A 112,568-nucleotide genomic window follows, 5' to 3' on the forward strand; every position below is an offset into this window, starting at 1 on the left:
GTGATCTGCGGTAAGGGCAGCTCCGGCATCATGCAGCATTACAGCCCTGCCCGGCTGAAAAAGCCGCTGCTGCGCACCGGCTCGCGCGGCTCGGGAGAATTCCGCGAGATCGAGTGGGAAGAAGCGCTGACGATCGCCGCGGAGCGGCTTTCGTCCATCCGCCGCAGCGACCCGAAGAAACTCGCCTTCTTTACCGGCCGCGACCAATCGCAATCCCTGACCGGCTGGTGGGCAAGCCAGTTCGGCACGCCGAACTTCGCCGCGCATGGCGGTTTCTGTTCGGTGAACATGGCCGCAGGCGGGCTTTATACGATCGGCGGCTCGTTCTGGGAGTTCGGCGAACCCGACTGGGACAATACCCGGTATTTCATGCTTTTCGGCGTCGCCGAGGACCATGATTCCAACCCGATCAAGATCGGCCTCGGCAAGCTGAAGGCGCGCGGCGCCAAGGTGGTGTCGATCAATCCATGCCGCACTGGCTACAACGCCATCGCCGACGACTGGATCGGCATCCGGCCGGGCACCGACGGCCTATTCGTGTTTGCCCTCATCCACCAGCTCTTGAAGGCAGGCCGCGTGGATCTCGACTATCTCCTGCGCTACACCAACGCCCATGTGCTCGTCATCCAGGATCCGGGTGCGGCCGATGACGGGCTGTTTGTCCGCGATGGCGCCGGCAACCTGCTCGCCTGGGACAGGGTGGCGAAGGTGCCTGTCCGCGCCACCGACGCCAGCGCCAAACCGGCACTGACCGGCAGCTTCACCATCGACGGCCGTCGCTGCGTTCCGGCGTTCCAGCTGATCGCCGATCGATACCTCGATGAGAGCTATTCGCCCGATGCGGTCGCGGAGCGCTGCGGCATTGCCGCCGGCACGATCCGCAGGATCGCCGCCGAGCTCGCACATGTCGCCTTTGAGCAGACGATCGAACTGCCGGTGGCGTGGACCGACTGGGCCGGCCGCCGCCACGAGACGATTAGGGGACGGCCCGTGTCGATGCACGCGATGCGCGGCATCTCAGCCCATTCCAACGGTTTTCATTCTTGCCGAGCCATTCATCTGCTGCAGGTGCTGCTCGGAACGGTGGACGTCCCGGGCGGCTTCCGCTTCAAACCGCCTTATCCGCGTTGCGCGCCGCCAGGACCGAAGCCTGCCGGCAAGAACGTCCGGCCGATGACGCCACTGGACGGCATTCCGCTCGGCTTCGTCTGCGGGCCTGACGACCTTCTGGTCGATGAGGCAGGGGTGCCGATCCGCATAGACAAGGCCTATTCCTGGGAGGCGCCGCTCGCTGCGCACGGCTTGATGCACACCGTCATCCGTAACGCCTGGGCCGGCGATCCATACAAGATCGACACGCTGATGATGTACATGTCGAACATGGCCTGGAATTCCTCGATGAACACCGTCGAGACGATTCGTATGCTGACCGACCGCGACGAGGCGGGCAATTACAAGATCCCTTTCATCATCTATTCCGACGCCTATTATTCCGAGACCGTGCCGTTCGCTGACCTCGTGCTGCCCGACACAACCTATCTCGAACGGCACGACTGCATCAGCCTGCTCGACCGGCCGATCAGCCATGCCGACGGACCGGGCGATGCTATACGCCATCCCGTGGTCGAGCCGGACCGGGACGTGCGCCCGTTCCAATCGGTGCTGATCGAGCTCGGCGCGCGCCTCGGCCTGCCGGGTTTCGTCAGAGAAGACGGGGCGGCCAAATATGCCGACTATGCCGACTACATCGTCAATCACGAGCGCACGCCCGGTATCGGCCCGCTCGCCGGCTGGCGCGGCAAGGACGGCAATTCGACCGGCAAGGGCGAGCCAAACCCGGACCAGTTGCAGCGCTACATCGACAATGGCGGCTTCTGGCACCACGATTTCGCTGAGGACCAGCGTTACTACAAGATGGCCAACCGGTCCTATCTCGATTTCGCGGTGCAGATGGGCTTCATCCCGAAGGCCGAACCAGTCGTCTTCCAGCTCTATTCCGAACCCTTGCAGCGCTTTCGTCTTGCCGCGCGCGGTCATGGTCGGGCCGTGCCGCCCGAGAGCGAACGCCAGCGTATCGAGACCTACATGGACCCGCTACCCTTCTGGTACGTACCGTTCGAGGAAGCGGCCGTCGACCAGCAGAAATATCCGTTGCATGCGCTGACGCAGCGGCCGATGCACATGTACCATTCCTGGGGTTCGCAGAATGCGTGGCTGAGGCAGATTACCAGCCAAAACCGGCTGTTCGTGCATGAGAGGACCGCCGCAGGTCTCGGCCTTGCCGACGACGACTGGGTCTGGATCGAAAGCATCAATGGCAAGGTCAAGGGACAGATCAAGCTGGTCGAGGGCGTGAACGAAAGCACGGTCTGGACCTGGAACGCCATCGGCAAAAGGCGTGGCAGCTGGGGGCTGAAGGACGATGCCGCCGAAAGCAATCGCGGCTTCCTGCTCAATCACATCATCGGCGACCAGACCACGGCAGACACCAACGGCAGGCGGTATTCGAATTCCGATCCGGTGACCGGCCAGGCGGCATGGTTCGATCTCAAGGTGCGCATCGTCAAATGCGTGGCGGAGGAAGCCGGTTTCACCGAGCCGCAATTCGAGCGTTTCCACCAGCCGCCGCAATTCCAGCCATCGCCGGACACACTTCGCTTTGGCGCCGAATTCCGCATGAACAGGGAAGCCGCCAAATGACCTGCGTCCCCGCCCACACGGGCAAAAAACTAGGCCTGGTCATAGACCTCGACACCTGCGTCGGTTGTCAGGCCTGCGTCACCGCCTGCAAGGAATGGAACACCGGCGGCCACATGGCGCCGCTGACCGACATCGACCCCTATGGCGGCCATGTCGACGGCGTCTGGTTCAATCGCGTGCACAGCTACGAGCACACCACCGCGATGGGCGGCCGCACGGTGAACTTCCCGCGCTCGTGCCTGCATTGCGAGACGCCGGCCTGCGTCACTGTGTGTCCGACCGGCGCCTCCTACAAACGAGCCTCGGACGGCATCGTGCTGGTCGATGAGGACAAGTGCATCGGCTGCAAGCTATGCAGCTGGGCCTGCCCCTATGGCGCGCGCGAATTCGACACCGATGTCGGCGTGATGAAGAAATGCACGCTCTGCGTCGACCGCATCTACAATGACAATCTCGCCGAGGAGGACCGCGTGCCGGCCTGCGTCGCGGCCTGTCCGACCAGCGCACGGCATTTCGGCGATCTCGGCGACCCCGCCTCGGCGGTGTCGCAACTGGTTGAGGAGCGTGGCGGCGTCGACCTGATGCCGGAACTCGGCTACCGCCCGACCAACAAATACCTGCCGCCGCGCGCGCATACCGAACGCGCCGCAAAGATTTCTGCGCCAACCCTGGAGCCGGTGAGGGCCGAGGGTGGGTTCCTCGGCTGGGTCGACCGCATGCTCTCGAACTAAATCCTATGCATCCAGCCTTCTCGGTCGTCTTCTTCACCACCGCCACCGGCGCCGGCTACGGCCTGCTGGCGCTGCTCGGCGTGCTGGCGCCACTTGGCGTCATCGCACCCGATTTCTGGCTGGGCTTCATCGGCATGGGACTGGCGCTCGGGCTGATCACCGCCGGCCTGTTGTCCTCGACCGGACATCTCGGCCGCCCCGAACGCGCTTGGGGTGCGTTCTCGCAATGGCGCAGTTCCTGGCTGTCGCGCGAAGGCGTCGCCTCGGTCGCCACCTTCGTCCCGGCTGGACTGTTCGGCATTGGCTGGGTCATTCTTGGCCGCACCGATGGCTGGGTCGCCGCCGCCGGACTTCTGGCAACGATTGGCGCCGTCATCACCGTCTGCATGACCGGCATGATCTATGCCTCGCTGAAACCCATCGCTCAGTGGCACAGCCCTTGCACCTTGCCCGGCTATCTCATTTTCTCGGCTATGAGCGGCAGTGTGCTTCTGGCCGCGCTATGCCAAGGCTTTGCCGTCGGTTCCAAAATGCTTCTGGCAGCCTGCGTACTGCTGACCCTGCTCGGTTGGGCCTGGAAGCTTGCGACCTGGCGGTACAACGACCAATTGGAAATCCCCACCAACGCCAACACCGCAACCGGGCTTGCCGGGGGGACGGTTAGATCGCTGGAATGGCCGCATACCGAGGAAAATTATTTGCTCAAGGAAATGGGTTTTCGCATCGCGCGCAAGCACAGCGCAAAGCTGCGGCGGATCACCCAGCTCCTGGGTTTCGCGCTGCCCGCCTTGCTGCTGATTACGGCCTTCGCCTTGCCGTCACCTTTCGCGGCGCTCGCATCGGTGTTCGCCGCGGTCGCACACTTTGTCGGCATGCTGGTCGAACGTTGGCTGTTCTTCGCCGAAGCGAAGCACACGGTCACTCTCTACTACGGGAAATAGCGGCTTCAGCCGGGTCGCAGCATCGAGCCTGAAATCGCAAAGATGCGGTCCGTGCCGAGCATATAGGCCATCAGCGATTCCAGGCGGAACAGGCCGGCATAGGCGCGGTCGAGCACGTTGAGTGAGCCGGTATAGGCGCCGAAGGCGGGCATGATCATGCGGCCGCCATCGCCGGCGAAGCAGCGCCGCCGCACTGAACGGCCCTGCTGGACGATGCGGGCGCAGGGATGGAGATGGCCCGATATCTCGCCCTCGACGCGCAGCTTCGACGGCTCGTGCCGGAACAGCAACGAGCCGATGGCGAGTTCGCGCACCGTATCGCCCGGCAGGTCGGCCGGCGCCTCCGGGTCATGGTTGCCGGCCACCCAGAACCAGTCGCGGCCCGCCATCAGCGCCTCCAGCCGTTCGCGGAAACTTCGATGCATGCGCTCGGCGCCGCCGCCATCGTGGAAGGAATCGCCCAGGCTGATCACGATTGCCGGCTGGTAGTCCGAGATGACGGCCTGCAATCGCAGCAAGGTCGCGCCGGTGTCATAGGGCGGGAGCAGCATGCCGCGCCTTGCCAGCGATGAGCCTTTTTCCAGATGCAGATCGGAAACGGCCAGAAGCTTGAGCTCGGGAAAGTAGAGCACGCCGCGCGGATCGCAGACCGCACGTTCGCCGGCGATGCCGACCAGATCGGCGTCGGCGATCAACGATGCGCGCGCCAGCGAAAAATTCATTCCTCAGCCATCTCCGGCCCCATGGCTTCCTCAACCAGCGTGGCCGCATCCATCAGCAGCGTTTCATCGGCTTCGCCGTGCACCGGCATCTTGCCGATCTCGAGCATGATCGGCACGGCGAGCGGCGATATCTGTTCGAGGTTCTTATGCATGATTCGACCTTGAATGCGCGAGAGCATGTCCGCAAGTCTGCTGACATCGAGCAGGCCCGCCGCCGCGTCCGCGCGCGTCGCCTGGAGCAATATGTGATCCGGCTCATGGCTGCGCAGGACGTCATAAATAAGGTCTGTCGAGACAGTCACCTGACGGCCACTCTTCTCCTTGCCGGGATGACGCTTTTCGATCAGCCCTGAAATCAGCGCGCAATTGCGAAAAGTGCGCTTGAGAAGCCAGCTGTCTGCCAGCCAGGCCTCAAGATCGTCGCCAAGCATGTCCTCATCGAAAAGCGCGCCGAGCGAGGGTTTTCCGGCTTTGAACATCGCCCCCATGTCGCCCAGCGACCAAATGGCCAAGGCATAGTCGGTGGCGACGAAGCCAAGCGGCCTGGCGCCCGTCCTGTCCAGACGGCGGGTAAGCAGCATGCCGAGCGTCTGGTGGGCCAGCCTGCCCTCGAAGGGGTAGGCGACCAGATAGTGGCGGTTGCCGCGCGGAAAGGTCTCGATCAGCAGGTCATCGCGTTTGGGCAGCACCGATTTGTCGGCCTGGAAGCGCAGCCAGTCGGCCACCTGCTCGGGCAGTTTCTTCCACCGCTGCGGATCGTCCAGCATGGCGCGGACCTGTTCGGCGAGATAGGTCGAAAGCGGGAACTTGCCGCCGCCATAGTAAGGCACCTTCGCATCGCTGCCGGGCGCGTTCGAGACGAAGCACTCATTCTCGCGAATGCCTTCGAAGCGAAGAACTTTGCCGGCGAACATGAAGGTGTCGCCATGCGTCAGCGTCTCGAGGAAAGCCTCCTCGATCTTGCCTAAAACCCTGCCGCCGCGCGACACGGAACCCTTGCTGCCGGCCTGGACATAACGCACGTTGAGCGCCGGCACCTCGATGATAGTGCCGACGTTCAGCCTGTATTGCTGGGCCACGCGCGGATTGGATACCCGCCACAATCCCTCCTTGTTGAGGCGGATGCGGGCGTATCGCTCATAGCTCTTCAAGGCGTAGCCACCCGTGGCGACGAAATCGACGACGCGGTCGAATGTCGGCCGACCCAGCCCGGCATAGGGGGCCGCCGACCGCACCTCCTCGTAAAGATCGTCCGCGCGGAACGGTGCGCCGCAAGCACAGCCAAGGACATGTTGCGCCAGCACGTCGAGCCCGCCATCGACCAGTGGAGGCGTATCCTGCGCGCCGAGATAGTTGGCGTCCAGCGCTGCCCGGCATTCGAGCACCTCGAAGCGGTTGGCCGGGATGAGGATGGCTTTGGACGGTTCGTCCATGCGGTGGTTGGCGCGGCCGATGCGCTGTGCCAGCCGGCTCGCTCCTTTCGGTGCGCCGACATGCACGACAAGGTCGACGTCGCCCCAGTCGATGCCGAGGTCGAGCGTAGAGGTGGCGACGATGGCGCGCAGCGCATTGTCGCCCATCGCCTTCTCGACCCGCCGCCGCTGCGCGACATCGAGCGATCCGTGATGCAGCGCGATCGGCAAGGTATCTTCGTTGACGCGCCACAGTTCCTGGAACAGCAACTCCGCCTGGCTGCGCGTATTGACGAACAGCAGGGTAGTCTTGTGGCGCTTGATCTCGCGGTAGATCTCCGGCGTCGCGTAGCGCGCCGAATGCCCCGCCCACGGTACGCGCTCTTCCGAGTCAAGGATGGATATTTCGGGCTTTGCGCCGCCGGTAACGACGATCAGTTCGGCCATATCGCCGGGTGGATTCTGGCCGACCAGCCAGCGGCGCAATTCGTCCGGTTCGGCCACCGTGGCGGAAAGTCCGATGGTCTGAACCTCGGGCACGAACTGGCGCAGCCGCGCCAGGCCAAGCGCTAGGAGATGACCGCGCTTCGAAATCACCAGCGAATGCAACTCGTCGAGCACGACATAGCGCAGGTCTTCGAAGAAACGCCTTGCATCGGGAGCCGCGATCAGCAGCGCAAGCTGCTCGGGCGTGGTGAGCAGGATGTCGGGCGGCACCAGCTTCTGCCGCTGGCGTTTGTGCGCCGGCGTGTCGCCGGTGCGGGTCTCGATGGTGAGGGAGAGCCCGATCTCCTCCACCGGCTTGCCAAGGTTGCGCTCGATGTCGACAGCCAGCGCCTTCAGCGGCGAGATGTAGAGTGTGTGGATGCCGCGATGGGCCTGACCCGGTTTTCGCCTGGCCCTGACGGCCAGTTCGGTCAGCGAAGGCAGGAACCCGGCCAGCGTCTTGCCGGCGCCGGTCGGTGCGATCAGCAGTACCGACTGCCCTGCCTGAGCCCTCGCCAGCAATTCGATCTGGTGCGCGCGCGGCGCCCAGCCCTTCTCGCCAAACCATCTGAGGAATGGGTCGGGCAGAATGACGGCGGCATTCTGGTCGGCAAGGCGCGGCTTCTCTGTCACGCGTCAGAGTTAGCGCGACGGCGCGCTAACTCCAAGAACAATCGGAACAAAAGGTGATCGAGCAGTTTTTCTCTCCCTGGGAGAAGGGAGGATTGGCGCTAGGGCCGCCGGAACCCCGTCGGCCCGCCGTAGAGATAGCCGATGCGGGCGACGGCTTCCTTCAGGCCTTCGCGCGACACCAACATGGTGTGGCCGTTGGCGTGGATCATGGTCTCGGCATCGGTCATGATGGCGACATGGCCTTTCCAGAAAACGAGATCGCCGCGGCGCAGGCCGGAATAATCGGGGCCTGGATCCAGCGGCTCGCCGATGCTCTGCGCCTGCATGTCGGAATCGCGCAGGACATCGGCGCCGGCCATGCGCATCGCCAGTTGCACGAGGCCGGAGCAATCGATGCCGAAGCCGGAGACACCACCCCAGAGATAGGGCGTGCCGAGAAACATCTCGGCCACCGAAACATAGTCGGCGGCCACATTACTGAGCGGCCGCAGGTGACCCGCTATGATTGCCTCACCGGAGGGCAGGACGGCATAGTGGGTGCCGCGCGTTTCGGCGGACCCGGTCACCGTGACGGTGGACCCCATCGACAGCTGTCCCGCGATCGGAAGGCGCAGATCCGGGCCGGGATAGAGGAAAGTTCGGGGCACGGAGACGATATGGGTGAGCGCATGATCCCGCCCGCCCAACATGGCGTCGGCGACATAGCCGACATAACCGTCCCGTTCGGCCTGGATCCAGGCCCAGCCCTCTCTGTCCTCGAAAACGAGCACGTCATCGCCGAACAGGGCTTGCGTGTTGACACCAGCGTCTGGACGCGGAGCCTTGCGGATATCGGCAACCGGGATCGAAATCCGCGCCGGCCGGCCGGCGACAAAGCGGTCGGCAGCGACCTCTCCTTTCAATCTCGCATCGGCAAGATCGGGCCGAAAGGCGTGGAGGCGGGCATCCCTGGCGGTCAAATCAGTTTATCCATTGAAGCGGCTGGTCGTCAGATGGTCAGCTCTTGTGCCTTGGCGATGATACCATCGCCGAAGCGCTCGACAAAGAGGGCGCCTTCGACCGTGCGCTTGATCAGCACGTTGCGCTTGTCGAGCTCGTCGCGATGACGCGACACCAGTTTGAGCGCACCCATTGTATCCAACGCGCGGGTGATGACCGGTTTGGTGACGTTGAGACGGGCCGCCAGCCCGCGCACCGTGTGCGGCGGCGGATCGAGATAGATGGTGAACAGGATAGCCGTCTGGCGCATGGTGAGGTCGGGCGCGTCGTCGCGCACCTGCGACAGCATCACTTGCTGCCACAATCGCAAGGCCTGGCTCGGGCGCATCGAAATCGACATCGCACGAGAATGACGGCAAATTGTTTCGGTTCCGTTTCAGTTTCGGCAACCTGCCGGCCCTGAAAGTCGCCGCCACCTCAGCCAAAACGCTTCGAGATGACGCGCTCCAGTGCCCGGATGCCTTGCGCCTCGCCGCCGGCAGGTCCGTGCGGACGATCGGCGGGGTTCCAGGCGAATATGTCGAAATGCGCCCAGCTTGGCGTCTTCTCGACAAAGCGCTTGAGAAACAGCGCCGCGGTGATGGAACCGGCGAACCCATCCGTGGTGACATTGTTGATGTCGGCGATCTTCGACGATAGCTTCGCATCATAGGGCCGCCACAGCGGCATGCGCCACAGCGGATCCTCGACCGCCAGCGAGGCTGTCGTCAGTTCCGAGGCTAGTGCCTCGTCGCCGGTGTAGAAGGGCGGCAGGTCCGGACCTAGCGCGACACGAGCAGCCCCGGTGAGCGTCGCCATGTCGACAAGCAATTGCGGCTCCTCCTCGTCGGCCAGCGCCAGCGCATCACCCAGAACCAGTCTTCCCTCGGCATCGGTGTTGCCAATCTCGACTGACATGCCCTTGCGGCTCGCCAACACGTCGCCAGGCCTGAAGGCGTTGCCGGCGATCGAATTCTCGACGGCCGGGATCAGCACGCGCAGCCGCACGTTCAATCCGGAGGCCATGATCATCGAGGCCAGACCCAGCACATTGGCGGCGCCCCCCATGTCCTTCTTCATCAACAGCATGCCGGACGACGGCTTGATATCGAGGCCGCCAGTGTCGAAACAGACGCCCTTGCCGACCAACGTCACTTTCGGCGCGCTCCTTGGCCCCCAGCCCATGCCGATAAGACGCGGTGCGCTGGACGAAGCCCGGCCGACGGCATGGATCATCGGGAAATTCTGCTTGATGAGATCGTCGCCCTTGATGACCGACACCTCGGCCTTGTGAATTTCGGCCAGGGCTCGAACCGCCTTCTCCAGCTCGTCCGGCCCCATGTCGCTGGTCGGCGTGTTGACAAGATCGCGCGTCAGGAAGACGCCTTCGACGATGCGGCGAACGCATTTTGCCTCTACGCCGGCCGGCAATTCGAAGCGCAGCGCCTTGCCCGGTTTCTTGCCATAGCGGGTAAAGACATAGCCGCCGAGGGCCAGCGCGATCGCCGCCAGCTCCGGCTCGGCCGGCGCGGAGGTGAAATGCCAGTCGCCCTCCGCCAGGCTTTTCGCCAGCGCGCCGACGGCCAGCGCGCCCTCGCCGTCGCCAATGCCGAACAAGGCACCGCCGAGCGCGCCGTTTTCCGCAGGCACGATGAGCGTCCTGCCCGCTTCGCCGGAGAAGCCGTTGGCCCTGGCCCACGCCACGGCTGATGACGTCAGACCGGCCGTCTCCAGACCGTCCTTAGCCACTAGATGGACAGGAAGCGGGTTGTTCAGCTTGTTCTCGACCAGTTCCACTGACATTCGATGTTCTCCTGCCGACGTCCGTCGATTCGGCGCTTCTTAACTGTCCGTTAGGGTTAACAGAATATTTCTTCGAGAGGGAAGATGGTCACGCAATGGCCACGCGCACGAATGGAGGCCCAGGGTGCCGATGTCGACGAACCGCACGATGAACGCCAGCGGAAAGCGGCTCATCACCACGGCCTTCATGCTCGCCCTCGCCGCAGGCGTTGCCGGCTGCGGAACCGACAAGATCAGCACAGGCTCGATCGGACGCACCAGCGGCAAGCCGCTGGAGACGATGTCGGCGGGAGAATTGCACAATGCGACGGCAGCGCTTGGCCAGTCCTATTCCAGGAATCCCAACGATAAGCGGATAGCGACCAACTTCGCCGCGGCGCTGCAGATGGATGGCGATGCCGACCAGTCGCTTGCCGTGATGCGCAAGCTGGCGATCGCCTATCCCAAGGATCGCGACGTGCTTGCCGCCTACGGCAAGGCGCTGGCCGCCAACGGCCAGTTCGAGGCGGCGCTTGATGCCGTGCGCCGGGCGCAGACGCCGGAATATCCCGACTGGAGGCTGGTGTCGGCGGAAGCGGCCATTCTCGACCAACTCGGCCAGAAGGACGACGCGCGCCAGCTCTACCGCAAGGCGCTGGAGCTCAAGCCGAACGAACCTTCGGTGCTTTCCAACCTTGGCATGTCCTATGTGCTGGGAGGCGACCTGCGCACCGCCGAAACCTATATGCGCTCGGCCGCACAGCAGCCGAATGCCGACAGCCGCGTGCGCCAGAACCTGGCGCTGGTCGTCGGCCTGCAGGGCCGCTTCGACGAAGCCGAGAAGATCGCCTCGCAGGAGCTGTCACCCGAACAGGCGCAGGCCAATGTCGCTTATCTCAGGCAGATGCTGGCTCAGCAAAATGCCTGGAGCCAGCTCAAGGACCAGGACAAGGCGAAAGCCGCAACCAACTGAGCGGCACGCGGCCACCGAACCCTGCATAAGAGAACCGCGCTGCGTCAGCCGCGCGGTTTTTCTTTGGATCGGTCAGATTCACCTACTGGCTGCTGGTTTCGTGCGCCTGGCCGAAGATGCCGCGCTGGCTGACCTGGATGCCGGCAGGGCCGAGGATGATGGCGAAAAGCACCGGCAGGAAAAACAGGATCATCGGCACGGTGAGCTTGGGCGGCAAGGCGGCGGCCTTCTTCTCGGCAGCGTTCATGCGTTGGTCCCGGCTTTCACCCGCGAGCACGCGCAACGCATGCGCCACAGGCGTGCCGTAACGCTCGGCCTGGACGAGTGCCTGCGATACCGACTTGACGGATTCCAGGCCGGTGCGGCTGGCGAGATTCTCATAGGCCTGCTTGCGCTCCTGCAGATAAGAGAGCTCGGCGTTCGTCAGGATGAATTCTTCCGCAAGGGCCACCGATTGGGCGCCGATCTCGTCGGCGACCTTGCGCAACGCCGCTTCCACCGACATGCCAGACTCGACGCAGATCAGCATCAGGTCAAGCGCGTCCGGCCATGCCATCTGGATCGATTGCTTGCGCTTGGTGGCGCGGTTGTTGACATAGACGACCGGTGCGTAGAAGCCGCCATAGGCAACGAGGACGCAGACGAACAGCCGGATGAACAGTGGCTGCTGCGGCAGTCCTCCGAGCACGAATATGTAGATAACGCCCAGTGCGAAGCCGACAAACGGAAGCACGAGGCGGAAGAAGAGGAACCGCGTCAGCGGGTTCTGCCCACGAAAGCCGGCAACCTTGAGCTTCTGCAAGGTACCCTCGTCGGCGAGGGCGCGCCGCAGGTCGAGCCTGTCGACGATGTTGCGCATGCCGATCGACTGTTCTTCGCGCAGGCCCTTGCGGCGGCGATCCGCCTCGCTTGCAAGCCGCGCGCGCTGCTTGGCGCGCAATTCGTCGCGTTCCAGCGCGACCGACTTCATGCGCGCCTTGAGCTGGTTTCCGCCAAATGCCGGCAGCAAGGTGAAGACCGTCGCGAACACGGCAATGCCGACCAGCAGCGCGATCAGGAGGCCGGGATCCGTCAGTGATTTGACGACTTGTTCGGTCATGCCGCGGCCCTAGACTTCGAAGTTCATCATCTTGCGCATCACGAAGATGCCGATCGACATCCAGACGGCCGAAACCCCCAGGATCAGGTTACCGATGCTCGTGGTGAACAGCGGCATCAGGTAGTTGGGGCTGGAGAGATAGACGAGAAACGCGACGATGAAAGGCAGCGCGCCGATGATGGCGGCGGACGCCTTGGCTTCCATCGACAGCGCCTGGACCTTGGCCTTCATCTTCTTGCGGTCGCGAAGCACGCGCGAAAGATTGCCCAGCGCCTCGGAGAGATTGCCGCCGGCCTGCGACTGGATCTGAATGACGATGCCGAAAAAGCTCGCCTCGGTGCATGGCATGGTCTCGGGCATACGCAAGGTGGCATCCGGGATCGACAGGCCCATCTGCTGCGAATCGACGATGCGGCGAAACTCGGCCTTGACGGGCTCGGGGGATTCATTGGCGATCAGGCGCACCGCATCGTTCAGCGGCAGGCCGGATTTGACCGCGCGCACGATGATGTCGAGCGCGTTGGGAAATTCGTTGAGGAATGCCTTGACCCGCCGCGCGCGGCGAAATGAGACGAACCAGCGCGGCAGGCCGAGCGCACCGGCCAGCAGCACGCCAGGCAAAACAAAAAGCGGCGCCCCCACCACAAAGGCGATGATCGTCAGGGCTAGGCCGCAAATGGCGGAATAGATGTAGAAGCGTTCGATGGAAACCTTCAGGCCGGCTTGGCGCAGTTGGGCTTTCAGCGGCGGTTTCTTGACCGCGCTGTCCTTGGATTTCTGCTTCTCGTCGAGTTCCTTCAAGGAATCCTGGACCGACTTGCGTCTTTTGGCCGCCTCCGCCACGCGATCGCGCGAAGCCTTGACGACGGAGCGATCCGTCTCCGCGGTCTTGATCGTTTCCAGCCGCTTGCCGGCCTGCTTTTCGTTGCTGATCCGGGTGAACAGGAATGCATAGGCGACCGCGCCGGCGCTGAAGCCGGCGAGCACGACAAACGCCAATACGGTGCCGTCAATTCCAAACATCGACCAGAACCCTTACGCCTGCAGCAGCGTCAGTCAGCGCGTTTCTCCATCGCCTCAAGCGCTATTGCGAGGCGCTGCTCCTCGCCATAGTAACGGGCGCGGTCCCAGAAATGCGGGCGACCGATGCCGGTCGATACATGCTCTCCCAGCAGCCGCCCATTCGCGTCCTCGCCCTTGATGTTGTAGAGGACGATGTCCTGCGTGATGATGACGTCGCCTTCCATTCCGATCACCTCGGTGATGTGAGTGATGCGGCGCGATCCGTCGCGCAGGCGTGCCGCCTGGATAATCACGTCGATGGAGCCGACGACGATTTCGCGCACGGTCTTCTGCGGCAGCGAAAAACCGCCCATTGCGATCATGGATTCGATACGATTCAGGCATTCGCGCGGGCTGTTCGAGTGGATCGTTCCCATCGAGCCGTCATGGCCGGTGTTCATCGCCTGCAGAAGGTCGAACACTTCGGGTCCGCGCACTTCGCCGACGATGATGCGCTCGGGCCGCATGCGCAGGCAGTTCTTGACCAGATCCCGCATCGTCACCTCGCCTTCCCCTTCGAGGTTGGGCGGGCGGGTTTCCAGACGGACAACATGCGGCTGCTGTAGTTGCAGTTCGGCCGAGTCCTCGCAGGTGATGACGCGTTCCTCGCGATCGATGTAGTTGGTCAGGCAGTTGAGGAGCGTCGTCTTGCCCGAGCCGGTGCCGCCGGAGATGACGATGTTGCAGCGAACACGGCCGATGATCTTGAGAACCTCGGCTCCTTGCGGCGAGATGGCGCCGAACTTCACCAGCTGATCGAGCGTCAGCTTGTCCTTCTTGAATTTGCGGATGGTGAGCGCGGTGCCGTCGATGGCGAGCGGCGGCGCGATGACGTTGACGCGGGAGCCGTCGGGAAGACGCGCATCGCAGATCGGGCTGGATTCATCGACGCGGCGGCCGACCTGGCTGACGATGCGCTGGCAGATGTTGAGAAGCTGCTGGTTGTCACGAAAACGAATGCCGGTCTGTTCGACCTTGCCGTTGACTTCGATGTAGACGTTCTTGGAGCCGTTGACCATGATGTCGGCGATGTCGTCGCGGGCGAGCAATGGCTCGAGCGGCCCATAGCCAAGCACGTCGTTGCAGATATCCTCGAGCAGTTCTTCCTGTTCGGCGATCGACATCGCGAAATTCTTGATCGCGATGATGTCGTTGACGATGTCGCGGATTTCCTCGCGCGCGCTTTCGGGATCGAGCTTGGCGAGTTGCGACAGGTCGATCGTGTCGATCAGGGCGGCGAAGACCTGGCTCTTGGTGTCGTAATAGGTTTCGCTCTTTTCGCGCGCCGCCCGCTTCGGCTCCGGAGCTATCGGCGGCGCCTCGACCGCGCGGCGGGCCGGCGGTGCAACAGGAGCGCTCGACGCAGGTGCGGCCGCCGGCCTCGCAAGAACCGCCGTATCGGCCGAATCCGCGACGGCTGGCGCGGTCGGCGCCGGTGCCGGCTGGCGGAATTCCGGCTTGAACCGGTTGCCGTCGTCGCTGCCTCTCTTACCAAACATGATCGACTACCAATTCCACTGAAGAAGCATCATTTCTTGTTGCGCGAAAGCTTGCCGAGCAGATTTCCGAGACCCGCTTTTTTCTTCACCCGGATTTCGCTGCGACCGGTCAGCACATGGGCAATTTCGTTGATCGTGGCGACAACCGGGTTCTTGGCGTCCATTTCACCAAGCATACGTCCGTTGTTGGCGGCATTGCCGAACAGCAGCGGGTCAAAGCCGATGATCGCCATCGCGGCCAGGCCGAGCGGCTCGGCGAAATCGGACGGGGAAATCTCCGGACGTTTGGGCACGCCGGCCTGATTGATGATGAGTTTGGGCGGCGAGTCGTTGGGACGAAGCCGTTTGAGCATGTCGACCAAATTCTTGGTATTGCGCAAATTGGCCAGTTCCGGCGTCGCTGTGATGACGATTTCATCGGCCTTGATCAGGGTGTTCTTGGTCCAACCCGTCCAGACATGGGGAACGTCGAGCACCAGGAGCGGCACGGTGCGCTGCGCGGTGTCGACAAGCTGCGTAAAGGCGTCGGGATCGAAATCATAGACGCGTTCGAGCGTCGAGGGCGCGGCGAGCAGCGAAAGGTGTTCGGCGCACTGGGTCAGCAGCCGGTCGAGATAGACTTCATCGATGCGCTCGGGCGAAAACACCGCTTCGGCGATGCCTTGCGCGGGATCCTGGTCGAAATTGATGTTGGCCGTGCCGAAAGCGAGGTCGAGGTCTGCGACGACCACCTCGGATTTGAACAGGGAGGACATCGCCCAAGCCACGTTATGGGCGATGGTGGAAGAGCCGACGCCACCCTTGGCGCCGACGAAGGCGATCGAGCGGCCGAGCGGCTCGGCTTCCGGATCGACAAAGATCGACGATATGACGCTGACGATGTCGGCCATCGACACCGGCGCGATGACATATTCGGAAATGCCGGAGCGGATGAGCTCGCGATAGAGGCCGACATCGTTGTAGTGGCCGATTACCACCACTTTGGAAGACGGGTCGCAATATTCCGAGAGCTGCGCGAGCTGTTCCAGCAGCTGTTTGGGTTCGCTGCGCGACTCCAGCAGGATCAGGTTCGGCGTCGGCGCCGACTGGTAGAATTCGATGGCCGTGGGGACGCCGCCCATATGGACCTTGAGATGGGCCTTGGTCATGCGGCGGTCCTCGCCGGCGCGCTCGACTGGATTGGCGACACCCTCGGTCTCGCAGAATGCCTGGATCGAGATGCGGGGAACCGGCCGCAGCGCCTGCATCGCGGCGATGTCCTGCGGCGAGGTCTCACCGCCGTCCATGGGGGCGTCATAGGCAAGGTTGCTCATGGTCATCTTTCCGTGACTTCTCTTTTCCTTAGGGCGCGGCTCAGTACGTCACTTCAGAATTGCCGAGGAACTCGTCCGAAATACCCCTGCTGCGGTAGACATCGATCACCGCGCCACGATTTTCCGCGTCGATGGTGGTCTGCTTGCGCGGCCCGATCAGGTCGGCCGGATTGGCCATCTGGGCGGCGAGATTGTTTTGATAGGAGCAGCCGAAATCGGCATAGTGTTTGTTCTCAGACGTCTCCAGCAGGTCATCTGGCCATCGTCCGCATTTGTCGGTCTGGGCCTTCACGGCGATATAGGCGACCCGGATCGGGGCGGATGTCTCACTCGAGGCAGCCTGATAGGAGACGACCACGATCCGGTTGCGCTTGACGCCCGCGGCAATCGCGAGCCGGGCGAAATCGCGCGCTGCTGCGGCGGCGGCGACCTCGTTGGCCGAGCCGCTCGGAACCTGGATCGTCAGCGTCGGGGCAGCACTCTTGTCATAGCCGTCGAGGAAACCCAGGAGCGTATCGCGCTGCGAGCCGGTCATGCCGCGGTCACCTGCACCGACAGGTAGATCTATCTTTTGGTTCTTCTCGGCGATCACGATCGGATGGTTGGTGCGGTAGTCGTCTGGAATGGCGCCGACGGTGACACTGTCGCGCTGGGCGCAGCCGGCCAGCAATGCCGCCATCGCCACCGCCAGGGCAGGAATGGCGCGCCGGAGAATTCGCGAACGGCCGGAGCGCGTGGTCATGGCGATGGTCCTTGCCTGCAATGCTGACTGAGACATGTCCGCTTCCCCGTTCACTTGTAGATGAAGCCGACGACGCCGTGATAACGGCCGCTGGGCTTGTCCGTCTGCATTGTGCCGTAGACACGATTGACTCGGCCCAGGAACATACCGGCGCCATCGCTGGCGGCGTTGAAATTGTCGTCAGGTTTGGCGAGGTCGTTTCGTGCCACCGGTTTCACCAGATAGGGCGTGATGATGATCACCAGTTCGGTCTCGTTGCGCACGAAGTCTCTGCTTCGGAACAGTGTGCCGAGCACCGGGATCTTTGTCAGCCCGGGCAGGCCGGCGACAGCCTGCCTGACGTCATCGCGGACGAGGCCGGCGATCATCATCGAACCACCTGACGGCAATTCGACGGTCGTGTCGGCAAGTCTCTTGCGGATGGACAACAGCGTGGTTCCGGGCAACCTGCCTGCAGCTTCCAGCGTGGTGGCGCCTTCGGCAGTAGGCTCCGACACGGACGTCCGGACCTTGAGGCTGATCCGACCGGCCGACAGCACAACCGGCTGAAACTCCAGGCCGATGCCGTATTCGAGTTTGTCGTTGGTGTATGTGACCTGCCCTGTCTTGTTCTCGTCTGAAACATTGTTCGTTCGGCTGGTGATGAGATTGAACTCGCCACCGACCCTGAATGTTGCCTTCTCACCCGACACGGCGGTGAGGGTCGGCTCCGCCAGCGTCTTCATGACGCCACCTTGCTCCATTGCGTTTAGATACGCCTGAAGCGCCGAGGTGCCGATCGAAGCTCCCGAGAATTGCGACAGCGGTTTCCCAAGCCCGTATGCCGGGGTGCTCATCGCGTCATAGCTGATGCCGTTGCTACCGCCGCTGCCCACCATGTTGACGCCAAGCTGCTTCATCACGGAGCGGCTGACTTCGGCGACCGTCACCTTGAGCGTGACCTGGTCGTCGCCGATGATCTGCAAAAGATTGACGATTTTCGAGACGCGGCGTTCCTGGTCCGGATTGTTGATGTCGACACCACTCTGGGCCGAGCCGCCGGCCGCGGTCTGCGAATATTGTCCCGTCGTCGCTTCACCGCCCGAGACGAAGATCGTCGCCAGGTCGACGGCGCGTTTGGCGTCCAGCGGCGTGTCGACGGTTCCCGTCAGGACGACGTTGTCGTTCAGCAGTTCGACCTTGATGGACGATGTCGGGATGAAGCGCTTGATATAATCCTCCAGGCCTGCGACGTCGCGTTCGACGGCCAGATCGAGGCTGACGATCTGTTCGCCATTCGGCCCGAACACAAAGATGTTGGTCTCGCCAACCGCCTTGCCGAACAGGTAGATGCGCCTCGCGGTGCGGGTCACCGCATCGGCGACGGTCGGATTGGCGACAAGAATGTCGTAGGCATCACTCGGCAGGTCGATGACCACCGACTTGTTGAGGCCGAGCTTGACGCGCTGGGTGGCCGCCGAAGCCGAAACCTGGGCACTCTTGGCCTCGACAACGCTCTGCACGTTTGTCCCCACGAGCAGCAGGCCAAAAGCCGCTGCCATGATCGCCGGCAGTTTACCGCTTAGCCTCATTTCCTTGCCCCCACTTCGGAAACTTCGCCCGACTTGATCAGCCTGACCGATCCCTTGCGGCCATTGCCGGAAACGAGATAGTCGGCCTCATCCAAATTCTTTTCCTGGGTGTCCGTGATCGCGCGCAGCGCGAGCGTCAGGCGATCCGCCATCTGCTGGGCGACGGTGATGATCTCCGCCTGCTTGGGCGTCAGTTCCAGCGTGGCGGTCTGGCCCACCCTGGTCTTCTTGCCTTCCTCGTCCTCCTGGATGGTCTGGTCGATCGCCAGGACGCGGATGTTCTTGAGGATGGTTTCGGTGTTGAAGCCGGAGCCGCCGCTGTTGGCATCGGCCCGGCGGGTCATGATGACGTCGACGAAATCATTCGGAAGGATGAAGCCGCCGGCAGAGGTGTCGGCCGATATCGTCGTGGCGACCGCCCGCATGCCGGAAGGCAGGATCGACGACATGAAGCTTTGCCCCTCGCCGATCAGCTTGGAACGCCGCACCGGCTCGCCCGCGTACATTGGCACACGGGCTATGGACGCCTTCAGTTTCTCCAGGGCATCGGGAGCAGTGGCCTTGGTGATGAAATTGGCGTTGATGCCGTCAGCCGGCCAGGATTGCCAGGCAATGTTGTTCTCGAGCGGGCTGCCCATGGTGACATCGCCCGACAGGACAAGCACGTCCTGCAATGCCACGGCGGGAGCCGCTGGACCGGACTCGACGATCTGCGGTGGCGGCGCGGCGACCATGTTCTTCGCGACATAGCCAGCACCACCCGCCGCGGCGACTGCCACGCTCAGAATAATCAATCGGGATGCTGGCATCTGTCCGAACCCTCGCCTTGGCAAACCACCTAGCCAGGCCGGACTTTGCAGCGGCAATCGTCAAAACAAGGTTAATGTAATGCTTACGATCGTGATTAATTTAAGGTTTACATAAATTAGCTGTATTGCGCAGCCACGGACAAACAGCCAGCCCCGCTCCGCGGAGCCAGCCGCAACACAGCCAAGGAATGATCGGTAAGGTCAGGCCGCCAGCCTGGCCAGCGCCCATACCATCAGGGGCGAATCCGGGTAGGTCAGCAATCCGCCCAAACCGAGCGCGATGCCGTAGGGAACCCCGGTCGTCTCGTCCGCGAAGTGACGCAGGAACGGATTGCGGCCGGTAAAAACCGCAAGCGGCGACTTCCGGTAGACGAGAATGGCAAGCGTCAGCAAGCCGCCTATGAAGGTCGAGACCACGAGATACTCGACGAGCTGGATGTTGAGTCCCATCCACACGGCGGTCGCGGCCAGCAGCTTGGCATCACCGCCGCCCATGCCGCCCATTGCAAAGAGGCCGAACGTTGCGGCAAGAACCAGCGCGCCGGCGGCGAAATGCCAGCCATAGGCCGCCCATCCCATGCCGGTCAGCGGCGCAACCAGCGCGAAGACGACGACGAGCAGCACCGGCACGCGATTGGCGATCGTCATCGACAGCATGTCGGAGATCGCGGCGAACAGCATGCAGAACGGGAAGACGACGAAGATCAGGGCTTCAAGCATCGGCGCTATGCCTATTATCGGATTAAGCCGCACTCAATCTAAGCATGTTCGATTAACGATTGATGAGGCCCAGAGCAAAAAGACATTGAATAGAACAAGGGCCGCCAGGTGGCGGCCCTTATCCAGAACGCAATCCGAGCGCTCAATATACTTGACGTCGTTCAGGGCGTCGGGACGTTGTTCAGGGACGTTCCGATAGCTTCGAACTTGGCGTTGATGGCGTTGCCAAGCGCGCCGGCGCCGACGATGATGGCGAGCGCGATGAGGGCGGCGATCAGACCATATTCGATAGCGGTCGCGCCGGATTCGTCCTTTACGAAACGTGCAATGAGATTAGACATTCGAGAGCTCCTACTCCACGTGTTACAGCACTTCCGTCAACTTCTGTGATGGTTGATCGGATGCTGCCAATCTAGGGAGAAGCTCTTTCGATCGACTTAATAAACAGCCTTACCGATTCCTTTCCCGGTTGGAACATATTGCGTGGTTAACTATGGGCTAAGCGCCGGCCGAGGCGCAATTCCTAGGCAAGCAGCCGCAAAAGAAACAGCTCCGCGGCGCGTATGACGATCGCGGCATATGGCGCCCGGGCCTGCTTAACCGTTGGTTCACCAATCTCGTTCATGTTCCGTTGAACAGTCCGCCCGCCTGGAGCGCGTCAATGGCCGAGCCGAAATCGTCGATCCTGATTGCCGTGCTTCTTGCCGCCGTGAGCTTTGTCATGCCCGCCAGGGCCGACACCGGCATCGAGGTCACCATGAACCAGGCCAAGATCGTCAAACTGTCGCGCCCCGCCGACACGATCGTGGTCGGCAACCCGGCAATCGCCGACGCGTCCGTGCAGGACGCCTCGACGATCGTGCTGACTGGCAAGGGCTTCGGCGTCACCAACCTCGTCGTCCTCGACCAGGATGGCAGCCCGATCATCGATGAACAGATCACCGTCGTGCGGCAGGCGGCCTCGTCGGTGCGCATCTACCGGCGCGCTGAAGTTCAGACCATGTCCTGCACGCCCTATTGCGAAAGCTCCTACAAGAGCGAAGCCGAAAAATCCTCGGAAGCCGAGATGAGCGTCAGCCGGTAGGCACGCGGTCAGGTTAGCGGGTGGTTAAGACGCCCGCGGCGACTTTAACGATCATCCAAACCGGACTTCAATTGGTTTGCACTAATACACCTGCCGAGACCGTCTGGGGATGGGCAGGATCAGAGCATGAGCATCGAATTCGTCTCGACAAGCGACCGCAAGGCAAGACGGGCACCGTTTTTCGAACGCTTCGCCGGCGACCGCCGCGGCAGTACGGCGCTGGAATTCGCGCTTCTCGCATTGCCGTTCGCGGTTCTTGTCTTCGCCATCCTGGAAAGCTGCATCTCATTTGCCGGCCAGGAAGTTATGGCCAACATCACCGACGATATCGCGCGCAAATTGCGCACCGGGCAGTTGAGGCCGGCCGACGTCGCCGGGGACAAGTTGAAGACCATGATCTGCGACAAACTGGAGATCATCGTCTCGCAGGATTGCGCCAAACAGTTGGACGTAGACCTTCGCGAATATCCGACTTTCGCCGACGCGGCCACGGCTAGCTTCAAGATCGACAACGGCAACATCATTTTGATGCAAGGCGCCAACTCGCAGCCCTTCGCGACCACGCCGGGCCTGGCAGAATCGAAGAACATGCTGCGGGTCTTCTACAAATGGCCCGTCATGACCGATCTTCTGGCTCAGTCGATGGGCGGTAACAAGACACTGCATTTTGCATCGGTGACCTGGCAGAACGAGCCATTCGACAACTGAGTTCGCGGCGAAAGCAAAGCCAAGAAAAAGGGACGGGCATGATGCGTGCGGGGGCACATCCAGGAATTGCAGGACGCTGGGGGAAGTGGGTCGGTTTCATACGCGATCGCCGCGGCATCGCGGCGGTCGAGTTCGCCCTGATCGTCCCCATCCTGCTGATCATGTATTTCATCACAATGGAGGCCTCTCAGGCCATCGAGACCAGCAAGAAGGTCAGCCGCATCGGCAGCATGGTCGCGGATCTGGTCACGCAGCAGCCGACCATCGTCAAGGCGGATCTGGATGCCATCATGAAGATCGGCACCTCCACCTTGCAGCCGTACAATCGCTCGAAGCCGGATATCACCATCACGGCAATACAGGTCACAACCGACACGCCGCCCAGGGTGAACGTGGTGTGGTCGCGCAAGGTGGTCAATGGCGCTTACAGTATCGGCACCGCCCTGCCCGCAACCACTACGGTTCCGGCAACGCTCAGGGTCGCAGGCACCTTTCTCATTCGTGTCGAAAGCAAACTTGGTTACAAACCGATCATCACCTGGTCCGCAGACAGCTCACAGACGGCCGGATTGACGACGGTCTTCAACAACATATCGATGGGCGAGACCTATTATCTGCGTCCGCGCAGAAGCCTGACGATCCCTTGCGGCGACTGCTGACGACCCTATCGCCGCACGCCACCGTCCGACACCAGACGCACGATGGCGTGCGCCATCTCGTAATCCTTGGGAACCACGGTGGCGAAACCGCCGGAATGCCTCGATTCCAGCAGGTCGTAGATGTCGGGCGTCGTCGATTTGAGATTGGTCAGGAAAACTGCCAACCGGCGCTTGGCTTCCGGGTCGAGATCGCTGCGCACCGCATGGGGACCGTATCTCAGCAAGCCCGACGTCCATGCGACTTGAAGGGCGGTCGCCGAAAGCCCGGCGGCTTCGAGCCTTGCCTGCGTGCCCGATAGTCTTGGCTCGCCGTCGGCCGCCGCCGTCGCCCAGCCGAACAAGGCATCGGCCTGGCCATCGACCAGCATTCCTTCCGCGGCCGAGGCGGAACCGGCGTGAACCAGAAACGATGCGTCCTCTGCGATCTTGACGTGCTCGGCAGCCAGTCCGGCCAATGGCAAAAGAGAACCAATGCTGTCCGCCGGCGGCATGGCGATCCGGTGGGTTTCCATCGCGGCCAGGCTGGGCACCTTGCCATCCTTCGTCAGCAGCACGGCGCGGATGCCGACCGCGCCATCGGAATCGACCGGTGCCACAAGCGGTTCGACGCACTCGCAGCGTCTTGACGCCGTTGCATAGGCGGTCGCCGAGTAGACGGCATATTCGATGCGAGCATTGGCCTGCGCATCGATCAGCGCGGCATAGTCACGGGCAACGACGAACTCCACCTTCATGCCCAGCGCGTTGGTAAAGGCCTCGGTCAACCGCGCCAGGCCTGGAACGGTGTTGGCGGCGCCGGGTTCGGCGACGATGCCGATGCGAAACGTGCCGATATCGTCACGCCAGTCGGCGTGCGCCGAGCCGGACCAGACCGCGCCTTGCGCGATCATGAGAGCGGCGCATGTCTTCAGGGCAGCTTTCATGGGAGACCCGGTCCTGCGATCCGTCAATGAATTGGTTCCGGACTATCGCGCCGAGCGGTTGCCGTTTGGTTTCCGAATTGCCAATGCCGCCGTGGAACCCTATGTCTGGGTGCTCAAACCGGCAACAATGACCTCATGGCGCGTGCTTTCCTCTTCGTCCTGGATTCCTTCGGCATAGGCGGCGCCGCCGACGCCGAACGCTACGGAGATGCCGGTGCCAACACCTTCGCCCATATCACCGAGGCCTGTGCGGAAGGCCGCGCCGATCGCGAAGGACTTCGCCAGGGGCCGTTGTTTGTTCCCAACATGGCGTCGCTCGGACTTGGCAAGGCTGCCGAGACCGCGACGGGGCTGGGCTTTGCCGCTTTCGGGACGGATCTCGTCGCCAATGCCTTCCACGGTGCCGCCCAGGAGGTTTCGAGCGGCAAGGACACGCCATCCGGCCATTGGGAGATAGCCGGCCTGCCGGTACGTTTCGACTGGGGCTACTTTCCCGACACGGTCCCGGCCTTTCCCTCCGAACTGACCGAGGCCATCATCCGCGAAGGCAAGGTGCCGGGCATTCTCGGCAACTGCCACGCGCCTGGCACCGAGATCATCGAACGGTTCGGTGAGGAGCACGTCCGCACGGGCAAGCCAATCTGCTACACCTCCGTGGACTCAGTCCTGCAAGTCGCCGCGCACGAGGTCCATTTCGGCCTGGAGCGGCTCTACGAATTCTGCAAGGTGGTGCGTCGCCTGGTTGATCCGTTGAGGATCGGAAGGGTGATCGCCCGACCGTTCGTCGGCGAGACGGCAGCCACTTTCGAGCGGACCTACAACCGACACGACTACGCCGTGCCGCCACCCGAGCCGACATTGCTCGACCGGCTGACGGCGCGTGGCAGCCGCGTCATCGCCGTCGGCAAGATCGGCGACATCTTTGCCCATCGGGGGATTTCGGAAGTTCGCAAGGCCGCGGGCAACATGGCCATGTTCGACCAGGCGCTTGATGCAATGGATGCGGCCCGCGACGGCGATCTCGTCTTCGCCAATTTCGTCGATTTCGACACCGAGTTCGGGCATCGCCGCGATGTTGCAGGTTATGCCGCCGCGCTCGAGGCCTTCGACCGGCGACTGTTGGAAGCATTCGCGAGATTGCGACAGGGCGATCTGCTGATCCTGACGGCCGACCACGGCAACGACCCGACCTGGCGCGGCACCGACCACACACGCGAACGGATTCCGGTGATCGGCATCGGACCGGGTCTGACGGGCGGCGACATCGGGCTGAGAACGACATTCTGCGACATTGGTGAAACCGTGGCCGAACATCTCGGGTTGGCGCACGGCCGCTACGGCACTTCCTTTTACCCGGATATAGGCGGCCATGCCTGAATTGCCCGAGGTCGAGACGGTCCGGCGCGGGCTGGAGCCGGTTCTGGAGGGTGCCCGCATCATCCGCGCCGAGGCACGCCGGCCGGACCTGCGTTTTCCATTCCCCGAAAAATTCGCCGAGCGGCTGACCGGCAAGACGATCACGGCGCTCGGACGCCGAGCCAAATATCTGACGATGGATCTCGAAGGCGGTCCCGCCCTGATCTGCCATCTCGGCATGTCGGGCTCGTTTCGCATCGAGACGGCCGACGCTGCCGAAATGCCCGGCGTGTTCCATCACGAGCGGTCGAAGAGTTCGACGCACGACCATGTCATCTTCGACGTCGCCTCTCGGGACGGCACCCGCTCGCGCGTGGTTTTCAACGATCCGCGCCGCTTCGGCTTCATGCTGTTTTGCGAAGGGCCGCCGGATACCCATCCGATGCTGGCGGGGCTCGGCGTCGAACCCACCGGCAATGCGCTTGATGGAGTGCTGCTGGCCTCGCTGCTGAAGGGCCGGAAATCGCCGCTGAAGGCCGCTCTTCTCGACCAGAGACTGATAGCCGGGCTCGGCAACATCTATGTCTCGGAGGCGCTATGGCGCGCCGGGCTGTCGCCGCTGCGCGAGGCGGGCACGATAGCCAAAGCCGGCAAGAAAGCGGGTGAGCAAAGCCGGGGGCTTGCCGTGGCGGTCCGCTCGGTCATCGCAGATGCCATTGCGGCCGGCGGATCGTCGCTGCGCGACTACATGCAGACCGACGGTTCGCTGGGCTATTTCCAGCACTCCTTCGCGGTGTATGACCGGGAGGGCGAACCCTGCTCCAAGCCTGGCTGCGGCGGCCATATCGAGCGCATCACGCAGAGCGGCCGCTCGACCTTCTATTGCCGGACCTGTCAGCGGTGAGCTAGATCGATCTTCAATTGCCTGGAAGAGGAGCCGAAGCCATGGCCTATGAAACGATCGTCGTTGAAACCAGGGGCAAGGTCGGGCTGATCACCTTGAACCGGCCGAAGGCGCTCAATGCGCTGAATTCCCAGGTCATGGCGGAATTGGTGGCCGCGGTAAACGTGTTCGGGGCAGATGACGGCATCGGCGCGATGGTCGTCACTGGTTCCGAGAAGGCCTTCGCCGCAGGCGCCGATATCAAGGAAATGCAGTCGATTTCCTACGTCGATGCCTACATCAAGGACTTTTTCGTCGGCTGGGAAGAGTTGACCCGGGCGCGCAAGCCGATCATCGCGGCGGTGGCCGGCTATGCGCTGGGCGGCGGCTGCGAACTGGCGATGATGTGCGACTTCATCATCGCCGCCGACACGGCAAAATTCGGCCAGCCCGAAATCACGCTCGGCGTCATTCCCGGCATGGGCGGCTCACAACGCCTGACCCGGTTCGTCGGCAAGTCGAAGGCGATGGACATGTGCCTGACCGGGCGGATGATGGATGCCGCGGAGGCCGAGCGTTCCGGCCTGGTCTCGCGCGTCGTGCCTGCCGGCGAGCTTGTCGAGGAGGCCGTCAAGGCGGCGGCCAAGATCGCCGATTTTTCGCTGCCGTCGGTGATGATGGCAAAGGAAGCCGTCAACCGAGCCTATGAAACGACGCTCGCCGAGGGGCTGCGGTTCGAACGTCGCCTGTTCCATTCGCTGTTTGCGCTCGACGACCAGAAGGAAGGCATGGCGGCCTTCGCCGAGAAGCGCAAGCCGAATTTCACCAATCGCTGACAGCGCACCTCCGGGGGCCAAGTGCTTCGGCGTGGCTGAAAAAATGCTCCGGCGCGACGACAGCCAAAAAGAACGCCAGCCAGCGTTGACGCGCCGGGAAAGCTGAACTATAAGCCGCACCAACCGAGGCGGCCCTGTGGCTGCCCGTTTGTTTTTTGTGCCCTGCGGCATGCCGCATGCGCCGACCAGATCAGAAGAGAGGCATCATGGCCAATACATCCTCGGCCAAAAAGGCAACGCGCAAGATCGTCCGCCGCGCGGCGATCAACAAAAACCGCCGCTCGCGCGTCCGCACTTATGTGCGCCAGGTCGAGGAGGCGCTCGCCTCCGGCGACAAGGCCGCCGCGCAGGCGGCGTTCAAGGCCGCCGAGCCGGAATTGATGCGTGCCGCGACAAAGGGCGTGATCCACAAGAACACCGCGGCCCGCAAGGTTTCACGGCTGGCCCAGCGCCTCAAGGTGCTGTCGGCCTGACGTCCCTTTCCGGACTGATCTTCTGGGAACCCGGCCGATAGTGCCGGGTTTTTTCGTTTGCCGGCAAGCACTTAAAAAGAATACTCGGAAACGGCGTCGAAAGCGGAGTTTGCGGTCCGAAATGCTTTGCCGGCATATGCGTGCCGGCTGATGGTCCAGATACTTGAAAAGTGTCGGCTAAAAAATTCTCCCTCCGCAGAAATAATCAATATTTCCCAGCTAGTTACAGATAGTCATCCACACGTTGTCCACAGCGCGGCGAAGCGCCAGGAGAACAACTGGCTGTCAAGCGATTTATTTCACAAAATTTCGCGCCAGCCCGGCTTTTTCATATTCGCCGGAAAAGGGTTTGAATCACAATGGCTTTGTCAAACTATAGTGCTGCCGCATGGCGCTTCGGCGCGCCGGACCTAACCAGATTCCTTAAAAATCCGTTAGACGTGGCCTTGCCCTATCCACAGCGATTTCGGTAATGTCGGTCCATCGAAAGGGATGGGCCGGGTGGCCCTGACCCAGCCTGAATGGGCCAGCTTAAATTGGCGGGGTTTGTGGCGCGGATCAAGTCCGCGGACAGGTTTGGTTTGCTCTTTTTCGATACGGTAGGGGACTGGCGTAACTATACATGGCAGGTCGACAGCGCCGGCGATTTTCGCCGGACGGTGTTGCATTGCCCTGACATACCCAACACGGACTGGCTTCCATGGGCCGGCACCGGGTCCCTGGACACAATGGGCGACGTTCATCTGCCGGCGGCGGCAGCGGGCGTCGTAGCAAAGCGCAGTCGCTGGAACACGGATGCAGGAGGCGCATCCCCGGCGGAAAAACAGGTACAGAGACAAGGAACTCGATCATGCAGAGCGGCGTCGAAAGGGAGCTTACCAATGACATCCCATTTTCAGGAAATCTGATCGGAGCTGATGAGATGGCGGCTTCCAGCGACGCGGAACAGAAGTTCGACCGGGTCAAGGCCCAGTTGAAGGCGCGGTTGGGAACCGAAGTCTATTCGAGCTGGTTCGGGCGCATGAAGGTCGCGGAGGCTTCAAAGGGCATCGTTCGCATTTCGGTGCCCACTGCCTTCCTGCGCTCGTGGATCAACGGCCATTATCTCGACCTTATCTGCGAGCTTTGGAAGCACGAGGATCCCGAGATCCTCAAGATCGAGATCATCGTGCGCACAGCCACCCGCCAGGGGCGCAGCCATGCCGAACCGGAATTGGCGCCGGCGCGCAAGATGACGCGACAAACGCAGACGGCGCTGGCCGCCGGCACCGTAAGCCCCGGCAGGCTGGAGCGGGCTCCGGCGCCGCGCCCGGGCATGCCGGCCGAGAGCGAGTTCCGCCACAATGTGCTAGGATCGCCGCTCGATCCGCGTTACACGTTCGCCTCTTTCATCGAAGGGCCGTCGAACCGGGTGGCCTTCGCCGCGGCCAAGGCCGTGGCGGAATCGCAGTCGAGCGCGGTGCGCTTCAACCCGCTCTTCCTTCATGCGACGGTCGGCCTCGGCAAGACCCATTTGTTGCAGGCTATCGCCGCGGAATCGCTGAAGCAGAACCCGAAATCGCGCGTCGTCTACCTGACGGCGGAATATTTCATGTGGCGCTTCGCCACCGCGATCCGCGACAACAATGCCTTGACGCTCAAGGAACAGCTTCGCGATATCGACCTGCTCATCATCGACGACATGCAATTCCTGCAGGGCAAGTCGATCCAGCACGAATTCTGCCATCTGATCAACATGCTGCTCGACAGCGCCAAGCAGGTCGTCGTCGCCGCCGACCGGCCCCCGTCGGAACTGGAATCCCTCGAACCGCGGGTCCGCTCGCGCCTCAATGGCGGCGTCGCGCTCGAAATGTCGGCCCCCGATTTCGCCATGCGACTGGGCATGCTCAAGCTGCGCCTCGCCACCGCCAGGCACGACGACGCTTCCCTCGACATCTCCGACGAGATCCTCAATCACGTCGCCCGCACGGTGACCGGCAGCGGCCGCGAACTGGAAGGCGCCTTCAATCAACTCCTGTTCCGCCAGTCGTTCGAGCCGCAGATCACCATCGATCGCATCGACGAGATCCTCGGCCATATCTACCGCACCGGCGAGCCAAAGCGGGTCCGTATCGAGGATATTCAGCGCATCGTCGCGCGGCACTACAATGTGTCGAAGACCGAGTTGCTGTCCAACAGGCGCACGCGCACCATCGTAAAGCCGAGGCAGGTCGCCATGTATCTGTCCAAGGTGATGACGCCGCGCTCGCTGCCCGAGATCGGGCGGCGCTTCGGCGGCCGCGACCACACAACAGTGCTGCACGCAGTGCGCAAGATCGAGGATCTTTCCGGCGGCGACAACACGCTGGCGCAGGAACTGGAACTGTTGAGACGGTTGATCAACGACCAGGCCTGAGCCGTTCGAAAACGCCTGGCGGCGTGCTTCGCCGCCTTTATCCCCAGAAAGCCCGCGTAGCCGGCCCGAACCGGTCGCGCGGGCTTGCGTTTGCTGGTTTTTTCCTGTCAGTTTACGCAGATTCTGAAGCCTGTTCAGACCTTTCGCGGGACGCCGCCAGCCGGAGACCCGCTCATTCATTCAAGCGAGCCTGGTTCGTCATGCGTGTTATCCTGGAACGGTCAAATCTCCTGAAGTCGCTCAACCACGTCCACCGCGTGGTCGAACGGCGCAACACCATACCGATCCTGTCCAACGTGCTGCTCAGCGCCGAAGGCGCCAGCCTGGAAATGAAGGCCACCGACCTCGACCTGGAGGTGACGGAAGCGACGCCGGCCAAGGTCGAGCGGGGTGGCGCGACAACGGTTCCGGCGCATCTGCTCTACGACATCGTGCGCAAGCTTTCCGACGGTGCCGAGGTGATGCTGAAGACGGACGAGGACGGCAACGCCATGACGGTGACCTCCGGCCGCTCGAGCTTCCGACTGCAATGCCTGCCGCAATCGGACTTCCCCGAGCTTTCGGCCGGATCCTTCTCGCATATCTTCCGGCTCGACTCGGTCGCGCTCAAGGGGCTGATCGAGAAGACCCAGTTCGCCATCTCCACCGAGGAGACGCGCTATTATCTCAACGGCATCTATCTTCACACACATGAGGTCGGCGGCAAGCTGAAGCTGCGCTCGGTGGCGACCGACGGCCATCGCCTGGCGCGCGCCGAGATCGACGCGCCGGCGGGTTCCGAAGGCATGCCGGGCATCATCATACCGCGCAAGACGGTCAGCGAATTGCAGAAGCTGGTCGATGATCCCGACGTGGCGGTCACCACCGAGTTGTCGGACACCAAGATCCGCTTCACCATCGGCAGCGTCATCCTGACTTCCAAGCTGATCGACGGCACCTTCCCCGATTATCAGCGGGTCATTCCCACCGGCAACGACAAGAAGCTGATCATCGACCGCCAGAGCTTCGCGGCCGCCGTCGACCGCGTCTCGACCATCTCCTCCGAACGCGGGCGCGCGGTGAAGCTTTCGATCAGTGAGGGCCAGGTGACGCTTGCGGTCAACAATCCGGATTCGGGCAGCGCCACCGAGGAGTTGGCCGCCGACTATTCAGCCGATCCGATCGAGATCGGCTTCAACGCCAAGTACCTGCTCGACGTTGCCGCACAATTGACCGGTTCAGAGGCCCGGTTCATGTTGGCCGACGCCGGTTCGCCAACGCTGATCCACGACATGGCCGATGAAACCGCGCTTTATGTGCTGATGCCGATGCGGGTGTAGAGCAGTAGCGGTTGCCGGCACAAACCAATATAAGTAAGCTTACACTTACCAATTTCCGCAACTATGCGGCGCTGTCGGTCGAGCTTGAGCCGGGCGCGGTGGTGTTTTCCGGTGACAATGGCGCTGGCAAAACCAATCTGCTGGAAGCGATTTCCCTGTTGACGCCGGGCCGCGGCCTGCGCCGCGCGCCTTACGCGGACGTCGCGCGTGAGGGTGGTGACGGCGGCTTTGCGCTGCACGCATGGCTCGACGGACCTGACGGCCAAGTCGAGATAGGGACGGGCATTTCGGGTGGCGACAGTCTTGGCGAGGGCGGCAGGCGGGTGCGCATCAACGGCGCCACGGCGCGATCCGCCGAGGACATGCTGGAATGGCTGCGCGTCGTGTGGCTGACGCCGGCCATGGATGCTCTGTTCACAGGACCGGCCGCGGACCGCCGGCGCTTTCTCGACCGGCTGGTGCTGGCGATCGATCCAGGCCACGGACAGCGCGCCCTCGACTATGAAAAGGCGATGCGCGGCCGTAACCGGCTGCTGACGGAAGGTTCGCGGAATTTGAGCTGGTTCGAGGCGATCGAGACGCAGATGGCCGAGACAGGCGTGGCGATCGCCGCGGCGCGCGCCGAAATGGTGCGCCTTCTGGCCGCCATGATCGACAGGCTGCCCGACAGCGGCCCGTTTCCGCAGGCCGATATCGGCCTGTCGGGCGATCTGGAAGCCGAGATCGCCAACACGCCGGCTGTCGACGTCGAGGAGCGGTTCCGCCGCACGCTCGCCGGGGGCCGCGACCGCGACCGCGCCGCCGGGCGCACGCTCGAGGGCCCGCACCGCTCCGATCTCGTGGTCCGGCACCGACCCAAGGCGATGCCGGCGGCGCTGTGTTCGACCGGCGAACAGAAAGCCTTGCTTGTCGGCATTGTCCTGTCGCATGCCAGATTGACCGGCGAGATGTCCGGCTTGACGCCAATCCTGCTGCTCGACGAGATCGCGGCACATCTCGATGGTGGCCGGCGTGCGGCGCTGTTCTCGATCCTGGAGGAATTGAACTGCCAGGCTTTCATGACGGGAACCGATGCTGCGCTGTTTTCCAGCCTGGCGGGCCGGGCGCAGTTCCTGATCGTGGATCACGGCACGGTCGCGCCGATGGCTGTGTGAGCACCTGACAAGGTTTTTCTCCCGCTATATGATCGAGCCATGATCGCCACCGCCCTCACCGACGAAGAACTCGAACGCTATGCCCGCCACATCGTGCTGCCCGAAATTGGCGGCGCCGGCCAGCAGCGCCTGAAGCGAGCGCGGGTGCTGGTCATCGGCGCCGGCGGATTGGGCGCACCAGTGCTTGAATATCTTGCCGCAGCCGGCGTCGGTACGCTCGGCGTGATCGACGACGACACGGTTTCGCTCTCCAACCTGCAGCGGCAGGTGATTCACGGCACGAACACTGTCGGCATGCTGAAAACCCACAGCGCCAAGGCGGCAATTGCCCGCATCAATCCCAACACCGCTGTCGAAATCCACACATTGCGCCTGACCGCGGACAATGCCCAAGCCCTCGTCGCCCGTTACGACGTGGTCGTCGACGGGTCCGACAATTTCGAGACGCGCTATGTCGTGGCCGATGCCTGCGCGGCGGAGGGAAAGCCGCTGGTGCACGCCGCCGTGGGCCGTTTCGATGGCTCCGTGACCGTGCTGATGCCGTTCCAAGCCGATAGGGATGGCACCTCCAACCCCGGCTACCGCGACCTCTTCCCGGAGGCCCCGCCGCCGGGTCTGGTGCCGTCCTGCGCCGAGGCCGGGGTGCTTGGCGTGCTGACTGGGGTCATCGGCACGTTGCAGGCGATGGAAGCCATCAAGCTGATCACCGGCATTGGCGAGCCGCTGATCGGACGACTGCTGCTCTATGACGCGCTGGCCGCGCGTTTCGAGACCATCCGCTACAAGAGACGAAACTGACGTTGACGCGCACTGCCAATATCGTCATCACCCGGATTCCGGCCGATTTCGACCGCTGGAACGAAGTGCTCGCCCTGATCCTGCGCGCTTTCGCCTTCATGGACGGCATCATCGACCCGCCATCCTCGGCGCACCTGCTCACCGCGGAAACCTTGCGCGACAAAGCCCGCCGCGAGACCGGCATGCTGGCGCTCAGCGGCAACAGGATCGTCGGCTGCATCTTCGCCCTGGAACGAACCGACCACCTCTATGTCGGCAAGCTCGCCGTCACGCCGGACTGTCAGGGCCAGGGCATCGGCAGGTTGTTGATGCAAGCCGTCCAGGATTTTGCCCGCAGCCGCGGCAAGGCCGCAATCGAGCTGCAGACGCGAATCGAGCTGGCTGGGAACCAGGCAGCCTTTGCCCGGCTCGGTTTTCGCGAGACCGTGAGAACGGCGCATGAAGGTTATGCGCGACCGACTTCGGTCACCATGCGCAAGACTGTTTCGTAAGTTTCCACTTACATTATGTTGCGAAGCCGCTCAGGTCCTGAGCGGCAGCACGCGATCCGGCGGGCGGTGGCCGTCGACGAAGGCGCGGATGTTGATGATCACCTTCTCGCCCATGTCGATGCGGCCCTCGAGCGTCGCCGACCCCATATGCGGCAAAAGCACGACCTTGCCCTTGGTCGCGAGCTTGAGCAGTTTTCCGTTCAATGCGGGCTCGTGCTCGTAGACGTCGAGTCCGGCGCCGGCGATCCTGCCATCCTGAATCAGCTTGACCAGCGCCTCCTCGTCGATGATGTCACCGCGCGCGGTGTTGACGATATAGGCGGTGGGCTGGAGCAGCGCCAGCCGCCGCGCCGAAAGCAGATGGAAGGTCGCCGGCGTCGAGGGGCAGTTGACCGAGATGATGTCCATGCGGGCCAGCATCTGATCGAGGCTTTCCCAATAGGTCGCCTCCAGCCCGTCCTCGACCGCCTGCAGCACGCGATGGCGGTTGTGATAGTGGATGGAGAGGCCGAAAGCCTTGGCACGCCTGGCAACGGCGGTGCCGATACGCCCCATGCCGACAATGCCGAGCCGTTTGCCCCAGATGCGCCGGCCAAGCATCCATGTCGGCGACCAGCCGGCCCATTTCTTGTCGCCGGTGAGTACATTGGCGCCCTCCGCCAGCCGGCGCGGCACCGCCAGCATCAGCGCCATCGTCATGTCGGCCGTATCCTCGGTCAGCACGTTGGGCGTGTTGGTTACGGTGATGCCTTTCTTGGCCGCGGCCGCCACGTCGATCTTGTCGACGCCATTGCCGAAATTGGCGATCAGCTTGAGGTTTTCGCCGGCCTGGGCGATCAATGCCGCGTCGATGCGGTCGGTCACCGTCGGCACCAGCACGTCGGCCTCCTTGACCGCCGCGACCAGTTCCGGCTGCGTCATCGGCCTGTCCTCGACATTCAGCCTTGCGTCGAACAGCTCGCGCATGCGGGTCTCGACAGGGTCGGGCAGTTTTCGCGTGATGACCACGAGAGGCTTCTTTTTGCCTGCCATTGCTTCCCTCGTTGAGACCTCTTTAACCAAGACCGGCGAAACTGGAAGCCGGTCGCGGTAGCCGATTTACCCATGTACCAAGCGGTGCCGCCGAAGACAAAGAAAAAGGGGCGCCGGGGCCGGCAGGCCAGCGCCGAAAGGAACGAAAGTGTCTGGTTTCGCGTCGCTTCGCCTGACCCTCAGCGCAGCATTTCTCGGCGCTCTGCTCTATTCACCCCAACTGTGCGCGCAAGGTGCAGCGGCTCCCGCCCAGAGCGTCGTCACGCTCGGGCCGAGCGGCCTGCCGCTGCCACGATTCGTCAGCCTGAAATCCGGCCGCGTCAATTCGCGTGTCGGGCCGGGCGCCAACTACTCGGTCGACTGGATGTATCTGAAGGCCGGCCTGCCGATGGAGATCATCCAGGAGTTCGACACATGGCGCCGCGTGCGCGACGCCGACGGTTCGGAAGGTTGGATCAACCAGTCGCTGCTTTCGGGCCGGCGCACGGCGATCGTGGCGCCGTGGCAGCGCGGCAAGGGCGCCCAGATCAATCTCCTCAGGAGCCCCGAAAAGGACGCCAGCGTGGTGGCGATCGTCGAGCCGGGCGTCATGGGCACGATCAAATCCTGCGACGGCCAGTGGTGCGAAATGACGCTCGATGGCCATACCGGCTGGCTCGCCCAATCCGTCGTCTGGGGCGCCTATCCCGGCGAGCGGGTCAAGGACTGATTTTTGGCCTTGCCCGATTCGTTTGAACCGCAGGCCGGACCGTTTAGCGGCCGATGCGGCCGAGATGGGTATCCTGAAAGCTGCTCGACAGCTTCAAGCCGTAACCCAGCGCGCGATCGATAGCGATGTGGGCGATCCAGATCAATGCAACCGCTAGAGCGGCTGCATTGCCGAACAGGCTGCCGGCAAGCACCAAAAACACCGGTGGGACCAAGATGTGGAAGGCATTGTAGCAGGCGGCGCCGACGCGCGGCCCGGCGAGATAGCCGAACATGGACAGATCAGGCGCCAGGATCAACAAGGCGAACAACCGCCAGGACGCACCGGCGAGTGCATAAAAGACGATAGCGGACACCGCGACAGCGGCCCATTCCAGCCGGACAGCCAGATCGAGGGGTTTCATTCCCGGCCGTTCATACGTGCCCGGCCGTGCATACGTGCTTGGCCTTCGGTCATTCGGCGCGTTTGGGGCGCAGCCTCACCACGATGTCGACATTGGCGATCTCCATCCCCTCGGGTGGTTCCGGTAGGTTGGTGACGGTGACCGGACCATTGGCGATGTCGAAAATCCGGTTTTCGCCTTCGATATAGAAATGGTGATGATCGGAGGTGTTGGTGTCGAAATAGGTTTTGGCGCCCTCGACAGCCAGAATGCGCAGGAGTCCCGCCTGGGTGAATTGGTGAAGGGCGTTGTAGACGGTGGCCAGCGACACCGGCACGCCGGCGGCGACGGCCTCCTCGTGCAGTTCCTCGGCCGACAGATGGCGGTCGCCCTTGGCGAAAAGCAGGTCGGCAAGCGCAATGCGCTGCCGTGTCGGCCTCAGGCCGGCTTCACGAACCCGCTTGTCCACAGCGACATTTTCCTTCCGGCAGCCCCGGTCCATCTGGTCGTCCAAGCTCACAGTTCCGCCTCAAGACACGTCCAGAATGGCAAAAAAATGGATGTCTGCCGAAACCGGACCCCTTTCGACATATATTCTGTCGTCCGGATGCGATCAATAGCGCGCATTGACCCGGCAAGACTGGCGGGTTAAGCGCAAACGCCGGTTTCCGGCCTGAAACAGATTGTGTTAGGACACCAACGACAAGGGCGCGCCAGCGCCCGGGACATATGGGAACGAGATTGATGGCGGGTTCGAAATCCAGCTACGACTACGAAGAATTGCTGGCCTGCGCCCGCGGCGAGCTGTTCGGACCGGGCAATGCCCAGTTGCCCTACCCGCCGATGCTGATGTTTGACCGCATAACCGAGATCAGCGAAACGGGCGGGGCTTTCGACAAGGGCTTCATCCGCGCCGAATTCGACATCAAGCCGGACCTGTGGTTCTTTGCCTGCCATTTCATCGGCAATCCCATCATGCCTGGATGCCTGGGCCTCGATGCCTTGTGGCAGCTGACGGGTTTTTATCTCGGCTGGCTGGGCGAACCTGGCAAAGGCATGGCGCTGTCGACCGGCGAGGTCAAGTTCAAGGGAATGGTCACGCCCTCGGTTAAAAAGGTCGAGTATGGCGTGGAATTCAAACGTGTGATGCGTGGCCGGCTGGTGCTGGGCATCGCCGATGGTTGGCTAAAGGCGGACGGCGAACCCATATACGCGGCAACGGACCTGAAAGTCGGTCTGTCCAAGCAGTCGGCGGTCGCTTGACCGTCGCCCTGGCCGACTTCGTGGCCAGCATTCCTGGAAGGAGTTGCGAATGAGACGTGTCGTAGTCACAGGCCTCGGCATCGTGTCGTCGATCGGCAACAATGCCAACGAGGTGCAAGCCTCGCTGCATGACGCCAAATCCGGCATCAGCTTCTCCGACTCCTTCGCCGAGCACGGCTTCCGCTGTCAGGTCTGGGGCGCGCCGACGCTCGATCCCAGCGCCATGATAGATCGGCGCGCAATGCGCTTCCTGAGCCAGGGAGCGGCCTGGAACCATGTCGCCATGGACCAGGCGATCGCCGATGCCGGCCTTGGCGAGAGCGACATCACCAATGAGCGCACCGGCATCGTCATGGGCTCGGGCGGGCCTTCCACCCGCACCATCGTCGAGGCGGCCGAAACCACGCTCAAGAACGGCAGCCCCAAGCGCATCGGCCCGTTCGCGGTGCCGAAGGCGATGTCGTCGACCGCGTCGGCGACGCTGGCCACCTGGTTCAAGATCCACGGCGTCAACTATTCGATCTCGTCGGCCTGTTCGACCTCGGCGCATTGCATCGGCAATGGCTACGAACTGATCCAGTGGGGCAAGCAGGACATGGTGTTCGCCGGCGGCCACGAAGATCTCGACTGGACGATGTCGGACCTGTTCGACGCCATGGGCGCCATGTCGTCGAAGTACAATGACAGGGCATCTGCCGCTTCCCGCGCCTATGACGTCGATCGCGACGGCTTCGTCATCGCCGGCGGCGCCGGCGTGCTGGTGCTCGAGGAACTGGAGCATGCCAAGGCGCGCGGCGCCAAGATCTATGCAGAGATCGTCGGCTACGGCGCCACCTCGGACGGCTTCGACATGGTTGCGCCCTCGGGCGAAGGCGCGGTCCGCTGCATGCGGCAGGCGCTGGCGACCGTCACCACCCCGGTCGACTACATCAACACCCATGGCACCTCGACGCCGGTGGGGGATTCCCGCGAAATGGGCGCGATCCGCGAGGTGTTCGGCGAGAAGATGCCCTTCATCACCTCGACCAAATCGCTGACGGGCCATTCGCTGGGCGCGGCCGGCGTGCAGGAATCCATCTATTCGATCCTGATGATGCAAGGCGGTTTCATCGGCGAAAGCGCCCATATCGAGACTCTCGACCCCGAATTCGAGGGTATGCCGGTGGTGCGAAAGCGCATCGACAACGCCAGGATCGACACCGTTTTGTCCAATTCCTTCGGCTTTGGTGGCACCAACGCAACGCTGGTTTTCCAGCGCTATTCCGCATAAGGCCACGTTTTTTCCACGAGGATTGGCGATCATGGACGGATTGATGAAGGGCAAGCGCGGGCTTGTCATGGGCGTCGCCAACGATCATTCGATCGCCTGGGGCATCGCCCGGAAACTGTCCGAACATGGGGCCGAACTTGCCTTCACCTACCAGGGTGACGCCTTCGGCCGCCGGGTCAAGCCGCTCGCCGACAAGCTCGGCGCGGCGCTGGTGGTTCCCTGCGATGTCGAGGACAGCGCCTCGGTCCGCGCCACCTTCGAGACCTTGGGCAAGGCCTGGGGCGGGCTCGACTTCGTGGTCCATGCCATCGGCTTTTCGGACAAGAATGAGCTCAAGGGCCTCTACGCCGACACCAGCCGCGACAATTTCATCCGCACCATGGTCATCTCCTGCTATTCCTTCACCGAGGTCGCGCGCCACGCCGCGGCCCTGATGCAGGATGGCGGATCGATGATCACCCTGACCTATGCCGGTTCGGTGCGCGTCATGCCGAACTATAACGTCATGGGCGTCGCCAAGGCCGGCCTCGAGGCCAGCGTGCGCTATCTCGCCAACGATTACGGCCCGCGCGGCATCAGGGTGAACGGCATATCGGCCGGACCGGTGCGAACGCTTGCCGGCGCCGGGATTTCCGATGCGCGCCACATGTTCTCTTACCAGCAGCGCAATTCTCCGCTGCGCCGCACCGTGACCATCGACGAGGTCGGCGGCTCGGCACTCTACCTCCTGTCCGACCTCGCTTCCGGCGTCACCGGCGAAATCCACTATGTCGATTCCGGCTATCATATCGTTTCCATGCCGACGCTCGAGGAGCTGAAGCAGACGGATCGCGCGAGCGAATAGGCCATTACGCGAAATAGTCTTTTCTCCTGCGAAGAAATAATTCCCTTCCAATAAAATTGGATGCATTCGCGGAAACTCATTTTAAGGGCCTATCGGCTATAGAGTCCCGCAATTTGGGGACTTTCAATGCCTGCCGTCAGCAACCCGAACCGCACACCGGTGTTCCGGCTGATCACCATAGCCAGTTCGGGCATTGGCAGTTTCATTCTCGGCATCTGGGGGCTGAAGCACGCGCTTGGCGACGGCTTTGCCGGCATGCCGGCGGACGTGATGGTGGCGATCATGGCTGCCCTTTGCGCATTGGCGGCGGCGGGAGCCGCGATGTCTTTCTTCGCCGGCGTCGATGAATCGGCTGATTTCGTCTTCAACGAAACCCAGTTCGACAAGCTGACCGGATTGCTGGCGCGTCCGGCGATGGTCGGCAAGATCGCCGAGGCAGCCTGCGCGACGAGCCGCACCGGGGCCCCGATGTTCCTCATCGACATCGACATCGACCGGTTCAAGCAGATCAACGACGCGATCGGCTACAGCCAGGGCGACGAACTGATCCGCGCCTTCACCAAGCGGCTGCAGGCCTGCGTGCCCGAGCGCGTGCAGATCGGGCGCATCGGCGCCGGCGAGTTCGCGGTGCTGCTTCCCGATCATCAGATTCAGGGAACGATGGAAGCTATGGTGGAGAGGCTCATCGACGAGATGATGGAGCCCTATGAGCTCAGCAGCCACCAGCAATCGGTGAGCCTGTCGGTGGGCATCGTGGCGATGCCCAAGGACGGCGTCGACCCGGTCCTCATCCTGCGCCGCTCCAACTTGGCGCTGCAAAATGCGCGCGCCAGGGGAGTCGGCAACTGGTCGGTCTTCGATACCGAGATGGGTCGGGTCGCCGATCATCGCCAATGGGTCGAATCCGAGCTGCACGTCGCATTCGAGCGCGGTGATTTCGACCTTCACTATCAGCCGCAGCTGGACCTGCCGAGCGGCCGCATCGTCGGCTATGAAGCGCTGATCCGCTGGAACCATCCAGAACGCGGCATGATCCCACCTCTGGAGTTCATCCAGATCGCCGAGGAAACCGGCATGATCAATCCGATCGGCGAATGGGTTCTGCGCAAGGCATGCAGCGACGCCCGCCATTTACCCGACGACTGCTTCGTCGCTGTCAACATCTCGCCGGTCCAGTTCATGACCAAGGACTTCATCGGCCTCGTGCGCGACACGATGCGGACCACCGGCATCAAGCCCTCGCGGCTGGAGCTGGAAGTCACCGAGACGGCCATGATGCAGGACCGCGACCGCGCCGCCGCCATCCTGAAAGAGCTTGCCGATATGGGCATCTCGGTTGCCGTCGACGATTTCGGCACCGGCTATTCCAATCTCAGCTACCTGATCGATTTTTCATTCGGCAAGCTGAAGATCGACCGCTCCTTCGTCAGCCGCATCGATACGGATTCGAGCTCCGGCGCCGTCGTATCGACCATTGTCGGCCTCTCGCGAGCACTCGGCGTCAGTATCATTGCCGAGGGTGTCGAGACAGAGGACCAGGCGACACTGCTCAGGGCAGCCGGTTGCGAGGTGGTGCAAGGTTATCTGTTCGGCCGGCCGGCGCCGCTTGCGGTCATGGCCGGCGAGGGACATGTCATCGAGGATTCGAGGCGCGTCGCCAATCTGCACTGAGTGTCACGCCGTTGCGTGTCAGCGACGCGCGGAAAGAACCTTGAACATGCCGTCACGGGCGAGCTCGGCATGGCTGGAGAAGGCGGCGGCCAGTGCCGGCTCGTAGGGCAGCTGGCGGTTCGCCACCATGTACAGCCGTGCTCCCGGCTTCAGCGCCTTTGCCGCTGCCCGGATCAGGCCGGCGCCGATCTCCGGTTCGGCCGCGCGGCTGCGATGAAAAGGCGGGTTCATGATGACCGCGTCGTAGCGACGCTCGACCGGCTCCCCCTGCAGGTCCGTCCAGAAGAAACCTTTCGCAACCGACTGGCTGGCCGTGGCAAGATTGGCTTTGGCGGCTTCGAGAGAAGCGAAATCCGCCTCATAGAGATCAAGTGCCGAGATGCCGGGCGAACGCGCTTCCATCTCCGCCGCCAGATAGCCCCAGCCGGCGCAGAAATCGGCGACATGGCCGCGCAGGTCGGCCGGAAGATGGTCCGCCAGCAACTTCGAACCGGCATCGACACGATCGAAGGAAAACATGCCGGGCGCCGTGCTGAAGCGGCCGTCGACCAGCCCGGCGGGATTGGCGGCACGCAGCGCTGTCGACGCGTCCGTCCCGGCCGGCCGGCGAAGCCAGAAGGCGATGCCGTGATATTTGGGCAGATGGCCTTCGAGCGGCACAAGCTCGTCCATGCGCTTGCGCAGGCTGGCGATGCCATCATCCTTGCCGCCGGCAATGACGATTAATCCGCCCTCGGCGACGCGCTCCAGCGCATCCGCGATGCGCAGCTCGTTCTGGCCGCGATGGCGGCCCGCGAGCACCAGCGCGGCGTCAAAGCCATCGCCTTGCGTTTGCGGGGTGACAGTGAAGCCCGCAGCTTGCAGCGCGCGAAAATGCGGCCGGAAGCCTTGCACCACGTGCAGCTCGGCGTCGAAGTCCTGCGGTGTCCGCAAGCCGGATTCGGCCCCGAGAAAAAGCATGCGCTCGCCCTTTCGCGGCAAGGCGACCGCCTCGGCCTCGAATGGATGGAACAGCGTCTTCAGCACTTCAGCGGACATGCCTTTGCTCCATAAACGAAAACGGGCGCGACATGAGCCGCGCCCGCTTCGATTTTTCCGTTAGCCAGTTCAGGCGGCGTTTTCTTCGCTCTCGGCCTTCTTGTCGCGAACGATTTCCTTGCCGGTGGCCTGGTCGACGACCTTCATCGACAGGCGGACCTTGCCGCGCTCGTCGAAGCCCATCAGCTTGACCCACACCTTGTCGCCTTCCTTGACGACGTCCGAAGTCTTGGCGACCCGGTCGTTGGCAAGCTGCGAGATGTGGACGAGGCCGTCACGCGGGCCGAAGAAGTTGACGAAAGCGCCGAAGTCGGCGGTCTTGACGACCGTGCCTTCGTAGATTTCGCCGACTTCCGGCTCGGCGACGATGGTGTGGATCCACTTCTTCGCCGCCTCGATCTCCTTGGCGTTCGCCGAAGCGATCTTGACCGTGCCGTCATCCTCGATGTTGATCTTGGCGCCGGTCTTCTCGACGATCTCGCGGATGACCTTGCCACCGGAACCGATCACGTCGCGGATCTTGTCGGTCGGGATGTGCATGACCTCGATGCGCGGCGCGAACTCGCCGAGCTCGGCGCGCGCGCCGGACAGCGCGTGGCCCATTTCGCCGAGAATATGCTGACGACCGTCCTTGGCCTGGTCGAGAGCGATCTTCATGATCTCCTCGGTGATGCCCTCGATCTTGATGTCCATCTGCAAGGAGGTGATGCCGTTGGCGGTGCCGGCGACCTTGAAATCCATGTCGCCGAGGTGATCCTCGTCGCCCAGGATGTCGGAGAGCACGGCGAAGCGCTCACCTTCCTTGATCAGGCCCATGGCGATACCGGCGACCGGCTTGGCCAGCGGCACGCCGGCGTCCATCAGCGCCAGCGAGGTGCCGCAGACGGTTGCCATCGACGACGAGCCGTTGGACTCGGTGATCTCCGAGACCACGCGCAGCGTGTAGGGGAACTGGTCTGATGTCGGCAGCATCGGGCGGATGGCGCGCCAGGCGAGCTTGCCGTGGCCGATCTCGCGGCGGCCGGGCGAGCCCATGCGGCCGGTCTCGCCGACGGAATAGGGAGGGAAGTTGTAGTGGAGGAGGAACTTCTCCTTGTACATGCCGGTCAGCGAATCGACATACTGCTCGTCCTCGCCGGTGCCCAGCGTGGCGACGACCAGCGCCTGGGTCTCGCCGCGGGTGAACAGCGCCGAACCGTGGGTGCGCGGCAGGACGCCGACCTCGGATACGATCTTGCGCACGGTCTTCAGGTCACGGCCGTCAATGCGCGAACCAGTGTCGAGAATGTTCCAGCGCACGACCTTGGCCTGGAGCTCCTTGAACACGCTGCCGATCTGCTCGGAGGAATATTTCGGCTCTTCGCCTTCGGCCGGAGCGAAGGCCGCCTTGACCTTGGCCTTGACGGCGTCCACGGCGGCATAGCGCTTCTGCTTGTCGGTGATCTTGTAGGCGTCGCGAAGCTCGTCGCCGGCGATCTTCAGCATCTCGGCTTCGAGAGCGGAATAGTCCGGCGCGGTGAAGTCGCGCGGGTCCTTGGCGGCGACTTCGGCCAGCTTGATGATCGCGTCGATCACCGGCTGGAAACCGCGATGGCCGAACATGACCGCGCCGAGCATCAGGTCTTCACCGAGTTCCTTGGCTTCGGACTCGACCATCAGCACGGCGTCGGCGGTGCCGGCGACGATCAGGTCGAGCTTGGATTCCTGCATCTCGTCGACATGCGGGTTGAGCACGTATTCGCCGTTGATGTAGCCGACGCGGGCGCCGCCGATCGGGCCCATGAAGGGCACGCCCGACAGGGTCAGGGCCGCCGAAGTGGCGACGATCGACAGGATGTCCGGATCGTTCTCGAGATCATGCTGGACGACGGTGACGACGATCTGCGTGTCGTTCTTGTAGCCGTCGGCAAAGAGTGGGCGGATCGGGCGGTCGATGAGGCGCGAAACCAGCGTTTCCTTTTCGCTCGGACGACCTTCACGCTTGAAATAGCCGCCCGGGATCTTGCCGGCGGCGTAGGTCTTTTCCTGGTAGTTGACGGTCAGCGGAAAGAAGTCGAGGCCCGGCTTGGGCTCCTTCATCGAAACGACCGTGGCGAGAACCTTGGTCTCGCCGTAGGTGGCGAGCACGGCGCCGTCGGCCTGGCGCGCGATCTTGCCGGTTTCGAGGATGAGCGGGCGACCGCCCCATTCGATTTCCACTTTGTGGTGATTGAACATGTCTTGTCCTTCATATGAGGAAAGGGCCGCGCCGTTTCAGCGTGCGCGGGTGCCCTTTCCCCTGGCTTCCTTTCTCGGGCAGCCACGGGCAAGACAACGGGAAGCTCGATCCATGTCGGCCGGATGGCCGCGCGAGCGTCCTGCAATCCTGCCCCATGACCGTCCATGGGGTGGCTTCGAGGGGGCCCTCTGCACGCTCGAAACCGGATTTGGCCAATCGATCCGACTGGCCCTGCGCATGACCCCACAAGCAGCGGCTTGTGGAATGCGTCACGCGCAAACTCAACTTGTTGGAGCGTCCGTCCGGCATCCGGATGGGTGCGCGGCGCTCCAGTACCTGCATTCGAGATCGGATTGGTCCGGTGCTCAAATGCGCGACCGGCGGGCCCTTGTGAGGCCCGCCGGTCAATTCGTCAACGGCGCAGGCCGAGCTTCTCGATCAGCGTCTGGTAGCGCGTGTCGTCCTTGCGCTTGAGATAATCAAGCAGGCTTCGGCGCTGGGAGACGAGAGCGAGCAGACCACGGCGGGAATGGTTATCCTTCTTGTGGTCCTTGAAATGGTCGGTCAGGTTCTTGATGCGCTCGGATAGGATGGCTACCTGAACTTCCGGAGACCCGGTGTCGCCCTTGGCGGTTGCGAATTCAGTCATCAATTCCTGTTTGCGCTCGGCAGTAATCGACATCGTGTTTTTCCTTATCTGTTCGAGGAAACGGGTCGCCCTCAGCCGGGATGTCGTCCAGCAGGGGCCGGTGCAAGCAGAGCGTCATAGCGCTAAGCTGCGGCGCATATAGTGCAATTCCCAAGAGAACACCAGCCCAATTCACGAAGCCGGCTTTTCACGCCAAAACGGCAAGTTATCCCTGTCAAAGCCATTTTTTCCATTTGAAGAAGGCAATCAGCCCAACCGCGACCACGGCCATGAACAGCAGCGACAAGGGATAGCCGTAATAGGCCTTCAGCTCAGGCATGTTCCAGGGCGACGTCTCCGGATCGAAATTCATGCCCCAGACGCCGACCAGAAACGTGAGCGGCATGAAGATGACCGAGACGATCGTCAGATAGGAAATGACGTCGTTGGTGCGTGCCTGGCTCAGCGACAGATGCATCTCGATCAGGCCGGTCAGCATGTCGCGCTGGTTCTCGACCAGCTCGATCAGCCGCAGCGCGTGGTCGAGCGTATCGTTCAGGAAGACCTTGGTTTCGGCCTTCACATAGGGCACGTCGTTGCGGATAAGCGTCGCCAGCGCGTCGCGCATCGGCCACAGCACCCCCTTCAGCACATTGGCGTCGTGCCGCAATCCATGAAGCTGCTGCATCTGATGCTTGTGCGGTGCGTGCAGCATCTGGTCCTCGATGCTGTCGACGAGTTCGCCCGCCGCCTCGATCGGCGGAAAGTAGCTGTCGACGATGGCGTCGATCAGCGCATAGGCGAGATAGTCGGCGCCACGGGCGCGCAGCCGGTTCGGCGCCGAGCTTTCGATGCGCTTGCGCACCGGATCGAACGGATCGCCTTCGCGCTCCTGGAAGGTGACGACGAAATTCTTGCCAAGGAAAACGGCGATCTGCTCGTAGCGGTGCGAGGCGACGTCGTCGATCATCCGCACGACCACGAAAGCATGGTCTTCGTAGAAATCCACCTTCGGCCGCTGGCCCGTGTTGACGACGTCCTCCAGCGCCAGCGGATGCAGGCTGAAGATGCGGCCGATCTCCTTGATCAGCTCGATATTGGCCAGGCCGGTGCAGTCCAGCCAGATGACCGGCCACTTTTCGCAATTGGCATTGACGTCGTCGATGCTGGCATTGTCGATCGTTTTGGACTTTTGCGGCGAGATCAGGGTGAGCCGCAGTTCCGAGCGTCGCGCCGCGGGATCGGCGATCAGCGTTCCGGGCGATGCACCGACCGGCGGCCGCCTGGCCCTGAGCGGCGCCCGCGTCTTGATCGCCTCAACCTTTGCCATGCGGTCCCTCGGATAGATGTCGCATGGAGATTAGACGAGGGCCCTCACCCGGCAAAGACCCGTTTGGGCTTGAACATGCCCTGCTCGACGGCGCCGATGGCCACCAGCTTGCCGCGCGCGGTCGCGCAGGCTTCCTCGGCCTCCACCGGCGCGTCGCGGCCCCGGATGATGACGGGATTGCCGAGGCGGATCTTCGTCGCCGCATCGTCGCTGATGGCGATCTGCGGCAGGCAGTCGAGTGCCGCCGAGGTGTCGACAAGCAGCGCGTCGATCGCGCCAAAATCGATCGGCGCTTCTATCGAATCGGGGGACGGTTGCTGCGTGCCATGACCCTGCTCGCCGAAGCGCGCCGCCTCCAGTTCGGCGACGGTGACGAAATCCTCGGCGGTGAACGGCTCGACCTCGATCCGGCGCAGTTCAGAAATATGGCCGAAGCAGCCGAGATCGCGGCCCATGTCGCGGGCCAGCGAGCGCACATAGGTACCCTTGCCGCATTCGACCTCGAAAACCGTGTGATCGGCCCCGTGCTCGACGATGTCGAGGCGGCCGATTTCGATCTCGCGCGCGGGAATGTCGACCGTCTCGCCGTCGCGGGCGAGATCATAGGCGCGTTCGCCCGCGATCTTGATGGCCGAGAATTGCGGCGGCGTCTGCATGATGACGCCGGTGTATTTCGACAGCAGCGCCTGCACTTCGGCCTCCACGGGGCGCCGATCGGAGTCCCGCGTCACCGGACCTTCGAGGTCGTCGGTCGAGCGCTCCTGCCCCCAGGCGACGGTGAAGCGGTAGATCTTGGCGCCGTCCTGGACGTAGGGCACGGTCTTGGTGGCTTCGCCGAGCGCGATCGGCAGCATGCCGGAAGCGAGCGGATCGAGCGTGCCGGCGTGGCCGGCCTTCTCCGCCTGGAACAGCCACTTGATCTTGGAGACGGCCTCGGTCGAGCCCATGCCGACCGGCTTGTCCAGCACCACCCAGCCCGAGACCGGCCGGCCCTTCTTCTTGCCGCGGCGCGCCATTATTCGCTGTCCTTATCGTCGTCGTCCGCATCCAGATCGCGCGCCACTTCCGGCGATTTCAGGAGATCGTTGATCCTGGCGAAATTGTCGAAGGAGGTGTCGAGCCGGAAGCGAAACTCGGGCATGTACTTCATCTGCCGCAGCGCGCCGGAGACACGGCCGCGGATGAACTTGGCATGCTTGTTGAGCGCCTCGACCACCGCGCCGGCGTCCGTGGCGCCGAGCGGCGAGATGAAGGCGGTTGCGATCTTGAGGTCGGGCGACATGCGCACTTCCGACACCGAAACCACGGCATTCTCGACCAGCGGATCGATGATCTCGCCGCGCTGCAAGGTTTCGGACAGCGCATGGCGCACCTGCTCGCCGACGCGCAGCATGCGCTGGGATGGGCCTGATGTGGTCGAACGGGGCATTTTTTCTCGATCCTGAAAGCGTGGGGCGCGGGATAGGACCGTGCCTCATGTCTCAAATGTTTGCCAGGCGGCGGCCTCTCGGCCACCGCCTGGCATGACGGACGTCACACGAACTCAGAGCGTGCGGGTTACCATCTCGACGCGGAAGCACTCGATGATGTCGCCGACGCGCATGTCCTCGTAGTTCTGGAAGGCCATGCCGCATTCCTGGCCGCCCGGGACTTCCGAAACCTCGTCCTTGAAGCGCTTCAGCGTCTTCAGCGTGCCTTCGTGGATGACGACGTTGTCGCGGATCAGGCGCACGCCCGCGCCACGCTCGACCTTGCCTTCGGTGACACGGCAGCCGGCGATCTTGCCGACCTTGGTGATGTCGAATATCTCGAGTATCTGCGCATTGCCGATGAAGGTCTCGCGACGCTCCGGCGAGAGCATACCCGACAGAGCCGCCTTCACGTCATCCACGAGGTTGTAGATGATCGAGTAGTAGCGGATCTCGATGCCAGCGGCCGCGGCAGCGGCGCGTGCCTGCACATTGGCGCGGACGTTGAAGCCGATGATCGCCGCGCCCGACGTCTCCGCCAGTGACACGTCGCTTTCGGTGATGGCGCCGGCGCCGGCATGGACGATGCGCGCACGCACCTCGTCGGTGCCGAGCTTGTCGAGCGCTGCGTTGATCGCCTCGATCGAACCCTGCACGTCACCCTTGATGACCAGCGGGAACTCCTTCAGTCCGCTCGTCTGCAGCTGCGACATCATCTGTTCGAGCGAACCGCGCTGGCCGGCATGACGGGCAACCGCCTTCTCGCGGGCCAGACGCTGGCGGTACTCGGTGATCTCGCGGGCGCGGGCCTCGTTGTTGACCACGGCGAAGCGGTCGCCGGCCTGCGGCGTGCCCTGGAGGCCGAGCACCTCGACCGGCATCGCCGGCGGCGCTTCCTTGACGTGTTCGCCACGATCGTCGACCAGCGCGCGCACCCGGCCCCATTCATTGCCGGCGACAAGGATGTCGCCCGGCATCAGCGTGCCGGTCTGCACCAGCACGGTGGCGACGGGGCCACGGCCCTTGTCGAGCTGCGCCTCGATGACGACGCCCTCGGCGGTGCGGTCCGGATTGGCCTTGAGGTCGAGGATTTCGGCCTGCAGCAGGATCGCTTCGAGCAGCTTGTCGAGATTGGTGCCCTTGGTCGCCGACACTTCGACGTCCAGCACCTCGCCGCCCATCGATTCCACGAACACTTCGTGGCGCAACAGCTCGGAGCGCACTTTCTGCGGATCGGCGTCATGCTTGTCGATCTTGTTGATCGCCACGATGATCGGAACGCCGGCCGCCTTGGCATGGCTGATCGATTCGATCGTCTGCGGCATCACGCTGTCGTCGGCCGCCACCACCAGGATGGCAATGTCGGTGGCCTGGGCGCCGCGGGCGCGCATGGCCGTGAAGGCGGCGTGGCCGGGCGTGTCGATGAAGGTGATCTTCTGACCGTTCTTCTCGACCTGATAGGCGCCGATATGCTGGGTGATGCCGCCGGCCTCGCCGGAGACGACATTGGCGTTGCGGATCGCGTCGAGCAGCGAGGTCTTGCCGTGGTCGACATGCCCCATGATGGTCACGACAGGCGGCCGCGACACCAGGTCTTCCGGACGGTCGGCGATGTTGAACAGGCCTTCCTCGATGTCGGACTCGGCGACGCGGCGGACCGTGTGGCCGAATTCGGTGGCGACCAGTTCCGCCGTGTCGGCGTCGATGACGTCGCCCGGCTTCAGGATCTGGCCCTGCTTCATGAAGAACTTGACCACATCGACGGCGCGCTCGGACATGCGCTGCGCCAGTTCCTGGATAGTGATGGTTTCGGGCAGGATCACTTCGCGCATAACCTTCTCGCGCGGCTCATTGTGCATCGCGCGCTTGAACTTTTCCTGGCGGCGGCGCATCGACGACAGCGAACGGGCCCGCGCATCCTCGTCGGAAAGCGCGGAGTTCAAAGTCAGCTTGCCGCGACGGCGGTCTTCCTCGCCCTTGGTCGGCTTGGCCGGACGCGCCACTTCGGGCGTCACCAGACGGCGCACCGGCGCACCGGCGCCAGTCCGCTTCGGCTTGACCTCTTCTTCCTCGTCGGCGGTCGCCAGTTCGGCGGCCTGCGGCGCGCGGCGACGCGCCTCTTCCTCGGCGCGGCGGCGGGATTCGGCCTCGGCCTGCAACCGCGCTTCTTCCTCGGCCTGGCGGCGTGCGGATTCCTCGCGCTCGCGCTTGCGGCGCTCCTCATCCTCGGTGCGGCGCTTGGCTTCCTCGACGGCGCGCTGGCGGTCCTCGACCTCGCGCGCTTTGGAGCCTTCGAGCGCCCTGCGGCGCGCTTCCATTTCGCTGCGCGACAGTTCGTTCAACACCATGCCGCTGCGCTCGACCGGTGCCGGCGGAGGTGGAGGCGGCGCCTTGGGTGCCTCCTGCACGACGGGAGCCGCCGCGACCGCCGGCTTCGGGGTGAACACGGGTGCCGCCACCGCCGGCTCCGGCTTGTCGCCGGGCAGCGAGAATTTGCGCTTCTTGGTCTCGACCACGACCGACTTGGTGCGGCCGTGCGAGAAGTTCTGGCGCACGGTGCCCTGTTCCATGCCGGGGCGCTTCAGCGTCAAGGTCTTCTTCGGCGTAACACTCAACGTCTTGTCGTCGCCCGATTTCGTATCGCTCATTCCATATCCTCTGCGGCCTCATCTTCGTCAGCAACGGCCGCAAGCATTGCCAGATCGTCCGGGGTACCGCCCCGATATCGGTCGAGCGCAACCATGCGCTTCTGGACCGCCTTACCCGCGTCTCCCGCGAGGACGGCAGCATGTATCACATTTGTACCCCCCAATGCCAAGCTCAACTCGGCCTCGGAGAAAAGTTTGTAGGCAAGGATGGAGGGGCCGCCAATATGGACGGTCGCCCGCCGCGCCTGGCTGATCTTGCGCACGCCATCGTCTGAGGCTTCGGTCGCGTGGAGCACGAAAAGCGCCAATCCACCGCGCACCGCGCTCTCCACCTTGGTGGCGCCCAGCGCGATCGCCCCTGCCTTGCGAGCGAGACCCAGCATGCCAAGGGCGGATCTGGAAAGCAGCCCATCGACCATGCCGCCGAGATCGGGCGGCACGACCACCTGTGCCTTAAAGGCGCGGCTAAAAAGGTTCTTGGCCGCCGCCTTGTCGATATGTAGGCGGTCGGCGCTCACCCAGCAACCACGGCCGGGCAGATTTCTCTTGAGATCCGGAACGACGGCCGAATCCGGGCCGACGACGAACCGGATCAGTTCATCCGGTTCGGCCTGCTTGCGGGTGACGATGCAGGTGCGATCGTTCATCTCGTCCAAGGGCGGTTTCTGTGCGATGCGGTTTCACCTCACGCACCAACGGCTTCGTCAGCCGGCGCTTCTTCGGCTGCAAGCTCGTCTTCGGAAATCCAGCCGGCCTTGAGACGGGCCGCGAGCACCATCTGCTCGGCATCGGCGCGCGAAACGCCATGATCGGCCAGCACGCCCGGATACACCTTGGTCTCGCCGTCCTTGCGTTCCTTCCAGCCGGTGAGGTCGTCGGCGGCATAGCCGGCGAAATCCTCGATCGTCTTCACGCCGTCCTCGCCGAGCGTCACCATCATGGCGGTGGTGATGCCGGGGATTTCGCGCAGCTCGTCCTTGACGCCCAGCGCCTTGCGCTTTTCGTCGTGCTCGGCTTCGATCTTCTCCAGATATTCGCGGGCCCGGGTCTGGATCTCCGAGGCGGTATCCTCATCGAAGCCGTCGATCGAGGCGATTTCGCCGGCATCGACATAGGCGACTTCCTCGACGCTGGTGAAGCCTTCGGAGGCGAGCACCTGGCCGACCATCTCGTCGACGTCGAGAGCTTCCATGAACAGCGCCGAGCGCTCGACGAATTCCTTCTGGCGGCGCTCGGATTCCTCGGCCTCGGTCAGGATGTCGATATCCCAGCCGGTGAGCTGCGAAGCGAGGCGCACATTCTGGCCGCGGCGGCCGATGGCCAGCGACAGCTGGTCGTCCGGCACCACCACTTCGATGCGCTCGGCGTCTTCGTCGAGCACGACCTTGGCGACTTCCGCCGGCTGCAACGCATTGACGATGAAGGATGCGGCCGAGGGCGACCACGGAATGATGTCGATCTTCTCGCCCTGCAATTCGGCGACGACCGCCTGGACGCGGCTGCCGCGCATGCCGACGCAGGCGCCGACCGGATCGATCGAGCTGTCGCGCGAGATGACGGCGATCTTGGCGCGCGAACCGGGATCGCGGGCGACCGACTTGATCTCGATAATGCCGTCATAGATCTCCGGCACTTCCATGGTGAAGAGCTTGGCCATGAACTGCGGATGGGTGCGCGACAGGAAGATCTGCGGGCCGCGCTGCTCACGGCGCACGTCGTAGACATAGGCGCGGACGCGATCGCCATATTTGTAGTTTTCGCGCGGGATCAGCTCGTCGCGGCGGATGATCGCTTCGCCACGGCCGAGATCGACGATGACATTGCCGTATTCGACGCGCTTGACGGTTCCGTTGACGATCTCGCCGATGCGGTCCTTGTATTCGTCATACTGGCGGTCGCGCTCGGCCTCGCGCACCTTCTGCACGATGACCTGCTTGGCCGACTGGGCGGCGATGCGGCCGAAATCCATCGGCGGCAGCTGTTCGGCGATGAAGTCGCCGAGCTGGGCGTCGGGATTGCGCTCGCGCGCCGAGGAAATGGCGATCTGCGTGGCATAGTCGTCGACCTTCTCGACCACTTCCATCAGCCGCTGCAGCTTCATCTCACCGGTGTTGGGGTTGATGTCGGCGCGGATGTTGGTCTCCTGGCCATAACGCGAGCGTGCCGCCTTCTGGATCGCATCAGCCATGGCGGCGATGACGATCGACTTGTCGATCGACTTTTCACGCGCGACCGCATCGGCAATCTGCAGCAGTTCAAGTCTGTTGGCGCTTACAACCATGTTTTTTCTCCCGAGCCTGTTTGCCGGCCCCTGGGGCCTGGCAGCTCAATCAACTTTCCTGTTCGTGTTCTTCCGTAGCGCCCGGTTCCGTACCCTCCGGTACGTCGTCGTCCGGTTCGCCGCGGCGTTTCTTGGCTTCCTTGCGCGCCCTGTTGTCCTTCGACAACGCATCACGGATGAGGTCGTCGGTCAGGATCAGCCGGGCTTCGGCAATGGCGTCGTAGGGCACGCGCACTGTCGGCTCCTCACCGTAGGCCGCCTTGTCGCGCTCGATCAGCACATCGTTCTCACCGGCTTCGGCGATCTTGCCCTTGAAGCGCTTGCGATCCGCGACAACGACCGATGTTTCCATCTTCACCAGATGACCGGTCCAGGTCACGAAATCCGATTTGCGCACCAACGGCCGGTCGATGCCGGGCGATGAGACTTCGAGATGATACGCCTTCTCGATGGGATCGTCGACGTCGAGCGCCGGCGACACCGCACGGCTCACCTCTTCGCAATCCTCGACCGTCATGGTGCCGTCCTCGCGCTCAGCCATGATCTGCAGCGTCAGCCCGTTCTGGCCGGACAGATGCACGCGTACAAGGCGAAAGCCGATGCCGCGCAGCACCGGCTGGACGATCAGCGCGATGCGTGCATCGATGCCGCTTTCGCGGATGATGCGATCGTCGCTCTCGCTTGCCGTTGACGTCATTCGATTCCTGTCGATCATTCTCTAGCCGTCGGCAGGTAATAAAAAAGAGCGGGACCGGGTGGACCCACTCTTCGTCATACCGACCAAGAATTTGAAGCTGATATAAACGATCCGCCCCGGTGTTTCAAGCCCGCCGTCCCAACTGAGCGCATGTCCGGTGCATTGGGCTTGCGCCAGGTGCATGCCATCCATGCGGCAACGGCCCTTGTTGGTCCTCAAGCCGCGCTCCTATCTATGTTGCATTGCACAAAACGATAGCGATAGCGATAGCGCGTCACCGCACGCGAAAGGACATGACAATGAACAGCCGCAAGGTTTTTTCCGCCATAGGCGATCTCTTCACCACATTCGGCAGCGCCGTAGCCGCGTCGCGGGCGGTGGAAGCCGGCCGCAAGCCGCGCGCCCAGGATCTGCGCAGCCTCGGCATGGATCCGACGGCTTTCGACAAGATCGGCCGTTTCTGAACTCCGGCCAACGGGCGACATTCGATTTCTGTGTCCCCGCAACAATTGAAGATCTCTCCCTCACGAAGGGCCCAGATCCTGATGCCCAAATCCCGATGCCTGGGACCTGATGCCTAGGTCCTGATGAAGGTAAGATAGGCCGGCCGCCTGCCCTCGCGGACGGCTTTCGCCTCGTAGCGGGTGCCTGGCCAGCCATCGTAGGGGCGATGCCAGTCGACGGCCTCTGAAGCCTGCCAGGCGAAACCGCCATGCGCACGGCAATGCAGCAGGGTCCAGTTCACATAGGTGTCGATGTCGGAAGCGAAACGGAATTCGCCGCCACGCTTCACAACGCGTGCGAAACGATCGAGATTGACCGGGCTGACGAAACGGCGCTTCCAGTGCTTCTTCTTCGGCCACGGATCGGGATAGAGCAGGTCGATGCCATCGAGCGAGGCCTGCGGCAGCCAGTCGAGCAGCCGCGTGGCGTCGTCGTCGTAGACCCTGAGGTTGGCCAGCGGCTTTTCCCGCATCGCCATCATCATCTTGGCCATGCCGTTGACGAAGGGCTCGACACCGATAAAGCCGGTCATCGGCGCTTCGGTCGCGCGATGCAGGAGATGCTCGCCGCCGCCAAAGCCGATTTCGAGGCGAACGGCGGAAACATCGGCTTCGAACAGAGCCCGCAGATCCGACGGCGCCTCATTCGTCAGATCGAGCCGATAGGTGTCGAGGCCGCTTTCCAGCGCCGCCGCCTGCTGCGGGCGAACCGGCTTGCCGCGCCGACGGCCGAAGAAGGCTTCTGTCGCGCGGCTTGGCCTGTCCCCGGAACTCATCGGCTGATCAAGGTCCTGTCGCCGCCCTCAGGCAGCGACAGCATCCTTGAGCGCCTTGGCGAGATCGGTCTTTTCCCAGGAAAAAGATCCGTCGCGGCCGGCCTTGCGGCCGAAATGACCGTAGGACGAGGTCTTGGCGTAGATCGGCTTGTTAAGGTCGAGGTGGCGGCGGATGCCGGACGGCGACAGGTCCATCACAGTGCGCAGCGCCTCCTCGAGCCTTGCCTCGTCGACCTTGCCGGTGCCGTGCAGGTCGACATAGACCGACAAGGGCTGGGCGACGCCGATGGCGTAGGAAAGCTGGATGGTGCAGCGGTCGGCAAGTTTCGCCGCCACAACGTTCTTTGCCAGGTAGCGCGCCGCATAAGCGGCCGAACGGTCGACCTTGGTGGTGTCCTTGCCCGAGAAGGCGCCGCCGCCATGGGGTGCGGCGCCGCCATAGGTGTCGACGATGATCTTGCGGCCGGTCAGCCCGGCGTCGCCATCAGGCCCGCCGATGACGAACTTGCCGGTCGGATTGATGTACCACATGCAATCGTCGGCGATCTTGAGGTCACCCAATGCCTCGCGGATATAGGGCTCGACGACCTTGCGCACCTTCTTGGAATCCCAGCTCGCATCGAGGTGCTGGGTCGACAGCACGATCTGCGTCGCTTCGGCGGCCTTGCCGTCGATATAGCGGACCGTTACCTGGCTCTTGGCGTCCGGCCCGAGCTTGCCGGCATCGCCGTTGTTCTGGTGGCGGGCGGCGGCCAGGAGTTCGAGGATCTTGTGGCTGTAGTAGATCGGCGCCGGCATCAGGTCCGGCGTCTCGCGGCAGGCATAGCCAAACATGATGCCCTGGTCGCCGGCACCCTCCTCGCCCTGGCGGTCGGAGGCATTGTCGACGCCTTGGCCGATGTCGGGCGACTGGCCATGCAACAGAACGTCGATCTTGGCCTTTTTCCAGTGGAAGCCGGCCTGCTCATAGCCGATCTCGCGGATCGCCTTGCGGGCGACCGACTTGAACTTCGCCGGGTTGACGACCGGATGGCCGGCGGCATCCCTCAGGATGTTGCCTTCCTTGTCCTTCTTCAGCAGCGTCTCGGGAACGCGCACCTCGCCGGCGATGACGACGCGGTTGGTGGTCGCCAGCGTCTCGCAGGCGACGCGGACTTTCCACGGGTCCATGCCCGTCTTCTTGGCCTCACGGTAGACCAGGTCGACGATCTCGTCGGATATCCGGTCACAGACTTTGTCGGGATGGCCCTCGGCAACGGATTCCGAGGTAAAGAAGTAGTTCTGCCGCGTCACGGGTGTCCCCTCTTGAAAAAACGATCGGCAGGCTGCCGATTTGGCGCGCCACGTGTTAGCGGGGCGAAGCGCCGCTCGTCAAGCGGTGCCGCCCTTCTGGCATGAATGTCGATGTCGATATTTTGTACCACCAGCGGCCGGAATGCCGCCGGTTCGAGTCCTGTTGCGGATCAGTCGGAATCTTCGGACGCCAGCGACTTCACCAGGTCTATGATCCTGCGACGCACCTTGACGTCGGCGATCTTGACGAAGGCCCGGTTGAGCTGAAGGCCCTCCGGGCTGCCGCAGAATTCCACGGCGAAAGCCATTGAAGCATCCTCCGCGAAACCGCGGCCGGCCGGGCTCTCCTGGCCCGGCGCATCCTCGAAAAAGAAGGCGACAGGCACGCCGAGTATGGATGCTATCGCCTGCAGGCGGCTTGCGCCGACACGGTTGGTGCCCTTTTCATATTTCTGTATCTGCTGAAATGTGATGCCGAGGTTCTCGCCTAGTTTTTCTTGGCTCATTCCCAACATATTGCGGCGAAGCCGGATGCGACTTCCAACATGGATGTCGATCGGATTCGGTTTCTTCTTGTTATCTTCTGTCATTTTTTCCTCGCCGAATTTTTTCGGCTTTGTGATTTTTTTCCTACCCAAACAAAGCCGGAGGCGACTGCCCCAACAGAACGATCCACCGGCTTCGAGAAATTTTCAGGCGTTACAGTATGAGTTTCTAATGTGTCGACTGTCAATTCACCCGTAGCCTTTGCCTTACATTGAACAGGACGGCAGCCAGGGCAAACAGCAACATGATCAGCATTCCGTTAATGCGCAGCTGGCCGGCGGACACGACAGCTTGCCGCGAGATTGGCACACGGACGTCGATGGCCCCGCGCGCGTCGATCGCCAGCGCATCGACGATGCGCCCCCGTGGGTCGACAACCGCCGAGATGCCGTTGTTGGCCGCGCGCAACAAGGGCAACCCGTTCTCCACCGCGCGAATCTGAGCCTGCCTGAAATGCTGATAGGGACCCGGCGTATCGCCGAACCACGCATCGTTGGTAACGTTGACAATAAGCTGCGCTGACGTTGCGTCAACCGCTACCAGTTCGGGAAAGATCACTTCGTAGCAGATAAAGGGCAAGGCGCGGACGCCGTCCGGCAGCGTGATCGCATGCCGCTCATTGCCTGCCGTGAAGGTCACCGGGCCAGCGACCAGTTGTTCGATGCCGAAACGATCGAGCAGGTCGGCGAAAGGCAGGTATTCGCCGAACGGCACCAGATGGACCTTGTCGACGGCGTCAGCGATTTCGCCCTTGTCGTTGATCGCCACCACGGAGTTGTAGTAGCGGCTGCCGGCACCGGCCGCCGCACCGCCTTCCTCGCGCACGACGCCGGCGATCAGCATCTGGCCGGCGTCCAGCATGTCGCCCAGTGCGGTCAAAGCGTCCGGCCGCTCGGTGAGGAGGAACGGGACCGAGGTTTCGGGCCACAGGATCAGTTGCGGCTTTTCATGGCCGGGGTCCGGCGCCTTGGCCGACAGGCCTATCAAGGTGGCGAAGATACGGTCGCGCACCGAGGCGTCCCACTTTTCCGAAAGGTCGACGGCCGGCTGGACGATGCGCACATCGATCGTGCGGGCCTCAGGCGCGGCCGGAGCGTTGAGCCTGAGATAGCCGAAGCCGGCATGAGCGGCGACGAGCACGACAAGCAGCGCGACGCCAAGACGAAGATGCGTGCGCGCCGCCAGCAGCGCCGGCAGCGAGAAGACGAACACGGCGAGCACGTTCATGCCGACCATCCCGGTGACCGAGACGCTCTGCATCAGCAGGGGCACCGGCATCGCCGCGTAGCCGATCGCGTTCCAGGGAAAGCCGGTGAACAGGAAGCCGCGCAGCCACTCGGCCAGCCCGAAGGCGGCGGCCAGGGCCGCGATGCGGCCGATGTCGTTGCTCCACAGGAGCCGGGCGACCATGGCCGCAAAGCCGTAGAAGAAGGCCAATGCAAAGGGGATGCCGACCACCGCGAAGGGCAGCGCCCAGGCGAAACTGTCGGCCTCTACAAGCAGCGCCGATCCGATCCACCACAGGCCGGCGAGGAAATAGCCGAAGCCGAACCACCAGCCGACGGCAAAGGCCGGCCGCAGCCGCGCAAACAGGCTGCCCGAGGCCTCACCGGTCGCCCCGTCGAGCAGCCAGACCAGCAGCGGAAACGAAATGAAACAAGCGGCAAAGAAATCGTACGGCGCCTGGCCGAGCACCGCCAGGGCGCCCGCGAGGAACGCCACGAGCGCACGCCGCCAACCCCAAAACAGAATTATCCGGCCGGCCAGGCGGTTCATGCATTGTTCCGAGTCGTGCGAATCACGGCAGCAGATTTATCAGGCCGCGGCCTGCGCTCCAAACTTCGGGTGGTCTGCCGTGAAACCCACTCACCACTGCTGGAGCGCATCGCGTTTGAACTGATCAGACGACGCGCCTTAGGTCTTTGTTTTTGTGCATGTCCTCCTCCCAAAACCGAAGTTACTTAGGGCGACATGGATCAGCGGTGCCACCCTTCTATGCGCACGTCGCCGAGCCGTTCGGCCTCTTCCAGCGGAACGGAGCGGATGGTCTGGGTGAAGGTCCAGACATGGCCCTCGGGATCGCGCGCCCGATACTGGCGCTCGCCGTAGAACTGGTCCGCCGGCTCCTGGATTATACCGGCACCCGCCGTCCGCGCCTGCTCGCAATGTGCATCAATGCCGTCTTTCAGCCTGACATAGACCGACTGCGTGTTCTTGCCCGAGACCGAGGCCGGGCTGGCGACGTAGTCGCTCCATTCGGAATCGACAATGATGTAGCAGTCGCCGAACCGCATCTCGGAATGGACGAGCTTGCCGTCGGCATCGCTGACCACCATGCTGCGCTCGAAGCCGAAAGCTGCCTCCAGCCAATCCAGCGCGGCCCGCGGATCCCTGTAGAACACGCCGGATCCCAAGGCGGCGTGCTTGAAGGGGTCTTCGGTCATCCGCAGGCGCTTAAGCCTGCTCGGTGCGCGCCGCGGCGCGGCGGCGACGTTCGCCCTTCTGGTTCTGCACGATGCGCACGCGCTTGACGCGGCGCGGATCGGCGTCGAGCACATGGAACTCGAAGCCAGGGATGGCCTGCACCACCTCGCCGCGCGCCGGCACCCGGCCAAGCGTGTTGAAGATCATGCCGCCGATGGTGTCGACATACTCGCCATGTTCGCCGGCGGCGAAATCCCCGCCGATCATCTTGGCAACCTCGTCGATCTCGGCCTTGCCGTCGACGACGAACACGCCTTCACCGGTCTGGGTGATCATCGGCTCGTCGTCGTCGTGCTCGTCCTCGATGTCGCCGACCACCATCTCGACGATATCCTCGAGCGAGACGAGCCCGTCGGTGCCGCCATACTCGTCGATGACCAGCGCCATCTGCGTGCGGGTCGTCTGCATGCGGCCCATCAGATCGGAGGCCAGCATGGACGGGGGCACGAACAGCACCGGCCGGATCAGGTTCAGTTCGCCTATGGTGCGCGAGAGGTCGACCTGGGTGAGGTCGAGAACCGTGGCGGCGGGTGTCTTCCTGGTCGCCCGGCCTTTCCTGACGCGCGCAATCTTGGTGATATGGGCCAGCACGTCGCGGATATGGACCATGCCGCGCGGGTCGTCGAGCGTCTCGGCATAGACCGGCATGCGGGAATGGCCGGACTGCTCGAACATGCCAAGCAGATCGCCAAGCGTGGTCGTGATCTCGACCGCCTCGATGTCGGCGCGCGGCACCATGACGTCCTCGACGCGCACCTCGCGCAGCCGCAGGATGTTGTTGAGCATGGCGCGTTCGCCCGGCGAAAAGGATTCGACATCGCTCGTCGTCTCGGCGAGCGCGCCGGCGATCTCCTCGCGCAGGCTGGTTCCGTTGCGTTGCCTGAACAGGCCCAGAACGCGGTTGAACAGGGAAGGCCCGGCAGGCGACGGCTCACTGGCAGCGCTGCCGGTGTTGGCAACGCCAGGGGTAATGGTACTCGGACTTGATCCCTCTTCCGACGTATCGGAAGCCTTGGTCGCACTGCCGGCGTCGGGGCGGACGGCAGTTTCAGGTTTGTCGTTCATCTTCGTCCGTCAATTGGTGTTTTGTAGTTACGCGTAGGGATCGGGAATGGCAAGTCTGGCGAGCGCGGCGCGCTCGACGGCCTCCATCTCCTCGGCCTCGGCATCGGTCTCGTGATCATGGCCCATGAGATGCAGCAGGCCGTGGATGACGAGATGGGAAATATGGTTCTCCAGCGGCTTGTCTTCCAGTGCCGCCTCGCGCGCCACCGTCTCCGCGGCCAGCACGATATCGCCGAGCATCGGCGGCAGGGGACCGCCCTTGGGGAAAGGAAATGCCGGAAAAGACAAGACGTTGGTCGGCTTGTCCTTGCCGCGCCAGCCGGCGTTGAGCGCCTGGACATGGGCATCGTCGGAAAAAACGACGCTGAGTTCGGAACGGCCAGCCGCACCCGTCTCGGCGAATGCAGCGGCGGCGGCGGCGGCGACCAGCCGGACAAGCTCGGCTTCGTCCGGCCAATGCCCAGCCTCGACCGTCAGATCAATGTCGACGGGCAGCGGCGGAGCCGGCCCGTTCGGCGTTTCGGGCTCAACCATGAGGTCGCTCGATCAAATCAGCCTTCGGTCCCCAGACCGCGGGCGAGCTTGCCGTCACGGTCGTAGGCCTTGACGATCTCGGCGACCAGCGGATGCCTGACGACGTCGCCTTCATTGAAGCGGACCGTCACCATGCCGGTCACACCATCGAGGATCCGGAGCGCCTCGACAAGGCCGGACTTGGTGTTCTGCGGTAGGTCGATCTGCGTCGGGTCGCCGGTGACGATCATGCGCGAATTCTCGCCCAGACGGGTCAGGAACATCTTCATCTGCATCGGCGTGGTGTTCTGCGCCTCGTCGAGAATGACGGCGGCATGCGCCAGCGTGCGGCCGCGCATGAAGGCGAGCGGTGCGATCTCGATCACCTCGGCGGCGATGGCGCGTTCGACCTTGTCGGCCGGCATCATGTCATAGAGCGCGTCGTAGAGCGGCCGCAGGTAGGGATCGACCTTCTCCTTCATGTCGCCCGGCAGGAAGCCCAGCCGCTCGCCGGCCTCGACGGCAGGCCGCGACAGCACGATGCGCTCGACCATGCCGCGTTCGAGCAGCATCGCCGCATGCGCCACCGCCAGGTAGGTCTTGCCGGTACCGGCCGGGCCGATGCCGAACACCAGTTCCGAGCGCTCCAGCGCCCGCATATACGCGTCCTGCGTGAGCGAGCGGGCGTAGATCGTCTTCTTGCGCGTCGATATCTGGGCGGCCGAAACCTTGCCCTTGCGCTCCAGCGTCGGCAGCGTGAGCTGGTCATCGGCGGCGACCGCCATGCGCACGGCGCCGTCGACATCGGACTGGCCGATATCCACCCCCTTCTGGAGAATGCCGTAGAGATTGTCGAGCGCCCGGCGGGCCTGCTCGGCGGCGGGAGCCGATCCCTTGATGGTGAGCTGGTTGCCGCGCGAGCGGATGTCGACGCCCAGTTTCTGCTCGAGCCGGGCGAGGTTCTCGTCGAACTGGCCGTAGAGGGCGCTGGCAAGCTTGTTGTTGTCGAAAGTCAGTACGATGTGCGCCATGTCAGAAGCCCCAGATGCCGGTACCGGGGGCAGGTTCTTCAGCTCCGCTGCGCTCAACCGTCTCTCCTCATCTGCCGAGGTCATCAGACCAATTCGGCGAACAGGCTATTGTAACCCGTCTTCGTGATTCGCACCTGGATAATGTCACCGATTTCGCCGGCCTTTTCATCAACAATAACGGGCTGAAGCCAAGGTGAGCGTCCGACCTTCTGGCCGGCCTGGCGACCTGGCTTCTCGATCAGCGTATCTATGGTGCGGCCGACGAGACTCAAGCCGAAATCCTGCTGCTGCTTCAAAAGCAGCGCCTGGAGCCGCTGCAAACGCTCGTCCTTGACCGCTTCCGGCACATGGCCGGCCATCTCGGCGCCCGGCGTGCCGGGGCGCGGCGAATATTTGAACGAGAAGGCCGAGGCGTAGTTCACCTGGCGCACCAGCTCCATCGTCGCCTCGAAATCCGCCTCGGTCTCGCCGGGGAAACCGACGATGAAATCGCCCGACAGCGCGATATCGGGCCGCACGGCGCGGATGCGGTCGAGCAGCGCCAGATAATCATCCGCCGTGTGCCTGCGGTTCATCGCCTTCAGGATGCGGTCGGACCCGGATTGCACCGGCAGATGCAGATACGGCATCAGTGCCGGCAGGTCGCGATGGGCCGCTATCAGCTCGTCGTCCATGTCGCGCGGGTGGCTCGTGGTGTAGCGCAGGCGCGCCAGCCCGGGAATTTCGGCCAGCCTGAACAGAAGGCGGCCAAGGCCCCATTCCTCGCCGTTTTCGCCTTGCCCATGCCAGGCATTGACGTTCTGGCCAAGCAGCGTCACCTCGCGCACCCCGGCTTCCGCCAGGCGCTCGGCTTCGGCGACGATCTGTGCCACCGGCCGCGACACTTCGGACCCCCTGGTGTAGGGCACGACGCAGAAGGTACAGAACTTGTCGCAGCCCTCCTGGACGGTGAGGAAGGCGGTGACGCCGCGCTTGATCACCTCGGCGCGCTTCGGCTGCGGCAAGTGCTCGAACTTGTCCTCGATGGCGTAGTCGGTCTCGACGATCTTCTCGCCGCCGCGCACCCTGGCCAGTACGTCCGGCAGCCGGTGATAGGTCTGCGGGCCGATGACCAGGTCGACGGCGGGCGAGCGGCGGATGATCTCGGCGCCTTCGGCCTGCGCCACGCAACCCGCGACGCCGATCAGCAATTCGCGGCCGGCGGCGGCGCGTTCGGCCTTCATCTCGCGGATGCGGCCGAGCTCGGAATAAACCTTTTCAGCCGCTTTTTCCCTGATATGGCAGGTGTTTAGCAGCACCAGGTCGGCTTCGCCGATGGTCTGCGTCGCCGTGTAGCCGTCGGCGGCCAGCGCATCTGTCATGCGCTGCGAATCATAGACGTTCATCTGGCAGCCATAAGTCTTGACGAAGACCTTTTTCGCTGCCGCGGAAATCACTGCCTGCTGTCCAGCCGCAGTGCCGATGTCGTCGCTTTCAACCGTGTTCAAGTCCATCCGGCGGCTTCTAACGCCTTTCCGCGACAAAAAACAGACGATTCTGCCTGGGGGCCTTCGGGATTCAGCGGCTCGGGCGCGGCGCGGCCAGTGCCGCCTGCATCATTTCGCGCACGCGGCTTTCCATCAGCTTCGCCGTTTCCTTCCGGTTCGACCCCTTGGCGAAGGCAATCGGTTCGCCGAAATGCACCTCGACATCGAGCGCGCCTTCCGCCATCAGCACTTTGAGATGCGGCATCAGATCCTCGTCGCCGATCCACGCCGCGATCGGCCGGTGCCGGCGGCCGAGCGGCACGCCATGCAGCCGGGTATAGGCGATCGCTACCGGCTGGATGAAGACCTGCTCCGCCGCGCCCTCCGAAATCGCCATCGAGGCGGCACCGAACAGCGTGCTCTTGAAAGGCAGGACGATGTTGCCGTCGCCCGTCGAGCCTTCGGCAAACAGCACCATGGCATCGCCCTTGGCCATGCGGTTGGCGATCTCGCTCGCCTGGTCGCCGGACGAGCGCTTGCGCTCACGCTCGATGAAGACGGTGCGCTGGAGCTTCGACAGCATGCCGATCAGCGGCCAGCCTTCCATGTCGGCCCTGGCGATGAACTTCACATCGGCAAACGAGCCCAGCACCATGATGTCGGTCCAGGAGATGTGATTTGAGGCAATCAACAAGGGGCGGCGGTCGGACATCGTGCCGTTGATATGGATGCGCATGCCGAGCGCCCTGACGATCAGCCTGTGCCAGATCTTGAGGATGAAGGTTTCCGGCCACCAGCCGGTCTTCATCGACAGGACCTGCAAAGGCACCAGGATCAGCGAACCGGCGACGACCAGCCCTATCGCCAGGAAAATCCTGATTTTTCCGATCATCGCTCCACCCCGAAACCCTGGCTAGCGAAGATCGCGGCGCATGACAAGCGCGCCGGTCGGGCCATGCTCGGGCGACCTGTAATAGTTGGGGCGCTTGCCGACCTCGCGGAACCCGAGACGCCTGTAGAGGGCGATCGCAGCGACATTGGTCTCGTCGACCTCGAGGAAGAGCGCTTCGGCGCGCTGCGCGTGCAGTTCGCGCAGCACCGCGTCCATCAGCTGCCAGCCGAGCCCCTGGCGGCGATGCGACCGCGCCACCGCGACGGTCAGGATCTCGCCCTCGCCGGCCGCCAGCCGGGCCAGCACGAAGCCGACCGGCGGTTTGGCGCCCTGCCCGGTTTCGCGCGCGGCATAGCCGAACACGGTGTCCTGTTCGAGCAAGGCCGCGAACTCGCCATCGGTCCAGGGGCGGACGAAGTCCTCGCGGTGCAGCAGCGAGACCGCCGGACTGTCGGTGGTCCTGAGCGGTTCGAGCGCGTAATCGCGGCGGCGCGGCTGGAGAAAAGGTATGCGCATTATTTCCCTTGCCTGGAAAGTATGAACCCGGCCTGCGGCTTGGCGTCGGCGCCGCGCAGATAAAGAGGTTTCGGCCTCTCGCCCTCGCCCTTGGCGACCGCCAGGCGGGCGTAGGTGAGAATGTCCGCGGTCGCCGTCTCGGGTCCGATGTCGAAGGAGCGTCCGGCGGATGCCGCGATCCGCGTCGCGGCGGTTCCGGCGAGCACCGAAGAACGCTCGCTCGCCATGGCCACGGCATCCGCCAGCGTGACCACGGCCGGACCGTAAGTCAAAACCGACATTTCATCATAGAGAGCGGCATGGATCTCCTCGCGGCCGGCATCGAGCGCGGCCAGCACGGCACGGCCGGGAAATGCCCCTGCCGCCTCGGCCGCCAGCGCCTCGAGCGTCGTCACGCCGATTGCAGGCAGCTTGAGCGCCAGCGCCAGGCCACGCGCCGTGGAAACCCCGACACGCAGACCGGTGAAGGAACCGGGGCCGACGGAGACGGCGATGGCGCCAAGGCCGGCATAGGCGGTTGCGCCGGCCTTCAGCGCCTCGGCGATGACTGCCATCAGATGCTCGGCATGGCCCTTGCCTAAATCGAGCACCGCGCGGCCGAGTTCCTGCCTCGCCACGGCATCATAGACGCAGGCGGCGCAGAGGTTGGCGGCACAGTCGATGGCGAGCACTTTCATGAAACGACCGGTTCGAAAAACAATTCCCTGTGCCTGCCACAGCGCGCCACCGCAAGGGGAAAGCGCATAATTTCTTAAGCGGCTTCGCTCCGACGCAGCGGGAAGGTGTCTATGCGGCCGGCTCTATGCGCAGCATATGGTTGTCCCAGACGTAGTACGGTTCGGACCATGTCGCGCCATTGCATTCGACGATTTCGCCGGCTCCGGTGGTGGCCATAAAACCCGTCCCGTCGGGCGCCACGCCACAGACCTCGACGAGCGCGCTTGACGAGACGAGCCGCCCGCTCGCCGCATCGATCACCACAAGCGAATTGCCTTCCGGCGAAGAGACGGCAATGGTGCCGGCAACCGGATTGGCGGCGACGGAACCGATATAGTTGCGGAAGCCGGACAGGACATCCCGCGGCATGTCGAGGAGCTGCAAATCCTTGCCGCGCGCGGCGCGGCCGACCAGCAGCGGACGGTCGGTGCCGGGCCCCCTGTACTGGCAGCCGAACCAGACGGTGCCGGTCTGGTCGGTGTCCATGTGGCGGATCGACAGCTGGTGCAGCGCCGCCGGCAATTCGTGCTTCTCGACCAGATCGCCGGTGACACGGTCGATGAGCACATAGGACGGCTTCATGGTGGCGATGTTGAGCTCGGCGCGGCCATAATCGGGATGAGTCTCGATGCCGCCATTGGCAACGGCGATCGTCCTGCCGTCGCCCAGGAGCAGAAGCTCGTGGGGTCCCATGCCATAGGTCGGGAATTCACCAAGGCGCTTGAATTTCGCCCGCGCGTCGTAGACGCCGACGACGCCGGCCGCGTTGTCGAAATCGTTCTCGGTGGCATAAAGCAAGGCGCCGTCCGGGGAGAACACGCCATGGCCGAAGAAATGCCGGCCGGTGATGCTGGCGATGGTCAGCGGTTCATCGCAGCCTGAATGATCGAAGACTACGGCAAAGGTGCCGGGCTGGCGGGCGAAGACCACCGAGCGCTTCGATATGGGATCGAAGGTGACGTCGTGGCCGCGGTCGGGCAAGTCGATCGCATGCAGGAGCTTGCCGGCCTCGGAGAGGATTGCGGCGCCATAGCTGCCGTCGCGCTTGACGAAGGCGGTGGCGAAGACGGCATCGGCCGCAAGCGTCTTCGCCCACGCGGGCGGTGCCATCGCCGCCACGAAGCCTGCTCCGGCAGCTCTCAGGAAATCGCGGCGATCGATGAGAGAGGTTTTCACGCTCAGTCCCCATCCAGCGAGGAGAACCCGGCGGTCAGGCCGAATTCGGCGGTCAGCCTTGTGCCGAACAGGGTCGACAGGCTGGAGGTGATCAGCGCGAGATGCTCGAGCTTTTCGCGCAGCGCCGGGTCGGCGAGCGCCTTGTCGATCGGCCCTTGGACCGACTTCGCGGTGGCGACGCCGTTGAGCAGCTGGATGTGGATCGATTCCGCCATCCAGCGCGCATCGGCCGGCAGCGCATCGCCGAGCTCCGAGGCCTCGAACAGCCCGTCGATGCCGGCAAGGTTTCCGGCCAGCGAATTGGTGGTGTTTTGCGAACGCCAGTAGATCGCCTGTTTCGGCTTGTCCGCCTCCGGCTTGCCGCCCAGGAAGCCTTTCAGGCGCACGTCGCGAACCATTTCCAGCTCGTTGATGAAGATGCCGACCAGTTCCGTCACCGCTTCGGTGCCGTCGCGATAGAGCGGATTCTGCGGCCCCGGATTGGCCCAGCGCGCCGCAAAGCCGTCCGGCTTGTTCCAGGCGTCGGCGACATCGCCGGCCATGGTTTCGATGTTGCCGGCAACCGCCGCACCATAGGCGCAGCGATAGGGATCGTTCTTGCCGGCAAGCGCATCGGCGCCGTCACCGTAGAGCACGAACTCCAAGGCGCCGAGCCCCTGCATGGCGACGCTCTTGCCGGAAAGCTGTGCCGGATCGGTGGCGCTCGGGTCTTGGGCGGCCAACGCGGCCTGCACCTGTTTCAGGCCGATGCTTTTGCGATCCGGCCAAAACAGCATTCGCTCCAGCCGGTTGTTTTCCTTGATCGGGCCGAACCCGATGATCTCGGCCGACGACCAGGCACCCACCGTGCGCGAGAATTCGGCGCGTGCCGCATCGAGATCGCCCTTTGAGGGTTTTTCGCAAAGCGCGTGCATCGCCTTGTTCAAGCCCGCCGCGCGGTCGTGCAGACTGGCATAGGCCGGCCGGACAAAGCCGTCGATTGCCCGCTGGATGACGTCGGTGGCCTTCACCGCCGCCGATGCGGGGCTGACGCCCAGCAGGGCCAGAGGAAGAAGGATTACCAGCGCGGGACGCTTCAACATCACAGGGACTCCAGGAATTTGAGCAATGCCTCGCGGTCGGCGGCGCCGGCGGCGGCGAAGCGGTCGCGCGATTTCTGGCCCTCGCCGCCATGCCAAAGAATCGCCTCGACCAGGCTGCGGGCGCGGCCATCGTGCAGATAAAAATTGTTGCCGTTGACCGTTTCGGCGAGGCCTATGCCCCATAGCGGCGGCGTGCGCCATTCGTTGCCCGTCGCCTCGCCCACCGCCTGGCCGTCGGCAAGGCCGGGGCCCATGTCGTGCAGCAGGAAGTCGGAATAGGGCCAGATAAGCTGGAAGGCCTGCGCCTTGTTGGGCGCGTCGCGGCGGGTTACGAATTTCGGCGCGTGGCAGGAAACGCAGCCGATCTCGTAGAAGAGTTTCTTTCCGGCGAGCACATCCGGGGCGCCGAGGTCGCGGCGCGCCGGCACGGCCAGGTTCTGCGAATAGAAGGTGACGAGGTCCATGACCGGCGCCGGCGCCTCGGCCGGACCGAGCCGCTCCTGCACGCCATCCGGCATGGCAAGGCAATCCTTCTCGGCGGCGGTGCAGTCGCCCCAGTGTTTGGGCTCCTCCGGCGTCGAGATGCCGATGTCGCCGGCAAAGGCATCCGCGGCCTGCTGGCGGATCGACGCGGTCTGCGCCTTCCAGCCGAAACGACCAAGGGTGAGCTCGCCGCTCATGCCGTCGCGCACGATGTTCGGCCTGCCGGAAATGCCGTCGCCGTCCCGGTCGTTCGGATCGGCATGGGCGAGTATATCAGCGGGCGCGATCTGCTCGATGAGGCCAAGCCCGATCATCGGCGGCGTCAGGCGCGGCGACAGCGTGGTGCGCGGATCGAGCGGGCCGTAGGCCAGATCATCGACCGCGTAAGTGGGCTTGCGCAGCGAAACCACGGTGCCGTCGCCGAGCCCGACTTTTTCCTCGCTGTAATCGACGCGCATCCGGCCCTCGCCGCGCAGGCCGGGGACGGCAAGATCCTGCAGCTGCGAACCGTAGACCGGATCGGGGATGTTGAGCAGCCTGTGGTCGGCAAGCCCAGCCTTCTCCTCCTCGGTGCTCGCCTCGCGCGCCAGCCGCAGGAACATCGACGTGCTGCCGGTGCCTTGCGGCGGACGGCCGCGGCCGTCCTTCAGATGACAGTTCTGGCAGGCGCGTTCGTTGAACAGCGGTCCGAGCCCGTCGGAAGCCTGCGTCGAGGACGGCGACGAGACCCAATTCTTGCGGAACAGGGCGTTGCCCAGCTTGAAGGTGCCTTCTTCCTCGAAGGTGATGTTGGCCGACGATTGCGAGAAGGAATCGCGGTTGACGTCCTTCCTGGATGTGCCGGCGCCGCCTTGCATCAATTCGAACTGCTCGGGTTTCGAGAAGTCCTTGGTCGGCCTGGTAACGGCTGTGACGCGCGCCTGATCCTTCGGGCTGAGGTCGGTGCGCGTGGCGGCGAAATTGGCGGGCTGCTGCGAGCCGGACCCGCCCGTGGCGAAGGCCAAAAGGATGATGGCGGCCGAACCGGAAAGCACGACGCTTCCCGGTTTTCTGTTTGACGACAGCCCTTTGGCCCGCCGCCAGCGGCGCAGCAATGCTAGGGTGCGCCGCATTCCCGCATGCCCTTACTCCGCCTCGTCCGCCGATGCGGCATTGAGCTGGCCGTATTTTTCCTCGCCGATCGAGGCAAGCAGATCGAGCTGCGTCTCGAGGAAGTCGATGTGCCCCTCCTCGTCGGCCAAGAGTTCCTCGAACAGTTTCATGCTGACATAGTCGCCGGCTTCGTTGCAGACCTCGCGCGAGCGCTTGTAGGCGGTGCGAGCGTCATACTCGCCGGCAAGGTCGGATTCGAGCACTTCCTTCACGTTCTGTCCGATACGCAGCGGCGCCACGGACTGCAGATTGGGGTGCCCTTCCAGGAAGATGATCCGGGCCACGAGCTTGTCGGCATGGTGCATCTCCTCGATCGATTCGGCGCGTTCCTTCTTGGCGAGCTTGGCGTATCCCCAGTCCTCCAGCAGACGGAAATGGACCCAATACTGATTGACGGCACCAAGCTCCAGGAACAGAGCCTCGTTAAGCCGCTCGATGATCTGTGGTTCGCCTTTCATGGGTTCTGCTCCCGTATTGGACGCGCAGGCCTCTGACGCGATCCAGATGTGAAACGATGTCCACGCCGCTCGCCTGCGAGCGGGCGTGGTAGTTCTCGGTGACCCGAATGATCGCTTCGACCACATTTGGGAAGCAGCCGCAACAGCGACCGCGCTTGTGCATGGCGTGATAGACTTTTGCCGGCACGATGAGCTGCCAGGGATCCTGGTCCAGCAGCCCGACGATCGTCTGCTCAATCTCCTTCTCGGTGATGATGTTGCAATGGCAGATCAGCATAAACTTGCTCGGATGGCTGACGGCGCCTTCCGCGCCGTGTGGCTTGACTCTATCTTCCCCGCGCCGAAGCCCTTTGTGACTTCGGCCCGGGCTTCCAGGCTTCGACGCTTACTGGAACACCTTGTCCGGCGCATCGAGGCTGTCTGAACCCTCAAAGGCGATGGCGTTGAGCTTCAGCGCGCCGACGGCGCGTTCGACCGATTTGGTCTGGTCGACCAGTGCGTCGATTGCCGCCTGCACCGTGGCGTTGCCCTCGGTGTTGCCTTCGGCGATCTGCTGGTCGTAAGCCTCGCCGCCTTCGGCGCGGGCCTTGATCGCCTCCATCTTGGCGACGGTGGCATCGAGCTTGTCAGACAGTTCCTTGTCGATGGCCGGATCGGCCGCCTTGACCATGTCCGCCACCGACGGCCCTGAAACGACGGTGCCGTCCAGCCTGGTGTAGCTGGCGTGATAGGCGGCGCGGATACCGACGGCGTCATAAAGATGGGAATTGTAGGTGTTGTCGGAGAAGCAGTCATGCTCCTCTTCCGGATCGTGCAGCAGCAGGCCGAGCTTCATGCGCTCGCCGGCGAGTTCTCCGTAGGAGAGCGAGCCCATGCCGGTGAAGATGGCCGAAATGGCGGCGTTCGGCTCGCCGTCCGCCAGATTCTTGCGCGCAGCGCCGCCTTCCTTCCAGTCGCCGACCATCTCCCGGAGGTCGGACACCAAAAGGGTGCTGGCGGACTTCAGATATTCAGCGCGGCGGTCGCAATTGCCGCCGGTGCAGTTCTTGAGATCATAGTCGGTGTAGGGGCGCTCGCCGGCGCCCGGTCCGGTGCCGTGCAGATCCTGGCCCCAGAGCAGGAACTCGATGGCATGGTAGCCGGTGGCGACATTGGCCTCCACGCCGCCGGCCTCCTGCAGCGTGCCGGAGAGGAATTCCGGCGAAAGCTTCGAGGCGTCGGCCTTCTTGCCGTTGATCTCGATCTCCTTGTTGGCGATCACATTGGCCGTGTAGAGCGAATTCGCGTCGGATTCTGTGCCGTAGCTCTTGGCGACATAATCGATCAGGCCTTCGTCCAGCGGCCAGGAATTCACCTTGCCTTCCCAGTCGTCGACGATCTTGTTGCCGAAGCGGTAGACCTCGGTCTGCTGGTAAGGAACGCGCGATGCCTTCCAGGCCTCGCGGGCGGCATTGAGCGTCTCGGCCGAAGGCTTGGCCAACAAGGTGTCGACCGCCTTGTCGAGCGCCTGCGCGGTGGTTAGCGAATCCTCGTATTTGGCAAGCGCGATGTCGGCATAGGTCTTGATGACCGCCTTGGGGTCGCTCTCGGCCTTGGCCGGCAGCACGAACACCGCCGCCGTCAGCAGGGCCGTGGCGCCGATCGCCGCAAGCCTGCCGCCATGTCGTGCCGTCATTATCACTCTCCAGTTTTTCGGGAATTTTGTGAACGGCGCGCGCGACAACCGGCGCCAGGCCATGTGCAGGCCGTCATTCGCGGGGCACGCCGCGCTGTCGCGCGGTTCGAAGAAGAAAGACACCAAAATGCCTCCAATCGAAAGGGTTCAAGGCCCAGACATCAAAGGGATGCGCCGATGCGCGAGGCCCCATAAAGCTTCAGGACCGATGGAAGTCAACGAAAATCGACAGGAAAACTCAATCGAAACAACAGTTTAGAATTATTCTAAACTGCGACAGTCAACTTTAGCCACCTGCACCGTGTGCCGAGTTCGTCACCGAACTGTCCGATTGACAGCCGCCGTTCCGGGTGCGACCCGCAAATGCCCCCTTGCGGCGGCGCCAGACAATTGCCACGTGGCGAGACATCCTAAAATCAAGTTCGGGATCGGAATGCGATGAAGAACGGCGTGGTCATTGTCGGTGCGGGACATGCGGGCGTGCAGGCGGCGGCAAGCCTGCGCGAGGACGGTTATGACGGGCCGGTGATCCTCGTCGGCGATGAGAACGAGCTGCCCTATCACAAGCCGCCGCTGTCGAAGACCTTCATCAAGGATGCCGAGGCCAAGCCACAACCCTTGCGTGGCGAGGCATTTTACACCGGCAGCGCCGTCGACTACCGGCCGGGCGTTCGGATCGACCGCATCGATGCCGGACGTCGCCGTTTGGAGATATCAGGCGGCGGCGAACTTGCCTTCGATCATCTGATCCTCGCCACCGGCTCGCGCCCGCGCCTGCTGCCGCTGCCCGGCGCGGATCTGTCCGGTGTAGTGTCGCTGCGCTCGCTTTCCGATGCGCGGCTGATCCGGGACTTGAGCGCACGGAGCGAAGACGTCGTCATCCTCGGCGGCGGCTTCATCGGGCTGGAGATCGCGGCGACGCTGCGCGCGGCCGGCCGCACCGTAACGGTCGTGGAAGCGGTCGACCGGCTGCTTGGCCGCGCCGTGGCGCCGATCGTGGCGGGCCATGTCCGCCAACGGCTGGAAGCGACCGGCGTGCACATTCTCACCGGCACCACGATCGCAAGGCTCGAAGGCGAAAACGGCCATGTCACGGCCGCGATCACCTCGTCAGGCGAAAGGCTGCCGGCGCGCATGGTCGTCGTCGGCATCGGCGCCGTGCCCAATGTCGAACTGGCCGCGGAAGCCGGCCTCACCATCGCCAACGGCATTCGCGTCGACAACCAGATGCGCAGCTCGGTGCCGGAAATCCTCGCCATCGGCGACGCCGCCTCCTATCGGCATTGGTTCACCGGCGGCGACGTGCGGCTGGAATCGGTACAGAACGCCACCGACCAGGCGCGGCTTGCCGCGCGCACCATAACGGGCCATGCCGACGCCTATTCGGCCGTGCCCTGGTTCTGGTCCGACATCGGCGACATGAAGCTGCAGATGGTCGGCCTGACATCCGGCGGCGACAGCCATGTCGTGCTGGGCGATCTCGCCGACAACAAGTTCTCGATCTACCACTATGCCGCAGACAGGCTGCTCGGCATCGAATCGGTCAACCGCCCCGGCGACCACATGCTCGGCCGCAAGATGCTGAGCGCCGGCTTCTCGCCAGCGCCACAGACGGTGGCAGCGGGGCCGGACGGATTGAAAGCGGCGCTGGCCGCGTTCCAGAACAAAGAGTCAGTCGAGGCCAGTGCCTAAGATTGCCAATTTTTGCCATAGGCTATAAAATGCCTGAATGAGCACCATGAACATCTCCCTGCCGGAAAGCTTGAAGCATTTTGTCGATCAGCAAGTGACCGATCGCGGCTATGGCACGAGCAGCGAGTATGTGCGTGAATTGATCCGCCGCGATCAGGATCGTCAGCTTCTGCGCGGCTTGCTCCTTGAGGGCGCATCGTCCGCCCCGGGCGCTCCGGTTGACGATGACTATTTCGCCGCGCTGCGGAAACGGGCGCAGGGCCAATAGAGTAAGTGCCCATAAAGGCGATCATTCCTCGAAAACTAGCCCTGCGGGATGTCGAGGATGCTGTCGATTACTATACGCGAGAAGCTGGTTCGCGCGCGGCATTGGGCTACATCGAGGAGCTTCAAAACGCCTACAAACTGCTAGCCAGCCATCCGGCATCGGGCTCTCTGAGATATGGCTACGAAATTGGATTGCCTGGTCTGCGTAGCGTGCAAGTCAGGCGGTATCCATACCTAATTTTTTATCTTGAACAGACCGGCCATATCGATGTTTGGCGGGTGCTGCACGCCAAGATGGACATTCCAGCCTGGTTACAGAATCCGAGCTCCTGACGGCACGTTCACCGGGCTCAGTGTAAGCCGTCAGGAGAAATGGGCGCCGGCCCCTCAGGCAGCGCGAACCTCGCGGATCGAGCTTTCCAGAATGTCGAGCGCCTCGTTCATGATGCCGTCCTGGATGGTGAGCGGCGCCAGGAAGCGGATGACGTTGCCGTGAACGCCGCAGGTGAGCAGGATCAGCCCCTTGTCGAGCGCCTTCAGCCTGACCGCATTGGCCATCTCCGCCGATGGCAAGCCCTTCCTGACGTCGTTGAACTCGACCGCGTTCATGAAACCGGGGCCACGGATGTCGACGATTTCGGGGACGTCGTCGCGGATCGAGCCCAGACGCTGCTTCAGCCTGGCGCCGAGCGAGTTGGCGCGATCGCACAGTTTCTCTTCCTCGATCACGTCAAGCACCGCGTGCGCGGCGGCAACGCCGATCGGGCTGCCGCCATAGGTGCCGCCCAGCCCGCCGGGGCCAGGCGCATCCATGATCTCGGCGCGGCCGGTGACCGCCGCCAGCGGAAAGCCGCCGGCCAGGCCCTTGGCCATGGTGGTGATGTCGGCGGTCACCTCATGATGCTCCATGGCAAACATCTTGCCGGTACGGGCAAAGCCGGTCTGCACCTCGTCGGCAATGAGCAGGATGCCGTGCTGATCGCAGATCTTGCGCAGCGCGGTCATGAAATCGCGCGGCGCTTCGTAGAAGCCGCCCTCGCCCTGCACCGGCTCGACGATGATGGCCGCGACCCTGGCCGGATCGACGTCGGCCTTGAACAGGCGATCGAGCGCGGCAAGCGAATCGGCCACCGACACGCCGTGCAGCGGCACCGGGAACGGGGCGTGGAAGACGTCGGCCGGCATGGCGCCGAAGCCGACCTTGTAGGGCACGACCTTGCCGGTCAGCGCCATGCCCATGAAGGTGCGGCCATGGAAGCCGCCGGCAAAGGCGATGACGGCCTGGCGGCCGGTGGCATTGCGGGCGATCTTGATGACGTTCTCGACCGCCTCGGCGCCGGTGGTGACGAAGATCGTCTTCTTCTCGAACTTGCCCGGAAGAATGCCGTTCAGCCGTTCGGCCAGCCTTACATAGCTCTCATAGGGCACCACCTGGTGGCAGGTGTGGGTGAAGCGGTCGAGCTGCGCCTTGACCGCCTCGATGACCTTGGGGTGGCGATGGCCGGTGTTGACGACGGCGATGCCGGAGGAGAAATCGATGTAGCGGCGGCCCTCGACATCCCAGATCTCCGAGTTCTCGGCCCGGTCGGCGTAAATCTGCGTGGTCATACCGACGCCGCGCGAGATCGACTGGCTCTTGCGTTCGGAAATGGCTGAGTTCTTCATGATGTCCCTCATAGGGCCGGCGCCCGTTCTGCTTGATCAGATGTCTTCTGGGCTTATTTCATGCTTTCCTCAAGTCGGCACCGCCGGCAGGCGATTGGGCCTGAGGTATCGCGCCTGACCAGCCGGCGATATCCGTACCAGGCAACGGACTGCGTTGAAGGGTTCGGAGCCTTCGCGGCGCGCTGTTGAGGATCATTGAGCGGAAAAACCGCCTGTGCGGCGGGTCCCTGGCGCAACTCAGCACCATATCCAAATATCTATCATAGTTGCCTTCACCTCATCAAGGAAAAAATTCCTATCACGAAAAGCTGCCCGGCCGGGACCGGCCGTCGTCAGGCCTTTGCAAACCCGAGTCGGATCACTGATACGGGTACGAGTCCGGTTTCCTTTTTCGGGAGATCGACTATCGTGCCGGGATCCGCGAGGCATCGCGATCGGCGAGCGGCCCTGCGGCTGAGGGAGCCCATGAGCAGGAACGCGACATCGTCCGTCTCGCCGCCATCGGCCAAACCTTCCAATTTTTCGTCTTTTTCCATCGGCGTAGCGCTTTTCACTTGCACGGCCGCCCTGCTTTTGGCCGGCTGCCAGAAACAGGAAGCGGCGGAGAAAAAGCTGCCGATCATGGTGCGCACCGAGACCGTGGCGATGGCCGACTATGCGCCGAGAACCGCGCTGACCGGGGTGATCGCGGCGCGCACGCTGAATAATCTGTCGTTCCGGGTCGGCGGCCGCGTCGCCGAACGGCTTGCCGATGTCGGCCAGCATGTCGACAAGGGCGCGGTGCTTGCCCGCATCGACCCGCAGGAGCAGGAATCCGATTTGCGCTCGGCGCAGGCCGATCTCGACGCGGCGCAAGCGCAGCTGACCCAGTCCGCCGCCGCCTTCGAGCGGCAAAAGACGCTGCTTGCCCAGGGTTACACCACCAGGCGCGACTATGACGCCGCCGATCAGGCATTGAAGGTGGCGCAAGGCAGCCTCGACGCGGCGCAGAGCGCGCTCGCCAATGCCAAGCAAAACCTGTCCTTCACCGAACTCAAGGCTGGCGCCGCGGGCGTCATCACCGCCCGCCAAGTCGAAACCGGCCAGGTGGTGCAGGCTGCGCAGACCGTCTTCACCGTCGCCGAGGACGGCGACCGCGACGCGGTGTTCAACGTCCAGGAGACGTTGGTCGCCAGGACGCCGACCTCGCCGGCGGTGACGATCACGCTCCTGTCCGACCCGCAGATCAGGGCAACGGGCAAGGTGCGCGAAATCTCCCCGGCGGTCGATCCGGCGTCGGGCTCGATCCGGGTCAAGGTCGGCATTGCCGATACGCCCGCCGGCATGCCGCTGGGCGCGGCCGTCATCGGCTCGGTCGGCGCCAAACCGGCCAAGGCGATCCTGCTGCCCTGGCAGGCATTGACGTCCAGCGCCGGCAAGCCGGCGGTCTGGATCGTCGATCCCTCGACCGGTACGGTGACGATGGCACCGGTCGAGGTGCTGGCTTTCAATTCCGGCACCGTCGTCATCGCCAGGGGATTGGAGGAGGGCCAAAGCGTCGTCACCGCGGGCGGACAGCTGCTCAGTGCGGGTCAGAAAATCGAGATATCGGGAGCGGGCCAATGAGCCGGCTGCCGCGCCTCCTGCTTGGCGTGATCGCGCTTGGCGCGCTCGCCGCCTGCTCGAAATCGGAGGAGAAGCCGCCGGAGATCATCCGGCCGGTGCTGTCGGTGGTGGTCGAGCCGCGCACCACGCAGGTCTTCGGCTTCGCCGGATCGGTCGAGCCGCAGGTCAGCGCCGATCTCGCCTTTCGCCTGCTCGGCCGGGTCGTGTCCCGCGACGTCAATGTCGGCGACATCGTCAGCAAGGGCACGACGATCGCGGCACTGGACCCGACCGCATTGGAGCTGTCGGTCCAGGCGGCCAAGGCCGAGCTCTCCAATGCCGAGGCACAGTTTGCCAACGCCGCCGCCAGCGAGGAGCGCCAACGCCAATTGCTTGCCAGCGCCAACACCACGCAAGCCGTGTTCGATGCCGCGCAGCAGGCGAGGAAGGCGGCCGAGGCCAGTGTCGAGCGGGCCAAGGCCTCGCTGGCCAAATCGCAGGAGCAGCTCGGCTATGCCAGGCTGTTCTCGGATTTCGACGGCGTCGTCACCGCTGTCGGCGCCGAGGTCGGCCAGACGGTCTCCCCCGGCCAGACGGTCGTCACCGTGGCGCGCTCGGACCCGCGCGAAGCGGTGGTCGATATTCCCGACCAGTTGACCGGCGATCTCACGGCCGGCACGCCGTTCCAGGTCATCCTGCAATCGCTGCCGACGATCCGGACCGAGGCCAAGCTGCGCGAGATCGCGCCGCAGGCCGAGGGCTCGACGCGCACGCGGCGCGTGCGGCTGACGCTTACCGATCCGCCGCAGGCCTTCCGGCTCGGCTCGACCGTGACCGCAACGCGCATGACCACGGTGGAGCCGACGATCGAACTGCCGCTGTCGGCGCTCTTCCAAAGGAACGGCTCCGACAGGGTGTGGGTCGTCGATGCGCAGACATCGAGCGTGAGCACGCGCGAGATCAAGGTTGCCTCCAGGAACGGCGGAACCTTCACGGTGGCTCAGGGGCTGGAAGCGGGAATGCGCGTCGTCACCGCCGGCGTCCACAGCCTGACCGAAGGTCAGAAGGTCAAACTGCCCGCGGGAGGGGCCTCATGAAGGGCTTCAACCTCTCCGACTGGGCGCTCAACCACCGCTCGATGGTCTGGTATTTCATGCTGGTCTTCGTTGCGGCCGGCATCTTCTCCTACCTCAACCTCGGCCGCGAGGAAGACCCCGCCTTCACCATCAAGACCATGATCATCCAGGCCACTTGGCCCGGCGCTTCGGTCAAGGAGACGGTGCAGCAGGTGACCGACCGCATCGAGAAGAAGCTCGAGGAACTCGACAGCCTCGACTACACCAAATCCGTCACCACAGCCGGCCAGACCGTCATCTTCGTCAACCTGAAGGATACCACCAAGGCGCGCGACGTCGTGCCGAACTGGATTCAGGTGCGCAACATGGTCAACGATATCAAGGCGCAGTTCCCGCAAGGCGTCCAGGGACCGTTCTTCAACGACCGTTTCGGCGACGTCTATGGCAACATCTATGCCTTTACGTCGGACGGGCTGACGCCGCGCCAGCTGCGCGACTATGTCGAGGATGTCAGGACAAAAATCCTGACCGTGCCGAATGCCGGCAAGGTGGACCTGGTCGGTGCCCAGGACGAGGCGATCTATCTCGAATTCTCGACCCGCCAGATCGCGGCCCTCGGCCTCAACCAACAGGCGATCGTGGCAAGCCTGCAGGCGCAGAACGCGATCACCCCGTCCGGCGTAATCCAGTCCGGCCCGGAACGCATCAGCGTGCGGGTCGGCGGCCAGTTCACCTCCGAAGAGAGCCTTCGCGCCATCAATCTTCGCGTCAACGACCGCTTCTTCCGGCTGAGCGACGTGGCGACGATCACGCGCGGCTATGCCGATCCGCCAACGGCACTGTTCCGCTTCAACGGCCAGGACGCGATCGGGCTCGCCATCGGCATGAAGCCAAACGCCAATCTGCTCAAATTCGGCGAGGCGCTGCATGAGGCGATGAACAAGGTGCTGGCAGACCTGCCGGTAGGCGTCGGCGTGCATCTGGTCGCCGACCAGCCGGTCATCGTCGAGGAAGCGGTCTCGGGCTTCACGCGCGCCTTGTTCGAGGCGGTGGCCATCGTGCTGGCCGTGTCCTTCATCAGTCTCGGCATGCGCGCCGGCTTCGTCGTGGCGCTGTCGATCCCGCTGGTGCTGGCCATCACCTTCACGGTCATGTCCTATCTCGGCATCTCGCTGCAGCGCATCTCGCTCGGTGCGCTGATCATCGCGCTCGGGCTTCTGGTCGACGACGCGATGATCGCGGTCGAGATGATGGTGGCGCGGCTGGAGGTCGGTGATAGCCTGCGCAAGGCGGCGACCTATGTCTACACATCGACCGCGTTTCCGATGCTGACCGGCACGCTGGTGACCGTCGCGGGCTTCATTCCGATCGGCCTCAACAACAGCGCCGCCGGCGAATACACCTTCACCCTGTTCGTCGTCATCGCCGTGTCGCTGCTGGTGTCGTGGATCGTGGCGGTGCTGTTCGCGCCGCTGCTCGGCGTCACCATCCTGCCGGCGACGATGAAGACGAAGCATCACGACCAGCCGGGCCGCTTCACCTCGCTGTTCCGGCGTGCCCTTGTCGGCTCGGTGCGCCATCACTGGCTGACCATCATCGCCACGGTGCTGTTGTTTGCCGCGTCGATCGCCGGCTTCGGCCTGGTGCAGCAGCAGTTCTTCCCGCCATCGGACCGGCCGGAGCTGATCGTCGACTGGAACCTGCCGCAGAATTCCTCGATCGCCGACACGCGCGAGCAGATGGAGCGGTTCGAGCAGCGGGCGCTGGTCGGCAATCCCGACATCGACCATTTCTCGTCCTATATCGGCCAGGGCGCGGTGCGCTTCGTGCTCGCCTATGACGTGCAACCGGCCAATCCCTATTTCGGCCAGACGGTGATCGTCACCAAAAGCATCGAGGCTCGCAACCGGGTGAAGCCGGCGCTGGAAAAGCTGCTGCGCGAGGAATTCGTCGGCACCGACGCCTTCGTGAAGCTGCTCGAACTCGGACCGCCTGTCGGCCGCCCCGTGCAGTACCGCGTCGGCGGGCCCGACATCCAGACGGTGCGCGCGCTGGCGCAGCAATTCGCCGGCGTCATCTCGGCCAATCCCAAGCTCGCCGCGCCGACCTTCGACTGGAACGAGCCGCAGCGCGTGCTCAGGGTCGACGTGCTGCAGGACAAGGCACGCCAGCTCGGCATCACCTCCTCCGACATTGCGAGCGCGCTCAACAGCACCGTCGGCGGCGCCACCATCACGCAGGTGCGCGACGCCACCTACCTGATCAACGTCGTGGCGCGCTCGCGCGAGGCCGAACGCGGCTCGATCGAGACTTTGCAGAACATGCAGCTGCCGACGAGCACCGGCGAGGCCATCCCGCTCGCGGCGGTGGCCAACTTCCGCTACGAGCTCGAACAGCCGACGGTGTGGCGACGCGACCGCATCCCGACCATCACGGTGCGGGCCGGCCTGGTCGGCGACGTTCTACCGGCAACGGTGGTCAACGAATTGAAGCCTTCGGTCGATGCCTTCATCGCCAAGCTGCCGCCGGGCTATTCGATCGAGACCGCCGGCTCCGTTGAGGAAAGCGCCAAGAGCCAGGGGCCGATCGCGGCCGTCGTGCCGCTGATGCTTTTCGTGATGGCAACCATCCTGATGGTCCAGCTGCAGAGCTTCCAGCGCCTGTTTCTGGTCGTTGCGGTGGCGCCGCTCGGGCTGATCGGCGTGGTGGCGGCCCTGGTGCCGAGTGGCGCACCGCTCGGCTTCGTCGCCATCCTCGGCGTGCTCGCCCTGATCGGCATCCTGATCCGCAACTCGGTCATCCTGATCGTGCAGATCGAGGACCTTGTCGCGGAGGGCAAGGACCGTTGGGCCGCCGTTATCGAGGCGACCGAACACCGGATGCGGCCGATCGCGCTGACGGCCGCCGCCGCCAGCCTGGCGCTGATCCCGATCGCGCGCGAAGTGTTCTGGGGACCGATGGCCTACGCGATGATGGGCGGCATCATCGCGGGTACTGCGATCACGCTGCTGTTCCTGCCGGCGCTTTATGTGACGTGGTTCAGGATCAAGGAGCCGAAGCGAGGGCAGGAAAGCACTGCGCCGGCCGATGATGCCATCCCGGAAAGCGGCAGGGCCTGAAGACAAGGGGCGATCAGCGTCGCGTTGAAAGTTCAGCTACACCCTCACAAACCCGTCGCTGGCCCGCAAGAGATTGCGCGTGTAATCCTTCGTCACGCGCCGCTCGACCAAGTCACCCGCCGTCAAACTCTCCACCGCCTCGCCGCTTTGCATCACCATCAGGCGCTCGCACATATGGGTGATGATGGCGAGGTCGTGGCTGACCATCAGGAAGGTCAGCTTGCGCCGCCGGCGTACTTCCTCGAGCAGGTTGAGCACCTCGGCCTGCACCGAGGCATCGAGCGCCGAGGTCGGCTCGTCGAGCAGCAGGACCGACGGTTCGAGGATGAGCGCGCGCGCGATCGCCACGCGCTGGCGCTGGCCGCCCGACAATTGATGCGAGTAGCGGAAGCGGAAGCCGTTGCCGAGACCGACCTCGTCGAGCGCCCGCTGGATCCGCTTTTCCCCGTCGCCAAAACCATGGATGGCGAGCGGCTCCTGCAGCAGGCGGTCGATGGTCTGGCGCGGGTGCAGCGAACCGTACGGATCCTGGAACACCATCTGCACTTCGCGGTAAAAGGCCTTGTCGCGGCGCGCGCCGAGCTTCTTGCCGTTGACCGTGATGCTGCCCGAAGCGACCGGCGCAAGGCCGGCGATCGCCCTGAGCAGCGTCGATTTGCCGGAGCCAGATTCACCGACCAGGCCGAAGGATTCGCCCGGCTGCACGTCCAGGCTGACGCCCTTCAGTGCGCGAAAGCGGTCGAAGATGACCTCCAGCCCGTCGACGGCAATTGCTGACGTCATGCCGCCCACTCCGGCTTGCGGTCGAGCACCGGCAGCGGGTGACGATCGGCGCCGATCTTGGGCATGCAGTTGAGCAGGCCGCGCGTGTAGGGATGCTGGGCGCGACCGAGTTCGGAGGCCTTGAGCTGCTCCACCACCTTGCCGGCATACATGACGATGACGCGGTCGCAAAAGGACGAGACCAGGCGCAGATCGTGCGAGATGAAGATCAGCCCCATGCCGCGCTCGCCGACCAGCCGGTCGAGAATGCCGAGCACGTCGAGTTGCACGGTGACGTCGAGCGCCGAGGTCGGCTCGTCGGCGATCATCATTTCCGGCCCGGCGATCAGCATCATGGCGATCATGGCGCGCTGGCCCATGCCGCCGGAGACCTCGTGCGGATGCAGGTCGAAGACACGCCGGGGGTCGCGGATCTGCACCGCCTCCAGCATGGCCAGCGCGCGCTCCCGCGCCTCGGCCTTGGAGACCTTCTCATGGGTGCGCAGCGTCTCGACGATCTGGCGGCCGATGCTCATCACCGGGTCGAGCGAATATTTCGGATCCTGCAGGATCATGGCGATGCGATTGCCCCGCAGCGCGCGGCGCTCACGTGGCGATGCGGCCAGAAGGTCGATGCCGTCGAAAGCCAGCCTCTTCGCCGATATCCGCGCCTGGGGCGGCGTCAGCCCCATGATGGCACGGCCGGTCTGCGACTTGCCCGAGCCGCTCTCGCCGACGATGCCCAGCCTTTCGCGGCCGAGCGAGAAAGAGACGCCGCGCACGGCCTCGATCAGCCCGGTGCGCGTCGGGAAGGTGACGCGCAGATCGTCGACTTCGAGCAGCGTCTTGCTGTCAGCGTTCATTGGTCGCCGCTCCGGGGGTCGAGCGCGTCGCGCAGGCCGTCGCCAAGCAGGTTGAAGCCGAGGCTGACGATCAGGATGGCGAAGCCAGGCGCGCCGGCCACCCACCATTGGTCGAGCACGAAACGGCGGCCCGAAGCGATCATCGTGCCCCATTCGGGCAGCGGCGGCTGCGCGCCGAGCCCGAGGAAGCCGAGGCCGGCGGCGGTGAGGATGATGCCGGCCATGTCGAGCGTCACGCGGATGATCAGCGAGGAGATGCAGAGCGGCATGATGTGGCGCAGCACGATGCGGAAGGGCGAGGCCCCCATCAGTTCCACCGCCTTGATGTAATCGGAATTGCGCACGGTCAGCGTTTCGGCACGCGCGATGCGGGCATAGGGCGGCCAGGAGGTGATGGCGATGGCGAGCACCGCGTTCTCGATGCCGGGGCCGAGGGCCGCGACAAAGGCCAGCGCCAGGATCAGCTTGGGGAAAGCGAGGAAGATGTCGGTGATGCGCATCAGTATGGCATCGGTCCAGCCGCCGGCATAGCCGGCGACGGTGCCGACCACGAGGCCGATGGGGGCGGCGATGATGGCGACCAGGATAACGACATAGAGCGTCCAGCGCGAGCCGTAGAGAATGCGCGAGAGGATATCGCGGCCGAGATCGTCGGTGCCGAACCAGTGCTCGGCGCTTGGCGCCAGCAGGCGCGCATTCTTCAGATCGCCGAAAGTCGGCGAATAAGGCGCCAGCACCCCGGCAAGGGCGGCAATGACCAGCAGCGCGATGATGATGAGCAGGCCGAGAAAGGCCAGCCGATTGGCGGAGAAACGCCGCCACGCGACATAGGCGCGGCCGAGCCTCGCCTGCATGCGCGAGGCCGGCCGCTCGCTGAGCAGCCAGTCGCGGCGGGAGAGGGGGGCGGCGTCGGAGGCGGTCATGACGATGCCTCTTGGCGCTGTCGACCCCCACTCCGGTCTGCTTCGCAGACCAACTCTGCCCCGTTCGACGGGGGAGAGGAAAGGCGCCAGGCGTGCGACCGGCTCTTCCTCTCCCCCGGGCAAGAGGAGATGTGGCCCGAAGGGCCGGAATAGGGGCGATTGGCGGCAGCCGAGCCCGAAAGTGGGATTCCTCTGCTCATCTTACCTTCGTCCTCGGGTCGAGCACGCGGTAAAGCAGGTCGGACAGGAGATTGATGGCTATGAACACCGAGCCGATGACGATGGTGCCGCCGAGCACCGCGTTCATGTCGGCATTCTGCAGCGAATTGGTGATGTAGAGGCCGATGCCAGGCCAGGAGAAGACCGTCTCGGTCAACACCGAGCCTTCCAGCAGCCCGGCATAGGAGAGCGCGATCACGGTCACCATCGGCACGGCGGCATTGCGCAATGCATGAGCCCAGATGATGCGGGTTTCCGACAGGCCCTTGGCGCGCGCGGCGACGATGTATTCCTGGGTGAGTTCGTTGAGCATGAAGGAGCGCGTCATGCGGCTGATATAGGCGAGCGAGAAATAGCCGAGCAGCGAGGCCGGCAGGATGATGTGGCGGAACGCGTCCCAGAAGACATCCCACTGCCCCTGCATCGCCGAATCGAGAAGGTAGAAGCCAGTGATCGGCGTGAAGGTGTATTCGTAGACGACGTCGAGCCGCGCCGGGAAAGCCACCCATTGCAGCTTGGCGTAGAACAGGACGAGCCCGAGCAGGCCAAGCCAGAAGATCGGCACGGAATAGCCGATCAGGCCGATGACACGGACGACCTGGTCGATGAGGCTGCCGCGCCTGACGGCAGCCAGCACACCCAGCGGCACGCCGAACAGCGCGCCGATCAGTGTCCCCAACGTCGCCAGTTCCGTCGTTGCCGGAAGGGCGCGGCGGATGTCGGTCATGACCGGATTGGTGGTCAGCACCGAGGTGCCGAAATCACCATTGAGGGCATTTTTGACATAAATATAGAACTGCTCGACCAGCGGCAGGTCGAGACCCATCTCGCGGCGCGTGCGTTCCACGACATTGGCCGGCGCCCGGTCGCCGAGCACGGCCAACACCGGGTCGATGGGGATGACGCGGCCAATGAAAAAGGTCACCGCGAGCAGACCGAGATAGGTCGTGATCGCGATCACCAGGAAGCGGCCGATCGATGAGAAAATGGCGACGGCACGGGCGCTGCCGCGCCCTGCCGCCGCCTGATTTTCAGCTACGCTCATCCGCCGGCGCTATTCCTTGGAAACCGGCCCAACGAAATTGGTGTCGAAGCTCGGGCCGAGCGCGAAACCCTTGAGGTTCTTGCGCAACCCGGCGACTTCCAGCTGCTGATGGATGATGACGAAGGGACTGGTATCGAGGATCTTCTGCTGCAGATCCTTGTACATGTCGGCGCGCTTGCCCGAATCCTTCTCCAGCAAAGCGGCTTCGGTTTGCTTGGTCAGGTCCGGAATATCCCAGGCGTTGCGCCAGGCCAGCGTCTTGGACTTGCCCTCATCCGAATTGTCCGGGTTCGAGGCAAAGGTCTGGGCATTGGAGTTCGGATCGAAATAGTCCTGGCCCCACTGACCGATATAGATGTCGTGGTTGCGGGCGCGGTACTTGGTCAACGTCTGCTTGCCGTCGCCGGGAATGATCTCCAGCTTGATACCGGCCTGGCCGAGCGTCTGCTGGATCGATTCCGCCATGCCGGTTGTCGGCTGGCCGGTGCGCACATCCATGGTCACGCTGAAGCCGTCGGGCAGGCCTGCCTTGGCCAGCAGTTCCTTGGCCTTGGCGACGTCGAGCTTGAACGGGTTCTTGTCCAGTTCTCCGAGCACGCCCTTGGGCAGGAAAGTCTGGTGGATTTCACCGATGCCCTTGAGGATGGTCGAGCTCAGCGCGTCATAGTCGACCAGATATTTGAAGGCCTGGCGGACTTCGGGCTTGGCGAGGTTCTGGTTCTTTTGGTTGAGGCTGATGTAGTAGACAGTGCCCTTCGGCGCACTGGTTGTGGTGAGGTCGGCGTTCTTGGCAATGGCGTCGAGGTCGTTTGGCTCAAGATTGCGGGCGACGTCGATGTCGCCGGCCTCAAGCGCCAGGCGCTGTGCCGAGCTTTCCTTCATGTTGCGGTAGATGACGCGAGCAAGCTTGGCCTTTTCGCCGTAGTAATTGTCGTTCCGTTCGAGCACGACGGCCTCGTTGGCGCGCCACTCACGCAGCTTGTAGACGCCCGAGCCGGCATAGCCGGTCTTCAGCCAGGCATTGCCGAAATCATTGTCCCATTTGTAGTCGGCGCTCGGCGTGACCGCCGCGACATGTTCCTTGACCAGCTTGGCGTCGACGACCGAGGCGACGGTGGCCGACAGGCAGTTCAACACGAAGCTCGGCGCATAGGCCTTGTCGACGATGAACTGGAAGGTGGTGTCATCGACCGCCTTGGCTTTTTCGGCGACATTGTCGCCGCTGATCCCGAACTGGTCGATGATGAAGGCCGGGCTCTTGTCCAGCTTGACGGCGCGTTCGAACGAATAAGCGACGTCGGCCGCGGTGATCGGGTTGCCCGAGGCGAATTTCAGGCCGGGCTTGAGCTTGAACGTGTAGGTCAGGCCATCGTCCGAGACGGTCCAGCTTTCGGCGAGGTCGCCCTTGACCTTGGAGGTGTCGCTGAGGTCGAGCCGGACCAGCAGGTCATAGGTGTTGCCGGTGACCTCGGCGGTCGACAGCTCGAATGCCTCGCCCGGATCCATGGAGATGATGTCATCGATGGCGAAGCCTTCGACCAGCGTGTCGGCTGGCGTGACCGCGCCAGCCGGCGCTCCCGCCAGAAGCAGCGCCGACATTGCGGCACCCGCAAGCAGAATGCGGGATCGTAGAGCAAGCTTTTCCATCATCATGGTGATTGTTCCCTGTTTTGTTGACCTGAGTTCCCGGCTCAGGGTTGCGGTGTTTTTCCAGGCCGACAAGGGCCCCCTTTGACCACTTACCGTCGTGGTTTTTGTCCAGTTGGTCAACAGCATATCCGGCGGCCTCGCGGCGGGCAACGAGCATTTATGCGTCGGCTCACTGGATCATAGTGGCAGGCGGACGAGCCGGAGCATGCGAAGGCCAACAGAGGCCAGCGTTCGAGAAAAAACCCTGACGTGGGAGTTACTTCAGAGCAGCGACCAGGCCGGCATCGGGGAAGCAGGTGGCGGGCTTGCCGTTCTTTTCCTGCCAGGCACCGATCGAGCGGCGGGTCTTGAAGCCGGGCAGCCCGTCGGCGCTGCCGACATCGTAGCCCTTGGCCTCCAGCGCCCGCTGCAGGGCGGCGATGTCGGAGCGGTGGAGGTCACCGACCGCACCCCAGCTGCCGGAAAAATTCGCATCGCCATGGGCGATGCGGTCGGCGCCATGGCCGATGAAGAGGGCATAGAGGTCGCTGGTGTTGTATTGCTTCAGCACGTAGAAATTGGGCGTGGCGATGAAGGCCGGGCCGCTGCGGCCGGCCGGCATCAGCAGGAAGCCCTCGGCCTTCAGCTCGCTCGCCGGGAATGCCTTGCCGCCGACACGCTTGATGCCCATTGCGGCCCATTGCGAGATTGTCTTGCCCTGGTCGGGGCCTTCGAGCGAGCAGGAGACGCTCTCGGGCACGGTCACCTCGAAGCCCCAGCCACGTCCCCTCACCCAGCCATAATGGACGAGATAGTTGGCGATCGAGGCGAGCACGTCAGGCGTCGAGCTCCAGATGTCGACACGCCCGTCGCCATCGAAATCCACCGCATGCTTGAGGAACGATGTCGGCATGAATTGCGGCTGGCCGAGCGCGCCGGCCCAGGACGATTTCATCGCATCCACCGGGGCCAATCCGCGCTGGACGATCTCGAGCGCCGCCAGCAGCTCGGTGCGGAAGAAGTCCTTCCTCGTCGACATGAACGCCTTGGTGCCGAGCACCTCGAAGGCGTCGTAAGGCATCTTCGCCGCGCCGAACCCTGTTTCGCGACCCCAGATCGCCAAAAGGACCTCGCCCGGCACGCCATAGCGCTTTTCGATCGCGGCGAGCGTCCTGGCGTTGGCCGCCGCGCGCGTCCGCCCGCCCGATGTGACCGCGCGGATGGTCTTCTCGGCGAAATAGGCGCCGGGCGAGCCGAACTCGGCCTGATGCTGCTTCTGCGGCGTCTTCGGCTTCTCGCCGGGCATGACAAGATCGGGCAGCTTGAGATTGGGTTTGACACCGTCGAAAGCGGCATCGAAGGTCTGCTTGGAAATGCGCTTGGCCTTGGCGTCAGGCCACAGATCGCTCCGGAGCCAGGCGCGGAACTGGTCGTCGATCTTGGCGGCCGAGGCGGAGGTGGAGAGGAACAGTGCAGCCAGTATCGCCAGGAAAAACGCAAAGCAGAACTTGCGGAGGCCGCGTTCCTTGGCGCCCCCCTCTGGCCTGCCGGCCATCTCCCCCACAAGGGGGGAGATCGACCGTTGTCTCTGCCTTCGCCAAACACCGCCGTTGAAAAGGAGATGCCGGCTGCGAAATTGCCAATCTCCCCCCTTGAGGGGGAGATGTCCGGCAGGACAGAGGGGGGCGCCACGGAACGCCAACTTTTGAGGATGCGGGATCACCGTGACAAGCATCCTTCCCCGCAATCGCGTCAAAACGCCGTCCTGGAGCGCAGCGCTGCCGCCAGCGTGCCTTCGTCGAGATAGTCGAGTTCGCCCCCGACCGGCACGCCATGCGCCAGCCGCGTTATCTTCACCTCGAAACCGTGCAATTGATCGGTCAGGTAGTGGGCCGTGGTCTGGCCCTCCACCGTGGCATTGACGGCCAGGATGATCTCCTTGACCTCGCCGCCGGCGACGCGGTCGACCAATGAGCGGATGTTGAGCTGATCGGGGCCGATGCCGTCGAGCGGCGACAGCGTGCCGCCCAGCACGTGGTAGCGCACGTTCATCGCCGCCGCCCGCTCCAGCGCCCACAGATCAGAGACGTCCTCGACGACGATCAGCGTGCCGGCGTCACGGCGCGGATCGGTGCAGATCATGCAGGGGTCGGACGTGTCGACATTGCCGCAGGTGGAGCAAATGCGCACCTTGTCGGCCGCCTCGCCCATGGCGGCGGCGAGCGGCGACAGCAGCTGTTCCTTCTTCTTGATCAAATGCAGCGCGGCGCGCCTGGCCGAACGAGGACCAAGCCCCGGCACTTTGGCCAGGAGTTGGATCAGGCGTTCGATCTCGGGACCCGCGATTCGCTTGGACATTGCCCTGATCTAGAGCAATTCCGCGAAAAGTGCGAAGCGGTTTTGCGTCCGGACCGCGTCTCCAACCAGCACCGGCAGGCCGTCAAGTGCGGCCCGCCTCAGTTGGTTTCGAGCGGACGGCTCTGGCTGACGATCATTGCGCCGATGGCATCCGTGTTCTCAGGCGTCGACTGGAACCCCATCGCCGCTTCCTGCGGCGCGCCCTGCACCGAGGAAATGACCTTCGTGTTCAAGGTCCCGCCAAAACGAGCGGCGTCCGGTTCCTCCATCGGCTCCTGCATCGCCACCATCGTCGGCTTCTCCTGGACGCGCGCGGATTTTGCGGCCGGCGCAGCCGATGCCGTCACGTAGGTCTGCTGGGCCGCCTTGCCGGAGCGCACCGGCTCCGCCGCGGCAGTCACGTACGCCGCAGCGGTGCGATCGGATGTCTTGGCCGTCGGCTCGGCGGAAGCGACACGAGTCGCGGCTACTCCGGGCAAGGCTGCTGGCTGCTCGGCCGAGGCGACCGCGACCGTCGGCTCGTCCGGCAGCGGCTGCCAGTTGCGGCCGCGCTTCTCGTAGAACGCATTGCCGCCGGCGACCATGGTGTAATGCATATTCTTGTAGGGGAAGCGCAGGCCCGCGGTGTGGAAATACATCGTGTTCTTGAGCTTGGCCTTGCGCTCGCCCTTGAGCACGGCGTCGGCGGCTTCCTCGACATCGGGCATGGCACGCGAATTCATCGGCCTGGTCATGACGCCGGGCGCGAACTGGCCGCGCTCGCCCACCACCGCGCAGATGGTGTCACCATGTTTGCCGGAGCGCAGCCGGTTCATCACGACAGTGCCGACGGCGATCATGCCATCGCGGCTCGACCGGTTGGATTCGAAGAACATCGCCCTTTCCAGGCATTCCCTGTCCTTCGGCGTGTGGTAGCCGCGAGAGCTCAGGAAACTCGGCGTGATGGCGTCGGTCAGGCTGGACATGCCGTGTGACGCGGTCTGGCTGCAAGCGGCCAGGAACAGGGGAGACGTGACGACGCCGAGCAACAGCGGCGTCTTCCATCGCGTGGCAATCAACAGGTAACCCTCTCACTTCGATGCCCGCCCCCAGGCTGCGGCAAGAATGAGACACTTTCGGGCAAAATGATGGCTAAAACGTTATTGGTGAGATGCTGTTGCCAAACTGGCACAGTTACGTGGCAAGATCCGGGCTTCAAGCCTTTGTTTTATGCACGCCCTTGTCCAGGCCGAGACCGCTTTTGGACGACATGCATTATCGCCCGGCTGAAATCGCTGCCGGCCGTCCTGGCTCAATTTCTTCGAATTTCTCCGAGAACAGCCCGCGCTTCAGGAACAATGCTCGCGCATTGCGGGCGACCGGCGCGATCTTTCCCGGCCAGTCGCTGTCGATGAACTCGGACCTGGTGAAATCGGGGTTGGCCTCTCCGGCAGCCTCCAGGAAATCCGCGATCTCCAGCACGATGGCGCGTTCTTCCTTCGAGAGCGCCGAAGTGCCCGCTTCGATCGAGGGGCGATGCACGAAATCCTCGAACAGGTTGAAATAGCCCTTGATGCCGACGAGATCGACGCCGGCATCAGAATCGGCCAGGATTTCCAGGATCTCGTAGATCCTGTTGCGGATACGCTGCTCGATCAGCCTTTCGGACGGCTCTTCGGCCATGGCCAACTAGTCTTTGGCTTTATGCATGTCGTTATCCCCAAAACCGTCGCACACTCTTGGGCGACATGCATCTAGAACGGCAGTTTCATTCCCGGCGGAATCGGCAGGCCGGCGGTCAGCGCCTTGGTCTTTTCCTGCATGATCTGCTCGACCTTGGCCTTGGCGTCATTGTGAGCGGCCAGAAGCAGGTCTTCGAGGATCTCCACCTCATCCTCCTTGAACAGAGACGGGTCGATCTTCAGCGACTTCATCTCGAACTTGCCGGTCAACGTGACAATGACCAGGCCGCCGCCGGCCTGGCCGACGGCTTCGACCGTGGCGATCTCGTCCTGCATAGCCTGGAACTTGGCTTGCATTTCCTTCGCCTTGCCCATGAGGCCGAGAAGATCTTTCATGGTCCGATCCTTTGCAGAGTCGTGGTTTCGTCAGGGTTCGTCGTCGTCCGCCGGCGGCTCGACCGGCACTTCGGCTTCGACCGCGTCGGCTTCCGGCGCGTCGGGAATGCGCACGTCGATGATCCTGGCGCCGGGAAAACGCGCCAGGATGGCGGCGACCGTCGGATCGCTCTTGGCATCGAGCAAAGCGTTCTCGCGCCTGGCCGATTCCATTTCGGCCAGCGTCTGGCCGCCCTCTTCCTTCGACAGCGACACCAGCCAGTTGCGACCGGTCCAGGCGCGCAGCTTGGTCGTCAAATCGTTGAGCAGCATTTTGGGCGCATCGTCGGTCAGGCTGACGTCGATGCGGCCGGGCTCGATGCGCACGAGGCGGATGCAGCGCTTGACCAGCACCTTGAAGGCGATGTCGCGCTGCGCGTCGGCAAGGGCGACAATATCGGCCAGCGATTTCAGCGATATTGGCTGCGCCTCCGGCGCCGGCTGCACAGGCGCAATGAAGGCGGCCGGAGCGGGCGCGGCTTCGACCAGCCGCATGGTCTGCGCGCCGCCCGACCCGCCGGGCATGCGCGCCTGCGCCACTGCGCTGGCGCCGTTGCCACCAGGAGCGCCGCCATTACCGGGGCTCGCCGGCGCGCCGTTCGAACGCGGCGCGGCGCCCGGCGCCGGCAGGCCGTTCTCCAGCGACCTCAATGCCTCGTCCAGCGTAGGCAGGTCGGCCGCGTGTGCCAGCCGGATCAGCACCATCTCGGCTGCACTTACCGGCCGGTTGGAGGACTGCACCTCCGGGATGCCCTTGAGCAGCATCTGCCACGTCCGCGACAGCACCTTGATCGAGAGCGTCCGCGCGAAATCTGCGCCGCGCTCGCGCTCGTCCTGCGACAGCGCCGCGTCGTCGGCGGCGGCCGGCACGAAACGCAGCCGGGTGACGAGATGGTTGAATTCGGCAAGGTCGGTCAGCACGGCGGCCGGATCGGCGCCGGTGTCGTATTGCGCGCGCAATTCCGCCAGTGCCGCGGCAACGTCACCCTTCATGACATGTTCGAACAAATCGACGACGCGGGCGCGATCGGCGAGACCCAGCATCGCGCGCACGGCTTCGGCGCTGACCGCACCACCGCCATGCGCGATGGCCTGGTCGAAAATCGATTGAGCATCGCGCATCGACCCCTCGGCCGCGCGCGCGATCATCGCCAGCGCGTCGTCTTCCGCCTCGATGCCTTCCAGGCCCGCTATCCGGGCGAGATCAGCCTTCACCACAGCCGCATCGATGCGCCTCAGGTCAAAGCGCTGGCAGCGCGACAGCACGGTGATCGGCACCTTGCGGATTTCGGTGGTGGCGAAGATGAACTTGACGTGCGGCGGCGGCTCTTCCAGCGTCTTCAACAGGCCGTTGAAGGCCTGCGTCGACAGCATGTGCACTTCGTCGATGATGTAGACCTTGTAGCGGGCCGAGACCGGCGCGTAGCGCACCCGTTCGATGATGTCCCTGATATCATCGATGCCGGTGTGCGAGGCGGCATCCATCTCGATGACGTCGACATGGCGGCCTTCCATGATCGCCTGGCAGTGCTCGCCGAGCACGGCAAGGTCGACGGAAGGCTGGTCGATTGTTGCCGTTTTATAATTCAGGGCCCGCGCGAGAATGCGCGCCGTCGTGGTCTTGCCGACGCCGCGCACGCCGGTCAACATCCAGGCCTGGGCGATGCGGCCGGTGGCGAAAGCGTTGGTGAGCGTGCGCACCATCGGCTCCTGGCCGACCAGTTCGGAGAAATTCGCCGGACGGTACTTGCGCGCCAGCACGCGATAGGCGCCAGCCTTGCCTATCTCCAGGCTTTTTGGTCCCGAATTTCCGGCTTCGCTCATTCGCCCGCAAAACTCCAAATGGCCGCGCCAAAAGGCGGCCGATTCCTGCGCATAGTTTCGCCCGCGCTGCAATGCGTCGTCAACGTCGCGAGAAGGGCCGATGAGGTGGGAGGCTGGAACAATGACCCGTTCCGGGCTCGTTAGGGCTGCTTCCTTCCGGACCTGACCCGGTTGGCGAGTGGATCGTCCACCACCAACCTCCCGCCGTCCATATCGGCAATTCGGCGACGAAATGCAAGGGCGCAGGCAAATCAGCTGCACCAGCCACGAGATTCGCTTGCAGCCTCGATGCAGCCGCTCTAGCGTTCATGACTCTGAGGAAAACACCAAAAGCAAGGGAAACGCCGATGCTGCCGGGCCTGAAGGCCGGATTCACGCTGGATGCCCGGCTGGAGGCGGACAGCGAGCAGTTGATGTGGCTTGGGCTGTGTGAACTGCGCGTGATGAACGACCGCCGCTGGCCATGGCTGCTTCTGGTGCCGCAGCGGCCGGGCGTGGAGGAAATCCACGACATGACGCCGCTCGACCAGACAATGCTGACCTTCGAGACCAATATGGTGGCGCAGGCGCTGAAGAAGGTGACCGGCTGCACCAAGATCAACACCGGCGCGCTCGGCAACATCGTGCGCCAGCTGCACATCCACGTCATCGCCCGTTCGGAAGGCGATCCCGGCTGGCCCGGCCCGGTGTGGGGACACGGCCTGCGCGAGCCCTATCAGCGCTCCGAGCTGCGCCGGTTTGCCGAAACGATAAGGGCGGCGCTATAAGCCTTCCCGTGTCCATCCCGAACGTGTCCATCCCGAACGCCCAGAGTCCGCATGAGCTTTAGCCTGTTTGACGCGCCCTTGCGCGAGCCGAGCCAATTCGTCGGCTTCGCCGGCAACAGTATCGACCGACAATCCGAGAACCGCGCCGACGATTCGGTCGACAAAGCGCTCGCCGATCCTGGAACCAGGCTGCTTTTGATGCAGGGCGGCCGGCTCTACCTGAAGGTTCGTGACGGCAGCTTCGACCCCTGGTTCGGCGTCGCCGAAAGCCTGCCCTTCCAGACCTTGCCCGGCAGCGGCGTGCTGCTCGGATTCTCCGACCAGGGCCCGGTGCTGGCGGTGACCGCCGGCCTCGAGCCGGAACAGCTTCCCGAAACGGTCAAGGCCATCGACTACCGCTCGGTCTACATGCAAGGCCTGATCGACGAAGCGGCCGCCGGAGCGATGGCGCAGGGCGCCGCACTGCTCGCCTGGCACGCCAGCCATCGTTTCTGCAGCAAATGCGGGACCGAGTCACAAATGCGGGCCGGCGGCTACAAGCGCCATTGCCCGAATTGCGGCACCGAGCATTTTCCGCGCACGGATCCGGTGGCGATCATGCTGACGGCGACGCGCGAGAAATGCCTGCTCGGGCGCGGCCGGCATTTCGCGCCGGGCATGTACTCCGCCCTTGCCGGCTTCATCGAGCCGGGCGAGACGATCGAGGCGGCGGTGCGCCGCGAGACGCTGGAGGAGGCCGGCATCCGGCTCGGCCGCGTCGTCTACCACGCCAGCCAGCCCTGGCCATTCCCCTATTCGCTGATGATCGGCTGCTTCGGCGAGCCGCTCAATGAAGACATCCAGGCCGACCTCAACGAGTTGGAAGACTGCCGCTGGTTCTTGCGCGACGAGGTGCGCCTGATGCTGGCCAGGGAGCATCCGGGCAATCTGATCACGCCGCCGAAGGGAGCCATAGCGCATCACCTGATCCGCGCCTGGGTCGACAGCGAATAAGGGAAATCAGGAGAGGGAAATGATCCGCCATACCGTCGTGTTCACGCTGAAGCATCCGCCGCACTCGCTGGAGGAAAAAAGGTTCCTGGTCGACGCCAGGAAAATCCTCTCGGCGATCAGGGGCGTCACCCATTTCGAACAGCTGCGTCAGGTCAGCCCCAAGAACGACTACCAGTTCGGCTTCTCCATGGAATTCGCCGACCAGGCCGCCTATACCAGGTACAACGACCATCCCGACCACGTCGCCTTCGTGCGCGACCGCTGGATTCCTGAAGTCGAGACCTTCATGGAGATCGACTATGTGCCCCTTGGCTGGTAGCTCAATCCGCTACCTTCCACTGCTCGCGTGACTCACTCGCCGGATAGACGCCGAGGATCCGCACCTCGCGCGAGAAGAAGCGAAGCTCGTCCAGCGCCAGCTTGACCAGGGGATCGTCGGGGTGGCCCTCGATGTCGGCGTAGAACAGTGTCGCCGTGAAGGCGCCGAGCTGGTAGCTCTCGAGCTTGGTCATGTTGATGCCGTTGGTGGCGAAACCGCCCATCGCCTTGTAGAGGGCGGCCGGCACGTTGCGGACGCGGAAGATGAAGGTCGTCATCATCTTGGCGTCAGGCGACGGGCGTTCGGCCCACTGCTTGTTCTTGGTCAGGACGACGAAGCGCGTGACGTTGGAATCGGTGTCCTCGACATTCTCCTCGATGATGTCTAGGCCGTAGAGCGTTGCGGCCAATGCCGGGGACAGGGCGGCCATGGTGCGGTCCTTGACCTCGGAGACCATCTTGGCCGCGCCCGCCGTGTCGCCGGCGACAACCGCCTTCCAGCCATTTTTGCGGACGTATTTGCGGCACTGGCCGAGCGCATGGATGTGGCTGTGCACGGTTTTGATCTCGTCACGCCTCACACCTGGCAGCACCATCAGCTGGAAATGGATGGGCAGGAAATATTCGCCGACGATGTGCAGCCTCGATTCCGGCAGCAGATGGTGAATGTCGGCGACGCGCCCGGCGATGGTGTTCTCGATCGGGATCATGGCGAGATCGGCCTTGCCGGTCTCGACCGCATTGAACGCGTCCTCGAAGGTCGGGCACGGCAGCGGCTGCATCGAGGGATAGACGTTACGGCAGGCGGTGTCGGAATTGGCGCCGGGCTCGCCCTGGAAGGATATTCTGTTGGTCTTTTCAGGCATGGCCAATTCTCGTTGAAGGGGTGTCGGTTCAGCGCTCAGTTTGAAAGGATCGTTCTGGCCCGTTCCAGGTCTTGCGGCGTGTCGACGCCGAGCGGCAGCGACCGCACGATCTCGGCGTCGATGCGCATGCCGGCTTCCAGCGCCCGCAACTGCTCCAGCCGCTCGCGGCGTTCAAGCGGCGACGGCTTGAGCGCCACGAAGCGCTCGAGCGCCGAGCGGCGATAGGCATAGAGGCCGATATGATGATAGAGCGCGCCCTCGCCCCAGGGCGCGGTGGCCCTGGTGAAATAAAGCGCCCTCAGCCTGGTGGCCGACAATGGCGAGCCAACGATCTTGACCACGTTGGGATTGGTCTTTTCCTCGTCGCGCTCGATCTCGACGCCGAGCGTTGCGATGTCCACCGCCTTGTCCTCGAACGGCCTGAGCGAGGCCACGATGATCGCGGGATCGATGGTCGGCAGGTCACCCTGCACATTGACGATGGTTTCGACCTTGTTTGCCGGATCCAGCACCGTCAGGGCCTCGAATATCCGGTCCGAACCCGATTCGTGGTCCGAGCGCGTCATCACCGCCTCGAAACCATGCGCGCGCACCGCTTCCGCCACGCCTTGCGTGTCGGTCGCCACCACCACACGGCCAAGCCCGGCCTCGGCGGCGCGGCGCGCGACATGGACGATCATCGGGGCGCCGGCAATGTCGGCCAGCGGCTTGCCCGGGAGCCGGGTCGAGGCCATGCGGGCGGGGATCAGGATCAAGGTGGACATCGGTTTGGCGGGCGTTCGAAACGAGGAGGGGAAAGTGGCAAAAGGTCTCACTGGAAGCGCCCTTATAGGTGTTGCAACGCCGGAGCAAAAGACCTAGTTTCCGCGCGATTTGACCGGCTCTGGAGGGCAGGTCTCGATACCGACGGACGGAGTGGACGGATCGGTCCGCCGGAAAAGGGAGCAAGGGGCGTATGGATTCCAACGAAGTCAACAAGCTGCTCGCCGGATTGCTCGGAACCGTTTTCGTGGTGTTCTCGGTCGGCATCGTGTCGGACGCGCTGTTTGCCTCGCCCGCTCCGGAAAAGCCCGGCTTCGCCATCGAGGCCGCCGAGCCCGCCGAGGGCGGCCCCGCCGCTCCGGCAGCCGCCGAAAAGCCGATCGCGGATCTTCTGGCCAACGCAAGTGCCGAACAGGGCGCTGCCATCTTCAAGAAATGCCAGGCCTGCCACTCCGGCGAGAAGGGCGGCCCCAACAAGGTCGGCCCGGATTTGTGGGATCTCATCGACCGCCCGGTCGCCGAGCATGAGGGCTTCGCCTATTCGGCCGGCATGAAGGAGTTTTCCAAGGGCGGCACAGAGAAGTGGACCTACGACAACATCAACCACTTCATCACCTCGCCGAAAAAATTCGTGAAAGGCACGGCGATGGGCTTTGCCGGCCTGCCGAAGGAAGAAGACCGCGCCAACGTCATCGCCTATCTGCGCACGCTGTCGGACAATCCCAAGCCGCTGCCCGCGCCGGGCGCTGCCGCCGATGCATCCGCCCCCGCCAAGCCCGCCGAAGGGGCCGCACCGGCCAAGCCGGCCGAAGGCGCAGCTCCTGCCAAGCCAGCGGCGCCTGCGGCTCCCGCCGCACCAGCTCCGGCCGCCCCGGCACCGGCGCCTGCTCAATAAACCGGATCTCGTCTTGACGACCTTGAAAAAGCCGGGTTCAGCCCGGCTTTTTCGTTAGGAAAACCGCATATGCGGCGACAAAGCCGCGCATGGCGGTTTTCACGCGCGGCAAATCATCTAGATTGCCCTTTCTGGATGATGGCACGCATCGCGAAGAGGACAGTGGATGACGCTTGGCCGAGTGCTTCTCAAATCGTTGCTGGCGGCGGCCCTGCTGGCCGCGGGGTTGCAGGCGGCCCTGGCCGATGAATGGCGCACCACCTCATCGCTGATCGGCGAATCCAAATATGGCGACAATTTCCAGCACTATGACTACGTCAATCCCAACGCGCCCAAAGGCGGCACGCTGAATTCGGTGGTACTGGGCACGTTCGACAGCTTCAATCCCTATATCGTGCAGGGTTCGCCGGCCGCCGGCCTGGTCGGGTTCGGCGGCGGCCTGCTCTACGACACGCTGATGGAGCAGGCGACCGACGAAGGCAGTGTCAGCCATCCGCTGATCGCCGACGCCTACAAATACCCGGCCGACTTTTCCTCGGCGACTTACCGGCTCGATCCCCGCGCGAAATGGCATGACGGCCAGCCGATCACCGTCGACGACGTGATCTGGTCATTCCAGGTGCTGAAGGCCAACAGCCCGATGTACAGCCGCTATTTCGAGAACGTCACGGATGCCGTGGCCGTCTCGGATCGCGAAGTCGAGTTTCATTTCAGCCAGAAGGGCAACCGCGAGCTGCCTAAAATCCTGGGTGATCTCGCCGTGCTGCCGAAACATTGGTGGGAAGGCACCGATGCCAACGGCAAGAAGCGCGACGTCACCAGGCCGACGCTGGAGCCGCCGCTCGGCTCCGCCGCCTACAAGATCGCCAGCTTCAAGCCTGGCTCGGAAATCGTCTGGCAGCGCGTGCCGGACTATTGGGGTGCCAAGCTGCCGGTGAAGGTCGGCCGCGAGAATTTCGACAGGCAGCGTTTCACCTACATCCTTGATGACAATGCCGCCTGGCAGGCCTTCACCAAAGGCGGACTTGACGACATCAAACCGGAAAACAGTTCGAAGCGCTGGAAAACATTCTATGATTTCCCGGCGGTCAAGGCCGGCGATGTCATCAAGCAGGAATTCAAGACCACCTCGCCAGAGCCGATGCAGGCTTTCATGCTCAACCAGAGGCGCCCGCTGTTCCAGGACCGCCTGGTGCGGGCCGCGCTGACCTATCCTTTCGACTTCGAGACGATGAACCGTACGCTGTTCTACGGGTTCAACACTCGCACCAGCAGCTATTTCCAGGGAACTGAACTGGCCTCCAGCGGCTTGCCGCAAGGCAAGGAGCTGGAAATTCTTGAACAGTATCGCGACAAGCTGCCGCCCGAACTGTTCACCCAGGAATTCAAGCTGCCGGTCTACGATTCGCCGCAGGCCGAGCGCAAATACCTGAAGCAGGCTGTCGACCTCTTCGCCAAGGCTGGATGGGTGATCAAGGGCGGCAAGATGGTCAATGCCAAGACCGGCGAGCCGTTCAAGTTCGAGATACTCGGCTGGAACGACACCGACCAGGTCATCTCCAGCCCCTATATCGCCAATCTGCGCAAGATCGGCGTCGACGCCACGTTGCGCATCATCGACCAGACCCAGTACGTCAACCGCGTCAACAATTTCGACTACGATGTCATTATCGGGCAACTCGGCCAGTCGGAATCGCCTGGCAATGAGCAGCGCGACTTCTGGAGTTCCAGGGCCGCCGACAGGCCGGGATCGCGCAACTACGCCGGCATCAAGAACCCGGTCGTCGATGCCCTGGTCGACCGCATCATCTTCGCCACCGACCGCGACGACCTGGTTGCCGCCACCCACGCGCTCGACCGCGTGCTGCTGTGGAACTACTACGTCGTGCCGCAGTACTATCGAGCCGTGGTCTGGCTGGCTTACTGGAACAAATTCGGCATTCCCGCCAAACAGCCGAGCTATATCGGCGCCGACCAGAATTCCTGGTGGATCGATCCGGAGAAGGAAAAGGCGCTGGCGGCCAAATACAAGGGCAACAATTGATGGCGGTGCTGCCCCGTCGCGATTTCCTGGGCCTGGGCAGTGCCGCCGCTGTCGCCGCCCTGTTGCCCGGAAAAGCCTTTGCCAATATTGCGACCGGCACCAAACTGCACGGCCTGTCCGCCTACGGCGACCTCAAATACAAACCGGATTTCACGCATTTCGACTACGTCAATCCGGATGCACCCAAGGGCGGCCAGATGAATTTCGCGCCGCCGAACGCCACGCTCAACCAAAGCTTCCTGACCTTCAACACGTTGAATTCCCTGGTATTGAAAGGAGACGCGCCGCCGCGCACCGAACTCTGTTTCGATTCCTTGATGGCAAGCGCGCTCGACGAGCCGGATGCGGTCTACGGCCTGCTTGCCGAGTCTGTCACCTTGTCGCAAGACCGCAACGGCTTCCGCTTCGCGCTGCGACCGCAAGCGCGTTTCCACGACGGCTCGCCGCTAACCGCCGAAGACGTCGTCTTCGCGTTGAAGCTTTACAAAGAGCAAGGGCATCCGAACCTTTCCCAGGCGTTGCGGTATATGACCGACGCGGTCGCCGAGGATCCGCTCACCCTCAACCTTACCTTCAACGGCGAACAGTCCGCGCAAAACATCCTCAGGATCGTGGCGATGCCGATCGTGTCCAAGGCCTTTTATGCGGTCAATGATTTCAATGCCTCGACGATGACGCCGCCGCTCGGCTCGGGACCATACAAAATGGGGCGAGTGGCCGCGGGACAGACAGTCGAATATGAGCGCGTGCCCGACTATTGGGGCCGCGACCTCCCGGTGAATCGCGGCCAGTATAATTTCGACCGTATCCGCATCGACTTCTATCTCGACCGGCAGGCGGCGTTCGAAGCCTTCAAGAAGGGTGACACGCATTTTCGCGAGGAGTTTACCGCGCGGGTCTGGGCGACCGGCTACGATTTTCCGGCGCTCAAGGACGGCAAGGTCGTCAAACGGGAATTTCCCGGCGAGAAGACGCCAGACATGCAGGGCGTCGCACTGAACCAGCGTCGTGCGCAATTCCGCGATGAGCGGGTGCGACGGGCGATCGCCCGGTGTTTCGATTTCGAATGGATGAAGCGGGCGTTGTTTTATGGCTCTTACGAGCGCTCTCAATCGAACTTCGAACGGTCGGATTACAAGGCCGAAGGCTTGCCCTCGCCTGAGGAACTGGTCCTGCTGGAGCCATTCCGGGCCGAGTTGCCACCGGAGGTTTTTGGCGAAGCCGTGACGCAGCCTCTGTCCGACGGGTCAGGCCATGATCGCAAGCTGCTGGGCGAGGCTTCGAGATTGCTCGCGCAAGCCGGCTGGAAGCGGGCGGGCAATTTCGTCGTCAACGACAAGGGCGAGCGGCTGCGGGTGGAAATGCTGACGGAGGATGACGGCATCGTTCGCATCTACACCCCATGGTCCGAGAATATGAAGGCGATCGGGATCGACGCTTCGATCCGGCAGGTCGATTCGGCGCAATATGAACAGCGGCAGAGCGATTTCGACTTCGATCTTACCGTGCTGCATTGGTCGATCGGGGCGACGCCGACTGACGACAGCCTGGAGATGCTCTATGATTCTCGAATGGCGAAAATCCCGGGGCAGCGCAACTACCCCGGAACAGAAAGCAAGGCCATCGACGCGTTGATCGTGGCAGCCGGCAAGGCGCAAAGCCGGTCCGAACTCGTCACCGCGCTCAGAGCGCTCGATCGGGTCTTGCGCGCGCGGCTGGACTGGATTCCAACATACTATCTGGCGAATCACCGCGTCGCCTATTGGGACATGTTCGGCTTCGTCGAGCAAAAGCCCGATTTCGGCTTTCCGGTCGAGACGCTGTGGTGGTTCGACAAGGGCAAGGCGGCAAAAATTGGCAAAGGCTGAATTTCTTGCGGGCGTAAGCACCGCCCCTCACCTGCCTGCCCGTCCTCCGCAGCAGCTGCGCCGCAGCTGCGGAGGGTGGACCGGCATCCTCTGCCCGTATAGTGACGGGGAAAGAGGCGCGTTCATCGACGGTTTCGCCAATCACATGCGTCGGGAGGGCACCATCTGATGGGCGCCTATATCCTGCGCCGCATCCTTTTGATGATTCCGACCCTGTTCGGCATCATGGCGATTTCGTTCGCCGTCATTCAGTTTGCCCCCGGCGGCCCGGTCGAGCAGGTCATCGCCAAGCTGACGAACCAGGGCGGCAGCGATCGTCTGGGCGGTGGCGGCGGCGATGCGGGCGGTGGTAATTTCGATGCCGCCGGCGACGTCGGTTCAAAATATCGCGGCGCGCAGGGGCTCGATCCGGAATTCATCAAGAAGCTGGAGAAGCAGTTCGGCTTCGACAAGCCGCCGCTCGAGCGCTTCGGCCTGATGCTGTGGAATTATATCCGGTTCGATTTCGGCGACAGTTATTTCCGCGACATTTCGGTGCTCAACCTGATCCTGGAAAAAATGCCGGTGTCGATCTCGATCGGGCTGTGGATCACGCTCCTGTCCTACCTGATCTCGATCCCGCTCGGCATCCGCAAGGCGGTGAAGGACGGCAGCCCCTTCGACATCTGGACCAGCGGCGTCGTCATCGTCGGCTATGCCATTCCGGGTTTCCTGTTCGGCATCATGCTGATGGTGCTGTTTGCCGGTGGTTCGTTCTGGGACTGGTTCCCGCTGCGCGGCATCGTCTCGGACAATTGGGACCAGTTGTCATGGCCGGCCAAGATCGGGGACTATCTCTGGCACATGACCTTGCCGCTGACGGCGCTGGTGCTGTCGGCCTTCGCCACGACGACGCTGCTGACCAAGAATTCCTTCCTGGAGGAAATCCGCAAGCAGTATGTGGTAACCGCCCGCGCCAAGGGCCTCTCGGAACGGCAGGTGCTCTATGGCCATGTCTTCCGCAACGCCATGCTGATCGTCATCGCCGGTTTTCCCGGCGCCTTCATCTCGGCCTTCTTCACCGGTTCGCTGCTGATCGAAAACATCTTCTCGCTCGATGGGCTCGGCCTGCTCGGCTTCCGGTCGGTGGTCGAACGCGACTATCCCGTGGTGTTCGCCAACCTCTACATCTTCTCGCTTCTCGGCCTGTTCGTCGGATTGCTGTCCGACCTCATCTACACCTGGGTCGATCCGCGCATCGATTTCGAGCGGAGAGACGTTTGATGTCGGAGGCAAGTGTTACCGCCGGGGTCGTGCCGGAGCGGATGCCGCGGCCGTTTCTGTCGCCGCTCAACAAGCGCCGCCTGGAGAACTTCAAGGCCAACCGGCGCGGCTACTGGTCGCTGTGGATCTTCCTTGTCCTGTTCGTGCTGTCGCTGTTCGCCGAATTAATCGCCAACGACAAGCCGATCATCGCCTCCTACAAGGGCGAGATCCTGTTTCCGGTGCTGGTCGCCTATCCCGAAGAGAAGTTCGGCGGCTTCTATGCCGTCACCGACTATCGCGACCCAGTGATCCAGGACGAGATCAACGCCAATGGCTGGATGATCTGGCCGCCGATCCGCTATTCCTACCAGACCGTCAACAATGCCATTCCCGAAGCAGCCCCGGCCAAGCCGTCCTGGCAGTATGACGCCAAGACGCGCTGCAACCAGTACCCGCAAGGGGCTGATGATCCGGCCTGCACCATCGGCAACTGGAACTGGCTGGGCACCGACGACCAGGCGCGCGACGTGCTGGCGCGGGTCATCTACGGTTTCCGCATCTCGGTGCTGTTCGGACTGATCCTGACCGCCGGCTCGGCTCTGATCGGCGTCGCGGCCGGCGCCCTACAGGGCTATTTCGGCGGCTGGACGGACCTGCTGTTCCAGCGCTTCATCGAGATATGGTCGGCGATTCCCGTGCTCTATCTCCTGCTTATCGTCGCCGCCATATTGCCGCCGGGCTTCTTCATCCTGCTCGGGCTGATGCTGCTGTTTTCCTGGGTGGCGTTGGTCGGCGTGGTGCGGGCCGAATTCCTGCGCGCGCGCAATTTCGAGTACGTCAACGCGGCGCGCGCGCTCGGCGTGCGCAACCGCACCATCATGTTCCGGCACCTGTTGCCCAACGCCATGGTGGCGACACTGACCTTCCTGCCGTTCCTGCTCTCAGGCTCGATCTCGACGCTGACCTCGCTAGACTATCTCGGTTTCGGCCTGCCGCCGGGCTCGGCCTCGCTTGGGGAATTGCTCAAGCAGGCGCAGCGCAATCTCAACGCGCCGTGGCTCGGCATTTCCGGCTTCGTCGTCATCTCGCTGATGCTGTCGCTGCTGGTCTTCGTCGGCGAAGCGACACGCGACGCCTTCGATCCGCGCAAGACGTTCCGATGAGCGAGCCTCCCCTGCTCTCGGTCCGGGACCTCAGCGTCGCCTTTGCGCAAGGCGGACAGCAGTCGCTGGCCGTCGATCACATCTCCTTCGACATCGCCAAGGGCGAGACGGTGGCGCTGGTCGGCGAATCCGGCTCCGGCAAATCGGTCTCGGCGCTGTCGGTGCTGAAGCTCTTGCCCTATCCCAGCGCAAGCCACCCCTCGGGCAGGATCCTGTTCCAGGGCGCCGACCTGCTCGCCATGAACGAGAAGCAGCTGCGGCAGGTGCGCGGCAATAAGATCACCATGATCTTCCAGGAGCCGATGACCTCGCTCAATCCGCTGCACACGATCGAGCAGCAGATCGTCGAGATCCTGAAGCTGCACCAGGGCATGGCGGACCGCGCGGCCAAGGCGCGCACGCTGGCCCTGCTCAACGAGGTCGGCATCCGCGAGCCGCAGAAGCGCCTCGACGCCTATCCCCACCAGCTGTCCGGCGGTCAGCGCCAGCGCGTCATGATCGCCATGGCGCTGGCCAACGAGCCGGAACTCCTGATCGCCGACGAGCCGACGACGGCGCTCGACGTCACCGTGCAGGCGCAGATCCTCGAGCTGCTGGCCGGCTTGAAAAGCCGCAAGGGCATGTCGATGCTGTTCATCACCCATGATCTCGGCATCGTGCGCAAGATCGCCGACCGGGTGTGCGTGATGACCAAGGGCAAGATCGTCGAGATGGGGCCTACCAAGGACATCTTCGCCAATCCGCAGCACGCCTATACGCGCCATCTTCTGGCGGCCGAGCCCAAGGGCAAGCCACCCGCGGCCAACAGCTCCGCGGCACCCGTGATGATCGGCAAGGACATCAAAGTCTGGTTTCCGATCAAGCAGGGCTTCTTCCGGCGCACCGTCGACCATGTGAAGGCGGTCGACGGCATCGACGTTACCGTGCGGGCCGGCCAGACGCTGGGCGTGGTCGGAGAGTCCGGGTCGGGCAAGACCACGCTCGGCCTGGCGCTGGCGCGGATGATCTCGTCGAGCGGAACCATCCAGTTCAACGGGCGCGACATCAACCAGCTCTCGTTCAACGCCATGCGCCCGCTCAGGCGCGAATTGCAGATCGTCTTCCAGGATCCTTTCGGCTCGCTGAGCCCGCGCATGTCGATCGCCGAGATCATCGAAGAAGGCTTGAAGATCCACGAGCCGAAGCTGTCGCTCGACGAGCGCGACGACAAGGTGGTCGACGTGCTGAAGGAAGTCGGGCTCGACCCGGCCACGCGCAACCGCTATCCGCACGAATTCTCCGGCGGCCAGCGCCAGCGCGTCGCCATTGCACGCGCCATGGTGCTCAACCCGCGTTTCGTCATGCTGGACGAGCCGACCTCGGCGCTCGACATGAGCGTGCAGGCGCAGGTCGTCGACCTCCTGCGCAGCCTGCAGGCCAAGCATGATCTCGCCTATCTCTTCATCAGCCACGACCTCAAGGTCATCCGGGCCCTGGCCAACGATGTCATCGTCATGCGCAATGGCCAGATCGTCGAAGCCGGTCCTTCCGAACAGATTTTTGAAAAGCCGCAAACCGACTATACTCGGGCGCTGATCTCGGCCGCCTTCAAGATAGAAACCGCCCCGACGGGGGTCGTCAGCGAGTGACTCCTTCCTTCGCAATTCCGGACGGAAAGCCGCCTTGCGCCTTTCCCGCAATTGCTCCAAACCGAACAACAGGACAAAATCCATAAATGGAAAAAGGCAAAATCCTGCTTGCCGTCACCGGCTTTCACCCGCAGCGCTGGCGCGAACTGCTGTCCGCAGAGCGCGAGGTGGTGCTCGAGCCGGACGGCGCCAGCGATCCTTCGATCACCTATGCGGTGGTGTGGAAACAGCGGCCGAACCTGTTGGGGTCGCTGCCCAATCTGCGCGCCATCTTCTCGATCGGCGCCGGTGTCGACCACATCTTCTCCGATCCCAGCCTGCCGGACGTGCCGATCGTCAAGGTCGTCGCCGGCAACCTGGCCCAGCACATGACCGAATATGTCGTCTGGCGGGTGCTCGATCATCACCGCCAGGGCCTGCTGTACCGGTCGCAGCAGCCGAAGAAGATATGGCGCGAGCCGGCGCAGCGCACCGCTGAAGATATCTCTGTCGGCATCATGGGGCTCGGCAGTCTCGGCCGCGCGGCGGCGTCGGCGCTGCTGTCGCTCGGCTTCGCGGTCAATGGCTGGTCGCGCACCGACCGGCCGATGGAAGGTGTCGCGACCTATTGCGGCGAGGCCGGGCTGATCCCGTTCCTCAATGCCACAGACATACTGGTCGTGCTGCTGCCGCTGACGCCGGATACCAAGGGTATCATCAATTACGGCGTGCTGAAGGAATTGCGCAAGCGCAACGGTCTTGGTGGCTCGGTGCTGATCAATGCCGGTCGCGGCCGCCTGCAGAAGGATGCCGACATCGTGCGCGCGCTGGACGACGGCACGCTGAAGGAAGCGAGCCTCGACGTGTTCGAGGTCGAACCGCTGCCGAAGACCAGCCCGCTATGGGCCCATCCGAAAGTATTCGTGACGCCGCATGCCGCGGCCACGTCCGATCCCGTCCACCTGGCGCCGATCATGCTGCGCCAGATGGACGCCTTCGAGCGGGGCGAAAAGCTGGAGAACCTGGTGGACCGCAAAGCGGGATATTAGGCCGCTGGCATGTGGTCATCGGGATCGCCTTAGGCGACCTGCGTCAGCCGGGCAGAGCGAACTTCTTCTGCTTGTCCGGCTTGCCGCAATCGCGGCGCTCGATAGACCGGTTCATGGCGTCGATCTCGCCGCTTGCCTTGTCGGCATCGCGCTTGGTCTTGGAGCGGATATCCGGAATGAACGGGCCGAAGCCCATCGCGGGGTTGGAGAATGTCGGCTTGGCCTGCTGGGACAGATTGTATTGCCGAGCCAGGGCGTTGCGTTGCGCCAGCAACTGGCCGCAAGGCACGCTGTCATACTGCAGTGAAGACTGGACGTTTTCTTCCTGGCGCTCGGACATGGAGTTGCCGACACAGCCCGCCATAACGAGGCAAGAGGCCAAGGCCATCATGTTCCAGCGCATGGAAAATCCCTCCGTACGACACTGCCCCGACATAATCCGGCATGCGATTGGGGCTTTTTCGCAGCAGAGGCATCCGCAGGCCTCAGAGTGCGTTGCCTGACTGCTGCCCGGCGGGTGGCTGTAGGACGAGTCAGCAGTCTCTTGCAACAGGCTTCCCGCGCCCGAATTAGCCACTATCTTGGAACGATGCGCGCCAGCGACCTGCTCCATCCCCGGCCCGAGGGCCTTTACTGCCCGCCGGGCGACTTCTTCATCGACCCGGTGCGGCCGGTCAACCGGGCGCTGATCACGCACGGCCATTCCGACCACGCACGCTCCGGCCACGGCTCGGTGCTGGCGACGCAGCAGACGCTGGACATCATGAGGCTTCGCTATGGCGAGGGTTTTGCAGGCACGACACAGACGGCAGGACTGGGCGAGCGAATTGCCTTCAACGGCGTCGACATCAGCTTTCATCCGGCCGGCCATGTGCTGGGCTCGGCGCAGATCGCGGTCGTGCATCAGGGCATGCGCATCGTCGCCTCCGGCGACTACAAGCGGCAGCAGGACGCGACATGCCTGCCGTTCGAGCCAATCGCGTGCGATGTGTTCATCACCGAGGCAACCTTCGGCCTGCCGGTGTTTCGCCACCCGCCGGACGAGGAGGAGATCGCGCGGCTCCTGAAATCGGCGGCGCAGTTCCCCGAACGCTCGCATCTCATCGGAGCCTACGCGCTGGGCAAGGCGCAACGGGTGATGCGTCTGTTGCGCGACGCCGGCTACGACAGGCCGATCTATATCCACGGCGCGCTGGCCAAGCTCAGCGACTATTACCAGAGCCAGGGCATCGATCTCGGCACGCTGGAGCCGGCGACAGTGGAGAGCGCCAGCAAGGATGATTTCACCGGCGCCATCGTCGTCGGTCCGCCGGCCGCCTTCGCCGATCGCTGGGCGAGGCGCTTTCCCGATCCGATCTCCTGCTTCGCCTCGGGCTGGATGCGCATCCGCCAGCGCGCCAAGCAGGGCGGCGTCGAGCTGCCGCTGATCATTTCGGATCATGCCGACTGGGACGAACTGACCGCCACGATCAAGGAGACCGGCGCAGAGGAAATCTGGGTGACACACGGCCGCGAGGAGGCGCTGGTGCGCTGGTGCGAACTCGAAGGGATCGCTGCGCGGCCACTGCATCTGGTGGGGTATGAGGACGAGGGCGATTGATGGCATGAATCGCTTCGCCGAACTGCTCGACCGCCTTGTGCTGACGCCGTCGCGCAACGGCAAGCTGACGCTGCTGACCGATTATTTCCGCAGCGTCGAGGATCCCGATCGCGGGCTGGCGCTGGCTGCCATCACCGGCGACCTCAACATCGCCGCGATCAAGCCGGCGATGCTGCGCACCCTGGTGACCGAACGCATGGATCCGGTGCTGTTCGGCTATTCCTACGACTATGTCGGCGATCTCGCCGAGACCGTGTCGCTGGTCTGGCCGCAGACGCCCGGAACCATACCGAACCGTGAGCCGACGCTCGGTGAGGTGGTCGCGAAGCTGCAGGCGGCGAGCCGCTCCGACGGGCCGAAAGTGCTGTCAAACCTGCTCGACAGTGCCGGCATCTCGGCCCGCTTCGCCATCATCAAGCTGGTCACCGGCGGGTTGCGCATCGGGGTGTCGGCGCGGCTGGCCAAGCAGGCACTGGCGGATTTCGGCAAGGTCGACGTCGCCGAGATCGAGGAACTCTGGCACGGGCTGTCGCCGCCGTACACAGCCTTGTTCGCATGGCTGGAAGGCAAGGCCGCAAAGCCCGAGAGGGCCGCGCGGGCACTGTTCCGGCCGGTGATGCTGTCCAACCCGGTCGGCGACGGCGATCTCGACAGGCTCGACCCCGCCGATTACGTGGCCGAGTGGAAATGGGACGGCATCCGCGTCCAGGCGGTGTCGGAAGGCGGCATCCGCCGGCTCTATTCGCGCACCGGCGACGATGTCTCCGGCGCCTTTCCCGACCTCGCCGAGGCGATGGTTTTCTCGGCCACGCTCGACGGGGAATTGCTGGTCGGCGATCCCCGGGAAGCGACAGGGACATTCTCGGATCTCCAGCAGCGGTTGAACCGCAAGACGGTGTCACTGAAGATGCAGCAGCAATATCCGGCTTTCATGCGTTGCTACGACCTTTTGCAGGTCGGCGCGGAGGATTTGCGGGGATTGCCCTTCCGGGAGCGGCGCGTCCGCCTCGAAAACTTCGTGAAAACGCTCGACCCGAGCCGCTTCGATCTTTCGCCATTCGTCGCGTTCTCGGACTGGCAGGCGCTGGAGGAACTGCGCCGGGCGCCGCCGCACCCGATCATCGAAGGCGTGATGCTGAAGCGCTGGGATTCGCCCTATGTCGCCGGCCGGCCGAAGGGGCCCTGGTTCAAATGGAAACGTGACCCGCACACGGTGGACGCCGTGCTCATGTACGCCCAGCGCGGCCACGGCAAGCGCTCGAGCTTCTACTCCGATTACACGTTCGGCGTCTGGTCCGGAGCGGAAGGCGAGGAGGAACTGGTGCCGGTCGGCAAGGCCTATTTCGGCTTCACCGACGAGGAATTGAGGCAGATCGACAAATATGTCCGCGACAACACGATCGAGCGTTTCGGGCCTGTGCGCTCGGTGCGCGCCGACCGTGACAACGGGCTGGTGCTGGAAGTCGCCTTCGAAGGGCTCAACCGTTCGACGCGTCACAAATCCGGCGTTGCCATGCGCTTTCCCCGCATCTCGCGGCTGCGCTGGGACAAGCCCGCCAACGAGGCCGACCGCATCGAGACGCTGCAGGCGCTGCTCGATCGTTGATCGCACCCTCTCCGGTGCCGGCGCTCAAGGCTCGACGGAGACGCGGATCTCGTAAATGTTGACCGCCTTGCCCTGCTTGTCGAAATCGGAGTTGATGGCGATCGTTCCGGCCGAGCCGGGCCGCTTGTCGGGGAATTTCACGTCGAAGAGATATTCGTTGCGCTGCTGGCCGACCGCATAGCGTTTGCGGCCGCAATCACCAAGCTCGCCGAAATTGCAGTCGACCGAGATCTGCGTGTCCTTGCCGTCCTCGGCGCGGGCGACGATATCGAACACGGCGTGCTTGCCGGCGAGCTTCTCCAGCACGCCTTGCCCGACATCGAAGCTGATCGCCGAACCGGAAGCGCCGGACTGGATGCGCAGGAATGGCCCGGAATCGTCCTTCATCGTTTCCGCCTTGGCGTCCGACGGAGCGCTGACATGCGCCGGGTCGGTGGGCGAAAACACGTTGATCCAGTTGCGCGCCTGATCGGCAGCGCCGGGCTTTTCCGGCCCGGTCTCGCCATCCGCCGGCGTGAAATCGTCGTCCTCGACGGTCGGCGGCGCTTCGGGCGGCGCGGTGTCGAGCTGAGCCTGGGTCTTGAAGACGCCGGTCTGCATGGCGAAAAACAGGCCGATGCCGACCGCGGCGAGCAGCGTCACGGTGAGGAAGATGGCGGTCAGCGGCAGGCGCCGGCCCCTGATGCGCCTCTCGTCGCGATCGGGCGCCACTTCAGCCGTGGCTTCGGACGAAGCGGGAGCCGACATGTCGATGGACGGCACGCCGGAAAGGGTCGCGTCGGGCATGATGTCTGGAACGACCGGCAAGACGCGCGAGCGCGGGGCATCGGCAGCCGGCTGTGCAGGCTCGTCGACGGAAACTGCGGGCGGCGCCGCGCTCTCGCCGGTTGCGGCGGGTGCAGCCGGGCTCGCCGGAAGCTCGACCGCCGGTGCATCGGACTCAGCCTGGGGAGCGACATCCGGCACCGCCGGCAGGAATTCGGATTCGATTTCGGTGATCTTGGCCTGTATCGCCTTGCGGCGCTTGATGGCGACTTCCACCGTCACGCCGGGATTGGCCTGGAGCGCGCGGTCGAGCGCGGCGAAAGCCGAGCGATAGACCTTTTCGCGGTATGCGCGGTCCTCGGCATTGCCTCTTTCGAGGGCGTTCCGGATCGCTTTTTCGATTGCGTCCAAGCGAGATCCCTCTGTGCGTTGCCCAAACCTCGCCATGATCGTTAGCCGCAGCCGACCAATCAATCAACGGGCGAGCGTCCGCATTCTGCCTCGTTGGAGTGTCCAAAGTCCATCTTGGCGGTATTCCGGCAACGAAATCAACATGCTTCATTGATCTTTGCCGGCAGGGAGGCACGGGGCCAGGCGCAATGTCCCGGCCGATCGGTAAGGGCGTGGCAGCCGGCTTTGTCGGCGATGCGTCGGGGCGGAACGACGCGCAACACGAATTGCCGGGCCGCATCCTGAATTCGCGATCGCCCATCTTGAATTCGCCGTCGGTTGAGTCTATCACCCAGCCCATCTTGGAGGCCTAACGCTTCCCGGGCCGCTTTAGCTCAGTTGGTAGAGCACATCATTCGTAATGATGGGGTCAGGTGTTCGAGTCACCTAAGCGGCACCAAAATCCCTCAATGAATCCAGAATGTTGCTAAAAGTCACCCGTTTAAACACGTCGTCTACGGGCTGCGGCGGGTAACACGACGGGTAACAAAATCCTCGACGGCAAAGTTTCAGGGCAACAATCCTGGTCCAGCGGGTGCAGGGCAAAACGCCGGTAACGGACATTTTTTCGAGTCGAACGGCTTCCCGGCGAGCGAAGCTAGCAAAGGAGCGAACCAACCGCTCGTCGACAATATGGATAGCTCTTCGCGAATGTCGCCCTGGGCTGCTCCGGCAATATCAGTATCTTCCCGTTGCTAGGGTGCTTATCGATCAGGCTCTTAGAGGCCAGTCCGAGGGAATGAGCTTAATTCCGGATGCCTTCGTCCATCTGCCCTTTACGGCCGCGACATACTCCGGATCTTCCTCGATATAGGCGTGTTCGATGAGGATGATCTGCAGGCCCGCTTGGCGTGCCGTTTCGTCAAACAGAAAACGGACGATCTGCTGCATCGCGACCTGATCGTCATCCTTCTCCATCTCCTGGAGTCGCTTTTCGTCGCCACCCTTGGGATAGTAGGGGCGGCTAATCTGATCGATGACCAGAACGCCCGGGACAGGCGCCACGATGGTCTCGAAGAGCTTGTGCAGTGAGAAGGACAGGGCGAGATGGATAGCGAGGTAATTTTGGTCAGAACCTACCTCGGCCAGTGTGAGAACCGCTCGACGAGATGGTTCGATCACCGAAATGTTTGGGGTCGAAGAGAACACTACTCGCGAGCCCGTAGCTGGCACCACAGTGGGAAGGTCATCGAGCATCTCGGTCGCAAAGCCGCTGACCATGTTCTCCGCGTCGCGAAGGCGGTCCTTTCGGGCCTGCGGATCGACCTGATCCCTCAGATCCTCGATCCGGGCCATGAGCGATTCGGTATTCGTCGAAATCACTTGGAAGTCTTTCGCCGTTGTCTCGAGGAATTGGTCGATACGGCCGACGACACGAGCCCTCTCCTGTAGAAGTGACCCTGTCTTCACCGCCTCTTCCTCTACCCGGACGAGCCCGCTGATTTGCTCTTCGACTTCCCTCAGGCGGCCGGACTTAGAGCCAATCAAGTTTTCGATATGTCCTGAATGTGCGTCTAGACGAGGACGCATCCCGTCGACCGCGAGAACCTCGTTTGAAACGATCGTCAAAGAATTGCGTATTTGCTCCGCCATTGCCTGGCCTGCGGCATTCTCAGCATCACATACGGGACACCGCCCATCTCCGAGCTTTAGGTGCTCGACCAGACGCAACTTGTGAGACTGCCCAGACACTGCCGATTCGTAGCCGACTGCCTCGCGGATAGTCTGCCTGAGCATCTGACGCTTACCTCTCAGCGCCTGCAATTCGGACACCAGGTCTCGCCGCTCTTCCTCAAGGACTGCCCGAGCCTCCGAATCTCTGGTGTCTGATGAATCAACCTCATTGCCCGCGACTTCAGCGAGCTGCTTAAGGAGGCTTTGGTCGGACGCATCTGTGGAAGGCAATTCGGCCAGCAGGCCGACACTTTGCGCCTGCGTCAAGAGCGCCATCGAGCGCTGCGTCAAGAGGCTTTGGCTCCGCTCCTGTGCTTTCGCCTCCCGTTCGATCCTCGCCAGCGCGGCTTCAAGTTGTCGAAGCGTCCGCGCGGCGAGCACACTCTCCTGATCGATAGCGCCGAGGAAGTAGGGAATAGTCGCCTTGATGTCCTTTGCTTTTTCCGGTCGGTTCAGGTCGTGCAGCAGTGTCGTCCTGCTAATGATGACGTCACCAGACAAAAAGATGTAGGGAGGTACGTCACGGATGGTCGCGCGCCCCTTTTCAGACTTGGCGTCGATGGCCGGGTCGTCGGTACCTTGAATGCCGAACGCCTTTTCGATCAATTCACGCGCAGTCTCTCGATTGGTCGGGCCCTCAAGTTCTTCGGACGTGTCCGGAAGCCTAAGGTTTCGACCTGACCGAACGTACATCAGGCTGGTGCCGCTTCCCGCTTTTGGAATCTTTCTGCCAACGATAAGGTCAGTCTCACCCAGCGCCCAGTGAACAGCCACGGCTTCGGCGTGGTTGCGTACGAAGAATGGTAGATTGCAGTCCTTCGACCCAAGGCAGTAATCGATCGCGTCTATGATCGCGGACTTGCCTGTCCCCGATGCGCCGGTGATTACATTGACCTTGCCTACATCAAATTCGAGTGTCCTCCGCCTTCCACCGACACCAAAGAATGCAATCTCACGAATGTTCCAACGACTCACGGCGTCACTCCGAACGCGGAAAAGATTGTTCCAGCTGATCCCGCCTTGCCCATCCAGGTGCCGAGCCGCTCCGCGCGTTTCACGGCGCGCTTCGGTTTTTCTGGCAAGTCGGTAATCGGTGCCTTCGGCGCTTTCCGAGTGCCGAGGCCGATGGTCCCATCGGAATTGAACGATAGGGCCTTGGTACTAAGTCCGAACCGTACCGCCGCTGATACGATGTCCTTCGAGGCATCTAACCG

104 protein-coding genes, 1 tRNA gene and 1 other RNA gene (2 of these 106 cut by a window edge) are annotated in these 112,568 nt (G+C 63.5%); 41 read left to right on the forward strand and 65 right to left on the reverse strand.

All coding sequences use genetic code 11. The features are described 5' to 3' along the window. The 3 genes in view from FJ949_RS14895 to FJ949_RS14905 are tightly spaced (at most 5 nt apart) and all read left to right on the forward strand, a layout consistent with a single transcriptional unit that may run on beyond the window. Positions 1-2,700, forward strand: the 3' portion of a protein-coding gene (locus FJ949_RS14895) for a molybdopterin oxidoreductase family protein (protein WP_140496687.1). 231 nt of this gene lie to the left of the window's left edge; the window shows 2,700 of its 2,931 coding nt (coding positions 232-2,931); its start codon lies beyond the left edge, outside the window; it ends in the stop codon at positions 2,698-2,700. After that, positions 2,697-3,431 (forward strand): 4Fe-4S dicluster domain-containing protein, encoded by a 735-nt coding sequence (locus FJ949_RS14900; protein ID WP_140496689.1) that lies wholly within the window; start codon positions 2,697-2,699, stop codon positions 3,429-3,431. Before FJ949_RS14895 ends, FJ949_RS14900 begins: the two co-directional genes overlap by 4 nt. Before the next feature lie 5 nt (positions 3,432-3,436). Then, the gene (locus FJ949_RS14905) at positions 3,437-4,372 is read left to right on the forward strand and encodes a DmsC/YnfH family molybdoenzyme membrane anchor subunit (protein ID WP_140496691.1); all 936 of its coding nucleotides are present in this window, start codon (positions 3,437-3,439) and stop codon (positions 4,370-4,372) included. Positions 4,373-4,377: 5 nt separating this feature from the next. Here FJ949_RS14905 and pdeM read toward each other — a convergent pair whose 3' ends face one another. The 5 genes from pdeM to FJ949_RS14930 all read right to left on the reverse strand — a co-directional run bounded on the left by pdeM (position 4,378) and on the right by FJ949_RS14930 (position 10,406). Then, complete coding sequence (pdeM, locus tag FJ949_RS14910) at positions 4,378-5,094, reverse strand: ligase-associated DNA damage response endonuclease PdeM (RefSeq protein WP_140496693.1); 717 nt, start codon at positions 5,092-5,094, stop codon at positions 4,378-4,380. Beyond that, positions 5,091-7,625, reverse strand: a complete 2,535-nt coding sequence (locus FJ949_RS14915; protein ID WP_140496695.1) for a ligase-associated DNA damage response DEXH box helicase — start codon at positions 7,623-7,625, stop codon at positions 5,091-5,093. The genes pdeM and FJ949_RS14915 overlap by 4 nt, the downstream gene beginning before the upstream one ends. A 98-nt stretch (positions 7,626-7,723) precedes the next feature. Further along, positions 7,724-8,584, reverse strand: coding sequence for an NlpC/P60 family protein (locus tag FJ949_RS14920; RefSeq protein ID WP_140496697.1), 861 nt, complete (start codon positions 8,582-8,584; stop codon positions 7,724-7,726). Between the two features lie 29 nt (positions 8,585-8,613). Next, entirely contained in the window at positions 8,614-8,964 is a 351-nt protein-coding gene (locus FJ949_RS14925) for a MarR family winged helix-turn-helix transcriptional regulator (RefSeq protein WP_140496699.1), read from the reverse strand. Positions 8,965-9,041: 77 nt separating this feature from the next. Further along, positions 9,042-10,406 carry a leucyl aminopeptidase family protein gene (locus FJ949_RS14930; RefSeq protein ID WP_140496701.1) on the reverse strand — a complete coding sequence of 455 codons (1,365 nt, stop codon included), beginning with the start codon at positions 10,404-10,406 and terminating at the stop codon, positions 9,042-9,044. 130 nt (positions 10,407-10,536) lie between these two features. Between FJ949_RS14930 and FJ949_RS14935 the strand changes: the two genes are divergently transcribed. Further along, entirely contained in the window at positions 10,537-11,358 is an 822-nt protein-coding gene (locus FJ949_RS14935) for a tetratricopeptide repeat protein (protein WP_140496703.1), read from the forward strand. An 82-nt stretch (positions 11,359-11,440) separates the two neighbouring features. Here the strand turns inward: FJ949_RS14935 and FJ949_RS14940 are convergent, their stop codons facing one another. From FJ949_RS14940 to FJ949_RS14980, 9 genes are all read right to left on the reverse strand, one after another. After that, positions 11,441-12,457: a type II secretion system F family protein gene (locus tag FJ949_RS14940; RefSeq protein WP_140496706.1), complete on the reverse strand. Its 1,017-nt coding sequence runs from the start codon at positions 12,455-12,457 to the stop codon at positions 11,441-11,443. A 9-nt stretch (positions 12,458-12,466) separates the two neighbouring features. Next, entirely contained in the window at positions 12,467-13,480 is a 1,014-nt protein-coding gene (locus FJ949_RS14945) for a type II secretion system F family protein (RefSeq protein WP_140496708.1), read from the reverse strand. Between the two features lie 29 nt (positions 13,481-13,509). After that, positions 13,510-15,018: a CpaF family protein gene (locus FJ949_RS14950; RefSeq protein ID WP_140496710.1), complete on the reverse strand. Its 1,509-nt coding sequence runs from the start codon at positions 15,016-15,018 to the stop codon at positions 13,510-13,512. 29 nt (positions 15,019-15,047) lie between these two features. Then, entirely contained in the window at positions 15,048-16,337 is a 1,290-nt protein-coding gene (locus tag FJ949_RS14955; RefSeq protein ID WP_140496712.1) for a CpaE family protein, read from the reverse strand. A 34-nt stretch (positions 16,338-16,371) separates the two neighbouring features. Continuing rightward, the gene (locus tag FJ949_RS14960; RefSeq protein ID WP_140496714.1) at positions 16,372-17,109 is read right to left on the reverse strand and encodes a CpaD family pilus assembly protein; all 738 of its coding nucleotides are present in this window, start codon (positions 17,107-17,109) and stop codon (positions 16,372-16,374) included. Between the two features lie 14 nt (positions 17,110-17,123). Further along, complete coding sequence (locus tag FJ949_RS14965) at positions 17,124-18,644, reverse strand: type II and III secretion system protein family protein (protein WP_140496723.1); 1,521 nt, start codon at positions 18,642-18,644, stop codon at positions 17,124-17,126. Beyond that, the gene (cpaB, locus tag FJ949_RS14970) at positions 18,641-19,453 is read right to left on the reverse strand and encodes a Flp pilus assembly protein CpaB (protein ID WP_140496725.1); all 813 of its coding nucleotides are present in this window, start codon (positions 19,451-19,453) and stop codon (positions 18,641-18,643) included. The genes FJ949_RS14965 and cpaB overlap by 4 nt, the downstream gene beginning before the upstream one ends. 201 nt (positions 19,454-19,654) lie before the next feature. Then, positions 19,655-20,173 carry a prepilin peptidase gene (locus FJ949_RS14975; RefSeq protein WP_140496727.1) on the reverse strand — a complete coding sequence of 173 codons (519 nt, stop codon included), beginning with the start codon at positions 20,171-20,173 and terminating at the stop codon, positions 19,655-19,657. 161 nt (positions 20,174-20,334) lie between these two features. After that, positions 20,335-20,514 (reverse strand): Flp family type IVb pilin, encoded by a 180-nt coding sequence (locus FJ949_RS14980; RefSeq protein WP_140496730.1) that lies wholly within the window; start codon positions 20,512-20,514, stop codon positions 20,335-20,337. Positions 20,515-20,834: 320 nt separating this feature from the next. On the opposite strand from FJ949_RS14980, the gene FJ949_RS14985 reads away from it, so the two are divergent. The 3 genes from FJ949_RS14985 (at position 20,835) to FJ949_RS14995 (ending at position 22,624) form a co-directional block, all read left to right on the forward strand. Continuing rightward, positions 20,835-21,257: a pilus assembly protein N-terminal domain-containing protein gene (locus FJ949_RS14985; RefSeq protein WP_140496732.1), complete on the forward strand. Its 423-nt coding sequence runs from the start codon at positions 20,835-20,837 to the stop codon at positions 21,255-21,257. Between the two features lie 126 nt (positions 21,258-21,383). Beyond that, positions 21,384-21,965 carry a TadE/TadG family type IV pilus assembly protein gene (locus tag FJ949_RS14990; protein WP_140496734.1) on the forward strand — a complete coding sequence of 194 codons (582 nt, stop codon included), beginning with the start codon at positions 21,384-21,386 and terminating at the stop codon, positions 21,963-21,965. 38 nt (positions 21,966-22,003) lie between these two features. Further along, on the forward strand, positions 22,004-22,624 hold the full coding sequence (locus tag FJ949_RS14995; RefSeq protein WP_140496736.1) for a TadE/TadG family type IV pilus assembly protein: 621 nt from the start codon (positions 22,004-22,006) through the stop codon (positions 22,622-22,624). 5 nt (positions 22,625-22,629) lie between these two features. Here the strand turns inward: FJ949_RS14995 and FJ949_RS15000 are convergent, their stop codons facing one another. Continuing rightward, on the reverse strand, positions 22,630-23,547 hold the full coding sequence (locus FJ949_RS15000; protein WP_140496738.1) for a PhnD/SsuA/transferrin family substrate-binding protein: 918 nt from the start codon (positions 23,545-23,547) through the stop codon (positions 22,630-22,632). 135 nt (positions 23,548-23,682) lie between these two features. Between FJ949_RS15000 and FJ949_RS15005 the strand changes: the two genes are divergently transcribed. From FJ949_RS15005 to FJ949_RS15045, 9 genes are all read left to right on the forward strand, one after another. After that, a complete protein-coding gene (locus tag FJ949_RS15005; protein ID WP_140496740.1) occupies positions 23,683-24,924 on the forward strand; it encodes a phosphopentomutase in 1,242 nt (413 codons plus the stop codon). Beyond that, positions 24,917-25,807, forward strand: coding sequence for a bifunctional DNA-formamidopyrimidine glycosylase/DNA-(apurinic or apyrimidinic site) lyase (gene mutM / locus FJ949_RS15010; RefSeq protein WP_140496743.1), 891 nt, complete (start codon positions 24,917-24,919; stop codon positions 25,805-25,807). Before FJ949_RS15005 ends, mutM begins: the two co-directional genes overlap by 8 nt. Positions 25,808-25,848: 41 nt before the next feature. Further along, positions 25,849-26,622 carry an enoyl-CoA hydratase gene (locus tag FJ949_RS15015; RefSeq protein ID WP_140496745.1) on the forward strand — a complete coding sequence of 258 codons (774 nt, stop codon included), beginning with the start codon at positions 25,849-25,851 and terminating at the stop codon, positions 26,620-26,622. A gap of 206 nt (positions 26,623-26,828) precedes the next feature. Then, positions 26,829-27,095 (forward strand): 30S ribosomal protein S20, encoded by a 267-nt coding sequence (gene rpsT / locus FJ949_RS15020; protein WP_140496747.1) that lies wholly within the window; start codon positions 26,829-26,831, stop codon positions 27,093-27,095. Between the two features lie 850 nt (positions 27,096-27,945). Next, positions 27,946-29,490 (forward strand): chromosomal replication initiator protein DnaA, encoded by a 1,545-nt coding sequence (dnaA, locus tag FJ949_RS15025; protein WP_140496749.1) that lies wholly within the window; start codon positions 27,946-27,948, stop codon positions 29,488-29,490. A 200-nt stretch (positions 29,491-29,690) separates the two neighbouring features. Beyond that, positions 29,691-30,809 carry a DNA polymerase III subunit beta gene (dnaN, locus tag FJ949_RS15030; RefSeq protein WP_140496751.1) on the forward strand — a complete coding sequence of 373 codons (1,119 nt, stop codon included), beginning with the start codon at positions 29,691-29,693 and terminating at the stop codon, positions 30,807-30,809. Between the two features lie 11 nt (positions 30,810-30,820). Beyond that, the gene (recF, locus tag FJ949_RS15035) at positions 30,821-31,963 is read left to right on the forward strand and encodes a DNA replication/repair protein RecF (protein WP_140496753.1); all 1,143 of its coding nucleotides are present in this window, start codon (positions 30,821-30,823) and stop codon (positions 31,961-31,963) included. A gap of 39 nt (positions 31,964-32,002) precedes the next feature. Further along, positions 32,003-32,761: a molybdopterin-synthase adenylyltransferase MoeB gene (locus tag FJ949_RS15040; protein ID WP_140496755.1), complete on the forward strand. Its 759-nt coding sequence runs from the start codon at positions 32,003-32,005 to the stop codon at positions 32,759-32,761. 2 nt (positions 32,762-32,763) lie between these two features. Then, positions 32,764-33,252 carry a GNAT family N-acetyltransferase gene (locus tag FJ949_RS15045; protein WP_140496757.1) on the forward strand — a complete coding sequence of 163 codons (489 nt, stop codon included), beginning with the start codon at positions 32,764-32,766 and terminating at the stop codon, positions 33,250-33,252. Between the two features lie 30 nt (positions 33,253-33,282). Here the strand turns inward: FJ949_RS15045 and FJ949_RS15050 are convergent, their stop codons facing one another. Further along, positions 33,283-34,284 (reverse strand): D-glycerate dehydrogenase, encoded by a 1,002-nt coding sequence (locus FJ949_RS15050; RefSeq protein WP_140496760.1) that lies wholly within the window; start codon positions 34,282-34,284, stop codon positions 33,283-33,285. Between the two features lie 148 nt (positions 34,285-34,432). On the opposite strand from FJ949_RS15050, the gene FJ949_RS15055 reads away from it, so the two are divergent. Then, positions 34,433-34,993 (forward strand): SH3 domain-containing protein, encoded by a 561-nt coding sequence (locus FJ949_RS15055; protein WP_140496762.1) that lies wholly within the window; start codon positions 34,433-34,435, stop codon positions 34,991-34,993. Between the two features lie 43 nt (positions 34,994-35,036). Here FJ949_RS15055 and FJ949_RS15060 read toward each other — a convergent pair whose 3' ends face one another. Further along, a complete protein-coding gene (locus tag FJ949_RS15060; protein WP_140496764.1) occupies positions 35,037-35,396 on the reverse strand; it encodes a DUF4260 domain-containing protein in 360 nt (119 codons plus the stop codon). A 49-nt stretch (positions 35,397-35,445) separates the two neighbouring features. Next, complete coding sequence (gene irrA, locus FJ949_RS15065; protein ID WP_181165297.1) at positions 35,446-35,877, reverse strand: iron response transcriptional regulator IrrA; 432 nt, start codon at positions 35,875-35,877, stop codon at positions 35,446-35,448. Positions 35,878-36,119: 242 nt separating this feature from the next. Between irrA and fabA the strand changes: the two genes are divergently transcribed. The 4 genes from fabA (at position 36,120) to FJ949_RS15085 (ending at position 40,423) form a co-directional block, all read left to right on the forward strand. After that, complete coding sequence (gene fabA / locus FJ949_RS15070; RefSeq protein WP_140496768.1) at positions 36,120-36,638, forward strand: 3-hydroxyacyl-[acyl-carrier-protein] dehydratase FabA; 519 nt, start codon at positions 36,120-36,122, stop codon at positions 36,636-36,638. A 49-nt stretch (positions 36,639-36,687) separates the two neighbouring features. Then, positions 36,688-37,908, forward strand: coding sequence for a beta-ketoacyl-ACP synthase I (gene fabB, locus FJ949_RS15075; RefSeq protein WP_140496770.1), 1,221 nt, complete (start codon positions 36,688-36,690; stop codon positions 37,906-37,908). Positions 37,909-37,939: 31 nt separating this feature from the next. Next, positions 37,940-38,752 (forward strand): enoyl-ACP reductase FabI, encoded by an 813-nt coding sequence (gene fabI / locus FJ949_RS15080; protein WP_140496772.1) that lies wholly within the window; start codon positions 37,940-37,942, stop codon positions 38,750-38,752. 126 nt (positions 38,753-38,878) lie between these two features. Further along, complete coding sequence (locus FJ949_RS15085; protein WP_140496774.1) at positions 38,879-40,423, forward strand: bifunctional diguanylate cyclase/phosphodiesterase; 1,545 nt, start codon at positions 38,879-38,881, stop codon at positions 40,421-40,423. 18 nt (positions 40,424-40,441) lie between these two features. Here FJ949_RS15085 and FJ949_RS15090 read toward each other — a convergent pair whose 3' ends face one another. The 10 genes from FJ949_RS15090 to rimP all read right to left on the reverse strand — a co-directional run bounded on the left by FJ949_RS15090 (position 40,442) and on the right by rimP (position 52,732). Then, entirely contained in the window at positions 40,442-41,461 is a 1,020-nt protein-coding gene (locus tag FJ949_RS15090; RefSeq protein ID WP_140496776.1) for a class I SAM-dependent methyltransferase, read from the reverse strand. 69 nt (positions 41,462-41,530) lie between these two features. After that, positions 41,531-43,678: a polyribonucleotide nucleotidyltransferase gene (pnp, locus tag FJ949_RS15095; protein WP_140496778.1), complete on the reverse strand. Its 2,148-nt coding sequence runs from the start codon at positions 43,676-43,678 to the stop codon at positions 41,531-41,533. 413 nt (positions 43,679-44,091) lie between these two features. Next, positions 44,092-44,403, reverse strand: a complete 312-nt coding sequence (rpsO, locus tag FJ949_RS15100) for a 30S ribosomal protein S15 (RefSeq protein ID WP_281405124.1) — start codon at positions 44,401-44,403, stop codon at positions 44,092-44,094. 139 nt (positions 44,404-44,542) lie between these two features. Continuing rightward, positions 44,543-45,637, reverse strand: coding sequence for a magnesium/cobalt transporter CorA (corA, locus tag FJ949_RS15105; RefSeq protein ID WP_140496782.1), 1,095 nt, complete (start codon positions 45,635-45,637; stop codon positions 44,543-44,545). Between the two features lie 44 nt (positions 45,638-45,681). Further along, positions 45,682-46,653 (reverse strand): tRNA pseudouridine(55) synthase TruB, encoded by a 972-nt coding sequence (gene truB / locus FJ949_RS15110; protein ID WP_140496784.1) that lies wholly within the window; start codon positions 46,651-46,653, stop codon positions 45,682-45,684. Beyond that, a complete protein-coding gene (rbfA, locus tag FJ949_RS15115; RefSeq protein ID WP_140496786.1) occupies positions 46,653-47,066 on the reverse strand; it encodes a 30S ribosome-binding factor RbfA in 414 nt (137 codons plus the stop codon). Before rbfA ends, truB begins: the two co-directional genes overlap by 1 nt. Positions 47,067-47,180: 114 nt before the next feature. Beyond that, entirely contained in the window at positions 47,181-49,754 is a 2,574-nt protein-coding gene (infB, locus tag FJ949_RS15120; RefSeq protein WP_140496788.1) for a translation initiation factor IF-2, read from the reverse strand. Then, positions 49,751-50,401, reverse strand: a complete 651-nt coding sequence (locus FJ949_RS15125; RefSeq protein WP_140497289.1) for an RNA-binding protein — start codon at positions 50,399-50,401, stop codon at positions 49,751-49,753. Before FJ949_RS15125 ends, infB begins: the two co-directional genes overlap by 4 nt. A gap of 38 nt (positions 50,402-50,439) precedes the next feature. Then, positions 50,440-52,035 carry a transcription termination factor NusA gene (nusA, locus tag FJ949_RS15130; protein ID WP_140496790.1) on the reverse strand — a complete coding sequence of 532 codons (1,596 nt, stop codon included), beginning with the start codon at positions 52,033-52,035 and terminating at the stop codon, positions 50,440-50,442. A 49-nt stretch (positions 52,036-52,084) separates the two neighbouring features. Further along, positions 52,085-52,732, reverse strand: coding sequence for a ribosome maturation factor RimP (gene rimP, locus FJ949_RS15135; protein WP_140496792.1), 648 nt, complete (start codon positions 52,730-52,732; stop codon positions 52,085-52,087). A gap of 299 nt (positions 52,733-53,031) precedes the next feature. Here rimP and FJ949_RS15140 point away from each other — a divergent pair, with 299 nt between their 5' ends. Further along, positions 53,032-53,196 (forward strand): hypothetical protein, encoded by a 165-nt coding sequence (locus FJ949_RS15140; RefSeq protein WP_140496794.1) that lies wholly within the window; start codon positions 53,032-53,034, stop codon positions 53,194-53,196. Positions 53,197-53,309: 113 nt separating this feature from the next. Here the strand turns inward: FJ949_RS15140 and FJ949_RS15145 are convergent, their stop codons facing one another. The 18 genes from FJ949_RS15145 to FJ949_RS15230 all read right to left on the reverse strand — a co-directional run bounded on the left by FJ949_RS15145 (position 53,310) and on the right by FJ949_RS15230 (position 70,560). Beyond that, a complete protein-coding gene (locus FJ949_RS15145) occupies positions 53,310-54,011 on the reverse strand; it encodes a tRNA (guanosine(46)-N(7))-methyltransferase TrmB (protein WP_140496796.1) in 702 nt (233 codons plus the stop codon). Positions 54,012-54,038: 27 nt separating this feature from the next. Continuing rightward, positions 54,039-55,304: a methionine adenosyltransferase gene (gene metK, locus FJ949_RS15150; protein ID WP_140496798.1), complete on the reverse strand. Its 1,266-nt coding sequence runs from the start codon at positions 55,302-55,304 to the stop codon at positions 54,039-54,041. A 170-nt stretch (positions 55,305-55,474) separates the two neighbouring features. Next, positions 55,475-55,894: a helix-turn-helix transcriptional regulator gene (locus FJ949_RS15155; RefSeq protein ID WP_140496800.1), complete on the reverse strand. Its 420-nt coding sequence runs from the start codon at positions 55,892-55,894 to the stop codon at positions 55,475-55,477. Between the two features lie 139 nt (positions 55,895-56,033). After that, on the reverse strand, positions 56,034-57,626 hold the full coding sequence (gene lnt, locus FJ949_RS15160; protein WP_140496802.1) for an apolipoprotein N-acyltransferase: 1,593 nt from the start codon (positions 57,624-57,626) through the stop codon (positions 56,034-56,036). A gap of 200 nt (positions 57,627-57,826) precedes the next feature. Next, positions 57,827-58,294, reverse strand: a complete 468-nt coding sequence (locus FJ949_RS15165) for a VOC family protein (RefSeq protein WP_140496804.1) — start codon at positions 58,292-58,294, stop codon at positions 57,827-57,829. 10 nt (positions 58,295-58,304) lie between these two features. Continuing rightward, on the reverse strand, positions 58,305-59,399 hold the full coding sequence (locus tag FJ949_RS15170; protein WP_140496806.1) for a hemolysin family protein: 1,095 nt from the start codon (positions 59,397-59,399) through the stop codon (positions 58,305-58,307). A 27-nt stretch (positions 59,400-59,426) separates the two neighbouring features. Next, positions 59,427-59,933: an rRNA maturation RNase YbeY gene (gene ybeY, locus FJ949_RS15175; protein ID WP_140496808.1), complete on the reverse strand. Its 507-nt coding sequence runs from the start codon at positions 59,931-59,933 to the stop codon at positions 59,427-59,429. A gap of 17 nt (positions 59,934-59,950) precedes the next feature. Further along, positions 59,951-60,943, reverse strand: a complete 993-nt coding sequence (locus FJ949_RS15180) for a PhoH family protein (protein WP_246680012.1) — start codon at positions 60,941-60,943, stop codon at positions 59,951-59,953. 83 nt (positions 60,944-61,026) lie between these two features. Further along, positions 61,027-62,436, reverse strand: a complete 1,410-nt coding sequence (gene miaB / locus FJ949_RS15185; RefSeq protein WP_140496812.1) for a tRNA (N6-isopentenyl adenosine(37)-C2)-methylthiotransferase MiaB — start codon at positions 62,434-62,436, stop codon at positions 61,027-61,029. A 64-nt stretch (positions 62,437-62,500) separates the two neighbouring features. Continuing rightward, positions 62,501-63,301 (reverse strand): lysophospholipid acyltransferase family protein, encoded by an 801-nt coding sequence (locus FJ949_RS15190; protein WP_140496814.1) that lies wholly within the window; start codon positions 63,299-63,301, stop codon positions 62,501-62,503. 21 nt (positions 63,302-63,322) lie between these two features. Then, complete coding sequence (gene rimI / locus FJ949_RS15195; RefSeq protein ID WP_140496816.1) at positions 63,323-63,817, reverse strand: ribosomal protein S18-alanine N-acetyltransferase; 495 nt, start codon at positions 63,815-63,817, stop codon at positions 63,323-63,325. Continuing rightward, on the reverse strand, positions 63,817-64,494 hold the full coding sequence (tsaB, locus tag FJ949_RS15200; RefSeq protein ID WP_140496818.1) for a tRNA (adenosine(37)-N6)-threonylcarbamoyltransferase complex dimerization subunit type 1 TsaB: 678 nt from the start codon (positions 64,492-64,494) through the stop codon (positions 63,817-63,819). Before tsaB ends, rimI begins: the two co-directional genes overlap by 1 nt. Positions 64,495-64,603: 109 nt before the next feature. Further along, on the reverse strand, positions 64,604-65,710 hold the full coding sequence (locus FJ949_RS15205) for a DUF1513 domain-containing protein (protein WP_140496820.1): 1,107 nt from the start codon (positions 65,708-65,710) through the stop codon (positions 64,604-64,606). A gap of 2 nt (positions 65,711-65,712) precedes the next feature. Beyond that, positions 65,713-66,792 carry an imelysin family protein gene (locus FJ949_RS15210; protein ID WP_140496822.1) on the reverse strand — a complete coding sequence of 360 codons (1,080 nt, stop codon included), beginning with the start codon at positions 66,790-66,792 and terminating at the stop codon, positions 65,713-65,715. After that, entirely contained in the window at positions 66,792-68,387 is a 1,596-nt protein-coding gene (locus tag FJ949_RS15215; RefSeq protein WP_140496824.1) for a di-heme oxidoredictase family protein, read from the reverse strand. The genes FJ949_RS15210 and FJ949_RS15215 overlap by 1 nt, the downstream gene beginning before the upstream one ends. Positions 68,388-68,399: 12 nt before the next feature. Then, positions 68,400-68,885 carry a bacterioferritin gene (gene bfr, locus FJ949_RS15220; protein ID WP_140496826.1) on the reverse strand — a complete coding sequence of 162 codons (486 nt, stop codon included), beginning with the start codon at positions 68,883-68,885 and terminating at the stop codon, positions 68,400-68,402. Further along, the gene (locus FJ949_RS15225) at positions 68,851-69,162 is read right to left on the reverse strand and encodes a (2Fe-2S)-binding protein (RefSeq protein WP_140496828.1); all 312 of its coding nucleotides are present in this window, start codon (positions 69,160-69,162) and stop codon (positions 68,851-68,853) included. The genes bfr and FJ949_RS15225 overlap by 35 nt, the downstream gene beginning before the upstream one ends. Positions 69,163-69,270: 108 nt before the next feature. Next, positions 69,271-70,560 (reverse strand): imelysin family protein, encoded by a 1,290-nt coding sequence (locus FJ949_RS15230; RefSeq protein ID WP_140496830.1) that lies wholly within the window; start codon positions 70,558-70,560, stop codon positions 69,271-69,273. A gap of 438 nt (positions 70,561-70,998) precedes the next feature. On the opposite strand from FJ949_RS15230, the gene FJ949_RS15235 reads away from it, so the two are divergent. From FJ949_RS15235 to FJ949_RS15245, 3 genes are read left to right on the forward strand one after another with little or no spacing between them, the layout of a single operon-like run. Next, positions 70,999-72,252, forward strand: a complete 1,254-nt coding sequence (locus tag FJ949_RS15235) for an FAD-dependent oxidoreductase (RefSeq protein ID WP_140496832.1) — start codon at positions 70,999-71,001, stop codon at positions 72,250-72,252. 37 nt (positions 72,253-72,289) lie between these two features. Beyond that, complete coding sequence (locus FJ949_RS15240; RefSeq protein ID WP_140496834.1) at positions 72,290-72,520, forward strand: type II toxin-antitoxin system ParD family antitoxin; 231 nt, start codon at positions 72,290-72,292, stop codon at positions 72,518-72,520. Between the two features lie 11 nt (positions 72,521-72,531). Next, positions 72,532-72,852: a type II toxin-antitoxin system RelE/ParE family toxin gene (locus FJ949_RS15245; RefSeq protein ID WP_181167626.1), complete on the forward strand. Its 321-nt coding sequence runs from the start codon at positions 72,532-72,534 to the stop codon at positions 72,850-72,852. A 54-nt stretch (positions 72,853-72,906) separates the two neighbouring features. On the opposite strand, the gene FJ949_RS15250 is transcribed toward FJ949_RS15245, so the two are convergent. Continuing rightward, positions 72,907-74,184 (reverse strand): 4-aminobutyrate--2-oxoglutarate transaminase, encoded by a 1,278-nt coding sequence (locus FJ949_RS15250; protein ID WP_140496838.1) that lies wholly within the window; start codon positions 74,182-74,184, stop codon positions 72,907-72,909. A 465-nt stretch (positions 74,185-74,649) separates the two neighbouring features. On the opposite strand from FJ949_RS15250, the gene FJ949_RS15255 reads away from it, so the two are divergent. The 3 genes from FJ949_RS15255 to FJ949_RS15265 are packed head-to-tail and all read left to right on the forward strand — an operon-like array spanning position 74,650 to position 79,963. Beyond that, the gene (locus FJ949_RS15255; protein WP_140496840.1) at positions 74,650-75,789 is read left to right on the forward strand and encodes an efflux RND transporter periplasmic adaptor subunit; all 1,140 of its coding nucleotides are present in this window, start codon (positions 74,650-74,652) and stop codon (positions 75,787-75,789) included. Further along, complete coding sequence (locus FJ949_RS15260) at positions 75,786-76,865, forward strand: efflux RND transporter periplasmic adaptor subunit (RefSeq protein ID WP_140496842.1); 1,080 nt, start codon at positions 75,786-75,788, stop codon at positions 76,863-76,865. The genes FJ949_RS15255 and FJ949_RS15260 overlap by 4 nt, the downstream gene beginning before the upstream one ends. Beyond that, positions 76,862-79,963, forward strand: coding sequence for an efflux RND transporter permease subunit (locus FJ949_RS15265; RefSeq protein WP_140496844.1), 3,102 nt, complete (start codon positions 76,862-76,864; stop codon positions 79,961-79,963). The genes FJ949_RS15260 and FJ949_RS15265 overlap by 4 nt, the downstream gene beginning before the upstream one ends. A gap of 36 nt (positions 79,964-79,999) precedes the next feature. Here the strand turns inward: FJ949_RS15265 and FJ949_RS15270 are convergent, their stop codons facing one another. The 12 genes from FJ949_RS15270 to ffs all read right to left on the reverse strand — a co-directional run bounded on the left by FJ949_RS15270 (position 80,000) and on the right by ffs (position 91,884). Then, a complete protein-coding gene (locus tag FJ949_RS15270) occupies positions 80,000-80,746 on the reverse strand; it encodes an ABC transporter ATP-binding protein (RefSeq protein WP_140496846.1) in 747 nt (248 codons plus the stop codon). Continuing rightward, positions 80,743-81,588, reverse strand: coding sequence for an ABC transporter ATP-binding protein (locus FJ949_RS15275; RefSeq protein WP_140496848.1), 846 nt, complete (start codon positions 81,586-81,588; stop codon positions 80,743-80,745). Before FJ949_RS15275 ends, FJ949_RS15270 begins: the two co-directional genes overlap by 4 nt. After that, positions 81,585-82,511 carry a nickel transporter permease gene (gene nikC / locus FJ949_RS15280; RefSeq protein WP_140496850.1) on the reverse strand — a complete coding sequence of 309 codons (927 nt, stop codon included), beginning with the start codon at positions 82,509-82,511 and terminating at the stop codon, positions 81,585-81,587. The genes FJ949_RS15275 and nikC overlap by 4 nt, the downstream gene beginning before the upstream one ends. Before the next feature lie 196 nt (positions 82,512-82,707). Further along, positions 82,708-83,775, reverse strand: coding sequence for an ABC transporter permease (locus FJ949_RS15285; RefSeq protein WP_140496853.1), 1,068 nt, complete (start codon positions 83,773-83,775; stop codon positions 82,708-82,710). Between the two features lie 9 nt (positions 83,776-83,784). Next, on the reverse strand, positions 83,785-85,428 hold the full coding sequence (locus FJ949_RS15290) for an ABC transporter substrate-binding protein (protein ID WP_140496855.1): 1,644 nt from the start codon (positions 85,426-85,428) through the stop codon (positions 83,785-83,787). Positions 85,429-85,681: 253 nt separating this feature from the next. Next, positions 85,682-86,959: a lytic murein transglycosylase gene (locus FJ949_RS15295; protein ID WP_140496857.1), complete on the reverse strand. Its 1,278-nt coding sequence runs from the start codon at positions 86,957-86,959 to the stop codon at positions 85,682-85,684. A gap of 197 nt (positions 86,960-87,156) precedes the next feature. Beyond that, positions 87,157-87,762, reverse strand: a complete 606-nt coding sequence (recR, locus tag FJ949_RS15305; RefSeq protein WP_140496859.1) for a recombination mediator RecR — start codon at positions 87,760-87,762, stop codon at positions 87,157-87,159. Positions 87,763-87,860: 98 nt separating this feature from the next. Beyond that, positions 87,861-88,820, reverse strand: a complete 960-nt coding sequence (locus FJ949_RS15310) for a cell wall hydrolase (RefSeq protein WP_140496861.1) — start codon at positions 88,818-88,820, stop codon at positions 87,861-87,863. Positions 88,821-89,016: 196 nt separating this feature from the next. After that, entirely contained in the window at positions 89,017-89,424 is a 408-nt protein-coding gene (locus FJ949_RS15315) for a hypothetical protein (RefSeq protein ID WP_140496863.1), read from the reverse strand. A 71-nt stretch (positions 89,425-89,495) separates the two neighbouring features. After that, positions 89,496-89,819 carry a YbaB/EbfC family nucleoid-associated protein gene (locus FJ949_RS15320; RefSeq protein WP_140496865.1) on the reverse strand — a complete coding sequence of 108 codons (324 nt, stop codon included), beginning with the start codon at positions 89,817-89,819 and terminating at the stop codon, positions 89,496-89,498. A 30-nt stretch (positions 89,820-89,849) separates the two neighbouring features. Continuing rightward, positions 89,850-91,682, reverse strand: a complete 1,833-nt coding sequence (locus tag FJ949_RS15325; protein WP_140496867.1) for a DNA polymerase III subunit gamma/tau — start codon at positions 91,680-91,682, stop codon at positions 89,850-89,852. Positions 91,683-91,787: 105 nt separating this feature from the next. After that, an RNA gene (gene ffs / locus FJ949_RS15330) (signal recognition particle sRNA small type) lies at positions 91,788-91,884 on the reverse strand. 145 nt (positions 91,885-92,029) lie between these two features. On the opposite strand from ffs, the gene FJ949_RS15335 reads away from it, so the two are divergent. Genes FJ949_RS15335 through FJ949_RS15345 form a run of 3 tightly spaced genes read left to right on the forward strand, consistent with a single transcriptional unit; the run spans position 92,030 to position 93,761 of the window. Next, positions 92,030-92,449, forward strand: a complete 420-nt coding sequence (locus tag FJ949_RS15335) for an HIT family protein (protein WP_140496869.1) — start codon at positions 92,030-92,032, stop codon at positions 92,447-92,449. Positions 92,450-92,500: 51 nt separating this feature from the next. Further along, the gene (gene nudC / locus FJ949_RS15340; RefSeq protein ID WP_140496871.1) at positions 92,501-93,442 is read left to right on the forward strand and encodes an NAD(+) diphosphatase; all 942 of its coding nucleotides are present in this window, start codon (positions 92,501-92,503) and stop codon (positions 93,440-93,442) included. 19 nt (positions 93,443-93,461) lie between these two features. Then, positions 93,462-93,761, forward strand: a complete 300-nt coding sequence (locus tag FJ949_RS15345; RefSeq protein ID WP_140496873.1) for a Dabb family protein — start codon at positions 93,462-93,464, stop codon at positions 93,759-93,761. Between the two features lies 1 nt (position 93,762). Here FJ949_RS15345 and FJ949_RS15350 read toward each other — a convergent pair whose 3' ends face one another. After that, positions 93,763-94,626, reverse strand: coding sequence for a prephenate dehydratase (locus FJ949_RS15350; protein WP_140496876.1), 864 nt, complete (start codon positions 94,624-94,626; stop codon positions 93,763-93,765). A 35-nt stretch (positions 94,627-94,661) separates the two neighbouring features. Next, a complete protein-coding gene (locus FJ949_RS15355; RefSeq protein ID WP_140496878.1) occupies positions 94,662-95,390 on the reverse strand; it encodes a 3-deoxy-manno-octulosonate cytidylyltransferase in 729 nt (242 codons plus the stop codon). A gap of 191 nt (positions 95,391-95,581) precedes the next feature. Here FJ949_RS15355 and FJ949_RS15360 point away from each other — a divergent pair, with 191 nt between their 5' ends. From FJ949_RS15360 to FJ949_RS15390, 7 genes are all read left to right on the forward strand, one after another. Continuing rightward, a complete protein-coding gene (locus FJ949_RS15360) occupies positions 95,582-96,283 on the forward strand; it encodes a cytochrome c family protein (RefSeq protein WP_140496880.1) in 702 nt (233 codons plus the stop codon). Positions 96,284-96,449: 166 nt separating this feature from the next. After that, a complete protein-coding gene (locus tag FJ949_RS15365; protein ID WP_140496882.1) occupies positions 96,450-98,327 on the forward strand; it encodes an extracellular solute-binding protein in 1,878 nt (625 codons plus the stop codon). Further along, positions 98,327-100,195, forward strand: a complete 1,869-nt coding sequence (locus FJ949_RS15370; protein WP_140496884.1) for an extracellular solute-binding protein — start codon at positions 98,327-98,329, stop codon at positions 100,193-100,195. The genes FJ949_RS15365 and FJ949_RS15370 overlap by 1 nt, the downstream gene beginning before the upstream one ends. Before the next feature lie 168 nt (positions 100,196-100,363). Continuing rightward, entirely contained in the window at positions 100,364-101,458 is a 1,095-nt protein-coding gene (locus FJ949_RS15375; RefSeq protein WP_140496886.1) for a microcin C ABC transporter permease YejB, read from the forward strand. After that, on the forward strand, positions 101,458-102,603 hold the full coding sequence (locus FJ949_RS15380; protein WP_140496888.1) for an ABC transporter permease: 1,146 nt from the start codon (positions 101,458-101,460) through the stop codon (positions 102,601-102,603). The genes FJ949_RS15375 and FJ949_RS15380 overlap by 1 nt, the downstream gene beginning before the upstream one ends. Continuing rightward, complete coding sequence (locus FJ949_RS15385) at positions 102,600-104,231, forward strand: ABC transporter ATP-binding protein (protein ID WP_140496890.1); 1,632 nt, start codon at positions 102,600-102,602, stop codon at positions 104,229-104,231. The genes FJ949_RS15380 and FJ949_RS15385 overlap by 4 nt, the downstream gene beginning before the upstream one ends. A gap of 86 nt (positions 104,232-104,317) precedes the next feature. Continuing rightward, entirely contained in the window at positions 104,318-105,259 is a 942-nt protein-coding gene (locus FJ949_RS15390; protein ID WP_140496893.1) for a glyoxylate/hydroxypyruvate reductase A, read from the forward strand. 43 nt (positions 105,260-105,302) lie between these two features. Here FJ949_RS15390 and FJ949_RS15395 read toward each other — a convergent pair whose 3' ends face one another. Then, positions 105,303-105,662, reverse strand: a complete 360-nt coding sequence (locus FJ949_RS15395) for a hypothetical protein (RefSeq protein ID WP_140496895.1) — start codon at positions 105,660-105,662, stop codon at positions 105,303-105,305. Between the two features lie 186 nt (positions 105,663-105,848). On the opposite strand from FJ949_RS15395, the gene FJ949_RS15400 reads away from it, so the two are divergent. Together FJ949_RS15400 and FJ949_RS15405 are read left to right on the forward strand one after the other, a co-directional pair. Then, complete coding sequence (locus FJ949_RS15400) at positions 105,849-106,859, forward strand: ligase-associated DNA damage response exonuclease (RefSeq protein ID WP_140496897.1); 1,011 nt, start codon at positions 105,849-105,851, stop codon at positions 106,857-106,859. Positions 106,860-106,863: 4 nt separating this feature from the next. Next, entirely contained in the window at positions 106,864-108,465 is a 1,602-nt protein-coding gene (locus FJ949_RS15405) for a cisplatin damage response ATP-dependent DNA ligase (RefSeq protein WP_140496899.1), read from the forward strand. Positions 108,466-108,489: 24 nt separating this feature from the next. Here the strand turns inward: FJ949_RS15405 and FJ949_RS15410 are convergent, their stop codons facing one another. Next, on the reverse strand, positions 108,490-109,641 hold the full coding sequence (locus FJ949_RS15410; RefSeq protein WP_140496901.1) for a hypothetical protein: 1,152 nt from the start codon (positions 109,639-109,641) through the stop codon (positions 108,490-108,492). Between the two features lie 363 nt (positions 109,642-110,004). Between FJ949_RS15410 and FJ949_RS15415 the strand changes: the two genes are divergently transcribed. Beyond that, positions 110,005-110,080, forward strand: a tRNA-Thr gene (locus FJ949_RS15415). Positions 110,081-110,391: 311 nt separating this feature from the next. Here the strand turns inward: FJ949_RS15415 and FJ949_RS15420 are convergent. Then, the gene (locus FJ949_RS15420) at positions 110,392-112,329 is read right to left on the reverse strand and encodes a DUF3732 domain-containing protein (RefSeq protein WP_140496903.1); all 1,938 of its coding nucleotides are present in this window, start codon (positions 112,327-112,329) and stop codon (positions 110,392-110,394) included. Continuing rightward, positions 112,326-112,568: the 3' portion of a three component ABC system middle component gene (locus FJ949_RS15425; protein ID WP_140496905.1), read on the reverse strand. 237 nt of this gene lie beyond the right edge of the window; 243 of the gene's 480 nt are visible here — the last part of the coding sequence; its start codon lies off the right edge, out of view; it ends in the stop codon at positions 112,326-112,328. Before FJ949_RS15425 ends, FJ949_RS15420 begins: the two co-directional genes overlap by 4 nt.

The organism is Mesorhizobium sp. B2-4-1 (assembly GCF_006442185.1).
Taxonomy (GTDB): Bacteria; Pseudomonadota; Alphaproteobacteria; order Rhizobiales; family Rhizobiaceae; genus Mesorhizobium.

What these genes read in the sequence shown, in the direction of transcription:
- FJ949_RS15395 (WP_140496895.1), bottom strand. Translation starts at nt 105,662, where the DNA reads ATGCGCTGGAACATGATGGCCTTGGCCTCTTGCCTCGTTATGGCGGGC.
- FJ949_RS14990 (WP_140496734.1), top strand. Translation starts at nt 21,384, where the DNA reads ATGAGCATCGAATTCGTCTCGACAAGCGACCGCAAGGCAAGACGGGCA.
- FJ949_RS14930 (WP_140496701.1), bottom strand. Translation starts at nt 10,406, where the DNA reads ATGTCAGTGGAACTGGTCGAGAACAAGCTGAACAACCCGCTTCCTGTC.
- FJ949_RS15005 (WP_140496740.1), top strand. Translation starts at nt 23,683, where the DNA reads ATGGCGCGTGCTTTCCTCTTCGTCCTGGATTCCTTCGGCATAGGCGGC.
- FJ949_RS14995 (WP_140496736.1), top strand. Translation starts at nt 22,004, where the DNA reads ATGATGCGTGCGGGGGCACATCCAGGAATTGCAGGACGCTGGGGGAAG.
- FJ949_RS15325 (WP_140496867.1), bottom strand. Translation starts at nt 91,682, where the DNA reads ATGAGCGAAGCCGGAAATTCGGGACCAAAAAGCCTGGAGATAGGCAAG.
- FJ949_RS15225 (WP_140496828.1), bottom strand. Translation starts at nt 69,162, where the DNA reads ATGCTGATCTGCCATTGCAACATCATCACCGAGAAGGAGATTGAGCAG.
- FJ949_RS15090 (WP_140496776.1), bottom strand. Translation starts at nt 41,461, where the DNA reads ATGTCCGCTGAAGTGCTGAAGACGCTGTTCCATCCATTCGAGGCCGAG.
- FJ949_RS15295 (WP_140496857.1), bottom strand. Translation starts at nt 86,959, where the DNA reads ATGGCCGGCAGGCCAGAGGGGGGCGCCAAGGAACGCGGCCTCCGCAAG.
- fabB (WP_140496770.1), top strand. Translation starts at nt 36,688, where the DNA reads ATGAGACGTGTCGTAGTCACAGGCCTCGGCATCGTGTCGTCGATCGGC.
- nudC (WP_140496871.1), top strand. Translation starts at nt 92,501, where the DNA reads ATGAGCTTTAGCCTGTTTGACGCGCCCTTGCGCGAGCCGAGCCAATTC.
- FJ949_RS15000 (WP_140496738.1), bottom strand. Translation starts at nt 23,547, where the DNA reads ATGAAAGCTGCCCTGAAGACATGCGCCGCTCTCATGATCGCGCAAGGC.
- rimP (WP_140496792.1), bottom strand. Translation starts at nt 52,732, where the DNA reads ATGACGTCAACGGCAAGCGAGAGCGACGATCGCATCATCCGCGAAAGC.
- pdeM (WP_140496693.1), bottom strand. Translation starts at nt 5,094, where the DNA reads ATGAATTTTTCGCTGGCGCGCGCATCGTTGATCGCCGACGCCGATCTG.
- FJ949_RS15155 (WP_140496800.1), bottom strand. Translation starts at nt 55,894, where the DNA reads ATGACAGAAGATAACAAGAAGAAACCGAATCCGATCGACATCCATGTT.
- FJ949_RS15235 (WP_140496832.1), top strand. Translation starts at nt 70,999, where the DNA reads ATGAAGAACGGCGTGGTCATTGTCGGTGCGGGACATGCGGGCGTGCAG.
- ybeY (WP_140496808.1), bottom strand. Translation starts at nt 59,933, where the DNA reads ATGGTTGAGCCCGAAACGCCGAACGGGCCGGCTCCGCCGCTGCCCGTC.
- FJ949_RS15050 (WP_140496760.1), bottom strand. Translation starts at nt 34,284, where the DNA reads ATGGCAGGCAAAAAGAAGCCTCTCGTGGTCATCACGCGAAAACTGCCC.
- infB (WP_140496788.1), bottom strand. Translation starts at nt 49,754, where the DNA reads ATGAGCGATACGAAATCGGGCGACGACAAGACGTTGAGTGTTACGCCG.
- cpaB (WP_140496725.1), bottom strand. Translation starts at nt 19,453, where the DNA reads ATGCCAGCATCCCGATTGATTATTCTGAGCGTGGCAGTCGCCGCGGCG.
- FJ949_RS15145 (WP_140496796.1), bottom strand. Translation starts at nt 54,011, where the DNA reads ATGAGTTCCGGGGACAGGCCAAGCCGCGCGACAGAAGCCTTCTTCGGC.
- FJ949_RS14975 (WP_140496727.1), bottom strand. Translation starts at nt 20,173, where the DNA reads ATGCTTGAAGCCCTGATCTTCGTCGTCTTCCCGTTCTGCATGCTGTTC.
- FJ949_RS15355 (WP_140496878.1), bottom strand. Translation starts at nt 95,390, where the DNA reads ATGTCCACCTTGATCCTGATCCCCGCCCGCATGGCCTCGACCCGGCTC.
- FJ949_RS15350 (WP_140496876.1), bottom strand. Translation starts at nt 94,626, where the DNA reads ATGCCTGAAAAGACCAACAGAATATCCTTCCAGGGCGAGCCCGGCGCC.
- FJ949_RS15125 (WP_140497289.1), bottom strand. Translation starts at nt 50,401, where the DNA reads ATGAACGATCGCACCTGCATCGTCACCCGCAAGCAGGCCGAACCGGAT.
- FJ949_RS14965 (WP_140496723.1), bottom strand. Translation starts at nt 18,644, where the DNA reads ATGAGGCTAAGCGGTAAACTGCCGGCGATCATGGCAGCGGCTTTTGGC.
- irrA (WP_181165297.1), bottom strand. Translation starts at nt 35,877, where the DNA reads ATGGACCGGGGCTGCCGGAAGGAAAATGTCGCTGTGGACAAGCGGGTT.
- tsaB (WP_140496818.1), bottom strand. Translation starts at nt 64,494, where the DNA reads ATGAAAGTGCTCGCCATCGACTGTGCCGCCAACCTCTGCGCCGCCTGC.
- FJ949_RS15215 (WP_140496824.1), bottom strand. Translation starts at nt 68,387, where the DNA reads ATGCGGCGCACCCTAGCATTGCTGCGCCGCTGGCGGCGGGCCAAAGGG.
- FJ949_RS15040 (WP_140496755.1), top strand. Translation starts at nt 32,003, where the DNA reads ATGATCGCCACCGCCCTCACCGACGAAGAACTCGAACGCTATGCCCGC.
- FJ949_RS15370 (WP_140496884.1), top strand. Translation starts at nt 98,327, where the DNA reads ATGGCGGTGCTGCCCCGTCGCGATTTCCTGGGCCTGGGCAGTGCCGCC.
- FJ949_RS15390 (WP_140496893.1), top strand. Translation starts at nt 104,318, where the DNA reads ATGGAAAAAGGCAAAATCCTGCTTGCCGTCACCGGCTTTCACCCGCAG.
- lnt (WP_140496802.1), bottom strand. Translation starts at nt 57,626, where the DNA reads ATGAACCGCCTGGCCGGCCGGATAATTCTGTTTTGGGGTTGGCGGCGT.
- FJ949_RS14900 (WP_140496689.1), top strand. Translation starts at nt 2,697, where the DNA reads ATGACCTGCGTCCCCGCCCACACGGGCAAAAAACTAGGCCTGGTCATA.
- pnp (WP_140496778.1), bottom strand. Translation starts at nt 43,678, where the DNA reads ATGTTCAATCACCACAAAGTGGAAATCGAATGGGGCGGTCGCCCGCTC.
- FJ949_RS15285 (WP_140496853.1), bottom strand. Translation starts at nt 83,775, where the DNA reads ATGAGCGTAGCTGAAAATCAGGCGGCGGCAGGGCGCGGCAGCGCCCGT.
- fabI (WP_140496772.1), top strand. Translation starts at nt 37,940, where the DNA reads ATGGACGGATTGATGAAGGGCAAGCGCGGGCTTGTCATGGGCGTCGCC.
- dnaA (WP_140496749.1), top strand. Translation starts at nt 27,946, where the DNA reads ATGCAGAGCGGCGTCGAAAGGGAGCTTACCAATGACATCCCATTTTCA.
- FJ949_RS15015 (WP_140496745.1), top strand. Translation starts at nt 25,849, where the DNA reads ATGGCCTATGAAACGATCGTCGTTGAAACCAGGGGCAAGGTCGGGCTG.
- bfr (WP_140496826.1), bottom strand. Translation starts at nt 68,885, where the DNA reads ATGAAAGGCGAACCACAGATCATCGAGCGGCTTAACGAGGCTCTGTTC.
- FJ949_RS15320 (WP_140496865.1), bottom strand. Translation starts at nt 89,819, where the DNA reads ATGAAAGATCTTCTCGGCCTCATGGGCAAGGCGAAGGAAATGCAAGCC.
- FJ949_RS15180 (WP_246680012.1), bottom strand. Translation starts at nt 60,943, where the DNA reads ATGGCGCACATCGTACTGACTTTCGACAACAACAAGCTTGCCAGCGCC.
- FJ949_RS15060 (WP_140496764.1), bottom strand. Translation starts at nt 35,396, where the DNA reads ATGAAACCCCTCGATCTGGCTGTCCGGCTGGAATGGGCCGCTGTCGCG.
- FJ949_RS15380 (WP_140496888.1), top strand. Translation starts at nt 101,458, where the DNA reads ATGTCGGAGGCAAGTGTTACCGCCGGGGTCGTGCCGGAGCGGATGCCG.
- FJ949_RS15400 (WP_140496897.1), top strand. Translation starts at nt 105,849, where the DNA reads ATGCGCGCCAGCGACCTGCTCCATCCCCGGCCCGAGGGCCTTTACTGC.
- FJ949_RS15085 (WP_140496774.1), top strand. Translation starts at nt 38,879, where the DNA reads ATGCCTGCCGTCAGCAACCCGAACCGCACACCGGTGTTCCGGCTGATC.
- mutM (WP_140496743.1), top strand. Translation starts at nt 24,917, where the DNA reads ATGCCTGAATTGCCCGAGGTCGAGACGGTCCGGCGCGGGCTGGAGCCG.
- FJ949_RS15365 (WP_140496882.1), top strand. Translation starts at nt 96,450, where the DNA reads ATGACGCTTGGCCGAGTGCTTCTCAAATCGTTGCTGGCGGCGGCCCTG.
- FJ949_RS15385 (WP_140496890.1), top strand. Translation starts at nt 102,600, where the DNA reads ATGAGCGAGCCTCCCCTGCTCTCGGTCCGGGACCTCAGCGTCGCCTTT.
- FJ949_RS14985 (WP_140496732.1), top strand. Translation starts at nt 20,835, where the DNA reads ATGGCCGAGCCGAAATCGTCGATCCTGATTGCCGTGCTTCTTGCCGCC.
- FJ949_RS15405 (WP_140496899.1), top strand. Translation starts at nt 106,864, where the DNA reads ATGAATCGCTTCGCCGAACTGCTCGACCGCCTTGTGCTGACGCCGTCG.
- miaB (WP_140496812.1), bottom strand. Translation starts at nt 62,436, where the DNA reads ATGGACTTGAACACGGTTGAAAGCGACGACATCGGCACTGCGGCTGGA.
- FJ949_RS14980 (WP_140496730.1), bottom strand. Translation starts at nt 20,514, where the DNA reads ATGTCTAATCTCATTGCACGTTTCGTAAAGGACGAATCCGGCGCGACC.
- FJ949_RS15315 (WP_140496863.1), bottom strand. Translation starts at nt 89,424, where the DNA reads ATGGCCGAAGAGCCGTCCGAAAGGCTGATCGAGCAGCGTATCCGCAAC.
- FJ949_RS15170 (WP_140496806.1), bottom strand. Translation starts at nt 59,399, where the DNA reads ATGAACGACAAACCTGAAACTGCCGTCCGCCCCGACGCCGGCAGTGCG.
- FJ949_RS15255 (WP_140496840.1), top strand. Translation starts at nt 74,650, where the DNA reads ATGAGCAGGAACGCGACATCGTCCGTCTCGCCGCCATCGGCCAAACCT.
- FJ949_RS15165 (WP_140496804.1), bottom strand. Translation starts at nt 58,294, where the DNA reads ATGACCGAAGACCCCTTCAAGCACGCCGCCTTGGGATCCGGCGTGTTC.
- FJ949_RS14945 (WP_140496708.1), bottom strand. Translation starts at nt 13,480, where the DNA reads ATGTTTGGAATTGACGGCACCGTATTGGCGTTTGTCGTGCTCGCCGGC.
- FJ949_RS15270 (WP_140496846.1), bottom strand. Translation starts at nt 80,746, where the DNA reads ATGACGTCAGCAATTGCCGTCGACGGGCTGGAGGTCATCTTCGACCGC.
- nikC (WP_140496850.1), bottom strand. Translation starts at nt 82,511, where the DNA reads ATGACCGCCTCCGACGCCGCCCCCCTCTCCCGCCGCGACTGGCTGCTC.
- FJ949_RS15260 (WP_140496842.1), top strand. Translation starts at nt 75,786, where the DNA reads ATGAGCCGGCTGCCGCGCCTCCTGCTTGGCGTGATCGCGCTTGGCGCG.
- corA (WP_140496782.1), bottom strand. Translation starts at nt 45,637, where the DNA reads ATGGCAAAGGTTGAGGCGATCAAGACGCGGGCGCCGCTCAGGGCCAGG.
- rbfA (WP_140496786.1), bottom strand. Translation starts at nt 47,066, where the DNA reads ATGCCCCGTTCGACCACATCAGGCCCATCCCAGCGCATGCTGCGCGTC.
- FJ949_RS15375 (WP_140496886.1), top strand. Translation starts at nt 100,364, where the DNA reads ATGGGCGCCTATATCCTGCGCCGCATCCTTTTGATGATTCCGACCCTG.
- FJ949_RS15290 (WP_140496855.1), bottom strand. Translation starts at nt 85,428, where the DNA reads ATGATGATGGAAAAGCTTGCTCTACGATCCCGCATTCTGCTTGCGGGT.
- FJ949_RS15140 (WP_140496794.1), top strand. Translation starts at nt 53,032, where the DNA reads ATGAACAGCCGCAAGGTTTTTTCCGCCATAGGCGATCTCTTCACCACA.
- FJ949_RS15240 (WP_140496834.1), top strand. Translation starts at nt 72,290, where the DNA reads ATGAGCACCATGAACATCTCCCTGCCGGAAAGCTTGAAGCATTTTGTC.
- FJ949_RS14935 (WP_140496703.1), top strand. Translation starts at nt 10,537, where the DNA reads ATGTCGACGAACCGCACGATGAACGCCAGCGGAAAGCGGCTCATCACC.
- FJ949_RS15345 (WP_140496873.1), top strand. Translation starts at nt 93,462, where the DNA reads ATGATCCGCCATACCGTCGTGTTCACGCTGAAGCATCCGCCGCACTCG.
- FJ949_RS14950 (WP_140496710.1), bottom strand. Translation starts at nt 15,018, where the DNA reads ATGTTTGGTAAGAGAGGCAGCGACGACGGCAACCGGTTCAAGCCGGAA.
- FJ949_RS14925 (WP_140496699.1), bottom strand. Translation starts at nt 8,964, where the DNA reads ATGTCGATTTCGATGCGCCCGAGCCAGGCCTTGCGATTGTGGCAGCAA.
- rpsT (WP_140496747.1), top strand. Translation starts at nt 26,829, where the DNA reads ATGGCCAATACATCCTCGGCCAAAAAGGCAACGCGCAAGATCGTCCGC.
- truB (WP_140496784.1), bottom strand. Translation starts at nt 46,653, where the DNA reads ATGGCGCGCCGCGGCAAGAAGAAGGGCCGGCCGGTCTCGGGCTGGGTG.
- FJ949_RS15265 (WP_140496844.1), top strand. Translation starts at nt 76,862, where the DNA reads ATGAAGGGCTTCAACCTCTCCGACTGGGCGCTCAACCACCGCTCGATG.
- FJ949_RS14940 (WP_140496706.1), bottom strand. Translation starts at nt 12,457, where the DNA reads ATGACCGAACAAGTCGTCAAATCACTGACGGATCCCGGCCTCCTGATC.
- FJ949_RS15335 (WP_140496869.1), top strand. Translation starts at nt 92,030, where the DNA reads ATGCTGCCGGGCCTGAAGGCCGGATTCACGCTGGATGCCCGGCTGGAG.
- FJ949_RS15210 (WP_140496822.1), bottom strand. Translation starts at nt 66,792, where the DNA reads ATGTTGAAGCGTCCCGCGCTGGTAATCCTTCTTCCTCTGGCCCTGCTG.
- FJ949_RS14905 (WP_140496691.1), top strand. Translation starts at nt 3,437, where the DNA reads ATGCATCCAGCCTTCTCGGTCGTCTTCTTCACCACCGCCACCGGCGCC.
- dnaN (WP_140496751.1), top strand. Translation starts at nt 29,691, where the DNA reads ATGCGTGTTATCCTGGAACGGTCAAATCTCCTGAAGTCGCTCAACCAC.
- FJ949_RS14955 (WP_140496712.1), bottom strand. Translation starts at nt 16,337, where the DNA reads ATGACCATGAGCAACCTTGCCTATGACGCCCCCATGGACGGCGGTGAG.
- FJ949_RS15360 (WP_140496880.1), top strand. Translation starts at nt 95,582, where the DNA reads ATGGATTCCAACGAAGTCAACAAGCTGCTCGCCGGATTGCTCGGAACC.
- FJ949_RS15190 (WP_140496814.1), bottom strand. Translation starts at nt 63,301, where the DNA reads ATGATCGGAAAAATCAGGATTTTCCTGGCGATAGGGCTGGTCGTCGCC.
- recR (WP_140496859.1), bottom strand. Translation starts at nt 87,762, where the DNA reads ATGTCCAAGCGAATCGCGGGTCCCGAGATCGAACGCCTGATCCAACTC.
- nusA (WP_140496790.1), bottom strand. Translation starts at nt 52,035, where the DNA reads ATGGTTGTAAGCGCCAACAGACTTGAACTGCTGCAGATTGCCGATGCG.
- FJ949_RS14960 (WP_140496714.1), bottom strand. Translation starts at nt 17,109, where the DNA reads ATGTCTCAGTCAGCATTGCAGGCAAGGACCATCGCCATGACCACGCGC.
- FJ949_RS15230 (WP_140496830.1), bottom strand. Translation starts at nt 70,560, where the DNA reads ATGACGGCACGACATGGCGGCAGGCTTGCGGCGATCGGCGCCACGGCC.
- rimI (WP_140496816.1), bottom strand. Translation starts at nt 63,817, where the DNA reads ATGCGCATACCTTTTCTCCAGCCGCGCCGCCGCGATTACGCGCTCGAA.
- FJ949_RS15275 (WP_140496848.1), bottom strand. Translation starts at nt 81,588, where the DNA reads ATGAACGCTGACAGCAAGACGCTGCTCGAAGTCGACGATCTGCGCGTC.
- FJ949_RS15250 (WP_140496838.1), bottom strand. Translation starts at nt 74,184, where the DNA reads ATGAAGAACTCAGCCATTTCCGAACGCAAGAGCCAGTCGATCTCGCGC.
- fabA (WP_140496768.1), top strand. Translation starts at nt 36,120, where the DNA reads ATGGCGGGTTCGAAATCCAGCTACGACTACGAAGAATTGCTGGCCTGC.